The organism is Leisingera sp. NJS204, from assembly GCF_004123675.1.
In the GTDB taxonomy this organism is placed as follows: Bacteria; Pseudomonadota; Alphaproteobacteria; order Rhodobacterales; family Rhodobacteraceae; genus Leisingera.
Genome location: NZ_CP035417.1, coordinates 3,989,878 through 4,103,481 on the forward strand (window position 1 = coordinate 3,989,878; position 113,604 = coordinate 4,103,481).

106 protein-coding genes, 1 tRNA gene and 1 pseudogene (2 of these 108 cut by a window edge) are annotated in these 113,604 nt (G+C 59.9%); 46 read left to right on the forward strand and 62 right to left on the reverse strand.

Translation table 11 applies throughout. The annotated features are described in order from the left end of the window. Nucleotides 1-200, reverse strand: the 5' portion of a protein-coding gene (locus tag ETW24_RS19410; protein WP_129372563.1) for a hypothetical protein. The gene continues 121 nt to the left of window position 1, outside the view; only the first 200 of its 321 coding nucleotides appear in the window; it begins with the start codon at nt 198-200; its stop codon lies beyond the left edge, outside the window. 2 nt (nt 201-202) lie between these two features. Next, the gene (locus ETW24_RS19415; RefSeq protein ID WP_129372564.1) at nt 203-1,072 is read right to left on the reverse strand and encodes an SDR family oxidoreductase; all 870 of its coding nucleotides are present in this window, start codon (nt 1,070-1,072) and stop codon (nt 203-205) included. A 74-nt stretch (nt 1,073-1,146) separates the two neighbouring features. Between ETW24_RS19415 and ETW24_RS19420 the strand changes: the two genes are divergently transcribed. Beyond that, nucleotides 1,147-1,782 (forward strand): class I SAM-dependent DNA methyltransferase, encoded by a 636-nt coding sequence (locus tag ETW24_RS19420; RefSeq protein ID WP_129372565.1) that lies wholly within the window; start codon nt 1,147-1,149, stop codon nt 1,780-1,782. Nucleotides 1,783-1,970: 188 nt separating this feature from the next. Here ETW24_RS19420 and ETW24_RS19425 read toward each other — a convergent pair whose 3' ends face one another. The 4 genes from ETW24_RS19425 to ETW24_RS19440 all read right to left on the reverse strand — a co-directional run bounded on the left by ETW24_RS19425 (nt 1,971) and on the right by ETW24_RS19440 (nt 6,528). Beyond that, nucleotides 1,971-2,756, reverse strand: coding sequence for a carnitinyl-CoA dehydratase (locus tag ETW24_RS19425; RefSeq protein WP_129372566.1), 786 nt, complete (start codon nt 2,754-2,756; stop codon nt 1,971-1,973). 49 nt (nt 2,757-2,805) lie between these two features. Further along, nucleotides 2,806-4,836, reverse strand: coding sequence for an acetate--CoA ligase family protein (locus ETW24_RS19430; RefSeq protein WP_129372567.1), 2,031 nt, complete (start codon nt 4,834-4,836; stop codon nt 2,806-2,808). Between the two features lie 225 nt (nt 4,837-5,061). Further along, nucleotides 5,062-5,361 (reverse strand): SelT/SelW/SelH family protein, encoded by a 300-nt coding sequence (locus tag ETW24_RS19435; protein WP_129372568.1) that lies wholly within the window; start codon nt 5,359-5,361, stop codon nt 5,062-5,064. A 3-nt stretch (nt 5,362-5,364) separates the two neighbouring features. Further along, nucleotides 5,365-6,528: an acyl-CoA dehydrogenase family protein gene (locus ETW24_RS19440; RefSeq protein WP_129372569.1), complete on the reverse strand. Its 1,164-nt coding sequence runs from the start codon at nt 6,526-6,528 to the stop codon at nt 5,365-5,367. 80 nt (nt 6,529-6,608) lie between these two features. Here ETW24_RS19440 and ETW24_RS19445 point away from each other — a divergent pair, with 80 nt between their 5' ends. Beyond that, complete coding sequence (locus tag ETW24_RS19445; protein WP_129372570.1) at nt 6,609-7,550, forward strand: GlxA family transcriptional regulator; 942 nt, start codon at nt 6,609-6,611, stop codon at nt 7,548-7,550. Here ETW24_RS19445 and ETW24_RS19450 read toward each other — a convergent pair. Together ETW24_RS19450 and ETW24_RS19455 are read right to left on the reverse strand one after the other, a co-directional pair. Beyond that, nucleotides 7,547-8,737: a hypothetical protein gene (locus ETW24_RS19450; RefSeq protein WP_205877304.1), complete on the reverse strand. Its 1,191-nt coding sequence runs from the start codon at nt 8,735-8,737 to the stop codon at nt 7,547-7,549. The two genes, ETW24_RS19445 and ETW24_RS19450, sit on opposite strands and share 4 nt — an antisense overlap. Nucleotides 8,738-8,819: 82 nt before the next feature. Continuing rightward, nucleotides 8,820-9,242, reverse strand: a complete 423-nt coding sequence (locus tag ETW24_RS19455; RefSeq protein WP_129372571.1) for a VOC family protein — start codon at nt 9,240-9,242, stop codon at nt 8,820-8,822. 141 nt (nt 9,243-9,383) lie between these two features. Here ETW24_RS19455 and ade point away from each other — a divergent pair, with 141 nt between their 5' ends. The 8 genes from ade to msrA (ETW24_RS19495) all read left to right on the forward strand — a co-directional run bounded on the left by ade (nt 9,384) and on the right by msrA (ETW24_RS19495) (nt 16,587). Then, complete coding sequence (gene ade / locus ETW24_RS19460) at nt 9,384-11,186, forward strand: adenine deaminase (RefSeq protein ID WP_129372572.1); 1,803 nt, start codon at nt 9,384-9,386, stop codon at nt 11,184-11,186. Continuing rightward, nucleotides 11,183-12,649 carry an AMP nucleosidase gene (locus ETW24_RS19465; RefSeq protein WP_129372573.1) on the forward strand — a complete coding sequence of 489 codons (1,467 nt, stop codon included), beginning with the start codon at nt 11,183-11,185 and terminating at the stop codon, nt 12,647-12,649. The genes ade and ETW24_RS19465 overlap by 4 nt, the downstream gene beginning before the upstream one ends. Nucleotides 12,650-12,788: 139 nt before the next feature. Beyond that, nucleotides 12,789-13,076, forward strand: a complete 288-nt coding sequence (locus ETW24_RS19470) for an HU family DNA-binding protein (protein ID WP_027256921.1) — start codon at nt 12,789-12,791, stop codon at nt 13,074-13,076. 168 nt (nt 13,077-13,244) lie between these two features. After that, nucleotides 13,245-13,868, forward strand: coding sequence for a LysE family translocator (locus tag ETW24_RS19475; RefSeq protein WP_129372574.1), 624 nt, complete (start codon nt 13,245-13,247; stop codon nt 13,866-13,868). Between the two features lie 71 nt (nt 13,869-13,939). Beyond that, the gene (locus ETW24_RS19480) at nt 13,940-14,845 is read left to right on the forward strand and encodes a DMT family transporter (RefSeq protein ID WP_129372575.1); all 906 of its coding nucleotides are present in this window, start codon (nt 13,940-13,942) and stop codon (nt 14,843-14,845) included. A 110-nt stretch (nt 14,846-14,955) separates the two neighbouring features. After that, the gene (locus ETW24_RS19485; protein WP_129372576.1) at nt 14,956-15,519 is read left to right on the forward strand and encodes a DUF4202 domain-containing protein; all 564 of its coding nucleotides are present in this window, start codon (nt 14,956-14,958) and stop codon (nt 15,517-15,519) included. Nucleotides 15,520-15,625: 106 nt separating this feature from the next. Beyond that, nucleotides 15,626-16,075, forward strand: coding sequence for a peptide-methionine (R)-S-oxide reductase MsrB (gene msrB, locus ETW24_RS19490; RefSeq protein WP_129372577.1), 450 nt, complete (start codon nt 15,626-15,628; stop codon nt 16,073-16,075). After that, nucleotides 16,072-16,587 (forward strand): peptide-methionine (S)-S-oxide reductase MsrA, encoded by a 516-nt coding sequence (gene msrA, locus ETW24_RS19495; protein ID WP_129372578.1) that lies wholly within the window; start codon nt 16,072-16,074, stop codon nt 16,585-16,587. Before msrB ends, msrA (ETW24_RS19495) begins: the two co-directional genes overlap by 4 nt. A 150-nt stretch (nt 16,588-16,737) precedes the next feature. Here the strand turns inward: msrA (ETW24_RS19495) and ETW24_RS19500 are convergent, their stop codons facing one another. The 7 genes from ETW24_RS19500 to ETW24_RS19530 form a co-directional block, all read right to left on the reverse strand. After that, nucleotides 16,738-18,744 (reverse strand): hydantoinase/oxoprolinase N-terminal domain-containing protein, encoded by a 2,007-nt coding sequence (locus ETW24_RS19500; protein ID WP_129372579.1) that lies wholly within the window; start codon nt 18,742-18,744, stop codon nt 16,738-16,740. A gap of 72 nt (nt 18,745-18,816) precedes the next feature. Then, nucleotides 18,817-19,854, reverse strand: a complete 1,038-nt coding sequence (queG, locus tag ETW24_RS19505) for a tRNA epoxyqueuosine(34) reductase QueG (protein WP_129372580.1) — start codon at nt 19,852-19,854, stop codon at nt 18,817-18,819. Between the two features lie 78 nt (nt 19,855-19,932). Continuing rightward, nucleotides 19,933-20,598, reverse strand: a complete 666-nt coding sequence (gene fzlA / locus ETW24_RS19510; RefSeq protein ID WP_129372581.1) for an FtsZ-binding protein FzlA — start codon at nt 20,596-20,598, stop codon at nt 19,933-19,935. 66 nt (nt 20,599-20,664) lie between these two features. Continuing rightward, nucleotides 20,665-21,402, reverse strand: coding sequence for a monofunctional biosynthetic peptidoglycan transglycosylase (mtgA, locus tag ETW24_RS19515; protein WP_129372582.1), 738 nt, complete (start codon nt 21,400-21,402; stop codon nt 20,665-20,667). A gap of 99 nt (nt 21,403-21,501) precedes the next feature. Beyond that, nucleotides 21,502-26,034, reverse strand: a complete 4,533-nt coding sequence (gltB, locus tag ETW24_RS19520; protein WP_129372583.1) for a glutamate synthase large subunit — start codon at nt 26,032-26,034, stop codon at nt 21,502-21,504. Further along, nucleotides 26,031-26,465 carry a GFA family protein gene (locus ETW24_RS19525; protein ID WP_164982779.1) on the reverse strand — a complete coding sequence of 145 codons (435 nt, stop codon included), beginning with the start codon at nt 26,463-26,465 and terminating at the stop codon, nt 26,031-26,033. Before ETW24_RS19525 ends, gltB begins: the two co-directional genes overlap by 4 nt. Before the next feature lie 96 nt (nt 26,466-26,561). Next, nucleotides 26,562-28,001 carry an NAD(P)-dependent oxidoreductase gene (locus ETW24_RS19530; protein WP_129372585.1) on the reverse strand — a complete coding sequence of 480 codons (1,440 nt, stop codon included), beginning with the start codon at nt 27,999-28,001 and terminating at the stop codon, nt 26,562-26,564. A gap of 241 nt (nt 28,002-28,242) precedes the next feature. Here ETW24_RS19530 and ETW24_RS19535 point away from each other — a divergent pair, with 241 nt between their 5' ends. Next, nucleotides 28,243-29,049, forward strand: coding sequence for an undecaprenyl-diphosphate phosphatase (locus ETW24_RS19535; protein WP_129372586.1), 807 nt, complete (start codon nt 28,243-28,245; stop codon nt 29,047-29,049). A gap of 60 nt (nt 29,050-29,109) precedes the next feature. Here the strand turns inward: ETW24_RS19535 and ETW24_RS19540 are convergent, their stop codons facing one another. Beyond that, a complete protein-coding gene (locus ETW24_RS19540; RefSeq protein ID WP_164982780.1) occupies nt 29,110-30,099 on the reverse strand; it encodes a complex I NDUFA9 subunit family protein in 990 nt (329 codons plus the stop codon). Between the two features lie 282 nt (nt 30,100-30,381). Between ETW24_RS19540 and ETW24_RS19545 the strand changes: the two genes are divergently transcribed. The 10 genes and pseudogenes from ETW24_RS19545 (at nt 30,382) to ETW24_RS19590 (ending at nt 36,969) form a co-directional block, all read left to right on the forward strand. Further along, entirely contained in the window at nt 30,382-30,738 is a 357-nt protein-coding gene (locus tag ETW24_RS19545; RefSeq protein WP_129372588.1) for a globin domain-containing protein, read from the forward strand. A 98-nt stretch (nt 30,739-30,836) separates the two neighbouring features. After that, nucleotides 30,837-30,923 (forward strand) — tRNA-Leu (locus ETW24_RS19550). A gap of 497 nt (nt 30,924-31,420) precedes the next feature. Beyond that, nucleotides 31,421-31,651, forward strand: a pseudogene (locus tag ETW24_RS24955) (DDE-type integrase/transposase/recombinase); the annotation flags it as partial. Between the two features lie 489 nt (nt 31,652-32,140). Next, complete coding sequence (locus tag ETW24_RS19560; RefSeq protein WP_129372590.1) at nt 32,141-32,755, forward strand: ribonuclease D; 615 nt, start codon at nt 32,141-32,143, stop codon at nt 32,753-32,755. Continuing rightward, nucleotides 32,752-33,720 (forward strand): KpsF/GutQ family sugar-phosphate isomerase, encoded by a 969-nt coding sequence (locus ETW24_RS19565; protein ID WP_129372591.1) that lies wholly within the window; start codon nt 32,752-32,754, stop codon nt 33,718-33,720. The genes ETW24_RS19560 and ETW24_RS19565 overlap by 4 nt, the downstream gene beginning before the upstream one ends. A 23-nt stretch (nt 33,721-33,743) precedes the next feature. Then, a complete protein-coding gene (gene lptC, locus ETW24_RS19570; protein WP_129372592.1) occupies nt 33,744-34,343 on the forward strand; it encodes an LPS export ABC transporter periplasmic protein LptC in 600 nt (199 codons plus the stop codon). A gap of 3 nt (nt 34,344-34,346) precedes the next feature. Next, nucleotides 34,347-34,859, forward strand: a complete 513-nt coding sequence (lptA, locus tag ETW24_RS19575) for a lipopolysaccharide transport periplasmic protein LptA (RefSeq protein ID WP_129372593.1) — start codon at nt 34,347-34,349, stop codon at nt 34,857-34,859. Next, a complete protein-coding gene (gene lptB, locus ETW24_RS19580; protein WP_129372594.1) occupies nt 34,859-35,617 on the forward strand; it encodes an LPS export ABC transporter ATP-binding protein in 759 nt (252 codons plus the stop codon). The genes lptA and lptB overlap by 1 nt, the downstream gene beginning before the upstream one ends. 270 nt (nt 35,618-35,887) lie before the next feature. Continuing rightward, nucleotides 35,888-36,448, forward strand: a complete 561-nt coding sequence (gene hpf / locus ETW24_RS19585; RefSeq protein WP_129372595.1) for a ribosome hibernation-promoting factor, HPF/YfiA family — start codon at nt 35,888-35,890, stop codon at nt 36,446-36,448. Between the two features lie 56 nt (nt 36,449-36,504). Continuing rightward, nucleotides 36,505-36,969 (forward strand): PTS sugar transporter subunit IIA, encoded by a 465-nt coding sequence (locus ETW24_RS19590; RefSeq protein ID WP_129372596.1) that lies wholly within the window; start codon nt 36,505-36,507, stop codon nt 36,967-36,969. Nucleotides 36,970-37,199: 230 nt separating this feature from the next. Here ETW24_RS19590 and ETW24_RS19595 read toward each other — a convergent pair whose 3' ends face one another. From ETW24_RS19595 to cysQ, 8 genes are all read right to left on the reverse strand, one after another. Further along, a complete protein-coding gene (locus tag ETW24_RS19595) occupies nt 37,200-38,636 on the reverse strand; it encodes a sulfotransferase family 2 domain-containing protein (RefSeq protein WP_129372597.1) in 1,437 nt (478 codons plus the stop codon). Between the two features lie 6 nt (nt 38,637-38,642). Further along, a complete protein-coding gene (locus ETW24_RS19600; RefSeq protein ID WP_129372598.1) occupies nt 38,643-40,343 on the reverse strand; it encodes a DUF5927 domain-containing protein in 1,701 nt (566 codons plus the stop codon). Next, the gene (locus tag ETW24_RS19605; protein ID WP_129372989.1) at nt 40,340-41,326 is read right to left on the reverse strand and encodes a glycosyltransferase family 2 protein; all 987 of its coding nucleotides are present in this window, start codon (nt 41,324-41,326) and stop codon (nt 40,340-40,342) included. Before ETW24_RS19605 ends, ETW24_RS19600 begins: the two co-directional genes overlap by 4 nt. Before the next feature lie 193 nt (nt 41,327-41,519). Continuing rightward, on the reverse strand, nt 41,520-42,560 hold the full coding sequence (locus tag ETW24_RS19610) for a glycosyltransferase family 2 protein (RefSeq protein WP_129372599.1): 1,041 nt from the start codon (nt 42,558-42,560) through the stop codon (nt 41,520-41,522). A gap of 7 nt (nt 42,561-42,567) precedes the next feature. Then, entirely contained in the window at nt 42,568-43,551 is a 984-nt protein-coding gene (gene galE / locus ETW24_RS19615; protein WP_129372600.1) for a UDP-glucose 4-epimerase GalE, read from the reverse strand. Between the two features lie 45 nt (nt 43,552-43,596). After that, nucleotides 43,597-44,490 (reverse strand): UTP--glucose-1-phosphate uridylyltransferase GalU, encoded by an 894-nt coding sequence (gene galU / locus ETW24_RS19620; protein ID WP_024092080.1) that lies wholly within the window; start codon nt 44,488-44,490, stop codon nt 43,597-43,599. Between the two features lie 177 nt (nt 44,491-44,667). Beyond that, entirely contained in the window at nt 44,668-45,468 is an 801-nt protein-coding gene (locus tag ETW24_RS19625) for a 3-deoxy-manno-octulosonate cytidylyltransferase (RefSeq protein ID WP_129372601.1), read from the reverse strand. Then, entirely contained in the window at nt 45,468-46,265 is a 798-nt protein-coding gene (gene cysQ, locus ETW24_RS19630) for a 3'(2'),5'-bisphosphate nucleotidase CysQ (protein ID WP_129372602.1), read from the reverse strand. The genes ETW24_RS19625 and cysQ overlap by 1 nt, the downstream gene beginning before the upstream one ends. Nucleotides 46,266-46,377: 112 nt before the next feature. On the opposite strand from cysQ, the gene ETW24_RS19635 reads away from it, so the two are divergent. Further along, entirely contained in the window at nt 46,378-47,199 is an 822-nt protein-coding gene (locus ETW24_RS19635; protein ID WP_129372603.1) for an ABC transporter permease, read from the forward strand. 75 nt (nt 47,200-47,274) lie between these two features. Here the strand turns inward: ETW24_RS19635 and ETW24_RS19640 are convergent, their stop codons facing one another. Next, nucleotides 47,275-47,877, reverse strand: coding sequence for an alpha-ketoglutarate-dependent dioxygenase AlkB family protein (locus ETW24_RS19640; protein WP_129372604.1), 603 nt, complete (start codon nt 47,875-47,877; stop codon nt 47,275-47,277). A 214-nt stretch (nt 47,878-48,091) separates the two neighbouring features. On the opposite strand from ETW24_RS19640, the gene dnaK reads away from it, so the two are divergent. The 3 genes from dnaK to radC all read left to right on the forward strand — a co-directional run bounded on the left by dnaK (nt 48,092) and on the right by radC (nt 52,280). Then, nucleotides 48,092-50,014, forward strand: a complete 1,923-nt coding sequence (gene dnaK, locus ETW24_RS19645; RefSeq protein WP_129372605.1) for a molecular chaperone DnaK — start codon at nt 48,092-48,094, stop codon at nt 50,012-50,014. Nucleotides 50,015-50,092: 78 nt separating this feature from the next. Then, complete coding sequence (dnaJ, locus tag ETW24_RS19650) at nt 50,093-51,253, forward strand: molecular chaperone DnaJ (RefSeq protein WP_027257040.1); 1,161 nt, start codon at nt 50,093-50,095, stop codon at nt 51,251-51,253. Nucleotides 51,254-51,515: 262 nt separating this feature from the next. Continuing rightward, nucleotides 51,516-52,280, forward strand: coding sequence for a RadC family protein (radC, locus tag ETW24_RS19655; protein WP_129372606.1), 765 nt, complete (start codon nt 51,516-51,518; stop codon nt 52,278-52,280). Between the two features lie 101 nt (nt 52,281-52,381). Here radC and ETW24_RS19660 read toward each other — a convergent pair whose 3' ends face one another. The 3 genes from ETW24_RS19660 to secA all read right to left on the reverse strand — a co-directional run bounded on the left by ETW24_RS19660 (nt 52,382) and on the right by secA (nt 57,875). Then, nucleotides 52,382-53,935 (reverse strand): phosphate ABC transporter substrate-binding/OmpA family protein, encoded by a 1,554-nt coding sequence (locus ETW24_RS19660; protein ID WP_129372607.1) that lies wholly within the window; start codon nt 53,933-53,935, stop codon nt 52,382-52,384. Nucleotides 53,936-53,959: 24 nt separating this feature from the next. Beyond that, nucleotides 53,960-54,862, reverse strand: a complete 903-nt coding sequence (locus ETW24_RS19665) for a hypothetical protein (protein WP_129372608.1) — start codon at nt 54,860-54,862, stop codon at nt 53,960-53,962. 310 nt (nt 54,863-55,172) lie between these two features. After that, complete coding sequence (gene secA / locus ETW24_RS19670) at nt 55,173-57,875, reverse strand: preprotein translocase subunit SecA (RefSeq protein WP_129372609.1); 2,703 nt, start codon at nt 57,873-57,875, stop codon at nt 55,173-55,175. A gap of 177 nt (nt 57,876-58,052) precedes the next feature. Between secA and ETW24_RS19675 the strand changes: the two genes are divergently transcribed. From ETW24_RS19675 to mutT, 3 genes are read left to right on the forward strand one after another with little or no spacing between them, the layout of a single operon-like run. Then, nucleotides 58,053-58,904, forward strand: a complete 852-nt coding sequence (locus ETW24_RS19675; protein WP_129372610.1) for a peptidylprolyl isomerase — start codon at nt 58,053-58,055, stop codon at nt 58,902-58,904. A 2-nt stretch (nt 58,905-58,906) separates the two neighbouring features. After that, on the forward strand, nt 58,907-60,133 hold the full coding sequence (gene argJ / locus ETW24_RS19680) for a bifunctional glutamate N-acetyltransferase/amino-acid acetyltransferase ArgJ (protein WP_129372611.1): 1,227 nt from the start codon (nt 58,907-58,909) through the stop codon (nt 60,131-60,133). After that, nucleotides 60,130-60,528, forward strand: a complete 399-nt coding sequence (gene mutT / locus ETW24_RS19685; protein ID WP_129372612.1) for an 8-oxo-dGTP diphosphatase MutT — start codon at nt 60,130-60,132, stop codon at nt 60,526-60,528. The genes argJ and mutT overlap by 4 nt, the downstream gene beginning before the upstream one ends. Nucleotides 60,529-61,168: 640 nt before the next feature. Here mutT and infB read toward each other — a convergent pair. From infB to ETW24_RS19715, 6 genes are all read right to left on the reverse strand, one after another. Next, on the reverse strand, nt 61,169-63,661 hold the full coding sequence (gene infB / locus ETW24_RS19690) for a translation initiation factor IF-2 (protein WP_129372613.1): 2,493 nt from the start codon (nt 63,659-63,661) through the stop codon (nt 61,169-61,171). Nucleotides 63,662-63,669: 8 nt separating this feature from the next. Further along, on the reverse strand, nt 63,670-64,290 hold the full coding sequence (locus ETW24_RS19695) for an RNA-binding protein (RefSeq protein WP_129372614.1): 621 nt from the start codon (nt 64,288-64,290) through the stop codon (nt 63,670-63,672). Nucleotides 64,291-64,316: 26 nt separating this feature from the next. Further along, nucleotides 64,317-65,933 carry a transcription termination factor NusA gene (gene nusA, locus ETW24_RS19700; RefSeq protein ID WP_129372615.1) on the reverse strand — a complete coding sequence of 539 codons (1,617 nt, stop codon included), beginning with the start codon at nt 65,931-65,933 and terminating at the stop codon, nt 64,317-64,319. Next, nucleotides 65,933-66,523 (reverse strand): ribosome maturation factor RimP, encoded by a 591-nt coding sequence (gene rimP / locus ETW24_RS19705; protein WP_129372616.1) that lies wholly within the window; start codon nt 66,521-66,523, stop codon nt 65,933-65,935. Before rimP ends, nusA begins: the two co-directional genes overlap by 1 nt. Nucleotides 66,524-66,713: 190 nt before the next feature. Next, on the reverse strand, nt 66,714-67,463 hold the full coding sequence (locus ETW24_RS19710; RefSeq protein WP_129372617.1) for an anti-sigma factor family protein: 750 nt from the start codon (nt 67,461-67,463) through the stop codon (nt 66,714-66,716). Beyond that, nucleotides 67,460-67,897, reverse strand: coding sequence for an RNA polymerase sigma factor (locus tag ETW24_RS19715; protein ID WP_237454587.1), 438 nt, complete (start codon nt 67,895-67,897; stop codon nt 67,460-67,462). Before ETW24_RS19715 ends, ETW24_RS19710 begins: the two co-directional genes overlap by 4 nt. Before the next feature lie 170 nt (nt 67,898-68,067). Between ETW24_RS19715 and ETW24_RS19720 the strand changes: the two genes are divergently transcribed. After that, nucleotides 68,068-69,006 carry a c-type cytochrome gene (locus ETW24_RS19720; RefSeq protein WP_129372619.1) on the forward strand — a complete coding sequence of 313 codons (939 nt, stop codon included), beginning with the start codon at nt 68,068-68,070 and terminating at the stop codon, nt 69,004-69,006. Nucleotides 69,007-69,030: 24 nt separating this feature from the next. On the opposite strand, the gene ETW24_RS19725 is transcribed toward ETW24_RS19720, so the two are convergent. Together ETW24_RS19725 and pip are read right to left on the reverse strand one after the other, a co-directional pair. Continuing rightward, nucleotides 69,031-69,876, reverse strand: coding sequence for an ABC transporter substrate-binding protein (locus ETW24_RS19725; protein ID WP_129372620.1), 846 nt, complete (start codon nt 69,874-69,876; stop codon nt 69,031-69,033). Further along, nucleotides 69,873-70,853: a prolyl aminopeptidase gene (pip, locus tag ETW24_RS19730; protein ID WP_129372621.1), complete on the reverse strand. Its 981-nt coding sequence runs from the start codon at nt 70,851-70,853 to the stop codon at nt 69,873-69,875. Before pip ends, ETW24_RS19725 begins: the two co-directional genes overlap by 4 nt. 50 nt (nt 70,854-70,903) lie before the next feature. On the opposite strand from pip, the gene ubiG reads away from it, so the two are divergent. Next, entirely contained in the window at nt 70,904-71,650 is a 747-nt protein-coding gene (gene ubiG, locus ETW24_RS19735; RefSeq protein WP_129372622.1) for a bifunctional 2-polyprenyl-6-hydroxyphenol methylase/3-demethylubiquinol 3-O-methyltransferase UbiG, read from the forward strand. A 303-nt stretch (nt 71,651-71,953) separates the two neighbouring features. Here the strand turns inward: ubiG and ETW24_RS19740 are convergent, their stop codons facing one another. The 4 genes from ETW24_RS19740 to ETW24_RS19755 form a co-directional block, all read right to left on the reverse strand. Then, on the reverse strand, nt 71,954-72,394 hold the full coding sequence (locus ETW24_RS19740; RefSeq protein ID WP_129372623.1) for a MarR family winged helix-turn-helix transcriptional regulator: 441 nt from the start codon (nt 72,392-72,394) through the stop codon (nt 71,954-71,956). Continuing rightward, nucleotides 72,394-73,224: a carbon-nitrogen hydrolase family protein gene (locus ETW24_RS19745; RefSeq protein WP_129372624.1), complete on the reverse strand. Its 831-nt coding sequence runs from the start codon at nt 73,222-73,224 to the stop codon at nt 72,394-72,396. The genes ETW24_RS19740 and ETW24_RS19745 overlap by 1 nt, the downstream gene beginning before the upstream one ends. Nucleotides 73,225-73,239: 15 nt before the next feature. Beyond that, nucleotides 73,240-73,497 (reverse strand): glutaredoxin 3, encoded by a 258-nt coding sequence (gene grxC / locus ETW24_RS19750; protein WP_129372625.1) that lies wholly within the window; start codon nt 73,495-73,497, stop codon nt 73,240-73,242. Between the two features lie 82 nt (nt 73,498-73,579). After that, complete coding sequence (locus ETW24_RS19755) at nt 73,580-74,308, reverse strand: ComF family protein (protein WP_129372626.1); 729 nt, start codon at nt 74,306-74,308, stop codon at nt 73,580-73,582. 13 nt (nt 74,309-74,321) lie between these two features. Between ETW24_RS19755 and ETW24_RS19760 the strand changes: the two genes are divergently transcribed. The 3 genes from ETW24_RS19760 (at nt 74,322) to ETW24_RS19770 (ending at nt 79,391) form a co-directional block, all read left to right on the forward strand. Then, the gene (locus ETW24_RS19760) at nt 74,322-75,143 is read left to right on the forward strand and encodes a methyltransferase domain-containing protein (RefSeq protein ID WP_129372627.1); all 822 of its coding nucleotides are present in this window, start codon (nt 74,322-74,324) and stop codon (nt 75,141-75,143) included. A 105-nt stretch (nt 75,144-75,248) separates the two neighbouring features. Then, nucleotides 75,249-76,310 (forward strand): ferrochelatase, encoded by a 1,062-nt coding sequence (gene hemH, locus ETW24_RS19765; RefSeq protein WP_129372628.1) that lies wholly within the window; start codon nt 75,249-75,251, stop codon nt 76,308-76,310. Between the two features lie 72 nt (nt 76,311-76,382). Beyond that, nucleotides 76,383-79,391, forward strand: a complete 3,009-nt coding sequence (locus tag ETW24_RS19770; protein ID WP_129372629.1) for an aminotransferase class III-fold pyridoxal phosphate-dependent enzyme — start codon at nt 76,383-76,385, stop codon at nt 79,389-79,391. Between the two features lie 80 nt (nt 79,392-79,471). Here the strand turns inward: ETW24_RS19770 and ETW24_RS19775 are convergent, their stop codons facing one another. After that, nucleotides 79,472-79,654, reverse strand: a complete 183-nt coding sequence (locus ETW24_RS19775) for a hypothetical protein (RefSeq protein ID WP_024092111.1) — start codon at nt 79,652-79,654, stop codon at nt 79,472-79,474. A gap of 138 nt (nt 79,655-79,792) precedes the next feature. Continuing rightward, entirely contained in the window at nt 79,793-80,410 is a 618-nt protein-coding gene (locus tag ETW24_RS19780) for a L,D-transpeptidase (protein ID WP_129372630.1), read from the reverse strand. Between the two features lie 170 nt (nt 80,411-80,580). On the opposite strand from ETW24_RS19780, the gene ETW24_RS19785 reads away from it, so the two are divergent. Further along, nucleotides 80,581-81,063, forward strand: a complete 483-nt coding sequence (locus ETW24_RS19785; protein ID WP_129372631.1) for a CAP domain-containing protein — start codon at nt 80,581-80,583, stop codon at nt 81,061-81,063. Between the two features lie 64 nt (nt 81,064-81,127). On the opposite strand, the gene ETW24_RS19790 is transcribed toward ETW24_RS19785, so the two are convergent. The 8 genes from ETW24_RS19790 to hslO all read right to left on the reverse strand — a co-directional run bounded on the left by ETW24_RS19790 (nt 81,128) and on the right by hslO (nt 90,471). Continuing rightward, entirely contained in the window at nt 81,128-81,655 is a 528-nt protein-coding gene (locus tag ETW24_RS19790) for a L,D-transpeptidase family protein (RefSeq protein WP_129372632.1), read from the reverse strand. A 67-nt stretch (nt 81,656-81,722) separates the two neighbouring features. Then, entirely contained in the window at nt 81,723-82,532 is an 810-nt protein-coding gene (locus tag ETW24_RS19795; protein ID WP_129372633.1) for an ion transporter, read from the reverse strand. Between the two features lies 1 nt (nt 82,533). Then, the gene (locus ETW24_RS19800) at nt 82,534-83,781 is read right to left on the reverse strand and encodes a class I SAM-dependent RNA methyltransferase (RefSeq protein ID WP_129372634.1); all 1,248 of its coding nucleotides are present in this window, start codon (nt 83,779-83,781) and stop codon (nt 82,534-82,536) included. Nucleotides 83,782-83,835: 54 nt separating this feature from the next. Continuing rightward, on the reverse strand, nt 83,836-85,680 hold the full coding sequence (locus ETW24_RS19805; protein WP_129372635.1) for an ABC transporter ATP-binding protein: 1,845 nt from the start codon (nt 85,678-85,680) through the stop codon (nt 83,836-83,838). Further along, on the reverse strand, nt 85,677-87,515 hold the full coding sequence (locus ETW24_RS19810) for an ABC transporter ATP-binding protein (RefSeq protein WP_129372636.1): 1,839 nt from the start codon (nt 87,513-87,515) through the stop codon (nt 85,677-85,679). Before ETW24_RS19810 ends, ETW24_RS19805 begins: the two co-directional genes overlap by 4 nt. Nucleotides 87,516-87,732: 217 nt before the next feature. Further along, nucleotides 87,733-88,884: a CCA tRNA nucleotidyltransferase gene (locus tag ETW24_RS19815; protein WP_129372637.1), complete on the reverse strand. Its 1,152-nt coding sequence runs from the start codon at nt 88,882-88,884 to the stop codon at nt 87,733-87,735. Further along, nucleotides 88,884-89,492 (reverse strand): CoA pyrophosphatase, encoded by a 609-nt coding sequence (locus ETW24_RS19820; RefSeq protein ID WP_254695656.1) that lies wholly within the window; start codon nt 89,490-89,492, stop codon nt 88,884-88,886. Before ETW24_RS19820 ends, ETW24_RS19815 begins: the two co-directional genes overlap by 1 nt. After that, entirely contained in the window at nt 89,485-90,471 is a 987-nt protein-coding gene (hslO, locus tag ETW24_RS19825; RefSeq protein ID WP_129372639.1) for an Hsp33 family molecular chaperone HslO, read from the reverse strand. The genes ETW24_RS19820 and hslO overlap by 8 nt, the downstream gene beginning before the upstream one ends. Before the next feature lie 77 nt (nt 90,472-90,548). Here hslO and ETW24_RS19830 point away from each other — a divergent pair, with 77 nt between their 5' ends. Continuing rightward, nucleotides 90,549-90,992: an NUDIX hydrolase gene (locus tag ETW24_RS19830; protein ID WP_129372640.1), complete on the forward strand. Its 444-nt coding sequence runs from the start codon at nt 90,549-90,551 to the stop codon at nt 90,990-90,992. Between the two features lie 78 nt (nt 90,993-91,070). On the opposite strand, the gene ETW24_RS19835 is transcribed toward ETW24_RS19830, so the two are convergent. Continuing rightward, a complete protein-coding gene (locus ETW24_RS19835; RefSeq protein ID WP_129372990.1) occupies nt 91,071-92,324 on the reverse strand; it encodes a PP2C family protein-serine/threonine phosphatase in 1,254 nt (417 codons plus the stop codon). Between the two features lie 187 nt (nt 92,325-92,511). Here ETW24_RS19835 and ETW24_RS19840 point away from each other — a divergent pair, with 187 nt between their 5' ends. Beyond that, nucleotides 92,512-92,835, forward strand: a complete 324-nt coding sequence (locus ETW24_RS19840; protein WP_129372641.1) for an Hpt domain-containing protein — start codon at nt 92,512-92,514, stop codon at nt 92,833-92,835. A 14-nt stretch (nt 92,836-92,849) separates the two neighbouring features. Here ETW24_RS19840 and ilvA read toward each other — a convergent pair whose 3' ends face one another. Then, nucleotides 92,850-94,076: a threonine ammonia-lyase IlvA gene (gene ilvA, locus ETW24_RS19845; RefSeq protein WP_129372642.1), complete on the reverse strand. Its 1,227-nt coding sequence runs from the start codon at nt 94,074-94,076 to the stop codon at nt 92,850-92,852. A 72-nt stretch (nt 94,077-94,148) separates the two neighbouring features. Continuing rightward, nucleotides 94,149-94,922 carry a hypothetical protein gene (locus ETW24_RS19850; RefSeq protein WP_129372643.1) on the reverse strand — a complete coding sequence of 258 codons (774 nt, stop codon included), beginning with the start codon at nt 94,920-94,922 and terminating at the stop codon, nt 94,149-94,151. A 137-nt stretch (nt 94,923-95,059) separates the two neighbouring features. Between ETW24_RS19850 and ETW24_RS19855 the strand changes: the two genes are divergently transcribed. The 3 genes from ETW24_RS19855 (at nt 95,060) to ETW24_RS19865 (ending at nt 97,111) form a co-directional block, all read left to right on the forward strand. Beyond that, nucleotides 95,060-96,286, forward strand: a complete 1,227-nt coding sequence (locus tag ETW24_RS19855) for an argininosuccinate synthase (protein WP_129372644.1) — start codon at nt 95,060-95,062, stop codon at nt 96,284-96,286. Continuing rightward, nucleotides 96,283-96,747, forward strand: a complete 465-nt coding sequence (locus tag ETW24_RS19860) for a DUF1810 domain-containing protein (RefSeq protein ID WP_129372645.1) — start codon at nt 96,283-96,285, stop codon at nt 96,745-96,747. The genes ETW24_RS19855 and ETW24_RS19860 overlap by 4 nt, the downstream gene beginning before the upstream one ends. Before the next feature lie 79 nt (nt 96,748-96,826). Then, complete coding sequence (locus ETW24_RS19865) at nt 96,827-97,111, forward strand: SCP2 sterol-binding domain-containing protein (protein WP_129372646.1); 285 nt, start codon at nt 96,827-96,829, stop codon at nt 97,109-97,111. A 73-nt stretch (nt 97,112-97,184) separates the two neighbouring features. Here ETW24_RS19865 and ETW24_RS19870 read toward each other — a convergent pair whose 3' ends face one another. Both ETW24_RS19870 and ETW24_RS19875 read right to left on the reverse strand, forming a co-directional pair. After that, nucleotides 97,185-97,898 (reverse strand): HAD family hydrolase, encoded by a 714-nt coding sequence (locus ETW24_RS19870; protein WP_129372991.1) that lies wholly within the window; start codon nt 97,896-97,898, stop codon nt 97,185-97,187. Then, a complete protein-coding gene (locus ETW24_RS19875) occupies nt 97,898-98,806 on the reverse strand; it encodes an aminotransferase class IV (RefSeq protein ID WP_129372647.1) in 909 nt (302 codons plus the stop codon). The genes ETW24_RS19870 and ETW24_RS19875 overlap by 1 nt, the downstream gene beginning before the upstream one ends. 149 nt (nt 98,807-98,955) lie before the next feature. Between ETW24_RS19875 and msrA (ETW24_RS19880) the strand changes: the two genes are divergently transcribed. After that, nucleotides 98,956-99,621: a peptide-methionine (S)-S-oxide reductase MsrA gene (gene msrA, locus ETW24_RS19880; RefSeq protein ID WP_129372648.1), complete on the forward strand. Its 666-nt coding sequence runs from the start codon at nt 98,956-98,958 to the stop codon at nt 99,619-99,621. Between the two features lie 79 nt (nt 99,622-99,700). Here the strand turns inward: msrA (ETW24_RS19880) and ETW24_RS19885 are convergent, their stop codons facing one another. Together ETW24_RS19885 and ETW24_RS19890 are read right to left on the reverse strand one after the other, a co-directional pair. Further along, entirely contained in the window at nt 99,701-100,573 is an 873-nt protein-coding gene (locus ETW24_RS19885; protein ID WP_129372649.1) for a ribokinase, read from the reverse strand. 5 nt (nt 100,574-100,578) lie between these two features. Next, nucleotides 100,579-102,834, reverse strand: a complete 2,256-nt coding sequence (locus tag ETW24_RS19890) for an NADP-dependent malic enzyme (RefSeq protein ID WP_129372650.1) — start codon at nt 102,832-102,834, stop codon at nt 100,579-100,581. Between the two features lie 300 nt (nt 102,835-103,134). On the opposite strand from ETW24_RS19890, the gene ETW24_RS19895 reads away from it, so the two are divergent. Together ETW24_RS19895 and mutS are read left to right on the forward strand one after the other, a co-directional pair. Next, nucleotides 103,135-103,968, forward strand: a complete 834-nt coding sequence (locus ETW24_RS19895) for a flagellin N-terminal helical domain-containing protein (protein ID WP_129372651.1) — start codon at nt 103,135-103,137, stop codon at nt 103,966-103,968. A gap of 101 nt (nt 103,969-104,069) precedes the next feature. Further along, on the forward strand, nt 104,070-106,700 hold the full coding sequence (gene mutS, locus ETW24_RS19900) for a DNA mismatch repair protein MutS (RefSeq protein WP_129372652.1): 2,631 nt from the start codon (nt 104,070-104,072) through the stop codon (nt 106,698-106,700). Nucleotides 106,701-106,789: 89 nt separating this feature from the next. On the opposite strand, the gene ETW24_RS19905 is transcribed toward mutS, so the two are convergent. Beyond that, nucleotides 106,790-107,353 carry a nucleotide exchange factor GrpE gene (locus ETW24_RS19905; protein ID WP_027256989.1) on the reverse strand — a complete coding sequence of 188 codons (564 nt, stop codon included), beginning with the start codon at nt 107,351-107,353 and terminating at the stop codon, nt 106,790-106,792. Between the two features lie 9 nt (nt 107,354-107,362). Further along, nucleotides 107,363-108,427, reverse strand: coding sequence for a heat-inducible transcriptional repressor HrcA (gene hrcA, locus ETW24_RS19910; protein WP_129372653.1), 1,065 nt, complete (start codon nt 108,425-108,427; stop codon nt 107,363-107,365). A 143-nt stretch (nt 108,428-108,570) separates the two neighbouring features. On the opposite strand from hrcA, the gene rph reads away from it, so the two are divergent. From rph to ETW24_RS19930, 4 genes are read left to right on the forward strand one after another with little or no spacing between them, the layout of a single operon-like run. Further along, a complete protein-coding gene (gene rph, locus ETW24_RS19915) occupies nt 108,571-109,284 on the forward strand; it encodes a ribonuclease PH (RefSeq protein WP_129372654.1) in 714 nt (237 codons plus the stop codon). Continuing rightward, nucleotides 109,281-109,895 (forward strand): RdgB/HAM1 family non-canonical purine NTP pyrophosphatase, encoded by a 615-nt coding sequence (rdgB, locus tag ETW24_RS19920; RefSeq protein WP_129372655.1) that lies wholly within the window; start codon nt 109,281-109,283, stop codon nt 109,893-109,895. Before rph ends, rdgB begins: the two co-directional genes overlap by 4 nt. Then, complete coding sequence (gene hemW / locus ETW24_RS19925) at nt 109,888-111,042, forward strand: radical SAM family heme chaperone HemW (protein ID WP_129372656.1); 1,155 nt, start codon at nt 109,888-109,890, stop codon at nt 111,040-111,042. The genes rdgB and hemW overlap by 8 nt, the downstream gene beginning before the upstream one ends. Before the next feature lie 4 nt (nt 111,043-111,046). After that, nucleotides 111,047-111,400, forward strand: a complete 354-nt coding sequence (locus tag ETW24_RS19930) for a YbaN family protein (RefSeq protein WP_129372657.1) — start codon at nt 111,047-111,049, stop codon at nt 111,398-111,400. On the opposite strand, the gene ETW24_RS19935 is transcribed toward ETW24_RS19930, so the two are convergent. The 3 genes in view from ETW24_RS19935 to rsmG are tightly spaced (at most 26 nt apart) and all read right to left on the reverse strand, a layout consistent with a single transcriptional unit that may run on beyond the window. Then, nucleotides 111,390-112,283 (reverse strand): ParB/RepB/Spo0J family partition protein, encoded by an 894-nt coding sequence (locus ETW24_RS19935; protein WP_129372658.1) that lies wholly within the window; start codon nt 112,281-112,283, stop codon nt 111,390-111,392. The two genes, ETW24_RS19930 and ETW24_RS19935, sit on opposite strands and share 11 nt — an antisense overlap. A gap of 26 nt (nt 112,284-112,309) precedes the next feature. Further along, nucleotides 112,310-113,119 carry a ParA family protein gene (locus tag ETW24_RS19940; protein WP_129372659.1) on the reverse strand — a complete coding sequence of 270 codons (810 nt, stop codon included), beginning with the start codon at nt 113,117-113,119 and terminating at the stop codon, nt 112,310-112,312. Then, on the reverse strand, nt 113,112-113,604 hold the 3' portion of the coding sequence (gene rsmG, locus ETW24_RS19945; protein ID WP_129372660.1) for a 16S rRNA (guanine(527)-N(7))-methyltransferase RsmG. Its footprint extends 125 nt past the window's final position; 493 of the gene's 618 nt are visible here — the last part of the coding sequence; its start codon lies beyond the right edge, outside the window; it ends in the stop codon at nt 113,112-113,114. Before rsmG ends, ETW24_RS19940 begins: the two co-directional genes overlap by 8 nt.

Here is a 113,604-nt window from a genome sequence, read left to right on the forward strand (position 1 = left end):
AGGTTCATCACGGCGAAATTCATCAGCATCGCCCGCTTGGCGAAAACTGCGAAACCAAACACAACATCTATCTTTCGTGCAAAGGATTGCTGTTCCCACAGCTGATCCATCACACCCGGAAACTGCTGGTTGATCCGTGCATAAAGCCGGCCCAGTGTCCTGAAGTTAAACAGCACAAAGATCAGATGCAGAATGCCCAATCCTAAACCCCCGGCGGCTCCGCAGGCGGCACAAAGCTCTCCATGTCCTCGGCCTCCAGCACTGCCCGCAGCCCCTCGCGATAGGTAGGATAAAGCAGCTTCACACCCAGCTCTTCCTTGATGCGGAGGTTGCGGACGCGCTTGTTCTCTCCATAGAAACTGCGCGCCATAGGGGTCATGCCAGCCTCGTCAAAGGGCACTTCGGCGGGCACCGGCAGGCCCAGCAGTTCTGCTGCATGGCCCAGCACATCCTGCGGCGGCGCCGGATCATCGTCGCAGACGTTGAAAATGGCACCGGGGCGGGGCTGCGCAATGGAGGCCGCCAGCACCTGGGCAATGTCCTCCACATGAATGCGGGAAAACACCTGACCCGGCTTGATGATCCGCCGCGCCTTGCCCGCCATCAGCTTTGCAAAGGGGCCGCGGCCGGGACCGTAGATGCCCGCTAGCCGGAAGATGTGCAGCGGCAGACCGGGGATGGCCTGCCATTGCGCCTCGGCCCGGGCGCGCCAATCGCCGCGCTCGCTGGAGGGCGTCACCGGCGTGTTCTCATCCACCCAGGCGCCGTCGTGATGGCCATAAACTGCCGTAGTCGACAGATACCCCACCCATTCCAGATCGGGGGCAGCAGTGATTTGACCAGCCATCGCGGCCAGCACCGGGTCACCCGCCATGTTCGGCCCTATCGAGCTCAGAACATGGGTGACCCCGTCCAGCGGCACGTCCTGCCCGGGCCAGGTGATCATCTCCACGCCTTCGGCCTCCACAGCCTCGCGCGAAGTGCCGATAACCCGCCATCCCTGCGCCAGCAGGCGCGGCGCAAGCGCCCGGGCGGTATAGCCAAATCCAAGACAAAGCAGCGTTTTCCTCATGCTTCCTAGATGCGTTGGCCGCGCCTGCTGCGCAAGGGTTGATTCGAATCCCGATCAGCCTTTTCATGGCGCGCATGGACAAACAGAAACCGGGACTTTCAAACGCCTACGCCCTGCAGACACCTGCCGATTCCAAGCGGCTTTACAGGGACTGGGCCAGCACATACGACCAGGATTTCGCCGCCGGGCAGGGCTACCTCCTGCCCGGATTGACTGCCAAGGTTTTTGCCGCCGCCGGGGGAGCCGGCCCGGTGCTGGACGTCGGTGCCGGAACCGGTCTGTGCGGCCAAGCGTTGCGGGCGATTGGAATAGAACCAATCGACGCCACCGATATAAGCGCCGCGATGCTGGCCGAAGCCTTGCGCAAGGATGCCTACCGTGACGTGATCGAAGCCGATCTGCTGGAAGGCATCCCGGTGCCGCGCGGGTCCTACCGAGGTGTGGTCTCCTCCGGCACCTTCACCCATGGGCACCTCGGCCCGGAAGTCCTGCCCGCCCTGTTGCGGGTGGCCGCACCCGATGCCTGGTTTGCTCTGTCGGTGAATGCCAAGTTCTACGGTAAGGCGGGGTTTTCCGAAGCCTTCGGCCGGCTGCTGCGCGGGCAATGGATCAAAAATCTTACACTGCCTGAACTGCCCATCTACGGACCTGGCGCGACGGGGGCGCACAAGGACGACACCGCCCTGATCGCGCGATTTCAAAAAGTATAGCGCCCCTTTGCCACTTAGCTGTTGGACAGGCGGGGATCCAAACGCCGCGCAAAGCGCGGCGCCGGACCCAACTGCCCAGGGACATCTTCAGAGGTTCCTGAAACAAGGGGAGCTCCCGCGTCTTAGGACGGCATCTGCGATGCCACCCGCGCCTTTGGGCCCGGCGCCGCACCTGGCGGCGCGCCGCGTCAGCGCCCCTTCCAGACCGGATCGCGCTTTTCGGCAAAGGCGCGGGCGCCTTCCAGGTTGTCCTCGGAACCATAGAGAACATCCACCGACTGCAGCTGCCGCTGCGTGATCCGGTTCATCGCGTCCTGGAATTTGGAATCTTCAGCGTCGCGCACGATCTCCTTGATTGCCGCATAGACCAGCGGCGGGCCGGAGGCGAGCAGCCGCGCCAGCTCCCAGGCCCGGTCCATCAGCTGGTCCGCCGCCACGATCTCGTTCACCAGGCCCCAGCGGTTGGCCTCTTCTGCGTCAAACCAGCGCCCGGTCAGCAACAGCTCCATAGCGATGTGATAAGGGATGCGCTTGGGCAGCTTCACGCTGGCGGCATCGGCCACAGTGCCGGAGCGGATCTCCGGCAACGCAAAGGTGGCATGATCGGCAGCGATGATCACATCCGCTGACAGCGCCAGCTCCAGCCCGCCGCCACAGGCGATGCCATTCACGGCGGCAATCACCGGTTTGTTCATGTCGCGCAGCTCCTGCAGGCCACCAAAGCCGCCGACGCCATAATCGCCATCCACTGCATCGCCGTCAGCCGCGGCTTTCAGGTCCCAGCCTGGGCAGAAGAACTTTTCTCCACCGCCGGTCAGGATCGCCACCCGCAGCTCTGGATCATCGCGGAAGCCGCGGAATACCTCCCCCATCACCCGGCTGGTCTGCAGGTCAATGGCATTGGCCTTGGGCCGGTCCAGCGTCACTTCCAGTATGGCGCCGTCGCGGCGGGTTTTCACAGGGCTGTCGGTCATATCAATTCCTCCTGGCACGGTAGTACCGCTTATGTTTCAGGCCGAAGCCTCAGTATTTCCGCCGCATCAGCGCATCTGCTGCAACGGCGTCAGCTGGCGTGCAGAGAAGCGGGTTGATCTCGATCTCTTCCAATCCCAGCGCGTTTTCCATCACATAGGCCTCGACTGCGCGGATGGCGCGCAGGATCGCCCCCCTGTCTGCTGCCGGGGCACCCCGGTAGCCGTCCAGCAGTTTGGCGATGCGCAGAGCCTGGAGCGCGGCTTCTATGTCCGCATCCGAAGCAGGCAGCAGGAAAGAAGCGCTGTCCGCCATCAGCTCAGTCAAAGTCCCGCCCGCTGCCAGTGTCATGACAAAGCCGTGTGCCGGGTCCTTCACCACTCCGATCAGCAGCTCCGCTACAGCACCGGTGACCATCTCCTCCACCAGGAAACGCTCTGCAGGCATGTTGAAAGCGGCGTCGCTCACCTCCTGTCCCGAATTCAGGTTCAGCACTACCGCGCCAGCTTCCGTCTTGTGGGCCACGCCTTCGCCCTTCAGCACCACCGGGAAACCGACATCCACTGCCACCGCGCGGGCGTTGGTGGCCGAAGCCGCCCGTTTGGAGCGTGGAGTGCGCAGCCCATAGCTGGCAAGCTGCCACTTGGCCTCGGCCTCGGGCACCAGATCAGGCTCCACAACCGGGGTCGGCAGCAACAGCGGCACAGACGCTTCCGGAAGCGGCAGGCTGGCTGCTTCGCAGGCAGCAATCGCTTCGCTGAGACCGCAGAAGGGCACCACGCCCGCATCCATCAGCCGGGCCGCCACATCCTCTGGCAGCAGTTCCGGCAGAGTGGCAACAAGGCCGACATTGGCCCCGGTCCGCTCGTGCGCACCGATGGCGGCCTGTATCGCGCATTCCCAATCCGAGGCATCGCAGCGGTCATTGCGCGGGAAGTCGACGATCAGCATAGTCATCGCCAGCTGCGGATCCATCATTGCCGAGAATGCCTGTGTCATCGCCTCGGCATCCCGCCAGATATAAGTGTGGTAGTCGAGCGGGTTTGCCAGCGCGACCATCGGTCCCAGCGCCTCCCGCAATTCTTCCCTTTGGCGATCATTCAGGGGCGGGAACACGACATTGCGCGCATGGCAGGTGTCCGCGGCCAGGCTTGCCTCCCCTCCGGAGCAGCTGATCGTTGCAATGCGGTTCGAAGGCAGCCGCCCCGTCACATGCAGCAATTTCAGTGTCTCCAGGAAGGAGGGCAAGTCATTGAGACGCGGAATGCCAAGACGTGAGAGCAAAGCCCCCGCACCCGCGTCACCGCCCGCAAGCGAGGCAGTATGAGAAACAGTCGCGGCCTGGGCCTCGGCGGATCTGCCGACCTTAAGGGCAACGATCGGCTTTCCCAATTCGCGTGCTCTGGCCGCCAATGCCTCAAACGCACGCAAATCGCCAAAACCTTCGATATGCAGGCCAAGTGCTGTGACACGGTCGTCTTCCAGCAGTGCTTCGCCGATGGCAGCGATGCCCGACTGTGCCTGGTTGCCGGCCGTCACCACATAGGCCACCGGCAGGCCGCGTTTCTGCATGGTCAGGTTGATGGCGATGTTGGAGCTTTGAGTGACCAGCGCCACGCCCCGTTCTGCCCGTGCCCCGCCATGCTGGTCCGGCCACAAGAGCGCACCGTCCAGATAATTGATGAAACCATAGCAGTTGGGGCCAAGGAAAGGCATATCTCCAGCCGCTTCCAGTAACTGCGCCTGCAAGTCTGCCCCTTCGGCGTCCTCAGCGGCGGCTTCCAAGAAGCCGGATGCAAAACAGACCGCACCGCCCGCGCCGCGCGCCGACAGTGCCCGCACCACTTCGATGGTGGCAAAGCGGTTGACCCCGATGAACACCGCATCCGGCGCCTCCGGCAGACTGTCCGCATCCTTGAAGGCAGGCAGGCCCGCGACCTCGTCTGCCTTGGGGTGGACGGGCCAGATGGTGCCCTCAAACCCCATCTTCTGGCATTGCTCAATCACCAAGCGGCACCATGCGCCGCCGCCGATCACAGCAATGGTCTTGGGACGAAAGAGGCGGGATAGGTCGCGTGTCATTTTCTAGCGGTTCCGCTGGTAGAGAGTTCGGGAGCCTCCGGCGGGGATATTTTCCGCATGAGGAAGTAAGTTTTCGTTAACCAGAATCACACCCAATAACTGTGCGGTACAGGCGGGGACGCCAATGGCCGTGCAAGGGGAAGAGAGCCTCTCTCTTTACCGGGGCGGCTCTTGCGGGCCGCCCTTTTCCTCTTGCCCCCAATATCCCCGCCGGAGGCATCCGGCTTACCCGTCCGCGCTTCGGTCGAGATGGCCCAGATCCCTGCCGGGGTCAATCCGGTCGCGCACGCGGGTCTTCAGCTCTTTCACATCAGGAAAGCCGCCGTCACGTTTGCGCTCCCAGATCAGCTCCTTATCAACATGGATCTCAAAGATCCCGCCCGAATCTCCGGGAACCAGTGTCACACCGCCCAAGGCGCCTTGGAAGGTCTGCAGCAGCTCCTGCGCCATCCAGCCTGCCCGCAGCAGCCAGTTGCAGCCGGTACAGTAGGTAATGGTCAAAACAGGTTTCCCGGACCGGGTCATGGATCAGCCTCCGACAGCGCGCAGCATCTCGCGGCTGATGATGTGCCGTTGGATTTCACTGGTGCCTTCCCAGATACGTTCGACCCGCGCATCGCGCCAGATGCGTTCCAGCGGCAGCTCATCCATCAGCCCCATGCCGCCGTGGATCTGGATCGCTTCATCCGCGACCATGGCCAGCATCTCGGTCGCTTTCAGCTTGGCCATCGACATGTCGCTCTCGGTGACGGTGCCCTGATCGAATTTCCAACCCGCTTCCCAGGTCAAGAGGTTCGCCGCTTTCATCTCCAGCGCCATATCCGCCAGTTTGAAGGAAATACCCTGGAACTTACCGATCTGCTGGCCGAACTGCTTGCGCTCCGCCGCGTATTCGACCGAATGCTGCAACGCGCGCTCAGCCCGGCCCAGACAAGTGGCAGCCACCTGCAGGCGGGTTGCGCCCAGCCAGGTGTTTGCAACCTCGAACCCTTTGTCGACCTCCCCCAGAATGGCCGAGGACGGCAGGCGGCAGTCATCGAATTCCAGAACCGCGTTGGTGTAGCCGCGGTGGCTGACGTTGCCGTAACCATCCCGCACTTCAAATCCCGGCGTGCCCTTGTCAACAAAGAAGGCGGTGATCTTCTTCTTCGGCCCGCGCGGGGTGTCCTCAACCCCGGTTGCCATGAAGCAGATGGCAAAATCGGCGATATCCGCGTGGCTGATGAAGTGCTTGGTTCCGTTCAGGATCCAGTCATCACCGTCTTTGCGCGCGGTCGCCTTCATGCCGCGCAGGTCGGAGCCCGCGTCCGGCTCGGTCATTGCCAGGCAATCCCATTTCTCACCTTTCATGCAGGGGAACAGGTACTTCTCTTTCTGCTCCTCGGTGCCCGCCAGCAGGATGTTCGAAGGGCGCGCGACGCCGGTCCAGTGCAGCGCATAGTTGGCGCGGCCCAGTTCCTTTTCATACATCAGCCACGACAGCGTATCGAGGCCGGCGCCACCTGCTTCCTCAGGCATGTTGGCGGCATAAAGCCCCGCTTCCATCGCCTTTTTCTGCACATCACGAATCACATCCATGTCCAGGTGACCGGTGCGCTCGATCTCCGCCTCATGCGGATAGAGCTCCTTTTCCACAAAGGCGCGGGTGGTCTCAACGATCATGGACTGTTCTTCGGTCATCCCGAACTGCATGGCGGTCTTCCTTCGGCAAATCTGTTGCACATCAGATTACGCCGCTTGCGGGCACTTATCATGCAGGATTAGAGATAATCATGCAAAATTGGACAAAAGATGCCGCTGCAGCGCAGCAATTGGATGTGCTGCTGTTTGATGCTTTCTCGGCTCATTGCCTGGCCAACACGGTGGAGCCCTTGCGGGCGGCCAATACGTTCGCCGGGCGGCAGGTCTATGCCTGGCGGTTCCTGACGCTGGACGGCGGGCCGGCTGTGTCGTCCTCAGGCATGGAGGTGCGGGCGCATGGAAAACTGGGCGACTGCACCGGCGATGTGCTGATTGCGATGCCGTCCTACGATTTCCTGCGTCATGCCACCGTGGCCACCGCGCGGGCGCTGAAGTCCGCAGCCCGCCGCTACACGGTGCTGGCGGGATTTGACACCGGCGCCTGGCTGCTGGCACAGGCCGGACTCCTGTACGGCAAGCGCGCCACCATTCATTGGGAAGAGTTGAACCGCTTTACCGAGGCTTTTCCCGAAGTACAGACGGAACGTGCCCGCCAGGTCCGGGATGGCGACCGCGTCACCTGCACCGGTGCGCTGGCAGCCTTTGACACCATGATGGAGCTGATCGGAGACCAGCACGGCGCCGCGTTGCGGCTGGAGGTAGCGGCGCTGTTCATGGCGCCCGAAGCAACCGAAACCCAGGACCCGATCCTGGTGCGCGGTAAATCGGTTGCCCGTGCGGTGGCGGTGATGCAGGCCAATCTGGAAACGCCCCTGCCGATCGCTGCCGTGGCGCGCAAAGCGGGCCGCAGCCAGAAGGATCTGGAGGCGCGGATGAAAGCGGAACTTGGAGCCACTCCGCAAGCGGTTTACCGGCGGCTGCGGCTGATTCAGGCCAGAAAGCTTGTGTTAGAGACTGTTTTGAGTGTCTCGGAGATTGCCCTGCGCTGTGGCTACGACGACCCGAGTGCGCTAACCCGGGCTTTCAAGGCGGAGTTTGGAAATACCCCGCGCAGCTTGCGCAGCAGCGGCTAGGCTTGCTTGGCTGCCATCCACTGGTTCAGCCGCCAAAGCCCCCAGGCCAGCGGGATCGCCGCCAGGCCGCCGATCACATAGGCCAGCGGCTCATCCGCGAAGGACTCGAACATCTGCGTATAGGCATGGATCGCGGCAAAGGTCAGCGCCGCGTTGAACAGCCCGCGCTGGTGCCGCTGCGCCGCCCAGAAAATCACCGCCGCCAGCACTGCTGCCCAGAGCACCGAATAGACGTTTTCGGAGATGAACAGCGCGCTGTCGCGGAAGGCATCGCGGGCAGCGGAAAAGGATTCCCAATCCTCGTAGCCGTCGCTGTAACGGCCCGGCCCCCAGACGGTTTCGCCCACCACGTCCCCCCACAGCGACCCGACCAGGGCGCAGAGGTTTGCAACCACAAACCCCAGGATCGCCAGGATGCGCAGGTGCCGGGCGTCACGCTCTGCCAGCCGGGAGGCACCCCAGACACAGAGCACGATCAGAAGTACCATCTGCAGGATCGTCAGTGTCGATTCCGGCGAATAGAACACATAAGCCGCGTGGAAATAACTGGTGCCGGTATCCAGCATCTGGGCAAAGGGCGCAATCGCCAGCGCGGTGACAAAGCGCACGTCCACCTGCCAGCCAGCCAGGGCCAGCGCCGCCGTGTAGTAAAGCAGCGCCAGGTTCCGCAGCGGTGAGCCGATGCCGTATTGCTGCAGCAGCAGCTCGATCCCGGCCAAATGCATCGCCAGCCCCATCAGCAGGACCGCCCCCAGCACAAACCCCGTGGACCAGGCCCCGTGCCGCCAGCGCCAGACACAAATCGCTGCCACCAGCGCTCCGGCAGGCAGCATCACCCAGCCGGCGATATCCTGGTATTTGTCCACCAGCTCAATCCCGGCGCCCCCCATCAGCATGCCTGCCCCGATCAAGGTGGCGGAATTGCCGAACATCCGCAGCATTTCGCGGCCGCGCGCCAACACCGCCAGCCCGCCGCCCAGCATCAGTATACCGGTCACTGCCACCGCCAGCGGATCGGCCAGCCAGAAGATGAAACCGGCGGTGGCCGCAATGATCCCGAAACACAGGATCGCATTCACCGCCAGTGACACCATCACTTCGCGTGAACGCGCCTCGATGGTGCGGGCCTGAATCGCAGTCAGCACTCCCTCCTCGACCAGCGCGGTTGTGTCGGTAATGGCGTGCATCAGCGGTCCCTCATGGCATCCAAAAGATACCGCCAGCATGGACCGGCGTTCTTTCTGTGGAAAGGGGAGGAATTCCCGCCGCTTACCCTTTCGTCCGGCTTGGAACCCAGGCGTAGCCGTTTTCACACAGGAGATAGGCCTCCCTCAGGCCATGCGGCTTGTCCGCGGGCGCCTGCAGAATGGTGAATCCCGCCGCCTCTGCCCGGTCGACGGCCTCATCCGGATCGGTATCATACAGGCGGATCTCAATCCCGGCCCCGCGCGGCGGGTTTTCCGGCAGCAGCCCCAGCAGCGGGTTTTCTGCATAGGTGCGATCACTGTGCAGCTGAAAGACCTGACCGCCATAGGTGACGATAGCAAAATCCTTGCTTACCTGATGGCCCCTCATATGAAAAACAGTCTCTAAAAAGGTTATTTCTGCCGGAACATCCCGCACCAGCAGATTGATCCCGATCCCGCGCAGGGAGCGGCCGAAACTATCCGCATCTATTGTTTCATAATCCATGAGCCCAGCTTTCCCCGCAAACCGCCCTGCGGCAACGCCAAATGCGTCAGCCCTCGGCGCCTTTCCACCGCCCGTATGAAGCTTTGATGGCAAAGCCAGCAATCCGCTTGCCTTCCCGCGCGCAATCGGAACAATTGGAATATGTCAGAAAACATTTTTCCTAGCTGGCCCGACTCCGCCCCTCAATTGATCGACGTCGCAGCCGGCCGCGCGCCGGCGGATACAGTGATCCGGCAGGGTATCTGGGTCAATGTCCACACCCGCGAGCAGCTGCCCGGCCATGATATTGCGATCAAGGCCGGCCGCATTGCTTATGTCGGACCGGATGCCTCTTATTGCACCGGGCCTGAGACGCAGATCATAGAGGCGCATGGCCGCTACATGATCCCGGGCCTCTGCGACGCCCATATGCATATTGAATCCGGCATGCTGACCCCGGCGGAATTCGCCCGCGCGGTGATCCCGCATGGCACCACCTCGATGTTCACAGACCCGCATGAGATTGCCAATGTTCTGGGTCTGGACGGGGTGCGCTATATGCATGACGAGGCGCTGATGCAGCCCGTCAGCATATTCACCCAGATGCCGAGCTGCGCGCCGTCGGCGCCCGGGCTGGAGACCACAGGCTATGAAATCTCTGCCGAGGACGTGGCAGAGGCAATGAACTGGCCTGGCATCATCGGCCTGGGGGAGATGATGAATTTCCCCGGCGTTGCCAATGCCGACCCCAAGATGCTGGCTGAAATCGCCGCCACCCAGCGCGCGGGCAAGACCGTGGGCGGCCATTATGCCTCTCCCGATCTTGGCCCTGACTTCGCAGCCTATGTGGCAGGCGGTCCGGCGGATGACCACGAGGGCACCTGCGAGGCCGACGCCATTGCACGGGTCCGCCAGGGGATGCGGTCGATGATGCGGCTGGGCTCGGCCTGGTACGACGTCGAAAGCCAGATCACTGCGGTGACGGAAAAAGGGCTGGACCCGCGCAATTTCATCCTTTGCACCGACGACTGCCATTCCGGCACGCTGGTCAATGACGGACATATGAACCGGGTTGTGCGCCACGCGATTGCCTGCGGCTGCGATCCGGTGGTTGCCCTGCAGATGGCCACCATCAACACCGCCACCCATTTCGGGCTGGAACGCGAGATCGGCTCGATCACCCCTGGCCGCCGGGCTGACGTGATCCTGACCTCCGACTTGCGTGAATTGCCTATCGAACTGGTTGTCGCACGCGGGCAGATCGTCGCGGAATCAGGCACTATCAAGGTCGAATGCCCGCACTACACCTGGCCCGCCAGCGCCCGCGGCACAGTGCATCTGGGTCACGAACTGACGGCGAAAGACTTTGAGCTTACCGCGCCCGAGGGCGCCAATGCGGTCACCGCCAATGTGATCGGTGTTGTGGAAAACCAGGCCCCGACCAAGGCGCTGCAGGCAGAACTGCCGGTTGTGGACGGACTGGTCGAGGGCGCGGGCGATGTCTGCCAGATCGCCCTGGTCGAACGCCACCGCGCCACAGGCGGCGTCACCAACGCCTTTGTCTCCGGCTTCGGCTACACCGGCAAAATGGCGATGGCCTCAACCGTGGCGCATGACAGCCACCACATGATCGTGGTCGGCACCGACCGCAATGAGATGGCGCTGGCAGCCAACCGCCTGTCCCAAGTGGGCGGCGGCATCACCCTTTACAAGAACGGCAAGGAACTGGCCCTGGTTGAACTGCCGATTGCCGGCCTGATGTCCGACAGCCCCGCAACCGAGGTGGCTGCCAAGGCGCAAGTCATGATGGAAGCGATGGAAGCCTGCGGCTGCAGCCTGAACAACGCCTATATGCAGCACTCGTTGCTGGCGCTGGTGGTGATCCCTGAGCTGAGAATTTCCGACCTTGGCCTGGTCGACGTGCGCACTTTTCAGAAAATTCCGGTAATCGAGCCTGCTCAATGATAACAACAAAACACCCCGGCCACCCGCCAACAGAAACTTTCAACGACGCAACCGAAGCGGTTGACCGGCTTGAGTTGCTTTACCGGCAGGCCACCGGCTTCATCTGCGAGGAATTCAGCCGTGCAATGGCTGACGGGGCGCCGGACAACCAGCGCATCCGCGCCTTTTACCCGGAAATCCGGTTCTCCACCACGAGTTTTGCCCAGGTAGACAGCCGCCTCAGCTTTGGCCACGTTTCTGCCCCCGGCACCTATGCTACCACGGTGACGCGGCCGGACCTGTTCCGCAATTACCTGATCCAGCAGATTACCCTGCTCATTCGCAACCACGGTCAGCCAGTGACCATCGATGTCTCTGACACTCCGATCCCGGTGCATTTTGCAGTCGCCTCACGCCCCGATTTGACGGTGCCGCAGGACGGTGCAGCCGGGTTCACCCTGCGCGACGTATTTGACGTGCCGGATCTGTCGACCACCAATGACGATATCGTCAACGGCACCTATCAGCCGCCTAATGGCACCGGACCGCTGGCGCTGTTCACCGCACAGCGCATCGACTACTCGCTGGCCCGGCTCAGCCATTACACTGCCACCAGCGCCGAGCATTTCCAGAACCACGTGCTGTTCACCAATTACCAATTCTATGTCGCCGAATTTGAAGCCTACGCCCGCTCCCAGCTGGCGGATCCGGACTCCGGATATACCAGCTTTGTCAGCACCGGCGACCACGAGATCACCGATCCCTCAGCTGTGATACCGGCGATAGGCAAGCTGCCGCAGATGCCCACCTATCACCTGAAGCGCGCAGACGGAGGCGGCATCACCTTGGTCAACATCGGTGTCGGCCCGTCCAATGCCAAAACCGCCACCGATCATATCGCGGTGCTGCGCCCGCATGCCTGGCTGATGGTCGGCCATTGCGCAGGCCTGCGGAACACTCAGGCAATGGGAGACTTTGTACTGGCGCATGGATACTTGCGCGAAGACCACGTGCTGGATGATGATCTGCCGGTTTGGACACCGATCCCGGCGCTGGCGGAAATCCAGGTCGCACTCGAAGAGGCCGTGGCCGAGATCACTGAATACGAGGGTTTTGACCTCAAACGGATCATGCGCACCGGCACCGTCGCCACTATCGACAACCGCAACTGGGAATTGCGCGACCAGTCCGGTCCGGTGCAGCGGCTGTCACAATCCCGCGCCGTCGCGCTGGACATGGAAAGCGCCACCATCGCCGCCAATGGCTACCGCTTCCGGGTGCCTTATGGCACGCTTCTGTGCGTCTCCGACAAACCGCTGCATGGGGAGCTGAAGCTGCCGGGCATGGCCTCGGACTTTTACCGGACACAGGTTGCACGGCATCTGCAAATCGGCATAAGAGCAATGGAGCGGCTGCGCGGAATGCCTCTGGAGCGGCTGCACAGCCGGAAGTTGCGCTCGTTCGATGAAACGGCCTTCCTCTAAGGTTGAATTTTGCAGTTTTCCTAGAAAAAGTACCTATTTTCACCTGCTCGGTGCGCACAAGAAGTTGTGTTATCATACAACATAACGATAATATCCGGCGATGAGGCCCTAGAGTTCGGGCAGTTTAAGGAGACGAAGAATGTCCAAACCGATGACCAAAACCCAGCTTGTTGCCGCTCTGGCCGACGAAATGGGCAGCGACAAAAAAGTCGCAGGTTCCGCTCTGGAAGCGGTCTGCTCGCTGATCACCCGCGAAGTGTCGGGCGGCGGTGCCGTGACCCTGCCGGGCGTCGGCAAGATCTATTGCCGCGAGCGCCCCGAGCGCGAAGTGCGCAACCCGGCCACCGGCGAGAAGTTCACAAAAGAAGCCGACAAGGTTGTGAAAATGACCATCGCAAAGGCGTTGAAAGACAGCGTGAACGGCTGATACCGGCGACAAACCGGACGGTTTCAGGGCTGCCCGCACGGGCGGCCCTTTTCTTTTGCCCGGATGTTGTCCGGCTGCGGAAAAGCTTCGCCCCCGGCCGCAGCGATGTTGCTTGCCTATAGCCCCCGTCAAGCGCACCCTGCTGTCACGCCGAGGGAGGACTGCTGCATGACTGACGTGAATCTTATCCTGATCCTTGGGGCCGCGCTCTTGGCCGGTGCCAGCCCCGGCCCCGCGACGCTGACCATCGCCGGCACCGCCATGCAGCGCGGCCGCACCGCCGGGCTGGCCGTTGCCGCCGGCGTCAGCAGCGGTTCGCTGATCTGGTCCGTTTCCGCAGCTTTTGGCCTCGGCGCAGTGATGCTGGCCAATGCCTGGATTTTTGAGGGCGTTCGCTATTTCGGTGCAGGCTACCTGATGTATCTCGCGCTGCGCTCGGCCCGTTCCGCGCTGCGCCCCGGAAACCCGGAACTCAAGGTTTCTGCAGCGGGGTCCTTGCGTGCAGCTTATGCAAAGGGGCTGGCCCTGCATCTGACCAATCCCAAGGCGGTGCTGTTCTTTGGGTCGCTTTACGCCATCGGCATCCCGCCCGGCACCGAGCCATCAGCGCTGCTGACGGTGATCGCCGCCATCGCCGTGCAAAGTACGCTGATCTTCCACGGCTACGCCATTCTGTTCTCCAGCACCACTGCCAGCCGGGTCTACATCCGCCTGCGCCGCGGGTTTGAGGCCCTTTTTGCCGCCGCCTTTGGCGCCGCCAGCTGGCAGATCCTAATGGCCAAGCTCAGCTGATCCCGGTTCAGCCCAGCTTGATCTCCACTATCAATTGCCCGAAGGTCCGCTCCGGGAGAAAGGTACTCACAATGGATGCGCGCGCTATAGCCATGGGGCTGGCCTTTGCCTTGATGTGGTCCTCTGCTTTCACCTCCGCCCGGATCATCGTCCAAGACGCCTCGCCGCTGTTTTCCCTTGCGGTGCGGTTCCTGATCTCCGGCCTGATCGGTGTCGCCATCGCCCGCGCCATGGGCCAGACATGGCGGCTGACGCCGGGCCAGTGGCGCGCCACGGTGATCTTCGGCATCTGCCAGAATGCGCTGTACCTCGGCTTGAATTTCGTCGCCATGCAATGGATCGAGGCCTCGCTGGCCGCGATCATCGCCTCCACCATGCCCTTGCTGGTCGCGCTGGCGGGCTGGGCGCTGTTCGGCGAACGGCTGCGCCCCCTGGGCTATGCCGGACTGGCGGCAGGCGTCCTCGGCGTGGCATTGATCATGGGCACGCGGCTTGGCGCTGGCGTCGACCTGTTCGGAGTGTTCCTGTGCGTGATCGGCGTGCTGGCGCTGACCACTGCAACGCTGGCATTGCGCGGCGCCACCTCAGGCGGCAATTTCATGATGGTGGTGGGGCTGCAGATGCTGATCGGCTCTGCCATCCTGTTTATAGCAGCTCCGCTGACCGAGGAAATCTTCGTCCGCCCCACCCTGCGGCTGGCGCTGGCCTTTACCTATACCACGGTGGTGCCGGGGCTGATGGCCACCCTCATCTGGGTTATGCTGCTGAACCGCATCGGCGCAGTGCGGGCTGCCACCTTCCACTTCCTCAACCCGGTGTTCGGCGTGGCCGTCGCCGGCGTGCTGCTGGGTGAAAAACTGGGGCCGCTCGATGTGCTGGGGGTGGCCATTGTCACCGGCGGAATTCTCGCCGTCCAGCTTGCCCGCAAGCCTGCGCAGCCGCCAGCGGCGCTCTCCCGCACGGCAAAACCGGGCTGATGCCCGTTCCCGCCCGTTGGGTCCGGCACGCTTGACGGCGTGCGGACCGTTGCAACCTTGCGCGCTTCCGCTTTATTCTGATCCTCAAAGACCCAACAGGAGGACGCGGCATGAGCGCGCAATTGACCCAGGTGCTTGCCGCCATCGACGCCGCCAACGCCCAAGACCCCAACCATGAGGACGGCCAGCCTGCCGCACTGCTTTATGGCCAGCGTATGAGCGAACAGCAGATGCGCCTGTTCCCCGATGCCTCTGAGGCGCTGCAAATCGCCGCCCGCGGCCAGCATGTGGAACGCTGGAAGCTGCAGCGCAGCAGCTACCCTGAAGGCCGCGCCGGCTATCTCGCCTGGCGCAAAGCCGAAGCCGAACACCACGCCCAGGTGGTCTCTGCCCTGATGCAGGAGGCAGGCTATGGCGCAGACGATGCAAACACCGCCGCAAGGATGCTGCGCAAGGAGGGCATCAAGCGCGACGATCAGGTGCAGGCTCTGGAAGACATCATCTGTTTTGTCTTCCTGAAGTGGTACTTTACCCCCTTTGCCGCGAAACATCCGGCGGACAAGGTCCAGCGCATCGTCGAAAAAACCGCCCGCAAGATGTCGCCTGAGGCCCGCGCCCGGGTGTTGACAGAGTTCGACCTGCCCGAAGATCTGGCCGGCGCCTTCACAGCCTGACCAAACCCGCCCCCGCACACGGCTTTGCGAGCCGCCTGTAACAGGGCATTGCATTTGCGCCCTCACACCCCATGTTTTGCGACAAGTAAACAGGCGGGAGGACACCATGACCAAATACACCAAAAATCCGGACGCCATTGCCGCCCTCTCCGAGGAAGAGTTCTATGTAACCCAGAACGCGGGTACAGAACGCCCCGGCACTGGCAAGCTGTTGAGCAACAAGGAGCCTGGCATCTACGTCGACATTGTCTCGGGCGAGCCGCTGTTTGCCTCCTCGGACAAATACGAGAGCGGCTGCGGCTGGCCCAGCTTCACCAAACCCATTGAAACCGCACATGTGCAGGAACTGGAAGACCGCACCCTCGGCATGATCCGCACCGAGGTTCGCTCCACCTATGGCGACAGCCACCTTGGCCATGTCTTCCCTGACGGTCCAATGGACCGGGGCGGTCTGCGCTATTGCATCAACTCCGCCTCCCTGCGCTTTGTCCATCTGGACGATATGGAAGCCGAGGGCTATGGCGCCTACATCAACCAAGTGGAGGTCGTGAATTGAGCACCACCGAACGCGCCGTCCTGGCAGGCGGCTGTTTCTGGGGCATGCAGGAACTGATCCGCAAACGCCCCGGCGTCATCAGCACCCGCGTCGGCTATACCGGCGGCGATGTGCCCAATGCCACGTACAGGAACCACGGCACCCATGCCGAAGGGATCGAGATCATCTTTGATCCCGCAGTCACCTCCTACCGCGAGCAGCTGGAGTTCTTCTTCCAGATCCACGACCCGACCACGCTGAACCGCCAGGGCAACGACCTCGGCGCCAGCTACCGCTCGGCGATCTACTACGTCGACGAGACGCAAAAGGCCGTGGCCGAGGACACCATCGCCGACGTCAACGCCTCCGGCCTCTGGCCCGGCAACGTGGTGACAGAACTCAAACCTGTGGGTAACTTCTGGGAAGCCGAGCCAGAGCACCAGGACTACCTGCAGCGGCTGCCAACCGGCTACACCTGCCATTTCGCGCGGCCCGACTGGGTACTGCCGAAACGAAATGCAGCCGCAGAATAGGCTCTAACAACTTACTTTTAGCCCCGCCGCACCCCGGCGGGGCTTTTCAATGCCGAATCTGCGGCTCGCACCCTTGCTTCCTCTTGCCGAAAATATCCCCGCCGGAGGCAGCGGGTTTTCCCTGAAAACCCGGTTCAAAACCCCAGGCGCCTAGGCGTGCGCCACCCGCGGCCGCCCGCTGGCTTCCACCGTCAGCGTACCCTCAACAAAGACCTCCCGCGATTCCACCTGTGCCGTGCGGATATCCCGCTCCACATGCACGTGAATATCCTCGGCACCGGCCTCTTCCGCCTCGCCGCGGGCCTCTTGCGCCAGGGCCGCCTCCAGCGCCTCCAGCGCTTCTCCGGACTGTGTATAATCCACCGGCCCGCTCTCCAGGTGAACCCGGTACTTGCCCTCAGCGGGCGAGGTCACGGTGCCGCTGCGCCGCATGGTGACGCGGCCCACAACCGCACCGATGGCATTCGCCACACCTGCATGTTCCGGCAGGATCATATTGCAATGCAGCCGCTCCGCCACCGCCGGGTAATAGCTCGGGGCAGAGGCGCCAAGCCCGACAACATCCACATTCAGCACAGCATCCAGCGCCAGCAGGCCACGGTGCCGGGCCAGCCCCTTTTGCAGCAGCACATGCCGGGCCAGCTCTTTCTCCGGCAGGCCAAAGCTCTCTGCTTCTTCGGCAAAAGCAGACTCTAACAAGGTCAAAGCGGTTTGCTCGGTCAGCTGAGCGATGATCATCTGCGCCAACGCCCCGGCATCCTGTGCCGCCATATCACCGCTGCCAACCCGGCGGCGGGCAAACAGCGTCAGCGCTTTCTCCGCTGCCTCGCGGTCCCAGGCGTCCACCCGGCCTAGAACGTGGCTCGCATCCGAGGGAGACACGCCAGAGACCTGCACCAGCCCGCGGTCCACCAACCGGTTCAAGGAGCCGTGCTCCATCCGGGTACGCAGGATCTGGCCCAGAGGATGCACCTGCATCCCGATGCGTCCAAGCAGCCCGGCCTCGCGCTCGCTCAGACCCGCAACCGGCACCCCCGGCACCGCCCGCACAAACCGGCCGTCATACTCACCCACGGTGGAATTGCGCAGCTGCTCATCCAGCGCAGCGTGAACAACCTCAGGCGCATCCGTGGCAATCAACGACACCGGCACCACCCGGCGCGGCCCCAATGTCAGCCCGCCCGCCAGGCCGCTGGTGTTCAAATGCACCTGGCTGTCGCCGCCCAGGCCGGTGGTGCGCATCGCCACCGCCTCGACCATGGTGCGGAATTCGCCAACCCGGGCCCCCGCCGGATCAATCGCCGGCTTGCCATCCTTGATCAGCGCCACATCCGTTGTGGTGCCGCCAATGTCGCTCACCAGCGCATGATCCGCCCCGGTCATCCAGCGCGCGCCGACTATTGAGGCCGCCGGGCCGGACAGGATGGTCTCAATTGGCCGCTCCCGCGCCTGCCCGCCGCTCATCAGCGCGCCGTCGCCGCGCACGACCATCATCGGCGCCTTGATACCCAGATCGCGCAACGTGTCCTGCGCCCGCCCGATCAACCGGTCGATCATCCCGATAAGCCGCGCGTTCAGCACCGCGGTCACCGCCCGCTTAGGCCCGTTCAACTTGGCCGACAACTGGTGCGAACAGGTGGCAGGCGCCCCGGTCATCTCGTGAATGATCCGCGCCGCCTCAATCTCATGCGCCGGATTGCGGGTGGCAAAAACCCCGGCAACCGCAAAGCCGGTCACCCCCTGACCCTCGGTGCGCAGGAACATCTCCAATGCCTCCACGTCCAAGGGCGCCGCCTCGCTGCCCGCATGGGTATGCCCGCCGGCAAGCACAAGCGCCGGATCGCCTTTCAAGGCATCCTTCAATCCGTGCCGGTCCAGATCGCTCTCGGCAAAACCAATATAGATCAGCGCCACACGGCCGCCCTGGCCCTCGACCAGCGCATTGGTGGCCAAGGTCGTGGACAGAGCCGCCAGCGACACCTCCTCCGGCTGAACCCCCGACTGGTCCAGCACCGCCCGGATCGCACCGCCAACGCCAATCGCCAGATCCTGCCGCGTAGTCAGCGACTTGGCCGAGGCAATGATTTCCTTCTCGTCGCGGATCAGCACCGCATCGGTATAGGTTCCGCCCGTATCCACACCCAAGAGCAGCGTCATGCCCGGTCCTCTCCGCTTCTGTTCGCCGGACAGGGTCTAACGCCTATTTGCGCCGCGTCCATCCTGTTTGCGTCACGAAAGCTGCTGAACTGCCCATCGCGCCGCGTCCGCAACTGCCGGATCAGGGTCCTCCGTCAGCCTGCGTGCCACGTCCCGAAGGTCCGGCTGGCAGGAATTGCCGATGGCATAGAGCACATTGCGCACAAACCGGTCCCGCCCAATCCGCTTTATCGGAGAGCCGGAAAACAATGCCCGGAATGCCGCGTCGTCCAGAACCGCCAGTTCCGCCAGTTTTGGCGCCTTCAGATCATCGCGCGCAGCATAGCGCATATCACTCGCCGCCACCGCAAACTTGTTCCAGGGGCAGGCCGCCAGACAGTCATCGCAGCCGTATATCCGGTTGCCCAGTTTCCCGCGCAGCTCTTCATCCACCGGCCCCTTGTGCTCAATGGTGAGGTAGGAAATGCAACGCCGCGCATCAACCTGATAGGGCGCCGGAAAAGCATCAGTCGGGCAGCTGTCCAAACAGGCCCGGCAGGACCCGCAGCGATCCCGCTCAGCGTGATCGGCAGGCAGCTCAATTGTGGTGAAAACAGAGCCTAAAAAGGCCCAATTTCCCCAATCGCGGCTCACCAGATTGCTGTGCTTTCCCTGCCAGCCCAATCCAGCCGCCATCCCCAGCGCTTTCTCTGGCACTGGCGCGGTATCAACAAAGACCTTGACCTCACAGTCCTCACCCGCCTCGGCAATCAGCCAGCGCGCCAGCCGTTTCAGCCGTTTCTTGACCAGGTCGTGATAATCCTTGTTGCGGGCATAGACTGAGACTGCTCCGCGGTCCGCCTGGCCAACCACTGCCATCGGGTCCTCGTCCGGCGTATAGCTCTCCGCCAGCATGATCACCGACCGCGCATCCGGCCACAGCAGCGCCGGGTCGCCCCGCCAATGGGTGCGCTCCGCCATCCAGCCCATCTGCCCGTGATACCCGGCGTCCAGAAACGCCTGCAGGCGCCCGGGCACCTGCGGCACGTCCCACGGACGGCAGATCCGGCAGGAGACAAATCCCTCGGCCAATGCCTGCGCCACCAGCCGTTCTTTCAGCGCTGCACTCATCTTCTTTCTGGTCCCAAATACCCCGGGGTGAATTGGGCCAAAGGCCCAAGAGGGGCAGCGCCCCTTGCCCCGTTGATATCAGAAATCCAGATCAGTGTAATGCGGCGGCGGCCGGAACCCCGGCACCTGATCCGCCAGGATCGACCGGAAAGCAGGCCGTGACTTGATCTTGGCGTACCAGTCCTTGACCACCGCCGAGCGGTTCCAGTCCACGTCCGAGATATAATCCAGCGACGACAGATGCGCAGCCGCGGCAAAATCCGCCAGCGTCATCATATCGCCCGCCAGCCAGCGCCGGTGGTCCAGCAGCCAGGCCATGTAATCCAGATGGTATTTAATCGCCTTGGCGCCGGCTTTCACATTGCGGCTGTCGGGATAGCCCTCACCGGTGATTTTCTTGTTCACCCGCTCATACAGCAGCTTCGACGTCACCTCGCTGTGGAACTTGTCATCGAACCAGCTGACCAGCCGGCGCATCTCATAGCGGCCTTCGGCATCGCGGGGCATCAAGCATGGCTCAGGTCGGGTTTCTTCCAGATACTCGCAGATCGCCGCGCTTTCGGCCATCATCTTGCCATCCAGGCGGATCACCGGAATCTTTGCCGCCGGGTTCCGGCGCAGGAAATCAGCATCCTGCTCCCAATAGCGCTCCTCGACCAATTCCACCTCAATTTTCTTTTCCGCCAGTGACAACCGCACCTTGCGGCAAAACGGGGACAGGGGAACATGATAAAGGCGCGCCATGGCTACAGAGGGTCTCCAAAAAACTTACAGCGGATGGCCCAGCAATGCCCCGCCAGCAGGAAAGATTCAATCCTCGAAACAGGCCGCCCGCCCGTCTGCGCGAATGGTGGCCGCCCCATCAGCGATCTGTGCGGCGCGGCGCTGCAGAAAACCGCTGGGCCGGCGGGCAGAGCGGTCCTTGGGATTGGGCAGCACAGCGGCAATCAGCGCTGCCTGACGCGCACTCAGCTGATCCGGGCCAACACCGAAATATTTGCGCGCCGCAGCTTCGGCGCCAAACACCCCCTCGTCCATTTCCGAGACGTTCAGGTAAACCTCAAGAATCCGCCGCTTGCTCCAGACAATCTCCACCGCCGGAGTCAGCAGCGTCTCCAGCACCTTGCGCGGCCAGCTGCGGCCCTGCCACAGGAACACGTTTTTGACCACCTGCTGCGAAATGGTAGAACCGCCGCGGGCACCGCCTGCCTCAATCGCCGCCTGGATGGCGCGGGCATCGAACCCCCAGTGACGGCAGAACTGCGCATCCTCGGCCGCCACCACCGAGCGCGCCAGAACCGGAGCGATCTCTTCCAGCGGCACCCAAATCCGGTCCACCTCACCCAGGCGGCGCTGTTCTGCCCAGATGGTGTGGGTGATCGGCGGGTTCACCACCGAAAACAACAGGATGAGGAAGACGAAACCCGCCGCCGCAGCCAGCGCCGCCCGCAACAGCCAGCGCCGCAGCCAGCGAAAGGGCTGGACCTTCAGCTTTACCGCCTTCTTACTGCTCTTGGCTTTCTTCTTTTTCGCAACTGCCTTTGCCATGCCCCTCTATAGGCCAGCATGCCCCCGGTGACCAACCGCCAAAAAGAAAACCCCGCAAGCATTTGCCTGCGGGGTCTGATTACCAGCCTCTAACTTGGCTTATTCCGCCGGAACGGCCGCCTGTTCCTGCATCACCGGATGAGCCAGCTTGCCAAGCATCTCTTTCGGGCAGACCTGCAGGAAATTGGCCTTTTCGATGTCCCAGTGCTGCAGGATCTCTGCAGCCTTGCGGCTGCCGGTTTCCTCCAGATGGCGGGCGATCAGGGTCTTCAGCTCTCCCTCCCAATGCGCCACGGTGACCGGGCAGGTGACAAGCGATTCCATGTTCATCATGGTTTCTGCCTTGCGGTCGGGATCATAAAGATAGGCCATGCCGCCGGTCATGCCCGCACCAAAGTTGGCGCCTATACTGCCAAGAATCACCGCGACACCGCCGGTCATGTATTCACAGCCGCAGGCACCGCAGCCCTCGATCACCACCGAGGCACCCGAGTTGCGCACCCCGAACCGCTCGCCTGCGCGGCCGGCGGCAAACAGATAGCCGTCGGTGGCGCCGTACAGAACGGTATTGCCGATGATGGTGTTTTCAGACGCATTCAGCGGGCTGACCTGCGGCGGGCGTACCACGATGGTGCCGCCCGACAGGCCCTTGCCGACATAATCGTTGGCATCGCCTGACACTTCCAGCTTCAGTCCCGGTGCAGCAAAGGCACCCAGCGACTGCCCGGCCGAACCTTGCAGCTTCACCGTCAGATGATCCGGCTGGAAGGAGTTCCGCATGCCGAAGTTACGCACGATATGGCTGGAAGTGCGGGTGCCCACGGTACGGTGGGTGTTCTGCACCGCATAAGACAGCTGCATCTTCTCGCCGTCCTGCAGGAAGCGGGCGGCGTCGCGCACAATCTCCGCATCCAGCGTGTCCGGCACCGCATTGCGCTCCTTGTCGCGGTTGTAAACGATGTTGGCCGAGCCATCGACGGTGATCAACAACGGGTTCAGGTCCAGATCGTCCAGATGGGCGGAACCGCGCGACACCTGCGCCAGCAGATCCGCCCGTCCGATCACCTCATCCAGGCTGCGCGCACCGATAGAGGCAAGAATTTCCCGCACTTCCTGCGCATAGAAGGTGATCAGGTTCACCACCTTGTCGGCATTGCCAGTGAACTTACCGCGCAGCGCTTCGTCTTGGGTGCAGACCCCCACAGGGCAGGTGTTGGACTGGCACTGGCGTACCATAATGCAGCCCATCGCGATCAGCGCGGCGGTGCCGATGCCGTATTCCTCGGCCCCCAGCATCGCCGCCATCACAATGTCCCGGCCGGTACGCAACCCGCCGTCGGTGCGCAGCGTAACCCGCTCGCGCAGGTTGTTCATCGCCAGCACCTGGTGCGCCTCGGTCAGGCCCATCTCCCACGGCAGACCCGCATATTTGATCGAGGTCGCAGGCGACGCCCCGGTGCCGCCGTTATGGCCCGAAATCAGGATCACATCCGCCTTTGCCTTGGCCACGCCGGCAGCAATTGTGCCAACGCCGGAGGATGCCACCAGCTTTACCGTCACCTTGCAGCGCGGGTTGATCTGCTTCAGGTCGTAGATCAGCTGCGCCAGGTCCTCGATCGAGTAGATATCGTGGTGCGGCGGCGGCGAGATCAGGGTCACACCCTTGGTCGAGTGGCGCAGGCGGGCGATCAGGTCGGTGACCTTCATCCCCGGCAGCTGGCCGCCCTCGCCGGGCTTGGCACCCTGGGCCACCTTGATTTCCAGCTCTTCGCACTGGTTCAGATATTCTGCTGTGACGCCAAAACGGCCCGATGCCACCTGCTTGATCTTGGCAGACGGGTTGTCGCCGTTCGGCTCCGGCACGAAATGCGCCGGATCTTCGCCGCCCTCGCCCGAATCCGACTTGGCGCCAATCCGGTTCATCGCCACGTTCAGCGTCTTATGCGCTTCGGGCGACAGCGCCCCCAGCGACATGCCAGGTGTCACAAACCGCTTGCGGATCGAGGTGATCGATTCCACCTCCTCAATCGGCACCGGCTTGCCCAGCGGCTTCACCTGCAGCAGGTCGCGCAGGTGGATCGGCGGGTTTGACTGCATCTTCGCCGAATACTGTTTCCACAGCTCGAATGAGGCTCTGTTGCAGGCCATTTGCATCATATGCATCGAGGTCGCTTCCCAGGCGTGGGTCTCGCCCGACTTACGCGCCTTGTAGAAACCACCAATCGGCAGCACGCCTTCGGCTGAGGTCCAGGCCTTGGCGTGGATCTCCTCCGCCTTGGTCTGAATGCCGGTCACACCGATGCCGGAAATGCGCGAGGTCATGCCCGGGAAATACTCGGCGCACATGGCGCGCGACAGGCCCACGGCTTCAAAATTCAGACCGCCGCGGTAAGATGACACCACCGAAATCCCCATCTTGGCCATGATCTTCAACAGACCCTGGTCAATGGCTTCACGGTACCGCGCAACGTTTTCGGTCAGCGAGCCGTCCAGCAGCCCGCGGTCAATCCGGTCAGCCAGCGAATCCTCGGCCAGATAGGCGTTCACCACGGTTGCACCGCAGCCGATCAGTACCGCAAAATAATGCGGGTCGATGCACTCCGCAGACCGCACGTTCAGCGAACAGAAGGTGCGCAGCCCCTTGCGCGTCAGGTGCGAATGCACGGCAGAGGTTGCCAGAATCATCGGCATCGCCACCTTGCCCGCGCCTGAAAACTGGTCGGTCAGCACGATATGCCCCGCGCCCGAGCGCACCGCCTCCTCAGCCTCGGCCCGAATCCGCTCCAATGCCGCGCTCAGCGACCCGCGGCCCGGCGCAAAGGAACAGTCAATCTCTGCCAGCGGCGCGTTCAGCTGATCCACCAGCTTGTCCCACTGGGCATTGCCGACAAAGGGGCTCTCCAGCACGATGATCTCGGTCTGGCTGCTGTCTTCGTCCAGCACGTTCTTTAGGTTGCCGAACCGCGTCTTCAGCGACATCACCCGGAATTCCCGCAAACTGTCGATCGGCGGGTTGGTCACCTGGCTGAAGTTCTGGCGGAAGAAATGGCTCAGCGGGCGGTACATTTTCGACAGCACCGCAGACGGCGTGTCATCGCCCATCGAAGCCAGCGATTCCTTGCCGTCCTCGGCCATCGGCGCCAGGATCTGCTCCAGCTCCTCGATGGTATAGCCGGCCGCAACCTGACGGCGGCGCAGCTCTTCGCCGGTGAACAGCGGCTGCTCGGTGGCGCTGGCCAGGGTGGTATCCAGATCGTTGATCCGCTTGACCCAATCGCCGAACGGCAGCGCTCGGGACAGTTTGTCCTTGATCTGCTGGTCGTTGAACAGCTTGCCTTTCTGCATGTCGACAGCCAGCATCTGGCCCGGGCCCAGTGCGCCCTTTTCGACCACATTTGCCTCGTCAATCGGCACCATGCCCGCTTCGGAACCGGCAATCACCAGCCCGTCGCCGGTCACCACATAACGCATCGGGCGCAGACCGTTCCGGTCCAGGCCGGCACAGACCCAGCGGCCATCGGTCATCGCCAGCGCCGCGGGGCCGTCCCAGGGCTCCATCACCGAGTTGCAGTAGGAATACATGTCGCGCCAGGCCTGCGGCAGCTCAACCGCCTGCTTGGACCAGCTTTCCGGCACCAGCATGGTTTTTGCCATCGGCGCCGAACGGCCCGCACGCACCAGCACCTCGAACACACCATCCAAAGCCGCCGAGTCCGACGCGCCGCCCGGCACGATCGGCTTGATGTCTTCGGCATGATCGCCAAAGGTCGCCGACGCCATACGGATTTCATGGCTCTTCATCCAGTTCAGGTTGCCCTTCAGCGTGTTGATTTCGCCGTTATGGGCCAGCATCCGGAACGGCTGCGCCAGCCACCACTGCGGGAAGGTGTTGGTGGAATACCGCTGGTGGTAGATCGCAAAGGCGCTCTCGAACCGCGTATCCATCAGGTCAGGGTAGAACACTGCCACCTGCTCAGCCAGCATCATGCCCTTGTAGATGATCGACCTGCAGGACAGCGAGGCAATATACAGACCCGAAATCGCCGCGGCATTGGCCGCCTTCTCGACCCGGCGGCGGATCACATACAGCTCGCGCTCAAAGGTTTCCTCGTCCACGCCCTTGGCGTTGGAGATCAGAATCTGCTCGATCTCGGGGCGGGTCGCGTTGGCCTTTTCACCCAGGCAGGTCACGTCCACAGGCACATGACGCCAGCCGTAGATGGAATAGCCCATGCGCAGCACTTCGGTTTCCATGATGGTCCGGCAGCGTTCCTGGGCGCCGAAATCGGTGCGCGGCAGGAACACCTGACCGACCGCCATCAGCTCATCCTGGCGCGGTTCGTGGCCGGTGCGGCGGATCTGGTCGTAAAAGAACGGAACCGGGATCTGCACATGGATGCCCGCACCATCGCCTGTCTTGCCATCGGCATCCACTGCGCCGCGGTGCCAGATCGCCTTCAGCGCATCGATGCCGGCCTCAACCACCCTGCGGCTTTTCTTGCCGTCAACAGAGACCACCAGTCCCACACCGCAAGAGGAATGCTCTTCTTCTTCGGCATACAAGCCGTTCTCAGCCATCCACTTGCGCTTGGTTTCTTCGGCGCGCACCCAATCGGCATCAAATTTGGTCATTGGCTGTTTCCTTCTACGGAGGGGGCAAACATGTCGATCACGTCAGGGCCGGTCAGCTTCCGGCTGCTGCTGTCGAATACGTAACCCGCTGGCTTCTTGTCGATGTAAAGTTCCAGGCGCAATTCATTGCCGCCTGCGTTTTCAAACAGGCCAGCCGACATCTGCGTCTGGCCCTTATGTTCTCCTGCGGTCATCCGGTACCACAGCGCCGATCCGCATTTTCCGCAGAACGCCCGCTCAGCCCAGCCCGAAGACTCATAGGTCTGCACCGGACCCAGCGCGGCGTAACCGCTGGCCGCCTGAAAGCTCAGGAACGGGCCGCTGGCCCAGCGCTGGCACATTTCGCAGTGGCAGGCGGAAATGGAGGCGCGCGCGGGCGTGGCGGTGACAGTCACCGCGCCGCACATGCATTGTCCCTGCAATTCGCTCATGTCCATCTTCCTTCTGCTGGCTGGGTCAGCAATGCTGACCTTGCTGCTGTTCGCTCGCTGTTCCGCCGGTGCACAGACGGTGCACAGGGTGCCGGATTACTCCGCCGCCACTGCGGCCTTGCTGTTAAAGTTCTCCAGGATCGCTTCCGCGCAATCGCGGCCGTCCTTGATTGCCCAGACCACCAGCGACGCGCCACGAACGATGTCACCCACTGCATAGACGCCGCCCAGCTCGGTAGCGCCGGTCCTGAACGCCGCCTTGACGGTGCCCCAGCGGGTCACCGGCAACTCCGGCTGGTTCCACAGGGTGGGCAGCTCTTCCGGCTCAAAGCCCAAAGCCTTAATCACCAGATCGGCCTCCTCCACGTAGTCCGCGCCCTCAATCACCTCCGGCGCCTGACGGCCCGAGGCATCCGGCTGGCCCAGGCGCATCTTCTGAACCATCACGCCGGCGACTTTGCCGCCCTCGTCGGTGAAACCCTTGGGCGCAGACAGCCATTCAAACACCACGCCTTCTTCCTCGGCGTTCTGGGTCTCACGCTGCGAGCCCGGCATATTGGCACGGTCACGGCGGTAGAGGCATTTGACCGAGGTCGCGCCCTGGCGGATCGACGTGCGCACGCAGTCCATTGCGGTATCGCCGCCGCCAATTACCACAACTTTCTTGCCTTCGGCATTCAGGTCGCCGTTGTCGAATTCCGCAACTTCGTCGCCAAAGCTCTTCTTGTTCGACGCGCACAGGAAGTCGATTGCCTTGACGATGCCTTCGGAGCCGCTGCCCGGCATCGCCAGATCACGCGATTTATAAACACCGGTGGCGATGATCACTGCATCATGCTTGTTGCGGATCTCTTCAAACGAGATGTCTTCACCCACGTTGCAGTTCAGCACGTAAGTCACGCCGCCGTCCGCCAGCAGCTTGTTGCGGCGTTCCACCACGTCCTTTTCCAGCTTGAAGCTGGGGATGCCATACATCAGCAGCCCGCCGGCGCGGTCATAGCGGTCATAAACGGTAACCTGCACGCCGGCCTTGCGCAGCATGTCCGCCGCTGCCAAACCGCCGGGACCGGCGCCGATGATGCCGACGCTCTCGCTGCGCTCTGCCAGCGGTGCTGCGGGCTTGACCCAGCCGTTTTCCCAGGCGGTGTCGGTGATGTATTTTTCCACCGAGCCGATGGTCACGGTGCCATGGCCCGACTGCTCAATCACACAGTTGCCTTCGCACAGACGGTCCTGCGGACAGATGCGGCCGCAGATTTCCGGGAAGGTGTTGGTGGCCTGCGAAGTCTCGTAGGCTTCCTCCAAACGGCCGGTTGCGGTCAGGTGCAGCCAGTCGGGGATGTTGTTGTGCAACGGGCAGTGGCTTTGGCAATAGGGCACACCGCACTGGCTGCAGCGGCTGGCCTGTTCCTCGGCCTTGGCAGCAGCGTACTCTGCGTAAATCTCATTGAAGTCTTCCTTGCGCACACTCGCGTCACGCTTTTGAGGCATGTCGCGTTCGATCTGCACGAATTTCAGCATCGGTTGCTTGGCCACGGGCTGGACTCCATCGTTTGTCTGGCTGCGCTGGCACCTCTTCGGGTGCGGATACGCTTTATGTCAATATTGCTGACCTATTTAGACAGCTCTTGAATTCTGATACCGTGTTTTACGGAAATGTACAGGATTATTAAGTCCGAACCGGACCTGAATATCCGCTTTCCAATCCAGAGCCGGGATTTATACAGAGTCGCGACAGTTTACGGCCCATCGGCGGCCAGTGAAGGATGATTTCAGCATGCCGCTTTTTCAGCTGATCCTGATTGCGTTGATCCAAGGCATCACCGAATTCCTGCCAGTTTCCTCCTCCGGCCACCTGATTCTACTTCCCGGATTGACCGGGCTGGAGGATCAAGGCCAGGTGATCGACGTCGCTGTGCATATAGGCACCCTGGCGGCAGTGATGATCTACTTTTGGAGCGACGTGCGTGAGGGGCTTGCCGGCCTGCCTCGTGCCCTGACCGGCCGTACGGATACGCCGGGATCCAAACTCGCTTTGGGGCTGATCATCGCAACTATTCCCACCGTCCTGTTCGGTGCTGTGCTGCATTTCACCGGCCTCAGCGATGCGCTGCGATCAATGACGGTAATCGGCTGGACCATGCTGGGCTTCGGGTTGGTGCTGTACTGGGCCGACCAGAAAGGCGCCGAAGTGAAACAGACTGGCGACTGGGGCGTCCGCGATGCGCTGATCATGGGGCTGTGGCAGATGCTGGCGCTGATCCCAGGCACGTCACGTTCGGGCATCACGATCACTGGTGCGCGGCAGCTGGGCTATACCCGCGAGGACGGTGCCCGCATTGCCATGCTGATGTCGATTCCGACCATCATCGCCTCAGGTGTGCTGCTGGGAACCGAGGTGGCGCTGGAGGCCAACACCGCACTGATACGCGACGCGGGCATTGCCGCCGTGCTGGCGATGGCGGCAGCGCTGGCGGCGCTCAACCTGATGATGCGGCTGCTGCGCTCGGTCAGCTTTACGCCTTATGTGATCTACCGGGTGATTCTGGGTGTTGTCCTGCTGGCCATCGCCTACGGCAGCTGAACCTGAGATCAAAAGCGCGGGGAGACGCCCGCGCTTATTAATCCTTAGACGGTAAGAGTATCAGGCGCCGTTGCGCAGATTCCGGGCTGAGTTCGTCATCTCATCATACTGGCCGGAGGGGCGGAATTTCCACAGGTAATCCGGCAACACCGAACCCACAGTCACCGGGCTGACACCCAAATCACCGAAACCCTTGGCGCCCTCGGACACCACATTGTCCGCCTTCAAGCTGCGCAGCTGGTCGCGTGTCAGCACTTTGTTCTCAATCATCTGAAAACTGGCTGCCTGCAGCATGTCGAACCCGAAGGCCACCAGCCAAGCGGCAGGGCGCGGCAGCGACAGGATCAGGCGGCGCCGGTGGATCACCTCAAGCATCTGCACCATAAGCGCCCGGAAGCTTTTCACCTCGGGGCCGCCAAGTTCATAAATGCCGCCTTCGGCCTCGCCCAGCGCCCCCATGACGGCGGCCTTGGCCACGTCATCGACGAACACTGGCTGGAAATTGGTATTGCCCGCCGCGATCGGAAGCATCGGCGACAGCCGGGTCATGCCGGCAAAACGGTTAAAGAAGCCGTCCTCGGTCCCGAAGATGACCGACGGGCGCAAAATCACCGCGCCGGGAAAGCTCTGCAGCACCGCGGCTTCTCCAGCGGTTTTGGTTTTGGCATATTCGCTGGGACCGTCCGCATCGGCGCCAATTGCCGAGATATGCACCAGGCTGGCTACCCCCTGTTGCGACGCGATGCGCGCAATACGGCCTGCGCCTTCCGCATGGATGGCGCCAAACGAGTTTTTACCGAGTTCGTTCAAGACACCTACGCAGTTTACAACTGCATCTGCGCCCTGCATCACCGCAGCAACAGACATATCATCGCGAATATTGCAGAACACCGGTTCAACCTGGCCCGGAACGCCGTAAGGCTTCACATGCATGGCTTCGTTGGGACGGCGCACGGCCACCCGCACCCGCCAGCCTTCCTTGGCCATGCGCCGTGCAATGTAGCGGCCCACGAAACCGGATCCGCCATAGATCGTGACCAGTTTGGACATCATTTGGCTCCTGAACTTAGCTGCCCCTAAGCTCTAGCGCCGCAAGGGGCGCCAAACAAGGCGCAAAACCAGGGCTTCGGCTGCAATGGCGACAGAAACTGCAAGAGCCGTTAACAGCTTGCTGTGAATTGGGCGGTTTGGTTAACCCTGTTTTCAACCCTCCAACGCTAGAGTGGGGTGATGCAGCGGTAACATCTGTATCTGCACGTTTTCAGGAGGTCAGTCCCGGCGGTTAGTGAGCAGGACAAAAAGCTGATCCGGCAAAGCTTTGAAAGCGAGCGGATGAACATCGAAGCCTGTGTGGCGGCATTCTACGGAAATTTCTTTGCTGTCTGCCCCGATATCCGGAGCCTGTTTCCTGACGATTTGACCCAGCAAGAGGGAAAGCTGCTGGCCTCGCTGACCCATATCGCCGAAGCGCTGGATGACACCGGCCGGTTGGATTCGATCTTGCAACAGCAAGGTGAAAAGCATCGCAAACTTGACGTGTCAGATGCCCATTTCCATGGCTTCATAAGCAGTTTCACCAGTGCCCTTGCCGACACGCTGGGTCCGGACTGGAATAGCGAAACACAGCAGGCCTGGGCAAGATTACTGACTCACGTGGCTTTTAAGATGGACTTTCTCACTCGGCGATAGGGCGGCCTGGATCGGCATTCCATCTTAGGTTGGATCTTCGGCCGTTTTCCGTTTGACGCCCCCAGCGAACCACCTTATATGCCGGTCTCACGACACCTGCCCAGGTGGCGGAATTGGTAGACGCGCTAGCTTCAGGTGCTAGTGTTCGTAAGGACGTGGAGGTTCGAGTCCTCTCCTGGGCACCATTCCCCAAAATCATAAACATCTAAAACTCTCGGAATTTTACGATATCAGGCCGCCGCACCAACCGCCGGGCTTGATAATTGTTTTCCGAGCAACACTATCGGACACAATTTTTACAAGCAGTTTCGGACATCAAATTTCAGAAAACAACAGGTTCGGCACAAATTCATTTGACGACGAAAGCACGACAGATGATGCCCGTAAGGTCTATGTCATCTCAGCAATGAGGGTGAACACTATTGCAATGCAGGAGCTTTAGGACGCACCAGGCAGCAACAGCGCCACCGCCAGCAATACCACATTGGGAACAGGCTCAAATCTCGATGGTGATTTGGGTGGCCTATTTGACAGCTGAACCAATGGGGCAAACCCAGATATCGCCGCTCTGCCTATCGCTTTCGCAATCTGCGACAAGGGCGGCGGCGACACTCTGGACGTCAGCAACATTACCACCGGTCGCGACATCGGCATGCGGAACAACAAACTGTCCGATGCCGGCGGAGGCCTTTACCCGGCCGCGGCAATGGGATGGCACAGCCGCAAATTACTGATCTGGCGGTTATCCGGCACGATGAACGCCGGGTTCTGCATCGAGGCCTTGAAGGAAGCACTGGCCCGGCGCTGCCCGCCCGGGATATTCAACTCTGATCAGGGTTACTGGTTCCCCAACTCAGATTTCACCAGCGTGCTGCGGGCCGCTAAGGTGAAGATCCAGGTGGATGGGCGCGGCCTAGGATACGCCGCCTCAGAACCTGAATGCTGCCGCCTGACGTGAAACTAATGTTTTAGCTTTGCCAGGCGGAAATCTGGCCCAAAAACAAGAGCTACCACTGATAATGTCATTGTAACCAAAGGCGGCAAGGATACCGCTAAAGGCGCCGACGGTAACAGGGAGCGAATTGATCTTTTCCGGCCCCTTCGTTGAGTTCGATCTGTAAAGCCCGTGTGGCGGCAACCCGAACCGGCGACGCCGTGGTCATCCAGACCGGTGGCGGAAATTCCATTCTGCCAATCGATGTGCAGTACAGCGACCTGCACAATGGAAGCTTCCTTTTCTGACCCTCGCGCGCCATCTGCGGCGGCTGGCTGCCTTGTCTCGGCATTTGCGGTCCAGTCAGCCTCCGCTCCCGAATGACAGCGACCGTTGAGTTTGCACGGCAAACCACCTATTTCCCCAGTACGGCACCCTTCGGGGCGATTTGAACACAGGGGAACACCAGTGGCCAACCACCTTTACAAGAACGACCTGCCCGACGGGCTGGATCTCGGTTCCGTCGTCGCAATTGACTGCGAGACAATGGGGTTGAACCCGCATCGTGACCGGCTTTGCGTGATTCAGATGTCCGGCGGCGACGGCAATGCCCATATCGTGCAGGTCGAAAAGGGCCAGACCGAAGCGCCCAACCTGTGCCGGATGCTGGAAGATGCAAATGTGCTGAAACTGTTCCACTTCGGCCGCTTCGATATTGCCGCCATGCACCACGCATTCGGCGCTCTCGCGGCCCCTGTCTATTGCACCAAGATCGCCAGCCGACTGGTCCGCACATACACTGACCGGCACGGGTTGAAGAACCTGACCCAGGAACTCTTGGCCATCGACATATCAAAACAGCAGCAGATGAGCGACTGGGGCGCAGAGGAACTGACCGAAGCACAGCTTGAGTATGCCGCCTCCGACGTGCTCCACCTGCACAAGCTGCGCAAGGCGCTGGACAAGCGCCTGGCCCGCGAGGGCCGCACCGGAATGGCGCAGGCCTGCTTTGACTTCCTCCCCATGCGTGCCAAGCTGGATCTGGCCGGCTGGCCCGAAATCGACATCTTTGCGCACTCATGACTGATACAGAAAAACTCCTCGTCACCGCACGGCAGGTGATCACCGATGAAGCCAGGGCGCTGGACACCCTCGCCGAAAGCCTGGACGAACGCTTTGCCGAAGCGGTGCAGCTGATCCTGCAGGCCAAGGGCCGCATCATCATCAGCGGCATCGGTAAATCCGGCCATATCGGCCACAAGATCGCCGCCACCCTGGCCTCGACCGGCACGCCGGCCTATTTCGTGCACCCCGCCGAGGCCAGCCATGGTGATCTGGGAATGCTCTCTGAAGGCGATGTGGTGCTGGCGATCTCCAACTCAGGCGAGGCGCCGGAGCTGGCCAATCTGCTGGTTTTCACCCGCCGTTTCGGCATCCCCCTCATTGGGCTGTCGAGCAAGATGGACAGCGCCCTGATGAAGCAAGCGGATGTGCACCTGCAAATCCCCTCGCTGGGCGAGGCCTGCGGATTTGGCATGGTGCCTTCAATTTCCACCACGCTGACACTGGCAATGGGCGATGCGCTGGCGATAGCACTGATGAAATACCGGGATTTCCGCCCGGAGAACTTCCGCGACTTCCACCCTGGCGGCAAACTGGGGGCGCAGCTCAGCAAGGTGCGCGACCTGATGCACGCTGGCGATGCCCTGCCGCTTGTCACTGAGAACACGCCGATGTCAGATGCGCTGATCGAAATCAGCCAGAAGGGATTTGGAGTGGCAGGTGTGGTTGCCGCAGACGGATCCTTGACCGGCATCATAACAGACGGCGATTTGCGCCGCCACATGGACGGCCTGCTGGACAAATCTTCCGCCGAAGTCATGACCGCAAGCCCCGCCTCAATCGCCCCCGGCGCAATGGCCCACGAGGCTGTCGCCGTGATGAACCAGCGCAAAATCACTTGCCTGTTCGTGGTTGATCCGGACAACGGCGGCAAGGCCGAGGGCTTGTTGCACATCCACGATTGCCTGCGCGCAGGCCTGGGCTGACGCAAGCCCGGAGGAGAAAAAGCATGGACAGCTACTCCAGAGCCGTTGCCTATCTTAAGGTACTGCTGCCGCTGGCCGCATTGGTTCTGATGTCCACAATGTTCCTGATCTCCCGCGGGGTGAACACCGACGCGGTGATCCCCTTTGCTCAAAAGGAAATCGAAGACCGGATGAAAGGCCAGCAAGTCACTGCTCCTTTCTTCTCCGGCACCACCGCACAGGGCGATGAAATTATGGTCACTGCTGCGCTCGCCCGCCCCGGCGGTGACGGCACACCCGCAGTTGCCAGCGATCTTTCCGCTGAATTCGATCTGGCTGAGGGCGGCAGGATCACGCTTAAATCGGAAAGCGGTGCGATCCACCCTGGCCGGGACATGGCGCGCTTTTCCGGTAAGGTGATTATCACCTCCGCAGACGGGCTGATTGTCGAGACCGAAGAACTGAACACAGCGCTTAGCGGGCTTGAAGCCGACAGCCCTGGCGCAGTCCGTGCGACTGGCCCGATCGGCGAGCTGACCGCCGGTAATATGCGGATCGGAGTGAAAACCGAGGGCGGACCGGTCCATATGCTGTTCAAAAACGGGGTGAAGCTGCTATATGAACCCCAGAAACCGGAAAGATAACCTGTGTCCTATTTGCGCGCATTGATTTTTTGCCTGCCGCTCGCGGTATTTCCCAGCCTAGTGGCGGCGCAGACGGCCTCCGTTGCCTTTGGCGCGGTCAAGTCCGACCCCAGCCAACCGGTTGAAGTCACCGCCGACAACCTTGCGGTCAACCAGGCAAACGGCTCGGCAGAGTTTACCGGCAATGTGCTCATTATTCAGGGCATCATGCGGCTGTCTGCAGACAAGGTTCTGGTGATCTACAAAACCGCAGACGAAACAGACGCCCAAGCGGGCATTGAACGGCTGGAAGCCACCGGCAATGTGGTACTGGTCAGCGGTCCGGACGCCGCCGAGGCACAGCGCGCCGAATACACCATTGACCAAGGCACTATCGTGATGACCGGCAATGTGCTCCTGAACCAGAAAAGCGGTACCCTGGCTTCCAACCGGCTTGAGGTGAACCTGACTTCCGGCACTGCCAAAATGGCCGGCCGGGTAAAGACTATCCTGAACCCGAATGGCGGCAGCAACTGATGGCGAAACCTGGTCTGACCGTCACCGAAGGCTCTTCCGGGCTGCGTATTGAAAAACTGCGCAAATCCTACCGCAAACGGGTAGTGATCCGCGACGTGTCAATGTCGCTGAACCGCGGCGAGGTGGTGGCCCTGCTGGGTCCCAACGGGTCTGGCAAAACCACCAGTTTCTACGCCATTGCAGGTCTGGTTTTCCCCGAAGCGGGCACCGTCAGCATCGACGGCCAGAACGTGACCGGCCTGCCGATGTACCGGCGCGCTCGCCTTGGCATCGGCTATCTGCCACAGGAAATGTCGATCTTCCGCGGCCTGTCGGTGGAGGACAACATCTCTGCCGTTCTGGATATCTCTCAAAAACACGAACACAAACGCCGCGAGCGGCTGGAAGAACTGCTGTCGGATTTCTCGATCGAACACCTGCGCCGCGCACCCGCGTTGGCGCTGTCAGGCGGTGAACGGCGCCGGGTTGAGATTGCCCGCTGCCTTGCCGCAGATCCGAAATACCTGCTGCTTGACGAACCCTTTGCCGGCGTTGACCCGATCTCGGTCGGCGATATCCGCCACCTGGTTTCCGACCTCAAGAAACGCGGTATCGGCGTGCTGATCACCGACCACAACGTGCGCGAGACCCTGGAGATCGTGGACCGGGCCTATATCCTGCATGACGGCCAGGTGCTGATGTCCGGCAGCCCCGAAGAAGTGGTTGAAAACGAAAACGTCCGCCGGGTTTACCTCGGCGACAACTTCCGCATTTCCTGACTTCCGCAGTCAAAGCCGGACAACCGAAAATATGCCTGAAACCCGTGTTTCTTTTTCCGGGTTATCCATTGACTCTCCCGCTGTCTTGCCGTCGAATTGACCCATGGCATACGCGCAGACCGATGCAATCCGCTTAGCAGCCTTGGCGACAAGGCCCGGACGGATGCAACCGGATGCCTGGCCTGCCCCCCGGTTCCGGACCTGACGTGACAGCGCCAAGGATTGCCTTGGCGGCGGGTTTGGGCCGCAATAATTCGTAAAGGAGATCACATGCGTTACAAAATAAGCGGTAAACAGATCGACATCGGCGAAGCTCTGCAAACCCATGTGCAGAACGAGCTGGGTTCGGCCGTTCAGAAATATGCAGAACGGCCAACCGACGCGACAGTGGTCTTTTCCCGTTCGGCGCATGAATATGTGTGTGAAGCCACCGTCCATCTGTCGACCGGGCTGAGCGCTCAGGCCAAGGCGCACGAAACCGAAATCTACGCCGCATTCGACTCTTGCTGCGAAAAAATGGAAAAACAGCTGCGCCGTTACAAGCGCCGCCTGAAAGACCACCACAAGGATCGCAGCGAACCGGTTGAACATTTGGGCGCCAATTCGTATATCCTCGCCTCTGAGGAAGCGGAAACAACCGAACCGGACTCGCTGCAGCCGATCATCGTCGCCGAAATGGAGACTCGCATACCGTCCCTGTCTGTCGGGGAAGCGGTAATGCAGATGGAAATTGCAGGCGCACCGGTTCTGGTCTTCCGCAAAGAAGGCAAAGACGGGTTGAATGTGGTCTACCGCCGCGAAGACGGCAACATCGGCTGGATCGATCCGTAATCACATCTAAGGCATCGGCGCCCCTCCACAACGGGGCGCCGGAACGGAGCAGACATATGCAGATTTCCAGCATCCTCAAGCCAGAGGCCGTCCGGGTGATCGGTGCGGCCTCAAGCAAGAAGCGCTTGTTCCAGGAAATTGCAGACATTGCTCAATTTGCATACGGGCTGGACGCCCAGGCGACGGTCGAGGCTTTGCTGGACCGCGAAAGCCTAGGCCCTACCGGGGTTGGCCATGGCGTCGCCCTGCCGCATGCCAGGCTGGACACGGTCAGCGAAGTCCGCGGCATCTTCCTGATCCTGGAGAAGCCGTTGGACTTCGGAGCGGTGGACCGCCAGCCAGTGGATATTGCCTTTGCCCTGTTTGCTCCGGAAGATGCCGGCGTCGAGCATTTGAAAGCACTGGCGCTGGTGTCACGCACCCTGCGCGAACAAAGCTTCTGCACAAAACTGCGCGCCAACCACGACCCGGCAACGCTTTATACCATCCTGACAGAAGATCAGTCCGTCCAAGCGGCCTGATCTCCGGGCTGCGTCTGCCCGTATCTGAATTTCCCGGTTTTTCTGCGCACTTGCTTGCGGCCAGGAATTGCTATTGCGCCGCTTCTTTCCCGCAAGCTCTCTCGTCCGTCATCAGCCGCCATCCGGCGGAGCTTTTTCAGTCCGGCAAGGCCCAAGACCGCCCCGGAGGTTTACCTCAGCTAAATCTGCGGCGGACACGGTAACATCGCGCCTGCATTCATGCTGCCGGATCAGCCTGCACGCCAGGGACCAAAGCCAAACGCCAGATAGTCGCGCTGGTAAACGGAGGCGATCAGCGCCTCCAGATCCGCGTCGTAAATATCATCCAATGCAAAGGGCACCTGCGGCGCAGCGGCCGGCACCGGTCCCGGCTCCATCCGACCCTGCCTGCGAGCCAGTGCAGGCAGATCCTCACTCATCTCCGTCTCGCGGATCAGAAGGTCCGGCGGCCCGAGTTCAGCAAACCCGGCCAGCACCTGGCTTTGGCTGACCCATTCCGCGTCCGCCCGGATCGACGTCTGCCCGGACAGATTGGCCCGGACAAAATTCAGAAAACCGGCGAAAGCGTCCCGGTGCTGCGCTCGGGTATACCCGTCGTCCGGCCCTTCCTCCGGCAAAACCAGCCCGAACTGCCGCCGCAACGTATTGCGGATGGCCCGGAAGCTGCCCTCGCCGGCATTCAGGATCCGGTGGCAGAACACCGCATGGGCCCGCGCCGCAGGGTGGCGCAGCACGGTAAAGCTGCGGAACCCCTTATTGCCGCGTTTCCACTGGCGCAGCTGTTTCTGGTTCATGCCCTGGATCAACCCGTCTGGCGCCACCTGATCCAGCCCGGCCATCCATTGCACGACTTCGCGCTCCGGTCCGCCCTTGAGCGGCAAATATAACAGCGGCGTCACCACCCCCGCCACATACCCAGGCACCGCCGGGCCGCGGCGCGGCTCGAAATTCGGGGTGCGGGTCAAGTTGAAGCGGTCCATGCCCGACAGTGCCTCTTGCATTACGTCAGGGTTTGCCACCTTAGCCAGAACCGGCGCCGGGTTCTGCCGCTTGAGGCTCTCATCCAGCGCCTCAAGCCGCTGGGACACTCCCAGCCAGCGTGCCAGCCCGTTCATCACCTCAACGCTTTGCAGATCCTCATAGGCCACATAGAACGCCGTCTGACCCAGCGACTGCAGCCGGTTCAGCAGCGTGACCTGGAAATCTTGCAACGCTTCTACATGGGCGGAAAATTCCGCTGCATCAAACCGCGCTTTGGCGTCCTTGCGGCGCTTTACATCGGTCAGCTTCCACTGCCCGGTTGCCTTGGCAATCTTCCAGGACACATAACTGTCCAGCGGGTTGCGGGTCAGGATGATCTTGGCACAGCGCGGATCCTCCAGCATCAGGTCCAGCACCCGCGGATCATGGTCATGGAAATAGCGGCAACCGCCCAGCGCGCTTGGGTCAGCCTTGATCTGCTGGATCAGCCGGGCTGGATCCGCCTCCCGCATAGCCTGAGTCACCCCCAGAATATCGCTCTTGTTCGGATAGCCGATGAAATGCGGATTGAAGGCTTCGCCGTGGCAGGCAAGCCCGTCAAAAGCATTCAGATTGGTCTCCAGAAAATTGGAGCCCGTCCGCATTTCAGCAAAGACAACAAAATAGTCGAAGGAGGAATCAGACATCAGAATTTATCGTACCAGATAGGGTTTGCGTTGCGGCTTGGAGAGGCTGACAGGGCTTTGCTCAACCGGGAAATCCCCCATCAAGTAGGGGTGCATGCCCTGGTTTTTCAGGTTCTGCAAAAACTGTCCAAAGCCCTCAAGGTCCGTCATCTTGGGAGCCTCGCTCAGATGACGCGCCGCAAGAGGACCGATTTCGTCAATGATCGTCTGCAATGGTTCCATTGGCGCCTCTACGAACTCCGCCATGCTCCAGATCCGGACCCGTGCCTTGGTCCATTGCGAGCGCAGGATCTGCAATTGCTCAGCCTCGGTCTGCTGCAGCTTTGCCGCTTCCTGCCGGAGTTCTGTGAAGTTGCGGTTGGATTTGAACAGCGGCACTGCCCAGGCACCGCTGATGACAGAAATTTGCACATTTGCATCCCGTGCCAGCAGCCAGTTCACTGCCTGGTTGTCCCCTGGCCCGAACTGAAAGCACTGCCGTTCGCCGCGGGTGTTCCAAATCAGGCTGGTGAGAAAGCTCTCTGGATTGTAGTCACGGACCCTGGCATGGCCGTTGAGGCACCCATTGACCAATCTCTGCCCTTCGGAAAACGCCGCCCCATCCGGTGCAAATATATGCCCATGAACACGCGCCCCGGTGGTTCGAGCCAGCCAGGTTTCAAAATCGTCGAACAGTTCGGTAAAGCCCTGAAACACTGAATAGGGGCTGGAAGTGATGCCATTCTCCGAGCCTTGGCCGGGAAACCGGCTTTGCATGTATAAACCGGGTCTGCCGCGGGTGCGCCGCTCTACCGCCTTGGCAAAAATCCGGTCGATTTTACCCGGGTTCGGCTCGGTCCGCTTCATCGCGCCGGCAGGGTCGGTCAGGAACGCCTGATACAGACGTTCTGCATGTGGCCAGATCTTGCGGGCAACAAAGCAGTCTGACCGGCGCAGAAGCTGCAAATGATCGTCGTAGAAGATATGCGGCTTACCCTGGAAATCGAATTTCGACAGCGTCAGCGAGCGGCTTTCGATATTGCTGGAATACTGCCGCACCAAAGTCTGGAAATAGCTCTCATCCGGAATCCAGACCTTGCGGAAATAGGCATCATAAACCGGACGTTCAGGATCCTCCAGGATCGCCGACAGTGTCTGCCGGGTCAGGCACCACCACTGGCTCCCCATATGCGGCACCAGCCCGGGGGGAATCCGGCGCCTGATGCGCAACTTGCGCTGCAAATCCACGTAGCGGTCGAACAGATAGCGGTGTTTCTTCCAGGAAAACGGGAACCGCAGGGTGAACCGCTCGTGGCTGAGCCCGCCGACAATCCACGGCACATCCGCAGTGGTGGCGCTTTCGATGAAATCGGTGCGCGGGCGGGCAGCCAGGTAATCGATCAGCTCCTGCACAGGTCGGAGCGGCAGGCACGACCCGGAGGCCAGATAGACATGGCGCACTAACGGAAACTCCGCCAGCATCACCTCGGACGCCGATTGCGACGCCGCAACAATTCCCCAAGTGCCCCATTCGCACCGGTGGCGCGCGGAAAACCGAACCAGCGGATCATCCGCCAGCACATCTTTGAAACGGGTGAACGCCTGATGCCCGACGTTGCGGTCCACATGCAGCACCACCGGGCAACCGCTGGCGGTCCAGTGCCGCACCACCTGCGCAGCCCGATCCAGTGCGGTATGCACAAGCATGACGACCCCAACCGCGCTCATGCCCAGTTTCCTTTGGACATCATTCCCAAAATCTCAAGCTGGCGCCAGTTGATGTACTTCTCGCTCCATTTGCACCACAGCTCCGGCTGCTCCACCAGTTTGCCTGCATAGGCCTTATACTCGGTGGAGCCGGCATAATGCTGCCCGCGGACGAGCTCCTCCTGCGCCTTTACGGTAAAGATATCGAGGAATTTGGTATGCAGCAGCGCGCCGCTGGCCTTTTCACCGCCATCAGCCTCATAGACCTGGTTCAATCCCCGCGGCAGCAGCGCGTGGGTAGAGCTGGCATAGGCATAGCGGCGGTGCCATTTGACGAGAGGTATCTTGTTCAGCGCCGGCGCCCGTTGGGGCTGGTCTGCAAAAAACACCCGCGACCGCGGCCCGCCCTGAATCCACAAATTGCCGTATTCCGGGTTGCGTCTGATTGTATAGTTGCCGCTGTCAAACCAATGGGCAATCTCCAAAGGATTCTGCCCCGGCTGATACGGCACCTCGCTAATCCTGCCCTTGGGATAGACATCAATCAGCATAGCCGAAAAACTGCGGATCGCGGAATTGTCCAACCAGTCAGTCAAAGCGCGGATCGGACGGGTGTCGCAAAACGGGTAGATAAAAAACTCATCCGGATCGACCACCAGAACCCAATGCCCGTGCGCATATTTGCGTTTCAGGCCGTTCATCCAATCGATGCCGAAACCTGAACGCTTGTAGCTCGCCGTGGTGTGCCACAGCGAAACATCGTCCATACCGCGCAGATAGTCGGCACTGCCGTCGGTGGAACCATTGTCGACAAACAGGAAATGGTTGATCCCCATGCCGCGGTAATACTGCAAGAAATAGGGCAGCCGGATCTGCTCGTTGCGCATGGTGCAGACCAGCAGGATATCCCCCGGCCGGATAGCTTTGGTATTGTCCTGCACAGCGGTCAGCTCACTGGATTTGCGCACCGCACGGACCAGACGCCGCTTGCGCCGCAACCGCATCCGGTAAGAATCCCAAAGCCCCACGTTCACTCCAAACCAATATCCAGGGAGCGCGCTCACCCGTTCAGGCCTAACAGGACCTGCCTCAAGTTTCCGCGCAATATGTCACGGGAGTATTGTATTAACAACGAATTTAGAAACAGTTACGCATCCGCACGGCCTGGCTGCAACAGTTCAGTGGCCGTTCGGTAATTCACCAGTTGATCGGTGTCATCAACCCAAGCGCCGCCAGTTGTTCCGGATCTTGGTACCGAACCGATCCAGAATACCACAAATCCGGAGTTCCCGAGATCCCATCATAGTAGCCGTCAAACTGCAGCGGAGTGTGAAAGTGCTGCTGCCGCTGCTTTTCTGTTGCTGACTTGGAAACAATCTCGGGCAGGAACTTGGTATGCAGCAGTATCCCTGAGGGCTCCGTTCCTCCTGGCCCGTTATAGAGCGCGTTCATTTGCGGCGGCAGCAGCGAATGGGTTGAGTTCATATAGGCATAGCGGCGGTTCCAGCGGATCAGCGGCAGCTTGTTCAGCGTCGGGGACCGTTCCGGCTGCTCTTGGAAAAACACTCTCTCGCGGGCGCCGCCCTGTACCCAGAGGTTGCCCATCGGCTGCTGCCGAACGGCCCGGTACGGCCCCGCATCAAACCATTGCAGAATTTCACACGGATCCTGTTCCGGTGCATAGCTTTGCCCGCCCAGCGGTCCCTTGGGGTAGAGATCAAGCATCAGTGCGCCAAAGCCCTGACGCCCTTGCTGTTCCAGGTTTTGCGTCAGGTCGTCCAGCCCGTGTTCTTCCATACCGGAATAGACCAACAGCTCATCCGCATCGACTGTCAGGCACCAGCGGCCATGGCCGTAGCGGATCAGCAGCCAGCCCAGCCAGTCCAGGCCAAAGCGCGCTTCCCGGTAGCTGGCAGCAGTCTGCCACACAGAGACATCCGGCTGATCTGCCAGCAGTTCGGCGCTGCCGTCATCGCTGCCATTGTCGACAACCAGGAAATGCGCGGCACCCAGCCGCCGGTAAGATTCCAGGAAAAAAGGCAGACGGCTGATCTCGTTACGTAAAACGATAAAGACCAGAACCCCGTTTGCGGGGATCTGGTCTGTACGGTCAGCCATTTTGCGCATCTGGCGCCGGGCACGCAATGCCCGCCACAGCATCCGCCGCCGTTTCCACCGCATCCTGTAGGCCCCAGCAAGGCCCAGGGGCGGCATGTCAGCAGCAGCGGAGCGCATCATGTTATACTTAGGCCTCGTAATAACCTGTCTTATGCCACTCCCAGGCATCGGCGATCATCATCTCCAGGGTTGAGCGGCGCGGCTCCCAACCCAGATCGGTGACCGCCCGGGTCGAGCCCGACACCAGCTTGGTGCAGTCTCCCGCCCGGCGCTCACCCGTGTTGCACGGCACCTTTTGACCGGTCACCGCCTCGGCCTTGTCCATCACTTCGCGCACAGAAAAGCCAGAACCGGTGCCAAGGTTGAACACCTGGCTTCCCTTGCCTTCTTCCAGCCACTTCAGCCCCAGCACATGCGCATCCACCAGATCGCAGACATGCACATAATCGCGGATGCAGGTGCCGTCCGGGGTATCGTAATCGGTGCCGAAAATGGTCAGCGCATCGCGCTTGCCTGCAACAGCATCCAGCACCAGCGGCACCAGATGGGTTTCGGGACGGTGGAACTCGCCCACTTCAGCCTCTGGATCAGCACCCGCCACGTTAAAATAGCGGAAAATCACCGAACGCAACCCGTTCGAAGCTCCAAAATCTTTGAGGATATCCTCCACCGCACGCTTGGAGGCGCCATAGGCATTCAGTGGCAGCTGCGGCGTGTTCTCGTCCAGCACCACATTGTCATGCTCGCCATAGGTCGCACAGGTCGAGGAGAACACGAAGTCCAGACAGCCCGCAGCCACTGCGGCCTCAATCAGGTTCAGCGACCCGCCGGTGTTGTTCGCCCAGTAGCGGCCCGGCTCGCTCATCGCTTCGCCAACCTGGCTGAGCGCCGCAAAATGCATCACAGCAGCAGGTCGGTACTTGGCAAAGACCTCATCCAGCCGCGCCCGGTCATTCAAGTCGCCCTGCTCAAACGGGCCGAACTTCACCGCGTTCTGCCAGCCGGTCACCAGGTTGTCATAGGTTACCGGGGTGTAACCCGCCGCTTTCAGCGCCTTGCAAGCATGCGAACCAATATAGCCGGCACCGCCGGTCACCAGGATATGTGTCACTGTCTCTGCCCCATGCAGGGCCGCCCCGGGAGGCGGCCAGAGTCGTTATTGCGCGGCTTTGCCAACCTGCGCGATTTCGGAAATGTAGTTCATCAGATCATCCCGCAACTCTTCACGCGCCAGCGCAAAGGCCACTGTGGCCTGCAAAAAGCCTGCCTTGGAACCGCAATCAAACCGCTGGCCGCGGAACCGGTAGCCGTAAACCGGCACGTCCTGCGCTATGTCCTCGGCAATAGCATCGGTCAGCTGGATCTCGCCGCCCGCACCCGACTTCATCTTGTTGAGGTTTTTCAATACAGAAGGCGACAGGATATAGCGGCCGATCACAGCCAGGTTCGAAGGCGCCTCGCCTGCACTTGGCTTTTCTACCATCCCATTGGCCGCAACCACCTGGCCCATGTCGTCCTTCACGTCAAGCACACCGTAAGAGGACGTCTTTTCAGGCGGAACCTCCATCGCAGCCACCATATTGCCGCCGGTTTCCTCGTAAGCTTCGACCATCTGCTGCAAGCAGGGTTTTTCCGCCGCGATCACATCATCCGGCAGGATCACCGCAAAGGGTTCATTGGCGATCAGCCGGCGGGCGCACCAGACCGCATGGCCCAGGCCCAGCGCCTTGTGCTGGCGGATATAGGCGATGGCACCGGATTCCATATTGGTGCCTTGCAGCAAATCCAGCAGATCCTGTTTGCCCTTTTTACGCAGTTCCTGCTCCAGAACCGGTGAATGGTCAAAATAATCTTCCAGTGCACCTTTGCCGCGCGACGTGACAAAGATGAACTCCTTGATCCCGGCCGCGCGCGCCTCGTCAATGGCGTATTGCACCAGTGGCCGGTCGACCAGTGTCATGATTTCTTTCGGAACGGATTTGGTTGCGGGAAGGAAACGTGTTCCCATACCTGCAACGGGAAAAATTGCCTTAGTTACCTTCTTACGCATGGCGCTCTCTCAATACTAAAATTCCAGGCCGGATACCGCCCTCCCCGCAAGTGAGGAGAGATAAAGCTCCGCTAGACCTGGCTGTCCCCAACAATTCGCGATGCGGCTGCCAGCGGCCCCGGGCTGCATCCCATCAGTGTGCTTCTGCCTGTGTCAGTACCTTTCACCATTCTTCGCCTACTCGTGACCCATCTTCTTCATCATCGCCTCCAGCCGCGGCACATCTTCCGGGTTATTCAGCTCCCAAAACTCGCGCCCTCGGGCTTCGACTTCGACACACAGAACTTTGCGGCCGTTCTCCAGGAAGCGCAGCTGTTCCAGCCCTTCCAGTTTCTCCAGCGGCCCCGCCGTCCAGCCAGAATACGCCGCCAAGGCGTCCGGGCGGTAGGCATAGACGCCGACATGGTGAAAGACCGGCGTATTTTCGCCATCACCAAAGGTCTGCGCGCAGTACGGAACCACTTCTTTAGTGAAATAGAGCGCACTGCGGTCTTCGGCAAATACTGCGGTGGTGCCGCCAACCCGGCCGGCCTTGCGATCGGCCAGAAGACTGTTCAGCGTCTCGCCATTGCAGCGCAGCACCGGTGTAGCCAGCCCCATGCCGGGCGCTGCGCGCAGCCCCGCCACCAGATCTTCGACAAACCAGTGCGGCGTCAGCGGAGCGTCGCCCTGCAGGTTCACAACAATCTCATAACCGCTGCCCAGCGCTGCATGCGCCTCGGCGCAGCGTTCAGTGCCATTGCCGCAGGTCTCCGAAGTCATCACCACTTCGGCACCAAAGGCTTCGGCTGCCTGCCTGATGCGATCATCATCGGTCGCCACCACCACCCTGTCCACGCCTTGCACCGAACAGGCCGCCCGCCAGGAGCGTTCCACCAGCGTGCGGGCCTCACCGGTGGCACCGGTCAGCGGCACCAGCGGCTTGCCGGGGTAGCGGGTCGAGGCGTAGCGGGCGGGGATGACGATCAGGACAGACATCAGGCTTTCTTCAGCTCCACAGCCGGTGCATAGGCAATGAAGAACGGGTTCGCATAACCTTCCTTGCCGTAAACAAGCGGGGAGTGATCGTCAAAACGCACCACTTTGCCGCCGGCGCCGGCAAGCACCGCGTGACCGGCAGCTGTGTCCCATTCCATGGTGCGGCCCACACGCGGATACAGATCCGCCTCACCAGTGGCCACCAGGCAGAACTTCAGCGAAGAGCCGGCGCTTTTGCTATCCTTCACTTTGTACTTGCCGATGTAATCGTCGGTTGCCTGATCGCGGTGTGACTTCGACGCCACCACCATCAGCGCAGCATTATCACTGCCGGCGACCCGGATCGCTCGGGTTTCACCGATGGTGTGCGGATCAAACACACCGGTTTCCTCAACCGCGCTGCCATCCGCCAGGGTAAAGAACATCCGTTCTTTGGCCGGTGCATAGACCACGCCGCGGGTCGGCACGCCTTTTTCCACCAGCGCAATGTTCACAGTGAAATCACCGCGGCGGTGGATGAATTCCTTGGTGCCGTCCAGCGGGTCGACGATCAGAAAGGTATCGCCGCGCTCTTTGTGCGAGTCAGACTGTTCTTCGGTGACCAGCATCATATCCGGGAAGGCCGCCCGCAGCCCTGCCGAGATCAACGCATCCGCAGCTTCATCCGCAGCTGTTACCGGGCTTTCGTCGGATTTAACCTTCACGTTGAAATCGTCGGAATTGTAGATTTCCATGATCTTTGCGCCGGCCTCAATTGCCAGGCGGCGGATCACGGGCACCAGGTCTTCATACGTCACGCAGATCTCCCTAACATGGGTTTAATTGAAAATTTGCCTCTTGCCCCTTATGATGCGCAGATAGCGGAACGGCAAGCAGCCGCATCAAATTCGAGCAGAGAATACAGGCCTCATGTTTCAGCAGCGCACGCAGCAATCCTCGTTGTCCGGGCTCCTCACGCTTAGCGAGGTGGTATTCCATTCGGTCGTGCGCAGCGTCCGTTCCAAACACAATAATGCCTTTGCGGCACTTGCGCTGAACATCATGCAAGCCGTCCTCTTCGTCGGGGCGTTTTTTGCCATGTTCGCGCTGCTGGGCCTGCGCGGCTCAGCAATTCGCGGCGACTTTCTGCTTTATGTTATGTCCGGTGTGTTTCTGTTCATGGTTCACACCAAGACAGTCGGTGCCGTTGCCGGTGCTGAGGGGCCCAGCAGCCCGATGATGCAGCATGCGCCGATGAACACGATGGTGGCCATTCTATCTGCCGCAATCGGCGCGCTGTATATCCAAGTGCTGTCACTGTTCATCATCCTGTTTGTCTACCACGTCGCATTCACGCCCGTGCATATCGAAGAGCCAATACCCGCCTTTGGCATGATTTTGCTGGCCTGGACCACCGGCGCCGCCGTCGGGCTGGTGTTCCTGGTGCTGAAACCCTGGGCACCTGGGCTGGTGAGTATTCTGACGATGATCTACCAACGCGCTAATATGATCGCGTCGGGCAAGATGTTCCTAGCCAACACGCTGCCCAGTTTCATGCTTGCCATGTTCGACTGGAACCCCCTGTTTCACTGTATCGACCAGGCCCGCGGCTTTGTCTTTATCAACTACAACCCGCATTTCAGTTCCTGGCAGTATGCTGCTTGGGTAGCGCTGGTGCTGATCGTGATCGGCCTGATGGGCGAATTCTACACCCGGCGCCAGGTTTCCATCAGTTGGAGCGCACGGCGGTAACGGCAAAACCCGGACCAAGACTTTTCAAAAAGTCTTGGCAAAAGTTTTCCTTAAAACTTTTGCGCCCTGCCGGCGTCACGCAACCACTCTGAGCGTCAGATTGATCCGGCCGCCCTTGGGCAGCAGCCGCGAGGACTTGAACCGGATCCGGTCTACCCCGTGATATGTCAGCCGCGCATCACCGCCCATCACCACCGCATCGCCTGAGTTGAGCCAGACCGATTCCGTCTTGCCGCCACGGCTGAGGTTGCCAATCCGGAACAGCGCGTCATCGCCCAAGCTGATGGATACCACGGGGTAAGAGAAATCCGCCTCATCCTTGTCCTGATGCAGCCCCATCCGCGCACCCTCTCCATAGTAATTCAGCAAGCAGCATTCCGGTGCCCGCTCCTGCCCGGTCAATTGCCGCCAAATCTCCAATATTGCCTCCGGGATTTCAGGCCAATTCCGCCCTGAGGGGTGCTGCTCAGCATAGCGGTAGCCGGAGGCGTCAGAATACCAGCCGAATTGCCCCGCCGATGTCATCCGCACCGACATCTGCCCGCCCCCCGGCACCTTGGGTGAGAACAGCGGTGCCGCCTTCAGCACCGGCCGCAACGCGTCTATCAACGCTGCTTGCCTGGCCGGTTCAAGAAACCCCTTGTAGACATCAAGTCCGCGCACACGCAGCAAGGTCATTGCCGTTCATCCATCCTTAACCATGACCCTTGCAAAAAAGCGCATTGATTCACGCATCTCAGCGTGCCTGAGCGCTTGCAGGGGCGTTTTCTGCTCCCTATATACGCCGGGACGCGGCAAGGTGCAGACCAAACCGCAACTTCCATCGGGGCCAGGATGCCGCAACGGGTTCAGGCCTCGGGTAATCGCCTTGAGTAGTAAAAAGGGATCGCAAATGAGCAAAGTTATCGGCATTGACCTGGGTACCACCAACTCCTGCGTGGCCATCATGGATGGCTCCCAGCCCCGCGTGATTGAAAACGCCGAGGGCGCACGCACAACCCCGTCTATTGTTGCCTTCACCGACAACGAACGCCTGGTCGGCCAGCCGGCCAAACGCCAGGCCGTCACCAACCCCGACAACACCGTGTTTGGCGTTAAGCGCCTGATCGGCCGCCGGTTCGACGACGCCGCAGTCGCCAAAGACAAAAAGATGGTGCCGTTTTCCATCGTCAACGGCGGCAACGGCGACGCATGGGTCGAAGCCAAGGGTGAGAAATACTCCCCGTCGCAGATCTCTGCCTTTACCCTGGGTAAGATGAAAGAGACCGCGGAATCCTACTTGGGCGAGGAAGTCACCCAGGCAGTCATCACTGTCCCGGCCTATTTCAACGACGCACAGCGTCAGGCCACCAAAGACGCCGGTAAGATTGCTGGCCTCGAGGTGCTGCGCATCATCAACGAGCCGACCGCGGCTGCGCTGGCCTATGGCCTCGACAAGGAAGAAACCCAGACCATCGCGGTTTATGACCTCGGCGGCGGCACCTTCGACGTGACTATCCTGGAAATCGACGACGGCCTGTTCGAAGTGAAGTCGACCAACGGCGACACCTTCCTGGGCGGCGAAGACTTTGACATGCGTATCGTCAACTACCTGGCAGACCAGTTCAAAAAGGAAAACGGTGTCGATCTGTCCAAGGACAAAATGGCCCTTCAGCGCCTGAAAGAGGCCGCAGAGAAAGCCAAGATCGAACTCTCCTCCACCTCGCAGACCGAGATCAACCAGCCGTTCATCTCGATGGACCCGTCTTCGGGCCAGCCGCTGCACATGGTGATGAAACTGACCCGAGCCAAGCTGGAAAGCCTGGTCTCCGACCTGATCAAGCGTTCGATGGATCCCTGCAAGGCGGCCCTCAAGGACGCTGGCCTGTCCGCTTCCGACATTGACGAAGTGGTTCTGGTTGGCGGCATGACCCGCATGCCGCGCGTCATTGAAGAAGTCACCAAATTCTTCGGCAAAGAGCCGCACAAGGGTGTGAACCCGGATGAAGTGGTTGCCATGGGCGCCGCCATCCAGGCCGGCGTTCTTCAGGGCGACGTCAAGGACGTGGTACTGCTCGACGTGACCCCCCTGTCCCTGGGTATTGAAACCCTGGGCGGCGTCTTCACCCGTCTGATCGACCGTAACACCACCATCCCGACCAAGAAGTCCCAGGTGTTCTCGACCGCGGAAGACAACCAGAATGCCGTGACTATCCGCTGCTTCCAGGGTGAGCGTGAAATGGCCGCCGACAACAAGATGCTCGGCCAGTTCAACCTCGAGGAAATTCCGCCGGCGCCCCGCGGCCTGCCGCAGATCGAAGTGACCTTTGACATCGACGCCAACGGCATCGTGTCGGTTGGCGCCAAGGACAAGGCGACCGGCAAGGAACAGCAGATCACCATCCAGGCATCGGGCGGCCTCTCGGACGACGATATCGAAAAAATGGTTAAGGACGCCGAAGAGAACGCCGAAGCGGACAAGGAACGCCGCGAGCTGATCGAAGCCCGGAACCAGGCTGAAAGCCTGATTCACTCGACCGAAAAAGCCGTGGAAGAGCACACTGATAAGGTCGATCCGTCGACCGTCGAGGTGATCGAACTGGCCATCGCCGCGCTGAAGGATGATCTGGAGAACGAGAAATCGACTGCCGAGAAAATCAAAGCGGGCATTCAGAACGTCACCGAGTCCGCTATGAAGCTGGGTGAAGCGATCTACAAAGCACAGGCCGAAGCGGACAGCGAAGACGAGCCGGCCGCCGCGGATGAAACCGCAAGCCCTGCGGATGACGACATCGTTGACGCGGAATTCGAAGACCTGGACAACGACAAGCGCTAACGCCTGATACGCAGGCCATAGCGGGCCGGTCCGGACCCCGGACCGGCCCATTTTCGTTGAGGCAGATGGGGTTATCCGATGTCAAAACGCGACTATTACGACGTTCTGGGCGTGGCCAAGGGCGCCACCGCAGACGAAATCAAAAAGGGCTTTCGCAAGAAGGCCAAAGAACTGCACCCCGACCGGAATTCCGACAATCCGGACGCCGAATCGCAGTTCAAGGAAGCCAACGAGGCTTATGACGTCCTGAAGGACGCCGAAAAAAAGGCCGCCTATGACCGCTTTGGCCATGCTGCGTTTGAAAACGGCATGGGCGGCGGCCAGCGCGGCGGTCAGGGCCAGGGCTTTGGCGGCGGCGACTTCTCCTCCGCCTTTTCCGACGTCTTCGACGACCTGTTCGGCGATTTCATGGGCGGCCAGCGCGGTGGCGGCGGCGGACGGCAGCGGGCTTCCCGCGGTGCTGACCTGCGTTATAATCTGCGGGTCTCGCTGGAAGACGCTTTTGGCGGCTTGCACAAGACCATCAAGGTTCCGACCTCGGTCTCCTGTACCTCCTGCGAGGGAACAGGCGCCGAAGGCGGCGTGGAACCCACAACCTGCCCGACCTGTTCTGGCATGGGCAAGGTCCGCGCGCAGCAGGGCTTCTTCACCGTTGAACGCACCTGCCCGACCTGTTCGGGCCTGGGTCAGATCATCAAAAACCCGTGCAAATCCTGCCACGGCCACGGCCGGGTGGAAAAGGACCGCTCGCTGTCGGTGAACATCCCGGCGGGAGTTGAAACAGGCACCCGCATCCGCCTGGCAGGCGAAGGCGAAGCAGGCCTGCGCGGCGGCCCTCCCGGTGATCTCTACATCTTTGTCGAGGTTGCTCCGCACGCCCTGTTCGAGCGCGACGGCAACAACCTGTACTGCCGGGTGCCGGTCAGCATGGCCAAGGCAGCCCTTGGCGGTTCCATCGAGGTGCCGACCATCGACGGCGGCCGCGGCCGGGTCCAGATCCCCGAAGGCAGCCAGTCCGGCCGTCAGATGCGTCTGCGCAGCAAAGGTATGCCGGCCCTGCGCGGCGGTGCCACCGGCGACATGTTCATTGAACTGGCGGTGGAAACCCCGGTCAACCTCACTGCCCGCCAGAAAGAGCTTCTGCGCGAGTTCGAGGAAATGTCCGAGGACAACACCAACCCCGAGTCCCGCAGCTTCTTCTCTTCGGTGAAAAGCTTCTGGGACGGCATGAAGGGGTGAGGCCCGTCCTGGAAACGCTCCGGGGGAGCGTTTCAGGGCCGAACGGGCGGAGCCCCGGGCATTTACCTAAACCGGCTCAATCAAAAGCGCCCCCCACTCGGGGCGCTTTTCTTTTTGCCCCGTCCCTTCCTCTCTCACAGCCCATGCCGCACCGCGGCGGCGCATAGGGGGTGTACAGGGGGTGCACGCCTGTCATCCCCCGGCTGCCGCAACACGGCCCGCATTAACACTTCCTCAACCAAGATGGCACCACCATGGCGCCATGGCCAAGGATCCCGCATTCGAGGAAGTTTCGCTGCCGCTGTTTCCCGGCGGCGACGAAATCCCTGCGGCCCCCCTGCCCCAAGGCCGCCTGCCCTCCTACATCAAGGACCACCGCGCCCGCCTGCGCGAGCGTTTCCTGCAGGGCGGTGCCGCCGCAATGCCGGACTACGAACTTCTGGAACTGGTCCTGTTCCGCTCCATTCCGCGCCGCGACGTCAAGCCTCTGGCCCGGCTGCTTCTTGATAGTTTTGGAGATTTCAACCGGGTTGTAACGGCCTCTCCGGAACGGCTGGCCCAGATCAGGGGCATCGGCGATGCGGTGATCACCGACCTTAAGGTACTGGAGGCCGCAGCCCACCGCATGGCCCGCGCCCGCGTGATGCAGCGGCAGGTGATTTCCAGTTGGGACGCATTGCTGGACTACTGCCATACCACCATGGCGCACCGCGAAACTGAACAATTCCGTATCCTGTTCCTGGATCGCAAGAACGTGCTGATCGCCGACGAAGAACAGGCGCGAGGCACCGTCGACCATGTCCCGGTTTACCCCCGGGAAGTCGCCAAGCGGGCTCTTGAGATCAACGCTAGTGCTCTGATTTTAGTTCATAATCACCCGTCCGGCGACCCCACACCTTCGGACAGCGACCTCAGTATGACCAACCAGGTTCAGGCCGCGCTGACTGCCCTTGGCATCACCCTGCACGACCACCTGATCATCGGTAAATCCACCGAGTTAAGCTTTCGCGCCCGCGGGCTTCTCTAGCGCTGCCGCAGCGCGCGCCAGCGCGGTGCCCGGCCCAAGGATTTACAAGGCATCGCTGATGCCGTGTCAAATGCGCGGGAGCCCGCCCTCCGCCCCGGTACTCAGCGCACCCAAACCTCAACCCGGCGGTTGATCTGCCGCCCCCATTCGCTGTCGTCACAGGCCATCGGCAGGGCCTCGCCAAAGCCATGTGTGCTGATCTGCACCCGGGTTGCATCTGCCGTCTCTGCTGCTTTGATCACCGCATCCCGAACCGCGCCAGCCCGCTTCAGAGCAATCCGCCGATTGCCTTCAGATGGCCCGACCCCATCAGAAAACCCAGCAAAAACAATTTCTTTTCCGTCAAACTCTCCTGCCTCCAGCGCGCGGGCCAGCTGCTCGACGTTGCTGCGGGACTGCGCATCAGGGCGCGCTGATCCAGGTTCGAACCGGAACGAGATGGTCAACCGCCGCATCCCGCCCAGCAGGGTCACCAGCCGCTGAAGTTCCTCCAGTCCGGATTTTTCCTTTGAAGCCAGAATCGCATTTGCCAGGCGGCGGCCCTGGCGGCTGACCGGGATCCGTTCTGGCGCCTGATCGACAAATCCTGCCCGGCGAATGACTGCCTGCGCCGCAGGCCCCCGTACATAAGCCAGGAAATCCCGCGCAATCTTGGGCAGGCGGCGGGCCGGCAGGTAAAGGAACATGGGAACCGTCAGCGGATAGTCTTCAGTCTTTACTGCCCGGCGGCTGGCCTGCAGAGAGAACCCGCAAGGGCCGGTCAAAGTCAGCATCCGCGCCGCGCCTTTCTCGGCAAAGCTGGCGATGCCTATGGCAAAGGGATCGACGAGAACCCGGCGGGCAAGTGTGCTGCTGCGGTCATGGCGGCGGATTCGTGTTGTGAACCCAGCTCCAAAAGGCACCATCAGCCGATCCTCCACCGCCTGGGCGAGGCCGGAGCCGGAAACCGGCATATGCAGCGAAATCGGGGCATCAGGACCGCCAACCGTTTGCCAGTTAGTGATCTGACCGGAATATATTCCTGCCAGTTGAAGCAAGGAAATCTCGCGCACCGGGTTGCTGGGCGCCACAACCGGCACAAAGGCGTCCAACGCGAGAACACGGCTGCGGCCCGGGCCGGTCAGATCACCCAGTCCTGCGGCACGGGCGGCCTTTTGTTCAAGCGGCCGGATTTCCCGCAATGCCATCGCCACATCCGCCTCATCCGCGATAAGAGCCGCAAATCCTCCATCGGTATTACTGGCCAGGAAAGTGAAACGTGCGGCCGGCTTTTGCCCGCGCAGCAGGACATGACTGAAATTCCCGTCGGGCAATGCCTCCAAGTGAGTCTGATAGCCATTTCGCAGGGCGAAGCCTTCAATCAGCGCAGGCATCAGAACTTCTGACATGGCGGAAGAACCGGCCAAAGTGATTTCCGAAACAAATCCGGACAGACTGGGGCAGCCTGGCCCATCGCACGCAACGCCTGAACCATCGACGGTGAGTTCGCCGAACTGGGTCTGCACCCGATAAAACTCGCCGTCGAATCCCAGCAGCGTGCCAGTGATTTCAACTGCGCCATCCGGGGAAGACAGGGTGACGTCCTGAGCAGCAAGACCGCGCGCAAAGACTGCCAGAAAAAGTGCGGCGCAAATGGCCGCACGAAAGAAGGTCATATGGATACCTGAAGTTACCGCAAATCAGTTGGATGCGATTTTCAAGTCTTCTACCAGATTATTCAACACCAGAAAGCTGCCCATTGCATCGCAATCCGGCATTGCCATCACCAAATCCCGGCTGGTGAGCTGTCCACCGCGCAATTGCAGTGCCTGGGCGGAAACATCCCTGCCGCAATTGGCGGCCGTCACTTCGGCCTCAGCGGTCAGAGACACGGTACCGGACTCGCTTGTGTCACTTGGCAGGCTGTAAACATCGGCAATACGCGGTGCCAATTGGCTGTCATCGCCCAAGCGCACGACCTGCCCGGCCCCGGCCGCGCCGTGCCAGACATGGCCAGCGCTGCCATAGGCGGCGCCGAACTCGCGGGCATGGATTTCGAAACCGCTGTTACCTGTCCATTGAAGAACAATCCGCTCAACAGTTTCAACGCCGTCTACCTCTGCAACGGCGACAGCTCCGCTGCCACCTGAAGTCTCTGCGATGAAAACCGCTGTTCGGGTCAAAGCCGGCACCAGTGTGCTGAGCCGGCCTGAGTGGTCCAGCGCAGCCGTAAAGGTCATGCCGCTGTGATGCACAGTTAAGCGCTCGTTTGGCCTGCAGGATGCCTCAACAATGAGATTAACCATCGCCATCGGGGCAGCTTCAGCCTTGGCCGTCAACTGGCAGGACGCTCTGTAATCCGGTTCTGCTGGCTCGCTGCCCGCTTTCAACGCAATTGCAGCAGGCGGCGCCGATGTCAGGGTGATCTTTTCGATCTGCAGCTGAGCAGCTTCGGGTTCCGCTGGAATTTCAGGATCAGCCGCAGCAGTCCGGATAGCGGCGTTGACCACCAAGCCCGGGCCAGACGCCTGCATGTAAAATCCGATGCCCAAAGCACAAGCCAGCGTCATCGCGCTTGTCAGCATCACCTGTTTGCTTAGCATTAGATCCTCCAGAACCAGTTTGGTTAAGGAAGCATGTCTGCAAATGCCGGCCAGTTTGTGGCCGCTAGCAGGAGAGATTCCGGCAAATACGGCAATCACGCCATCTTTGTTGCCTGCCCGGAAACAAATCCGATTATACGCCCCGTGCCTTGGCAGCTCCAAAAGCCCTTGGCAGCCAAGTGCGCTGCGCACAGCGCGGCGCCACGCCCAACGGAAGCGGTCTTTGCCAAAAGACCAGCGACGGGCGGGAGATCACCCGCCCGTCGCCGGACGCAGGTTCAAAATGGAACCTACATGTCTTCTTCAGGTTTCAGGCCAGGCTGCCGTGGCAGTGCTTGAACTTCTTACCCGACCCGCAAGGGCATCTGTCATTGCGTGAGGGGTTGCCCCAGGTCGCCGGATCATCCTCCACGAAACCCGGTGCTGGGTCTTCTGCCGAAGCTTCGGCTGCGGTTGGCTGCGGGACTGCCATTTGCTGCATTGCGGCCTGGCGGGCAGCCATTTCCTTCAGCATCTGCTGCTGCTCCTCCTCAGTCATCGGACGCACGCGGCCAAGCTGCTGGGACACTTCTTCACGCAAGGAATCGAGCATGTTTTCGAACAGCTGAAAGCTTTCGTTCTTGTATTCATTGAGCGGATCACGCTGCGCATAGCCGCGGAAACCCACCACCGAGCGCAGATGCTCCAGTGTCAGCAGATGCTCACGCCAGTTCTTGTCTATGGTCTGCAGCAGAACCTGCTTTTCGATGTTACGCATGTTTTCCGGACCAAAGGCCGCGGCTTTTTCCGCCATCATCTTGTCAGAAGCCTGGACCAGACGTTCCCGGATCTGCTCGTCATCAACGCCTTCTTCGGCGGCCCATTCCGCCACCGGCGCGTCAATGCTCAGCATCTCGCGGACCTGCTCCTGCAGGCCTGCGGTGTCCCACTGATCGGCGTAGGTTTTGGGCGGCATGTGGGTGTCGAGCAGATCGTCGATCACCTCGTGACGCATATCATCGACAATCTCGGACAGATCCTCGGCGGCCATAATTTCGCGGCGTTGATTGAAGATCACTTTCCGCTGATCGTTCATAACATCGTCGAACTTCAGAACGTTTTTGCGCATATCGAAGTTGCGGCCTTCGACCTTGGCCTGCGCGCGTTCCAGCGATTTATTCACCCAGGGGTGAATGATCGCCTCGCCTTCCTTCATGCCCAGCGATGACAGCAGTTTGTCCAGCCGTTCCGAGCCGAAAATGCGCATCAGATCGTCTTCAAGGCTGAGGTAAAACCGGGTCCGGCCCGGATCGCCCTGACGGCCCGAACGGCCGCGCAGCTGGTTGTCGATGCGGCGGCTTTCGTGGCGCTCGGAAGCCATCACAAACAACCCGCCTGCGTCCAGCACCTTTTGCTTTTCCTCGGCGTGTTTGGCTTCTTCGGCCGCGCGCAGTTCTGCTGGATCAGCCTCGGGATTCTGCTCCAGCACTTCCAGCACTTTCATCTCGACGTTGCCGCCGAGCTGAATATCGGTGCCGCGGCCGGCCATGTTGGTGGCAATGGTCACCGCGCCATAGCGGCCGGCATCAGCAACGATCTGCGCTTCCTGCTCATGGTGGCGGGCGTTCAAAACGTTGTGCGGGATGCCGTCCTGCTGCAGCATCTGGCTCAGCAGTTCGGATTTCTCGATCGAGGTCGTGCCAAGCAGAACCGGCTGGCCCTTTGCATGCGCTACCTTGGCTTCCTTGATCATCGCCTCATATTTCTCACGGGCGGTGCGGTACACCTGATCGTCCTCATCCACCCGCGCAATCGGGCGGTTGGTCGGCACTTCAACCACACCCAGGCTGTAGATCTCGGCGAACTCATCAGCCTCGGTCATCGCAGTGCCGGTCATGCCCGAGAGCTTGTCATAAAGCCGGAAGTAATTTTGGAAGGTAACCGAGGCCAGTGTGGTATTCTCCGGCTCGATATTGACCTCTTCCTTGGCCTCGATGGCCTGGTGCAATCCTTCGGACAGGCGGCGGCCCGGCATCATACGGCCAGTGAACTCATCGATCAGAACAACTTCGCCATTGCGGACGATATAATCCTTGTCCCGCTGGAACAGCTTGTGCGCACGCAGGGCCTGGTTCACGTGGTGGACAACCGTGGTGCTTTCCGGATCGTAGAGCGAGGCATCCTCTTCCAGCAGCCCGTGCTCGCGCAGCGTCTGCTCCAGGTATTCATTGCCGTCCTCAGTAAAGGTCACACCACGGGTTTTCTCGTCGATCTCATAGTGTTCTTCCGACAATAGCGGGATCACTTTGTCGATAGTTGAATAGAGTTCGGACCTGTCTTCGGCCGGGCCGGAGATGATCAGCGGAGTACGGGCCTCGTCGATCAGGATCGAGTCGACCTCATCGACGATGGCAAAGTTGTGCTGCTTCTGAAACACCTGGTCCAGCGACGGTTTCATGTTGTCGCGCAGATAGTCGAAACCCAGTTCGTTGTTGGTGGTATAGGTGACGTCGCTGTCATAGGCGGCCATCTTCTCGGCGTCGGCTTGCCCCGACCAGATCACGCCGGTGGTCATGCCCAGCTGCGCAAACACCTTGCCCATCCATTCACTATCCCGCGTGGCCAGGTATTCGTTCACCGTTACCACATGCACGCCCTTGCCGGTCAGCGCATTCAGATAGGCCGGGAAGGTCGCCACCAGGGTCTTGCCCTCGCCGGTCTTCATCTCGGAAATGTTACCCTGATGCAGGAAAATACCGCCCATCAGCTGGGTATCAAAAGCCCGCAGACCCAGCGCACGTTTGGCCGCTTCACGCACGTTGGCAAAGGCTTCGGGCAGCAGCGCGTCCAGGCTTTCACCGCCCAATGCGCGCTTGCGCAGCTCCTCAGTCTTGTCCTTCAGCCCGTCATCGCTGAGCTTCGCGAACATATCCTCCAGCGCGTTGATCTGTGCAATCAGCGGCCGTGTCGCCTTGATCTTACGGTCATTCGGCGTGCCGAAAACCTTTTTGGCGAGTGTTCCGAAACCCAGCATGTTTTCTCCAGCGATCCTATGTCCGGCCTTTGCATCGGGCAGGCTTGCCCGCCGTGTCCGCAACCCATAAACAATGGTGGAAAGACGGTCCTGCCAATGGCCTCAAGGCGATGTAAGCGGCAGGGTATAGAGTGTCAACGGCAGGCCCCTATGCGGCCTAGGAATAGGAAGGTTTCAATGCGTAAAGGTCTCACTTTTCTGCGCGGCATGGCGGTGGCAGCCTGTACTGCGTTGCCGCTGGCCGCAGTTGCTGCGCCACATGCCAACACGGTTGTTGCCTCGGTCAATGGCGAAGATATCACCATCGGCCATATGGTCATGGCCCGCGAAAACCTGCCCGACCAGTACAAACAGCTGCCTGATGACGTGCTCTACAATGCCATCCTGGATCAGCTGGTTCAGCAAACCGCGCTGAAACAGCAGCTGCACGGCGAAGTGCCTCGTTACGTGCAATTGTCCGTTGAAAACGAAGAGCGCGCCATGCTGGCCGCCAACGTGATCGATATGATCATGGAAAAGGCCAGCAGCGAGGATGCGCTGCGTGCCGCCTATGACGGAAAATACTCTTCCGGTGACGGTGGAGACGAGTTTCATGCCGCCCATATCCTCGTCGAAAGTGAAGAAGACGCACAGGACGTCAAAAAGGAGCTGGACGCCGGCGCCGATTTCGCCACGCTTGCCAAGGAAAAATCCACCGGCCCCTCCGGTCCCAGCGGCGGCGATCTGGGCTGGTTCACCACAGGCCGAATGGTGCCGGAGTTCGAAGATGCCGTTCTGAAGCTTCATTCGGGCGAAATTTCAGGACCCGTGAAAACCCAGTTCGGCTGGCATGTGATTCTGCTGCGCGAGCGCCGCAAGACCGAAGCCCCCGAGTTTGAAGAAGTGCGGGCACAGCTGGCCGAGGAATTGCGCCAAAAGGCAGTGGAAGAGAGCGTGAATGAACTGACCGCGTCCGCCGAAATCGAACGGTCTGAGATTGAGGATCTGAATCCGGCAATTCTCAAAGACCTTAGCCTGGTTAGGAACTGATCATGGCCGCCCCCATGCCCGTCTCGCCGCTGGCACCTGCCAGCTTCCCCGATCTTCCGGTGATCAAGGGCGTGCGTTTTGCATCAGCCGCGGCCGGGGTCAAGTATCAGGGCCGGACCGATGTGATGCTGGCAGTGATGGACCCGGGCACTGCGGTTGCAGGGGTTTTCACCCGCTCCAAGACCCGTTCTGCCCCGGTTCTGGACTGCCAAGCCAAGCTGGGCGGCAATGCTGATGCCGGTGCGGCAATTCTGGTGAACTCCGGCAATTCCAATGCCTTCACCGGTCATTTCGGGCAAAGCTCGGTTGCGGAGATCACCACTGCAGTTGCACAGGCAACCGGCCTGCCTTCCAGGCGTGTTTTTACTGCCTCCACCGGTGTCATCGGCGAGCCGCTGCCGCATGACCGGATTGTCGCGAAGGTCAGCGAACTGAACGATGCCTTGGATGAAGGCACGCTGGAAGATGCCGCCCAGGCGATCATGACCACCGACACCTTTGCCAAAGGCGCCAGCGCCACGGTGGGGATCGGCGGCCAGACAGTCAAGATCGCCGGCATCGCCAAGGGTTCAGGCATGATTGCGCCGGATATGGCAACCATGCTGGTCTACATTTTCACCGATGCGAAGGTCGGGCAAGCCGACCTGCAGGAACAGCTCGCTGAGATCTGCAACCGGACTTTCAATTGCATCACCGTGGACAGCGACACCTCTACGTCCGACAGCCTGATGCTGTGCGCCACCGGCGCTTCGGGCATCGACGCGACTGGAAACGCGGAGTTTGCGGCAGGCCTGGAGCGGGTCATGCTAGACCTGTCACACCAGGTGGTGCGCGATGGCGAGGGCGCGACCAAATTTGTGGAAATCCAGGTGACCGGCGCAGCTTCGGATGCGGATGCAAAGGTGCATGGCCTAGCTATCGCCAACTCGCCGCTGGTGAAAACCGCGATTGCGGGCGAGGACCCGAACTGGGGCCGCGTGGTAATGGCGATCGGCAAATCCGGCGCGGCTGCCGACCGGGACCTGCTGTCAATCTCATTTGGCAATGTGCTGGTGGCCGAAAAAGGCTGGGTCGCACCAGACTACAAGGAAGATCTGGGCGCAGCAGAGATGAAAAAACAAGAGATCACCATCAAAGTAGGCTTGGGACTGGGTGCCGGCAAAGCAACGGTTTGGACCTGCGATCTGACCCATCAGTATATCTCGATCAACGCGGATTACCGGTCATGAAGGTGATCCTTGTTTCCGCTGTTGCGCTTATCGACGTGGACGGGCGCGTGCTGCTGGCGCAGCGCCCCGAAGGTAAATCCATGGCCGGCCTGTGGGAGTTTCCTGGCGGCAAGATCGAACCAGGCGAAACACCCGAGGCAGCATTGATCCGTGAGTTACAGGAGGAACTAGGCATTGACACCTGGGCGTCCTGCCTGGCACCGCTGACCTTCGCCAGCCACTCCTACGAGGATTTCCACCTGCTGATGCCGCTTTTTGCCTGCCGTAAGTGGGACGGCGTCCCGCAGGCCAATGAAGGCCAAACCCTGAAATGGGTGCGGCCGCAGGATTTGCGCGACTATCCGATGCCGCCAGCCGATATCCCGCTGATCCCGATTCTGCGCGACTGGCTGTAAAATACATGGAGCCGCAACACAGCGGTTTCATGTTTTCCCAAGGGTGAATTTTGCCGTTTTACCGGGGCTTTAGCTCCCCGGCCTGGCGCCCGTGAACCCTTTTTTAATCATTCTCCATAAGCATCAGGTACGAACAGTTTGACTACCCGAAGTTTCAATTGGGCAGGAGAAGACCATGCTAAGGACAATCGCGGTTGGCAGTTTTTCGCTGGTTCAGGGCATTTTTATAAGGACACTCCCTGACGGGAAAATCGCTGTGCGGGTTGGTAAAAGAACATATGAAGGCCGCCCGGTGCCGCCTGTTGCCTGAGCTATCACTCATAACGCATGTCAGGCAAAAAATGGGATTGCAGACAGTGCTGCCCCGTTTTTGGGCCCGCAAGGTCAAAGCAAATTGACAAAATTTTCTTTGCGGGCTGGCCCGTCTCATTTCCACTCTGTCGTTCCGCCAATTCGTCAACTGTCTTTGCACACTCTCCATATGCAGAATTAACCTGCGTGGACGGCGCATTCAGCTTCAACAACAGGGTAGCCTCCAATTGCGCTTCGGCCCCTGCGGCACATGACAATGGAACCGCCAAAAGAAACAGGCCCCGGCAATGGTGCCAGGGCCTGCTTTTCAATTTGGATTTAGCAACGATCAGTCAAGGGTCCGGGTGACTTCTTCGCGTTCGAAGATTTCAATCACGTCGTTCGGACGGACATCATCGTAGTTTTCAAACGCCATACCGCATTCCTGACCGGACTGAACTTCGGACACTTCGTCTTTGAAACGCTTCAGTGTCTTCAGCGTGCCTTCGTGGATTACCACGTTGTCGCGCAGCAGGCGGACACCTGCCGAACGGCGGGCAATGCCTTCGGTAACCAGACAGCCGGCAACCTTGCCAACACCGGTAACTTTGAAGACTTCCTTGATCTGCGCATAACCGATGAAGTTCTCGCGGATCTCGGCAGACAGCAGGCCCGAGGCCGCCGCTTTCACGTCATCCACCAAGTCGTAGATCACCGAGTAGTAGCGGATCTCGACGCTCTTCTGGTTGGCGGTGTTGCGGGCCGAAGCATTGGCACGGACGTTGAAGCCCATGATCGGCGCACCGGAGGCTTCGGCAAGGCCGACATCAGTTTCGGTGATCGCACCGACGCCCGAATGCAGCACGCGCACGCGCACCTCGTCGTTGCCGATCTTTTCCATCGCCTGAACGATGGCTTCGGCAGAGCCTTGCACGTCAGCTTTGACCAGAATCGGCAGCTCGGAGACATTTTCGTCGTCCTTGGCCTTCTGCATAAGCTGTTCCAGCGTGGTCGCAGCACCGGCAGCGGCGCGCTTATCCTTGGCGGCCTGCTCACGGTATTCAGCGATCTCGCGCGCCTGTGCTTCGGTGTCTGTCACGTTCAGCACGTCGCCTGCTTCCGGGGTGCCGTTGAGGCCAAGAACCTCGACAGGAACCGAAGGACCGGCTTCCTGGACGCGCTCGCCCTTGTCGTTGATCAACGCACGCACCTTGCCGTATTGCTCACCCACAACAAAGATGTCGCCCTGGCGCAGGGTCCCGGTCTGAACCAGAACGGTTGCCACAGGGCCGCGGCCCACATCCAGCTGTGCCTCGATCACGGCACCCTGGGCAGCGCGGTCGGGGTTGGCCTTCAGTTCCAGAATTTCCGATTGCAGTGCAATGGCTTCCAGCAGCTCGTCCAAGCCCTGGCCGGTTACCGCGGAAACTTCAACGTCCTGCACGTCGCCGGACATCGCTTCCACAACCACTTCGTGCTGCAGCAAGTCGGTGCGGACCTTTGTCGGGTCTGCCGCCGGTTTGTCGATCTTGTTGATCGCCACGATCATCGGAACCTGCGCCGCTTTGGCGTGGTTGATGGCTTCGATGGTCTGCGGCATCACCGCGTCATCCGCGGCAACCACCAGAACCACGATATCCGTCACCTGAGCACCGCGCGAGCGCATCGAGGTAAAGGCCGCATGGCCAGGCGTATCCAGGAAGCTCAGCACGGTGCCGCTTTCGGTTTTCACCTGATACGCGCCGATGTGCTGGGTGATGCCGCCGGCTTCGCCAGCCACAACACGTGCATCCCGGATCGCATCAAGCAGCGAAGTTTTGCCGTGGTCAACGTGGCCCATGATCGTGATGACCGGCGGACGCGGTTTCAGATCGTCGTCCTTGTCCTCAATCTCTTTGATCACGTCTTCGACGTCAGAGGCGGACACCCGGACCACTTTATGGCCGAATTCTTCGATGATCAGTTCCGCGGTATCGGCGTCGATGGTCTGGTTCTGCGTGACCATCATGCCCATGTTCATCAGCGATTTGACAACTTCGCCAACGCGCTCCGCCATCCGGTTGGCCAGTTCCGAAACCACAATCGCCTCTGGCAGCTGAACGTCGCGGATGACCTTTTCACGCTCGACCTGGCCGCCCATGGCTTTTTGCCGGGCACGCTCTTGCTTGCGCTTCATCGACGCCATCGACCGGTGGCGATTGCCGCCGCCGCCAGTGGCCTGCCCCAATGTCAGCTTACCCGAACGGCGGCCATCGTCCTGGCCCTTGCCCCGGTTCTGACGCTGTTCGCGTTCACGGTCTGCTTTACGCGGCGCGGCAGCAGGCGCGGGTTTGTTCGGCGCCGGGCGGGCCGTTCTGGGCGTATCCGCAGCAGGAGCAGGAGCAGCGGCTGCAGCAGCAGCGCGTTCTTTTGCCACTTCAGCTTCACGCTTCTTGCGCTCTTCTTCTTCTTGCTTGGCCTTGGCGCGTTCTTCGGCTTCCCGCTGCTCGCGCTCCTTGGCTTCCGCTTCGGCGCGGCGGCGGTTGCGCTCTTCTTCGCGCGCTTTTTCGTCCGCGGCCCGGGCGGCCGCTTCTTCGACCTCGCGCGCCTTGGCAGCCTGCAGCGCCTTCAGGCGGCGCTCCATCTCAGCGTCACTGATGCCGGCAGGCCGGCGCGATCCGGATGTGGAAGGCGCAGCGCCGCCGCCGCCCTTGGCCGCACCCGGCTTGGGAACCACAACGCGCTTGCGCTTGGTTTCCACTACGACATTCTTGGTCCGTCCATGGCTGAAACTCTGTTTCACGTTCCCCGGACGGGAACCCCCACGCAGACCCAGTGTCTTTTTGCCGTCACTATCGCTCATAAAGCTTCTTATCCTTCCGTGCGGCCGTCGCCGCCCACCATTTCGCGCAAACCTTGCAGTCGTTGCGCCTCATCTACAACACGTTTGCTGAGTCCGCCAGAGGCGAGGGCGGCATGTATTGCAGTTTGGCGCCCAAATGCCATTCCCAGCTCGTCCGCCGTGAGGCAGCCGATGAATTTGCCCTTGTAGGGGGTGCTCAGCTTCGACTTTCCGCGGCCAGACCCGTCGGACGCCTGGATCAGCACCCGGGCATCCTCTTTGTAAAGCCAGTCTTTCACCCGCTCAAAACCGGACACCGCATCACCCGATTTACGCGCCAGGCTGATCAGTTCAATAAGCCGGCGGACAACCTGCCGCTCAACTTCCTGAACCAATTCCTCCGGCACCTGGACCTGGGCCTTGAAGCCGCGGGCAAACAGCTTCTTCTTGACCGCGGTATCCAATGCGGCCCGGCTGGAGGCCACATAGACACCACGGCCGGGCAGCTTGCCCATCACATCAGGCACAACTTGCCCGTCAGGACCCATCACAAAACGGATGAGGCCCTGTTTGGGCTGGATCTCGCCGGTTGCGATGCATTTACGCTCGCTGTCGTCGGTCCGGTCTTTTGTGGCGCCGCCGCGTGTCATGCAGTTCTCCTCTGCAAAGCCTGAATTCAGGCTTCGCCTTCCTCTTCGCCAGTGTCTTCGTCTTCTGCCGCGTCTTCTTCCAGTTCAGCCGGATCAACCCAGCCCAGCATGATGCGGGCAGTCATCACCATGTCCTGCGCCTGTTCCAGCGTCATACCGAACGGTTCCAGAATACCATCGTCCTTGACCCGTTCGCCGCCATCGTTGGTCCAGCCGCCGGCCAGTTCCCAGTCCGCACAAGTGGCGAAATCTTCCAGCGACTTTACGTCGTCCTTGGCCAGTGCCTCTACCATCTGCGGGGTCAGGCCCTCGAACTGAATCAGGCTGTCTTCGGCGCCCAATTCGCGAGCCGCATCCAAGGCCGCCTTGGCCTTGGCCTCCAGGTAATCGCGGGCACGGGCCTGCAATTCCCCGGCGGTGCCTTCGTCAACACCGTCGATGACCAGCAGCTCGTCGAGTTCGACATAGGCGACTTCTTCGAGATTGGTAAAGCCTTCGGAAACCAGCAGCTGGGCAAAGAACTCGTCCAGATCCAGGGTTTCCATGAACAGTTTGGTGCGCGCCTCGAATTCCTTCTGGCGGCGAGCCGATTCTTCTTCCTCGGTCATGATATCGATGTCGAGGTTGGTCAGCTGCGATGCCAGGCGGACGTTCTGGCCGCGGCGGCCAATGGCCAGGCTCAGCTGCTCTTCAGGCACCACAACTTCGATTTTGCCGGCTTCTTCATCCAGCACAACCTTGGTTACTTCGGCAGGCTGAAGCGCGTTCACCAGGAAAGTCGGCTGGTCTTCGTTCCACGGGATGATGTCGATCTTTTCGCCCTGCAGCTCGTTCACCACAGCCTGCACGCGGGAGCCGCGCATACCAACACAGGCACCGACCGGGTCGATCGAGCCGTCATAGGAGATAACAGCAATCTTGGCGCGCGAACCGGGATCACGGGCAACGGCCTTGATATCAATGATGCCGTCATAGATTTCCGGCACTTCCATCTTGAACAGTTCGGCCATGAATTCCGGCGCGGTGCGCGACAGGAAAATCTGCGGGCCGCGCGGCTCGCGGCGCACGTCCTTGATGTAGCAGCGCACACGGTCGTTCGGGCGATAGCTTTCGCGGCCGATTTTTTCATTGCGGCGCAGGATGGCCTCGCCAGCGCCCACATCGACGATGACGTTGCCGTATTCCTCGCGCTTGACCAGACCATTGATGATGGTGCCGGCGCGGTCTTTGAATTCTTCGAACTGGCGGTCACGCTCTGCTTCGCGGACCTTCTGCAGAATCACCTGCTTGGCCGACTGGGCGGCGATCCGGCCCATTTCAACCGGCGGCACTTCCTCGACATAGGTCTGGCCTACTTCAGGATTCGCCATGTACTGGCGGGCCTGTTCGACGGTCAGCTCAGCCTGATAGTTTTCCAGCTCTTCATCCGCCACGACAGTGCGCACGCGGGTGAATTTCGCCCGGCCGGTCTTGCGGTCAATCGATACGCGAATGTCCATTTCGGCGCCGTAGCGGCTTTTGGCCGCACGGGCGAGGCTCTCTTCCATCGCCTCGATGACCAGACCGGGGTCGATCATCTTTTCGCGCGCCACGGCCTCGGCGGTTTGCAACAGCTCCAGCTGGTTTGCAGAGGTGATAGCCATTACTTGTTCTCCTCTTCGGACTCTTCGGTCTCGATTTCGTCGAATGCGTCTTCGTTGAGCGTGCCGGCCTCTTTGCGCTGGCGCAGCATTTCCTTGATCAGATCATCGGTCAGAACCAGCTTGGCGTCGCTCAGCCAGTCAAATTTCAAACCAATGGTCATGTTTTCGCCCTGATCTTCGATGTTGATCAGGACTTCGTCTTCCTCGGTGCCCGCCAGCTCGCCCTTAAAGCGGCGGCGGCCGCCGACCAGCTCGTCGGTTTCGAGCTTGGCCTCATAGCCCTCGAACATATCAAAATCTTTCAGCCGGGTCAGCGGCCGGTCGATGCCGGGGCTCGACACTTCCAGCGCATAGGCGTCAAGGATCGGATCCTCGACGTCCAGTGCCGCGCTGACCGCATTCGAGATCACGGCGCAATCATCCACCTCGATGCCGCCATCCGGCTTGTCAGCCATGATTTGCAATGTGGTCGCCTTACCAGACATCAGCCGGATCCGCACCAGCTCATAACCCAGATCCTCAATCACCGGGATGATGATCTCGGCCAGACGCCGGTCGATGGCAGCTTTGGCAATCAGGTCGTTGGTCATCAGACCTCCACTTGGGGCTTGCAGGCACTGGCCTGCGGGCACAAAAAAACGGGCGCGCGGCCCGTTGAAATTCCCGGTGGAGCCTTAAACCAGAGGTTCAACGCGCCGCTGTTGTCAAAGGCATATAGGACGGTTCTGGCGAAACTGCAAGAGGGTCGTGCAGCGCGCGGAGTTTCTGACCGCCGGACCGCTACCCCAGCTTGCCTTGAAGATCCGCAGCAACGCCATCCACAAAGCCCTGATCCTGACCGCCAATCACCAGATAACCGATGCCATCACTGACCCATGAGGCAGCGGCCATGCCAGCCAAAACCTCGCTTTGCATCGCCTTATCGGCCCCAGAGGACCGAATGATACAGAAGGCCACCGGCACGCCGTCCGGGCCAAGATAAGCCATTTGCAATAGAGGCTTGCCTTTGAAACCCAGCAACTGGGCGCGTTTGAATTCCAGCCCTTCGACAGTTTGAGCAGGAGACAAGTCCACGCCCTGGCCGCTGCTGAAACCGTCCAGCACTTCGGCTGTCACTTCGGTCGGCTGACTGCCGTTCGCGACAGTGTCGGTGATATAGAGCGACTGATAAGATGCCACGACCGCCTTCCATCCCGGCGCCGTTTGCGGCTGGGGTCCGGGCTGCAGCATGTAGGTGGAAAGAACACCAAGGCCAAAAGCCATCGCCATTCCGGCAATCAGCCGCAGCGGCGCACGGGCGGGGCGGGATGCGGGAATCAGCCCCTCCGGCATCTGCGGGGCGCCCAGCGCCGCGGCAGAAAAGACATCCCGCAATGCAGCCACCGGCATATCCAATGTCTGCAGACGCTGCGCCAAAGCCGCATCCGTGCTCAGCGCAAGCTCGACCCGGCTGCGCAGGGCGTTATCCGCCTCGCCATCCAGGTAGGATGTCAGCTCTTCATCGGTGAATGCCGCTTGCGCTTCATTCATGTTCCCGTCTCCGTTTCCGCCAACTCACCCGCAATCTTCTTGCGGGCGGCCGCCAGTCTGCTCATCACCGTGCCGATGGGGATATTCAGGATTTCCGCTGCCTCCTTGTAGGCAAAGCCTTCGACATAGACGAGCAGAACCGTGACCCTTTGGCTTTCAGGCAGCTCCCCTACCTTTGAAAACACCTGACGGGCAAAAATATTCGTTTCCGTGTTTACGCGCTGATCCGGAATCTCGGTTTCTTCCAGCGCCACCAACCCGCCGCCGGTGCGCACGGCCGTTGCCCGCAGCTCGTTCAGCCACAGCCGGTGCGCGATCCGGAACATCCAGCGGTCCAGATGCGTGCCAGGCTGATATCCTGCGTGTTTTTCCAACGCCCGCAGACAAGTCATTTGCGCCAGATCGTCCGCCCGGTCACGCCGCCCGGTCTGCATCAAGCAAAAGCGCCACAACCGGGGATAGAGGGGGCTTATCCCCTCCCGGACTTCTTCCTCAGCCGTCTTTTTGCCAAACCAGCGAATAATCCGCGCTCCTGCCGTGTTTTAATCTCAAGGCCGGTCAAGACGCCGTGCCGCAAGAACATTGATAATAGGAAGGACATAGGATGCTCAACTCACTGTTTCGTGGCGTTTCTGTTGCAGCGCTGGTTTTTGCGGGTCAAGCCGCGCTGTCGGCAGACTGGGTGCTGGACGGCGCAAGCTCCAAGCTCGCCTTTGGCTCAGTTAAAAAAGACACAGTGGGCGAGGTGCACAGCTTTGAAGAGCTGACCGGCAGCGTAAGCAATGACGGCACTGTCACTGTGGCAATTTCGCTGCCATCGGTGGAGACCTTTATTGATATCCGCAATGAACGGATGATTGAACATGTGTTCAATGGCGAGGCTCTGGCGACGCTGACGGCCAAGGTCGACATCGCCGCGCTGGAGGCGCTGCCAGCAGGCGGTACAATGGTTTCGGATGTGGAAGGCAAGCTGAGCCTGCTGGGGCGCGATATTCCTGTGGAAACGGAAATGTTTGTGGCCCGCCTGTCAGACCGGAAGGTCATGGTCACCACCAATGATCTGCTGTTTCTGGGTGTCGAGGACGCGGGTCTGACCAAAGGCGTTGATATCCTGCAAGAGCTTGCGAAACTCTCCGGCATTACCCGCACCGTCCCGGTTACCGCCCGGTTTGTGTTTGAAGCTGGAAGCGACACCGCCCAGGCGTCCCCTGCAGCACAGGAGACTGAGGTGGCGCTGTCAGGCGATCCGGCCAAAGGCAAGAAAGTATTCCGCAAGTGCCAGGCCTGCCACAGCTTTGAAGAAGGTAAAAACGGCACCGGCCCCAGCCTGCACGGTATCATCGATGCTGGCTCCGCCGCCGCCGATGGCTTTAAATACTCAGGCGCCTTTCAGGATGCCAACCTGACCTGGAGCGAGGCACAGCTAGCGGCCTTTCTTTCAGATCCCAAGAGTGTGGTGCCCGGCAACCGCATGGGATTCAAAGGTTTAAAGAAAGATGACGATATCCAGAACGTTATTGCCTACATCCGTCAGGAAAGCTGAAGCGTCAGAACCGGGGATGGCCGTTCAGGCCATCCACCAGCGCTCGGCAATGCGGCCATCGTCAAGCGGTGTGCGCTGACCTACTTTCCGCGGAATGCCGACATTGTGCCGGGCGGCCAAAGCCATATTGCTGGAAGATGGATGATACAGGAATTCCCCGCGCTTCAGCAGTCCGCGCGGTTCCGGCAATGCCGCGACATCAACGTACCCGTCCCGCAGCGCTTCGGCACGGACTGCGGCATCAGGAATCACAATAATCTCTACCGTTTCTACCCAGCCCGCGATGCCGGATTTGTAGTGTTTTGCAACTCGGGACGCGCGGAAATGGCGGCCTTCCCGGGCTCGTTCCACCTTGTAGCACCCCGTGCCAATCGCAGCGGACAGCGGTGCCGGCAGTTCACCAGCGGGTGCAATCATCAGATCGGCACCAGCCAAAAGGTAGGGCAAATGCGGATTGGACTGCGACAATTCCACCAGCAATTGCAGGTTGCCCAACGCAGTGACCGCGCGCACTTCAGCCCCGGTAATGCCTTGTGCCAAAAGCGACGCGGCTGCATCCTCTGCTGTGAGCAGTGAGCCGTCATGAAAATCCACGCCCGCACGCAAATCAAAGGTCCAGGTTTTGGCGTCCGGCGTCGAATGCCAGCCTGCAGCCAATTCTCCGCGCAGCAAACCATCAGGGGCAATTTCTGTCAGCGTGTCATAGACCGCGTAACGTGCGGCTTGTTCCAAAAGCCCGCCGTCGCGGGGAACCGCAAGACGCAGCGCGCCACCGGCCTTGGGCGATGCATTTACGGCCCCGCCAGCCGCCGCCAGCAGGGCTGCGGCAGCACCCGAGGTGAACAGCGCGCGGCGGTCAATGCGCGTCATGGCACAAGCTCTCCTGCAATCCGGTCCATCGCCCGAACCAGCTCAGCGCTGATTCCCGGCTCCGACAAAGCATGGCCGGCATTGCGCACCATCTTCAACTCCGCATTTGGCCACAGCTCATTCAGGCGCCAAGCCGAAGTCGGCGGGCAGATCATATCATAACGCCCCTGCACAATAACGCCGGGGATATGAGAGATCCGGTCCATATTGGCGAGGATCTGACCGTCGTAATCGAGGAAACCGCTATTGATGAAATAGTGATTCTCCAACCGGGCAAAGGCACGTGCATAATCGCCGGGGCTTTCGCCGCTCTGGCCGTTGGAATGCACCGACGCCAACGCGTTTTCCCAGGCTGACCAGGCCCGGCCATAACGCACTTCTTCATCCAGATCGCCGGAAAACAGCCGCTTGTGATAGGCGGCGATCATGTCGCTGCGCTCTGCATCGGGGATCAGCGAAACGAATTTGGCCCAGGTTTCGGGCCAGAACTTGCCGGCACCGCCGCCATAGAACCAATCCAGCTCAGCCTTGGTCATCAGGAACACGCCGCGCAGGATAATCTGCTGGACCCGGCCGGGGTGGGTCTGGGCGTAAATCAACGCCAGTGTCGCTCCCCAGCTGCCGCCGAACAGGATCCAGGACTCGATGCCCAGCTGGCGGCGGATCAGCTCCATATCGGCAACCAGATGCCAGGTGGTGTTGCTCTCGCATGACGCATAGGGGCGCGAGCGGCCGCAGCCGCGCTGATCGAACAGGATGATTCGATACACATGCGGATCGAAATACCGCCGCATCGCCGGGCTGCTGCCGCCGCCGGGGCCGCCATGGCACACAATCACGGGAATGCCATTGGGATTGCCGCTTTGTTCGGCATATATATTGTGGCCCTGGCCTGCGTCGATCATGCGCTGGTCAAAAGGCTCGACCGGCGGATAAAGATAATGCACAGCGCGCTTTTGGTCCGGGTATCTATCCATTACTGACCTTAGTGAAACGTCAGACTACAAAAGAGCACACGGAGACAGGAATGCAAGCGCCTCAATCCACGGTCGACCCTGCGGAAATTGCTAAATTCGAAGCGATGGCAGCGGAGTGGTGGGATCCGAACGGCAAGTTCAAGCCTTTACACATGCTGAACCCGTGCCGGCTGGACTATATTACCCGTCAGATCGCCGGGGAATTTGGCCGCGACCTGACGTCACAGTGCCCTTTCAAAGGGCTGCGGCTGCTGGATATCGGCTGCGGCGGCGGACTGCTGAGCGAGCCGATGGCGCGGTTGGGTGCAACAGTTGTGGGCGCCGATGCGGCAGAAGGCAACCTGCCGGTTGCCCGCATTCATGCCGAACAATCGGACCTGGAGATCGACTACCGCCACACCACCGCCGAGGCACTGGCTGCTGCCGGTGAACAATTCGACGTCGTGCTGAACATGGAAGTGGTCGAGCATGTGGCCGATCCGCTGAGCTACCTTACTGCTACCCGTACACTGCTGAAGCCCGGCGGTCTGGAAATATGCTCTACCATCAACCGCAACCCAAAGAGCTTTGCAATGGCGATTGTCGGAGCTGAAGTGATCATGCGCTGGCTGCCGCGCGGCACTCATGAGTGGTCCAAGTTCGTAACCCCGGATGAACTCTACGAACTGCTGCGCAATGCCGGTCTGAAGCCTGTTGACCGGAAAGGGTTCGTGTTCAACCCGTTCACCTGGAACTGGTCGATATCCGAACGGGATCTGTCGGTAAACTATGTGACCGCCAGCATAAAACCTGGCTAAGAGTGCCCTCGCCGGCCAGTTTTTTCTGCCGCCTATCCTAAAGGATAGGTCGTAATCCTTTTGCACTCTTTGGCCGCCGCGTCCCGCTTGCTATCTTTAACAAGCGGGGTTGGAGTATTTTTTTCAAGCCGCGATTGGGCGCAAGCTAAGAACCAAGTATCTGCTTGCCATTGTGACTGGGGGGTCTGCCCAATGGTTAAACGATCGCCGTTCACGGCATGATGGGGACTGATGGGGAAGAGGGGCGCCTGCTTGCAGGCGTCCCTTTGTAACCCGAGCAGGTGACTGTTTGGGTCCAGCCCCTCAGCCGCTCTCTTCCAGTTTGCCACGCAGTTCGCGCAGAATGGGCAAGGTCGCCCGGACCCGATCGCTGCCCAATTCCCCCACAACTTCTGAAATCACCGGAATGATCCCGGCCAATGCCGCATCCCGGGCCTGTTTGCCGGCTGGGCTGATCGCCACCATCTTGCGCCGCGCATCGTCCCAATCCGGGCGGACATGGATGTATCCGGCAACTTCCAGCTTGCCCAGCGTGTTGGTCATAGCGCCGCGGGTTACGTGAAACGCCTTGGCCAGCTGCGCGGGCGAGCGTTCCAGTCCAGCCCGGGCCAGGTGGTTCAGCACCGAGAAATGCGACAGCTCCATCCCTTTGGGCAGCACTTTGCTGAGACGTGACCGGGCCAGCTGGTCAGCCATCAGAATCTCGCTGAACAGCGATACCGCCAGGGAATGTGTCTCATCCATCAGGGTCCGTCAAACTCCCGGTCGTGGGTCAGGGAAGGCACGCGTTTGCGCGCTTCTGCCACTGATTCGAGGTCGAGATCAACGTAAGTCACGCCCGGTTCCTGACCGGCATCGGCCAGCACCTCGCCCCAGGGGGATACGGCCAGAGAATGGCCAAAGGTTTTGCGGCTGGGCCCGCGGGAGGCCGGGTGTTTGCCAGTCTGCGCAGGCGCCAGCACAAAGCAGCCGGTTTCAATTGCACGGGCGCGCAGCAGCGAATGCCAATGTGCGGCGCCGGTGACATAAGAAAACGCCGCCGGCGCAGTGATGATCTGCGCCCCGCCTTTGGCCAGCGCCCGGTGCAAATGCGGAAAGCGCACGTCATAACAGATGGTCATGCCGATACTGGCAAATGGCGTCTCTGCCACAACCGCCTGGGTGCCCGGGCGGTAGCCATCGGACTCGCGGTAGGTTTCCTCGGGTGTGACCTCGACATCGAACATGTGGATCTTGTCGTAGCGCGCCTTGATTTCACCCTGCGGGCTGATCAGGAACTGCCGGTTGGCAAAGCGCCCGTCATTGTCGTGGGTCTTGATGCCCAGCGACCCCAGCAGCAGCCAGATGCCATGTTTTGCCGCCTCGTCACGCAGGGCGGCCAGCGTCGGGTCATCCTCTTCGTGACACAGGACACCGGTCTGATGGGTCCGGCTGCCGGAGAGGCAATTGGTAACTTCGGGCGTCAGCACAAAGCCCGCCCCGCCGCGCACAGCCTCTGCCATCATCGCCTTCACGGTCTCCAGGTTTTCAGCCGGGATGTCGGTGGATGTCATCTGAAGCAGAGCTGTGCGCATTTTATCTCTCCGGGTTCAGGCTGCCAGCAGCGGGTCCAGTTTGCCCGCCTGTTCCAGCGCAAAAAGATCGTCACAGCCGCCGACATGGGTTTCGCCGATAAAGATCTGCGGTACCGTGCGGCCGCCATTGGCGCGCTGGATCATCTCTGCCTTGCGGTCCGGCTGCGCCAGCACGTTGATTTCCGAAAAGGTAACACCCTTCTGATTCAGCAGACGCTTGGCGGCGTGGCAATATCCGCACAGAGGCGAGGTGTAGATTTCAACGGTTTTCATTCAGGACCCCATAGTCTGGTTTCGAAGGTTGTGGAGGAATTGGGGATTCAATGCAACAATTGCCAGAGGCCGGCGGGCAGCCTCACGCTTGCGTGACCCGGGCCAGCACCGCCACCCGTACCTCCGCCGCACCGGCCTGCAGGCAGGCATCAGTGCAAGCGCTGAGAGTGGCGCCGGAGGTCATCACGTCATCCACGATCAGAACCGTGCGCCCTTTGATCCGCCCCTCCCGGCCCGGGTGGGGTGCAATTGCTGCACCCAAATGCTGAAAACGCTGGTCGCGTGTCTTGCCTTCCAGTGCAGGGGTCCGCCGGAACCTGCGCAGCAGATCCGGGCAATGCTCCAGGCCAATCCGGGCCGCCACTGCTTCAGCAAGCAAAGCGGATTGATTATACTTTCGCTTCAGCAGCCGGGTCCAATGCAGCGGCACCGGGCATATCAGGGGATTCTCCGCCAGCATCGGCTGCACGGCCCGCTCCAGCCATCCAGCGGCCATATGTGCAATTTCCGTCCGGTCCCCGTGCTTCAAAGCCAGAACCAGCTTGCGGCCCCGCCCCTCATAGAGCAGCGCAGATCGCCCTTGGCTCCAAGGCCGCGGATGGCGCAGGCAGCTGTCGCATTCCAGCCGAAAGCCGTCCGCCTCCCCCGGCAGCGGAGCGCCGCAGCCCTCGCAGACCGTGCCGCTGATGAAATGCATATCGGCCCAGCAAGAACCGCACAGGCCAAAGTCGCTGCCAACCAGACCCCCGCAGCCCATGCATTGCGGCGGATAGATCAGCGAAACAGCAGTTTGAATCCTGGTCAGCAGCATCTAAATAGCCCTCATGACACAAGCACCAGCACAGCTATTCGACCGCCGCACCCTGGCAGCCCGCCGCGCACGCCGGCGCGCGGATGCGTTGTTCCTGCACCAAATGGCGCGGGATGAGGCCGAGGATCGCCTGAGCCTGGTTAACAGAACCTTTACCGCGCCCGCTATTGTCTGCCCTTTCCCGGAAGTCTGGGAGGGGTTTCTGCCGGGTGCAGCTGTGTTGCCGGATGACGATGTCCTGGCTCTGGAACAAGGCGCGCATGATGTGGTGATCCATGCCATGTGCCTGCATTGGGCCAACGATCCGGTTGGCCAGCTGATCCAATGCCGACGTGCCCTGAAGGAAGACGGGCTGCTGCTGGTCATCCTGCTGGGCGGCCAAACCCTGCACGAACTGCGCGCCGCCATAGCAGAAGCCGAAACCGTTGTGATGGGCGGACTGTCCCCCCGCGTTGCCCCGATGGGAGAGATCCGGGATCTGGGCGGTTTGCTGCAGCGGGCCGGTTTTGCCCTGCCGGTAGCGGACCTGGTACCGCTGACTGCCGAATACCGTGATCTGACCCACCTGATCCACGATCTGCGCGGCATGGGAGAGACCAACGCCCTCGCCCAGCGCCTGAAGCACCCGGCTCCGCGAACCCTGTTCCAGCTGGCAGATCACATCTACCGCGAGCATTTCGCAACTGCTGATGGCCGGCTGCCAGCGACATTTGAGCTGGTCTGCCTTACCGGCTGGTCGCCGTCGGACAGCCAGCAGAAACCCTTGCGCCCCGGCTCTGCCCGGATGCGCCTGGCCGATGCGTTGAAAGTGCCGGAATCCAAGCTCAAGCCCTGATAAATTTCCGTTATGGCTGGGCCAAAACGATCCAATTGGCCTTCTGCGCGCAAAGACAGTAACTTCCCGCCAACAACTGAATTCCAAGCCCCACAGGACCTGCCCATGCTGGACGCCGCCCGGACCGTCAAATGCCCTGCCCACGCCCCTGCCGATCACCCAAAGATCCCGGCAGAGAAAGTCGGCATCCTGCTGGCCAACCTCGGCACGCCGGATGATTATTCGTACTGGCCGATGCGCCGCTACTTGAATGAATTCCTGTCTGACAAGCGGGTGATCGACTATCCATCGTGGAAGTGGCAGCCGCTCTTGCAGTTGATCATCCTGACCAAACGTCCGTTCTCTTCGGGCACCGCTTACAAATCGATCTGGAACCACGACAAGGGTGAAAGCCCTTTGATGACCATAACCAAAGACCAGACAACCAAGATAGCGGCGGCGATGAAGGCACGCTATGGCGATCAGGTGATGGTCGATTTCTGCATGCGCTATGGCAATCCCTCGACCAAATCCAAGGTGCGGGAAATGGTTGCGGCCGGCTGCCGGAAAATCCTGTTTGTGCCGCTGTATCCGCAATACGCCGGCGCTACCTCCGGCACTGCCAACGACCAGTTCTTCCGCGCCCTGATGGATGAGCCCTGGCAGCCCGCCGCCCGCACGATCGAACCCTATTTTGACCAGCCCGCCTATATCGACGCTTTGGCGCGATCGGTGGAAGAGGCCTATGCCAAGGCAGCAAAGCGCCCGGATATTCTGGTGGTGTCCTACCACGGGATGCCGAAACGCTACTTAATGCAGGGCGATCCCTATCACTGCCAGTGCCAGAAAACGACGCGGCTGCTGAAGGAGCGGCTGGGCTGGGACGACACCCGGATCACAACCACTTTCCAATCTGTGTTTGGACCCGAGGAATGGCTGAAACCTTACACGGTGGATCACGTCGCAACGCTTGCCAAGGAAGGCAAAAAGAACATCGCGGTGATCGCGCCGGCCTTCTCGGCCGACTGCATCGAGACGCTGGAAGAGATCAACGAAGAGATCCGCGAGAGTTTTGAGCACGCGGGCGGCGAGGACTTCCTTTATATCCCTTGCCTCAACGATGATGACGATCACGTTGCGGCACTGGCCGGTGTGATTGAGCAGAATCTGCAAGGCTGGCTGGACTAAAGCGCTCTCCCGGTTCAAATAGGATCCAAAATTGGATCGCCGGGCAGACCGGCAGACCGGGGAGAGTTTTGGATGACGCTTGCGCATTGGGCAGCAGCCCTGAAACAGCATTGGGGCATCCAGGCGGATTTGAGCCGCCTGGATGGAGAATATGACCTGAACTTTCTGGCCAAAGGTGCCGAGAACCAGGGCTATATCCTCAAGGCGATGCGCCCCGGCTGCGAAACCTGGCTGGTCGACATGCAGGTAAAGGCGTTTGAGCATATCGCCGCGCGCCAGCCGGATCTGCCCTGCCCGCGGGTGATCGCCGCTGCGGATGGCCGATCGCTGCTGACACTCCCGGATGAAAAAGGGCAAAACCGGCTGGTCTGGCTGCTGAACCAGCTACCCGGGCGGTGCTATGCCAAGACAGAACCCAAAAGCGATGCGCTGATCCATGAGATTGGTCAGGTTATCGGCGGCTCGGCCAAGGCGCTGGCCGATTTCCGGCACGATGGGCTGGAGCGTGATTTCAAATGGGACCTGATGCGCGCGGGCTGGATCAAGGATCAGCTGTTCTGCATCACCGCTCCGGCACGCCGTGCAATCATTGAAGGGATTTCCGCGGATTTCGCAAAGTTAGAGCCTGTTTTAGCGAAGCTTCCCAAGCAGGCCGTCCACAATGACGCCAATGACTACAACATCATGGTGGCGGGAGAACTGGGTGAAACCCGCAGGGTGTCAGGCCTCATCGACCTGGGCGACATGTGCGCCGCACCGCGGATCTGCGACCTGGCAATTGCTGCGGCCTATATCGTGCTGGACCACCCGGCGCCGGAGGCAGCAATCGCAGCACTGGTTGCGGGGTATAACGAGGCTTATCCTTTGACGCCTGCCGAGGTAGACATGGTCTGGCCGCTGCTGCGCGCGCGGCTGGCGGTGAGTGTTGTCAATTCCACCATGATGGCAGCGGACAATCCGGATGATCCCTATGTGACCATCTCGCAAGCTCCGGCCTGGCGATTCCTGGAGGGAAACACACTGCAGGGCGGGTTGCTGACTGCCCGGCTGCGCGCGGCGTGCGGCCTGCCGGTCGTTGATGGTGCAGACCGTGTGATGGCCTGGCTGGAGCAGGAACACGGCAAATTCGCCCCGCTGATGGGCCAGGACCTGGCAGATGCACCGATGGGATCGCTGTCGGTGGAACACTCCACCTGGCCGCAAAACCCATTCCACATGCCGCTGGAAGAAGCGGCCAGAGTCGGCGAGGAGTTCGAGGACCAGGGCCGCATCTGGCTTGGCTATTATCATGAGCCGCGGCTGATCTATACAGAGCCCGCTTTCCGCAAAGGCCCTTGGAAAGCCAGCGGCCGCCGCACTGTGCATTTGGCGGTGGATGCCTTTGCCGGCGCTGGCACGCCGGTGTTTGCGCCCATGCGTGGTGAAGTCTTTGCGGCAAAGTACCGGGACGGGCATCTGGACTACGGCGGGGTGATCATCCTGCGCCATGAAACGCCTATGGGCGATCCGTTCTTTACCCTCTACGGTCATTTGGACCCGGAATTCCTGAGCCGCCTGAAACCGGGTGATATGGTGGAAAAGGGCGAGGAATTCTGCCGCCTGGGTGACCCTGGCCAGAACGGCGGCTGGGCACCGCATGTGCATTTCCAGCTGGCCCTGACCACCGAAGGAATCGAGGCCGGCTGGCCCGGCGCAGGCGACCCGGATGAGATGTACCTGTGGCGCGCAATCTGCCCCAACCCTGCGGCCCTGCTCAACCTGCCGGATGAAAAAGTCCGCTATCACCCAACCGACAAAGGCGAGGTTCTGGCCCGACGCCGCACCCATTTCGGCGGCAACCTCAGCCTCACCTACAATGACCCGGTGATGCTGGTGCGCGGCTGGAAGCACCACTTGTTTGACGAATGGGGGCGGCCCTATCTGGACGCTTACAACAACGTGCCGCATGTGGGCCACGCCCATCCGCGCATCCAGGCGGTGGCAGCGGATCAGCTGAAGCGGATGAATTCGAACACCCGCTATCTGCATCCGGCACAAACCGCCTTTGCAGACAAGGTGCTGTCCAAGCTGCCAGATCCTTTTGAGGTCTGTTTTTTCGTAAACTCGGGCACCGAAGCCAATGAGCTGGCCCTGCGCCTGGCCCGCGCCCACACCGGGGCAAAGGGCATGGTGACGCCCGATCACGGCTATCACGGCAACACAACAGGCGCGATCGACATCTCCGCTTACAAGTTCAACAAGCCCGGCGGTGCTGGCCAGGCGGACTGGGTGGAGTTGGTGGAAGTTGCAGACGACTACCGCGGTTCATTCCGCCGCGATGATCCAAAGCGCGCGCAAAAGTTCGCGGACCTGGTCGATCCGGCAATCAGGAACCTGCAAGGCAAGGGCCACGGCATCGCCGGCTTCATCGCTGAAACCTTTCCCTCTGTTGGCGGTCAGATTATCCCGCCGCAGGGATATCTGCCTGCAGTTTACGAAAAGATCCGTGCGGCAGGAGGTGTCTGCATCGCCGACGAAGTGCAAACCGGCCTGGGCCGCCTTGGCGAATACTACTTCGGCTTCGAACACCAGGGCGCAGTTCCCGACATCGTGGTGATGGGCAAACCTATCGGCAACGGCCACCCGCTGGGCGTGCTTGTCACGACCAAGGCGATTGCAAAAAGCTTTGACAACGGGATCGAGTTTTTCTCGACCTTCGGCGGGTCTACCCTGTCTTGCCGGACCGGCAAGGAGGTGCTGGATATCGTTGACGATGAAGGCCTGCAGGACAACGCCCGGGTGATAGGCGCCCGGCTGATCGAAGGGCTGCAGGGATTGGAGCAGAAATACGCCTGCGTTGGCGATGTGCGTGGAATGGGGCTGTTCCTGGGATTGGAACTGATCACCCCGGATGGCTCGGAAGCCACCGGAATTTGCTCCTACGTCAAAAACAGGATGCGCGATTACCGGATCCTGATCGGCAGCGAAGGTCCCAAGGACAACATTCTGAAGATCCGACCGCCGCTGACCATAGGTGCAGAAGACGCAGACATGATCATCTATGTCTTGGATAGTATCCTGCGCGAAGTGGAGGCGGCCTGACAGCCCCTCCTGACCCGCAGATCAGGCAACAAAAAAGGCGGTGGAAACCCACCGCCTTTTCTGTAACCGTGTACCGAAAATTAGTTCGATGCAACAGCTGCGCCGACCAGAACCAGCAGCAGCAGCGGCAGCAGAATGCCGCTGGAAGAACCCTGAGCTTCTTCCACGATGACCGGCGGTTCTACAACCGGCTCGGACAGGTTGCCAGCAGTGGCAGTCGAAGCAGCAGCAGTCAGCGCAGCAGCGATAACGAGTTTTTTCATGTTAACCTCCAGAATTCGCACGGATCATACAACTGAACCACGCACCCAAGACTTATCTCGTATTTTTTTCTAACCAGCAAAACCGCGGGATTGCAATTGCTTGTTATAGTTAACAGCTTAGCGCCCCGCCACGTGTCGTCAAATAAGCAACACCTGGGTGCCGACTTTGGTCAAGCTGAACAAATCGGCGATATGTTCATTGTAAAGCCCGATGCAGCCATTCGATGATTTGCGGCCGATTTTCCGCGTATCGTGGGTTCCATGGATGCGGTAATACTTCCAGCTAAGATACAGCGCGTGGGTGCCAAGCGGGTTATCCGGCCCCGGCGGAATGAACGCAGGCCATTCCGGGTTGCGCTTGCGCATATTCGGGGTTGGAGCCCAGCCTGGGCCGTCAACTTTGCGAACAATCTTTGTCCGGCCGCGGCGGGTCAGATCGTCGGACAGCGGCACTGAAGACGGGAACAGTTTGTAAACGCTTTCATCCTGGGACCAATAATGCAGAGCCCGGCTGTCGATATCGACCAGAATCGCCCCGTTCCGCAGGGTATCAAAGTATGGTCTCCAGGATTTGGCCCGGAATGCGGAGATGTTGCGCTGGACAGCCGGTTCCGGTTCTGGCGGCGGGCGCAACGGATCAAAGGCCTGCTGCGCCTCGTCGCCGGTCTCTTGCGCAAAGGATGGCGAGGAGATCAAAGCAGCGCTGCCGGCAAGAAAATGCCGCCTGCTGAAGGTATCAAAGGGGTTTTGGGGCATCACTCTTTCCAACTTGCGCAATCAGGATCAATGGCTGCGCCATTTTATGACCGGAAAGCCGCAGTCGCAAATCAATCCGACCGGCAGGTCTGCATATTTCTGCCGGTCCATTTGCACCTCTGCAACAGGAAGGATAAGTGCATCAGCAACCGACGGAGCGAGAGAGCAATATGAAACGTGTTTTTCTGCTGATAGCTGCTGCCTTTGTAACTTTGGCGGCAGCATGCACGCCCGCAACAGAATCCGGCAGCACCTACCGTATTAGAAATGCAGACAAAGTGCAGATCCGGATGCTTGATTCAGTCAATGCGCTGCGTCAGGCGGCTGGTGCACAAACCGTACAGCTGAATGCCGAGCTGACTGCGGCCGCAGCGACCCATTCCCGGGACATGTCAGTGCAAAACCGGCCCTGGCATTTCGGATCCGACGGCTCCTCGCCGCTGGACCGGGTGTCGCGTGCAGGTTACACCGGCTCGCTTTTGGGGGAGAACATCTCTGAAACCTACGAGAATGAGCAGCAAACCCTGTCTGCGTGGCTGGAACGCCCAGCCACACGCGCAGTGATTCTCGACCCAAAAGCCACGAATATGGGGTTCTCCTGGTTCCAGGAGCCGAACGGCAAAATCTGGTGGACGATGGTTATGGGCAGCTGAGCCGCAACGCTGTGCTTATGCACGGCGCCTGCGAAACTGCAGACGCGGCGGCCCTGGCAGATGTTCAGGGCCGCAAAGCGATGGCCGTGCCGTCCTGAACCATGGCATAGATTTCTTCGATTTCTTCATTTGACACCGCGATACAACCGGCGGTCCAGTCGTCAACCCGGGCTGCGCGTTTGCGCTCCTTGCCGTTGTTCGGCTCTCCGTGGATAAAAATCTCACCGCCCGGGCGCTTGCCTTGAGCATGCGCATTTGCCCGGTCCTGCCCGTTTGGATAAGAGATCCCAACCGACAGATGATAGCGGCTGTTGGGATTGCGCCGGTCAATCACATACGTGCCCTCAGGTGTCTTTCCGTCACCCTCAAACGCCTTGTGCCCCAATGGTGCGAACCCCAGGTCGACCTCATACTCGCGCAGGATATCTTCGTTGTGCATCAGGTAAAGCTTGCGCGCACCCTTGTTGATCACGATCGATGTCACTTGCGGTCCGTCATATGAGTGAAACCGGCTCACTGCGCTGCCGGAGGTGCTGCAACCAGCCAGCGCAAGGCTCGCGGCCGCACCGAAACCAAATGCCCGTCTGTCCATTCTCAATGCCTGTATTTCTTTTTTTGCCTCTATTCAGCCTTTACCGCGAATTGCCTGTTAAGGAAATTCACAATTTCCTGTCCGGGTCCGATTGGCTGCTTAGCCTCTGTTCAATCGCCTCCAGCCGGCTCAGCACTTCGTCCCTATAGGCATCGGTGCGTTCCACCTCTTCTTCGCCATGGGCATCCTGCATGGAGTTCACGATCAGACCGACCAGAAGGTTCACCACGGCAAAGGTCGTCACCATGATGAACGGTACAAAGAACGCCCAGGCGTGCGGATGCACTTCCATCACCGGCCGCACGATCCCCATCGACCAGCTTTCCAGCGTCATGATCTGGAACAGCGAATAGGCGCTGCGGCCCAGATCGCCGAACCATTCCGGGAAGTCCTGGCCGAACAGCTTGGTCGCGATCACGGACCCGATGTAGAAGATAATCGCCATCAGCAGGAAAACCGAGCCCATCCCCGGCAGCGCGGTGATGAACCCCTCGACCACCCGGCGCAGACGCGGTGCAACTGAAATGACCCGCAGCACCCGCAGGATACGCAGCGCCCGCAGCACTGACAGCCCTTGTGTCCCCGGCGCCAGTGCAATGCCGACGATCACGAAATCGAACACATTCCAGCCGCTCAGGAAAAACCGCAACCTGCGCACAAAGAGTTTGGCCAGTATCTCCACCACAAAAATGGACAAGCAAATGTTGTCGATCAGGTGAATCAGACTGCCAATTTTGGCCATGACAGATGGGGCAGTCTCCAACCCCAGAGTGACTGCATTGACCATGATGACAGCGGTAATAAACCGGCCGAACCGGTCACTGTCCAGAATGGCTGCCAGGCGGCGGGTCGGGGTGGACGCTTGGGTATCAGTCATCTCAGTCTTTCATAGTAAATCGCGCAACCAGCTCGGTATGGGCGGACCAGCGGAACTGATCAACAACCTGCACCCAGTCAAGGCTGTAACCCGCCGTAACCAGAACCTTGGCATCGCGGGCAAAGCTCACCGGATTGCAGGAGACATAGGCAATCACAGGTGTTCGGGCTTTGGCCAGCTGGGCAGTCTGTGCCTCAGCGCCTGCGCGCGGCGGATCAATCACAGCAGCTTCAAAAGAAGCACCAAACGGGTTCAAATCCTCGGGCAGCAACGGATTGCGGAACAGGTCGCGGACCTCGGTGGTGACTTTCTTCAGCCCTGCCGCCCGGCGCCAGCCTGCATCCAACGCTTTCAGCATTGAATGTTCGCCCTCCACCGCATGTACTTCGGCCGTCTGCGCCAAAGGCAGGGTGAATGTGCCGCAGCCTGCAAACAAATCGACGATCCGCTTGGCTCCGCCTGTTATTTCCTGAACCGCCGCCAGCAACGCCGCCTCACCATCCCGGGTGGCTTGCAGGAAAGCCCCCGGCGGCGGGCAAACGCGCGCCGCGCCAAAGGGTTGCACCGGCGGCTGTTCCATCGCAACCGGTTCATCGTCCCAGGTCAACCGGGCAATCCGGTTCTGGTCTGCCAGCTGCGCCAGTTTGATCCGCAATGGCCCGTCCAGCGGTTTGCCGTTCCTGACCAGTATGTCCAATCCAGCGTCTGAGGTGGTAACCGTCACCGCCAACGGTGTCTTCCGGCTTGCCCCGGCCATCGCCAGCGCCTCTGCAACGGGAATGGCAGCCTTTAAGGCAGGTTCCACCAGCTGGCAGTCGGGAATTTCAGTGATCACATCCGACGCCTGACCATGAAACCCGGCCATCGCACCCTTTTTGGTACGCCGTACTGCCAGCGTCGCACGGCGGCGGGCGCCGGGCGGCGAAGTGTGGATCGGGCGAAACTCAGTCTCCAGCCCTTGTGCCGTCAACGCGGTGCGCACGACGTCTGTTTTCCACTCAGCCACAAATCCGTCACTGGCGTGCTGCAGCTGGCAACCGCCGCAGGATTTGTAGTGGCGGCAGATTGGCTGCACCCGGTGCTCGGACGGGGTCTCGATCCGGATACTGGTCAGGCGGCTGTTCTCTGCGAAACCTGAAACGGTTTCTCCCGGCAGTGTGCGCGGGGCAAACAAAGGTCCATCGGCCACGCCATCGCCTTGATGGCCTAGCCGGCTGATCGTTGCTGTAGTTCTGGCTGCGTCAGTCATGGCCGCTCATTACAGCGGCAAGCCGGTCAGCAAAAGCAAAATGCGCCGGATTTTTTATTCAGCCGCCGCCTTGTTCTCATCCGTGCAGATAAATCCACCGGACTGGCGCGCCCAGAAAGCAGCATAGAGCCCCGCCTTGGCCAGAAGCTCTTCATGGCTGCCGCTTTCAGCGATCTGTCCTTTCTCCATCACAATAATCCGGTCCATCTCGCTAAGCGTCGACAGCCGGTGCGCGATCGCCAATACCGTCTTGCCCTCCATTACCCGGTGCAAGGCGGCCTGAATGGCGGCCTCAACCTCGGAATCCAGCGCCGAGGTTGCCTCGTCCAAAACCAAAATGGGCGCGTCCTTCAGGATAGCCCGGGCCAGAGCAATCCGCTGCCGCTGCCCGCCCGAAAGCTTCACGCCGCGCTCACCCAGAAAAGCGTCATAGCCTTTGTTGCCCTGCCCGTCTTCCAGCTCGGTGATGAATTCATGCGCCTCAGCTTTCTCTGCAGCGGCGATCAATTCTTCCTCCGGCGCATCCGGCCGCCCATACAAGATATTGTCCCTGGCTGAGCGGTTGAACATAGCGGTTTCCTGGGTGACCATACCGATCTGGCTGCGCAGCGAATTCTGGGTGACACCGGAAATGTCCTGTCCGTCAATCAGAATGCGCCCGTTTTCTCCATCATAGAGCCGAAGAAGAAGTGAAACGAGCGTCGACTTCCCTGCCCCGGAAGCACCGACAATACCCAGCTTCTCACCTGGGGTGATGGTCAGGCTGATGCCCTGCACCCCGCCCACGTCGCGGCCATAGGCGAATTCCACCTGATCAAATTCGATGCCGCCTTTGCTGACAACCAGAGGCTTGGCATCGGATGTATCCTCAACTCTTTCGCGGGCCGAGAGGGTCTTCATTCCGTTTTCGATCTCACCAATGTTGGAATAGATCGCCATCAGCGTGAAGCTGACCCAGCCTGTCATCTGCGCAATCCGGATCGAGACTGCACCAGCGGCCACGATATCGCCTTCGGTTGCGCTGCCTGCCTGCCATAGAAACAGCGTCGCGCCAATCAGCAGCACTGGCAGGATACCCGCCAGGCACATCAAACAGAACCGGAAGCTGGCCGAGAGATAACCGAATTGCAGCGACTTTTCACGGTAGCTGACCATAGCATCCTGGGCAGTCCGCTCTTCGTGATCAGCATGCGCGAACAGCTTAACCGTCTTGATGTTGGTAATGGAATCCACAACCTGCCCGGTCACCATCGCCCGCGCCCCTGCCCGCGTGCCAGAGCGCTTGCGGATACGCGGCAGGAACCAATGGATCAGCCCGAAGTAGCCAATCAGCCAGACCAGAAACACACCGGTAACGCGCCAATCAATAGAGCCTAACAAGGCCAATGACCCGGCGAGAGACGCCAATGCAAACGCAACAACACTGATCATCTCGGTGGTGACCGAGGTGACAGCCGTCGCCGTTTGCATCTGCTTCTGAGCAATCCGCCCGGCAAAATCATCGTCGAAGAACCGCACCGGCTGGCCCAGCGTCCAGCGATTCAGCCGCGACAGCACCAGCGGGTTCACGTTAGGCTGGACAATTATTGCATTTGAGGCTGCAGACAATCCGAACAACACCGGTCGCACAAACAGGAAAAATCCCAATGCCAGCGCGATCACCGCCGCATTGCCCGCCGAGAAGAACTGCTCAGGCCCGCTGGTTATTGCGGTGTCGATCACAATTCCCAGGATATAGGCCGTGCCCGCCTCCATCGCGCCGGCCAGCGCCGAGAATGCCGCCGCCAGCAGCAGCATTGGCCAGGCCCCGGTCAAGCACCAGTGCAGAAAAGCCCCCAGCCGCTGCGGCGGCGGGCCATCGGCCGGGCGAAAGGCGTCGATCAGATTGCCAATTTTCATTCTGCTGCCTCGATGTTCAAGAAGCCTCCGGACTGGCGCGCCCAGAGCTGTGCATAAAGCCCCTGTGCCTGCAAAAGCATCTCATGCGAACCTTCTTCAACAATACGGCCCTGATCCATCACAAGGATACGGTCCATCTGCGCGATGGTGGACAGCCTATGTGCGATGGCGATCACCGTCTTGCCTTGCATCATGCCGTAAAGCGTTTCCTGAATCGCCGCCTCGACTTCGGAATCCAGCGCCGAGGTGGCCTCGTCCAGGATCAGGATCGGCGCGTCCTTCAGGATCACCCGGGCCAGTGTCACGCGCTGGCGCTGGCCGCCCGACAATTTCACCCCGCGCTCACCCACATGGGCGTTATACCCCTTGCGGCCCTGGGGGTCTTCCAAATCCAGGATGAACTCATGCGCCTGCGCCTGTTTGGCGGCAGCAATCATCTGCTCTTCGGTAGCGTCCGGACGGCCATACAGCAGATTGTCCCGCACCGAACGGTGCATCAGCGCGCTGTCCTGCTGCACCATACCGATGCGGCTGCGCAACGAGGCCTGCGTCACCGCGCGGATGTCCTGACCGTCGATCAGGATCTGGCCGCTTTCGGCATCATAAAACCGCAAAAGAAGCTTAACCAGTGTCGACTTGCCGGCACCAGAGCGACCAATCAGGCCGATCTTCTCGCCCGGCTGGATTGTCAGGCTGATCTTGTCGAGCCCGCCGGCCTCACGCCCGTAATGGTGCGAGAGGCTTCGCAGTTCGATCTCACCCTTGGTCAGCAGCAACGGATCCGCATTGGCCGCATCCACCAGATCGATGGGGTGGGCTATGGTCTCCATCCCTTCAGCCACAACACCCAGCTGACGGAAGAACGAGGTCAATGCCCACATGATCCAGCCGGTCATCGCGTTGAGCCGCAGGGTCAGCGCCGTGGCCGCCGCCACAAGGCCCACCGAGGCAGTCCCCTGCGACCACAGCATAATCGCCCAACCGACCACGCCAACAATCAGAAGCCCGTTCAGCGTGACCAGTGCCGCATCCATAACGGTGAAGATACGCATCTCTGCCTGGAAGGTTTTGCGGGTGTTCTCGATCGCATCACGGGCATATCTCAGCTCGTTGTCGTGATGCGCGAACATCTTGACCGAGTGAATGTTGGAGTAACTGTCAACGACCCGCCCCGTCACGGTAGAGCGCGCATCAGATGACGCCTGGCTGGCCGGGCCGACCCGCTTGACCGTCCACATCACCAACAGAGCGTAAAGCGCAAACCAGATCCCCAGCGGCAGCATCAGCCGCACGTCTGCCACCCAAAGCAGCACCGCAGCGCCTGCCAGATAGGCCAGCGAAAAGGTGATTGCGTCAAAGACTTGAAATACCACCTCCCCCGCGGCCGGCGGGGTTTGCATGATACGGTTGGCAATCCGGCCTGCAAAGTCGTTCTCGAACCAGCCCACCGATTGGCGCAGCACATGTTTATGCGCCCGCCAGCGGATCAGCGTGCCAAAGTTCGGCAGGATCGCATTGTTCAGCAGCACCACATCCAATAGCTGGATCAATGGCCGCAGCAACAGGATGAACAATGCAACCAGGATCAGCTCGGTTCCATGCGCCTCCCAAACCTGCTCGGGCCTGCCGGACATCAGGTCGACAATTCTGCCCATGTAGTAGATCAGCCCGACCTCGATCGCGGCAACAATGACCGACATCAGCGCGGTCAGGATAAAGACTGTTTTGAACGGCGTTGAGTAGTCACGAAGGAACGGCCACAACCGCGTTGGCGGCGTGTTGGTCTCAGGGTGGGCGCAATAAGGGTCAATGAGGTTTTCAAAGAAGCGAAACATGCGGGTGCTCCAGGTGTTCGAGCATTGATTTGGAATACAGATGAGGACAGCGGGCCGCCCATGGCTCCCATGTCAAACGGGGCTAGGTCTCAGGCGTTAAGGAAACCAGATCCCAGAATACATCAGCATTCATCCGTCATGTGGTGGCTGCCCTATGCGTACGCAAGATATATTTTCTTGTCACCCCCAAAGGTTCTGACGCTGCTGACACCCTATGTCAGTGGAAGGAGTCCAGCAGCTGCTCCCGGCTGAGCAAGAAGCCCGAAGCAATCCAGTCCGCCTCCAGCTTCCGCAGCTGCGCTCCCAGTTCCGGGCCTTTGCAGTCCGGCAGCAGATCCCGGGCTTTCACCGGAAAAACAGCCTTTGCACCCTGCGCGATTTTGCTCTCCAAATCGGGTGAAACCGGTTGTTCCAGCAATGCAGACCGCAACAGCAGCGCATCCAGCGCCTGTTCCGCACCCAATCGGTAGCCCAACTCCCCTGCCCCGGCAGTGCCGGCCGCAGCTTCGCGGATCGCCTGCAGATGAGATGTCTGCGCCTTGCTGAGCCGCAAGGCCTCCTGAAGGCCCTCCCCCCCGAGCGCGGCAAGCCGCCGGATGCAGGATGCAGCTCGCCCGGCCTCAAGGTGAATCAGCGGCGCCAGGGCGCGGTCATCGGCGCCAGGCAAAATCTGTGCCAGAACACCAGCCTGCCGCATAGCCGCGGCCGAGGGCGCAGGATCAGGTGCCGCCAGCAGTTTCAGCATCTCAGCCCCGACACGTTCCTTGGACAGCGTGGCCAGACCCTCCAGACTGGCTGCAATCGCTGCCAGCGCATCCGGGTCAAAGCCCAGCGCGTGATCGCCGTACCAAGCGTGAAAGCGAAAATAGCGCAAGGACCGCAAGTAGTCTTCGCGTATGCGGTTCTCTGCTGTGCCGATGAACCGGATACGGCGTTTCTGCAAATCTGCCATGCCGTCCAAAGGGTCGACAATCTCGCCATCGGGTCGCGCATAAATCGCGTTCATAGTGAAATCGCGGCGGCGGGCATCCTCAGTGATATCTGTTGAAAATGCGACAATTGCCCGGCGGCCATCAGTCGCAACATCCCTGCGGAATGTAGTTATTTCATGCGGGATGCCGTTCTTGATCAGCGTCACTGTACCATGATCAATACCGGTGGGAACCACCTTGATCCCGGCTCGGCCCGCCAGCGCCATCACCTGGTCCGGAAGTGCATCGGTGGCGATGTCCATGTCGGAGACCGCCTCCCCCAGCAGCGCGTTTCGAACGCAGCCGCCGACAAACAATACCTGCGCTCCATCTGCATTGACCGCCTTGCAAACAGCCTGCGTCGCAGGATCCTTCAACCAGGATTGGTCAATCCGCATTACATCTCCATCCGTGCCGCAAAACCGCGCAGCATCCGCGCTGTGGCGCCCCATATGTAATAGGAGCCGTATGGAACGGTATAGTAGCGGCGGCGGGTGCCGCGCCAGCGGCGGGATTCAATGATGTAGTTTTTTGGGTCCAGCACATGGGTCAGCGGGACGGAAAAAACCTCGGCCACCTCCCCCGCTTCCGGACGCACGGTGAATTCCTCCTGGATCAGTGCCACAGCTGGCGTCACCGAAAATCCGGTCACCGTCTCATGCTCCGGCAGGCAGCCAGCAATCTGCGGCAACTCCTGCGGCAGGCCGATTTCCTCCCAGGCTTCGCGCAATGCCGCGGCGCAGGCGTCCGTGTCGCCGGCATCCACTTTGCCGCCGGGAAAAGCGATCTGGCCCGGATGATGCTTCAGCGCCGAAGAACGTTTGGTCAAAATAAGCCGCGGCGTATTTCCGGCGACGGAAATGGGCACCAGCACCCCGGCCGGCCGCAGCTTGCGCCCTTCTGGCAGCACGGTACCGGGGTTGAGATCAAAGTCGGAAGAGCCGCCGCCCTGGTGTTTCAGCGCGGCGGAAATTCTGTTGGCGAGGTTCTGCGCGGCCTCACTCACCGTACGGGTTTTCCGCTTCAAACCCCACGCTTGCCGGGTCCAAATCGTAATGCGCGCTGCAGAACTGGCAATCCGCGGTGACCCGGCCATCTTCGTTTGTCATGGTGCCAATGTCCTTGGCCGAATAGATCGACAGGCTTTGGCGTACCCGCTCTTCGGAGCAGGTGCAGCCGAAACGGACGGCCTGAACATCAAAGACCCGCGGTTGTTCCTCGTGAAACAATCGGATCAACAGATCAGCCGGGGACACTGACGGTCCGATCAGCTCCAGTGCCTCCACGGTATCCAACAGCAATGTGGCCCGATTCCAGTTTTCTTCCTGATCACCGGACACCAGATCGCTGGCCTGCAGAACTTCACCCGATCCTTCGCTTTGCGCAGCAAAGGGCGACGCTTTGGGCATGCTCTGCAGCATGATGCCGCCCGCGCGCCAATGCTCGTCAACTCCAGGCTCGGATGATTTTCCAAAGCTCATCTTGAACATGGTCGGCAGCTGTTCGGATTGCGCGAAATAGGCCTCGGCACAAGCGCGCAGCGACCCGCCGGACAATGGGGTGATGCCCTGGTACGGCTTGGTGCCATGGCCTTGGTCGATCATGATAGCAAAGTACCCTTCTCCGACCTGATCAAAAGGATTGCTATCGGTAATCCGGTCGCGGTCGAAGCTTGCGTAGGCACGGATCCGGCCGATTTCGCCTTCTTTTTGCGGGGCGTAATAGTCGGTCGCGATCATCCTCACTGCGCCCTTGGACTGCACCTGCAACGACAGCTTCCAGCGTAGGGAAATCGTCTGCCCGATCAGTGCCGTCAACAGCGCCATCTCAGCGACCAGCGCCTCAACCACCGGCGGGTAATCATGCTGTTTCAGGATGCCATCCAGCACGCCGTCCAGCCGCGCAACGCGGCCGCGCATGTCCGATGCATCAAGCTGGAAGGGCAGGACGGTGTCGTCCCACGCGATTTTCGAACCAAGTGTCATGGGGTTTCCTTACGCGCCGGGGATTGGCATACCGGGGCTATATAGGAGAATTGATACTGGAGTGAAGGGGCCGGCCCGTGATCAGGCGATTTGGTAAGACACCGGAAAACGGCCAGCGTTACAAGATGCGTCCGGGCGCCTATGCTCTGCTGCCGCGGGGCGGCAAGCTGCTGATTACCTGCCAGTATGCGCCTCATCCGGACCTGCAGCTGCCAGGAGGCGGTATCGATCCAGGCGAGTCACCCATTCCCGCACTGCACAGAGAGGTTTATGAGGAAACCGGCTGGAAGATTGCCGCGCCGCACAAGATGGGTGTGTTCCGGCGCTTTGCCTATATGCCGGAGTATGATCTTTGGGCCGAAAAAATTTGCCATATTTACATTGCCCGCCCGTTGCGCCGGATCGGCCCGCCTGCAGAAGAAGGGCATGAAGCGCTGTGGGTCACCCCGCAGGAAGCCGCCCTCCGGCTTGGCAATGCCGGCGACCGGCATTTTGCAGCCCAACTGGCAGCCCGGTTGTAAGGGTTTGAGACGCCAACCACCGAAAAGACAACATCCCAGCCGAAGCCAGGACAACATCAGACAACCAACCTGACTGGTTTACGGACCCTGGTACTCAAACAATGTGGCCGAGACGTCATCCTCAAGCCCGTGTTCCTTGCTCATAACTTGCGTCAAATGCCAGTAAAGATCATCCAGAAATTCCTTACTGCTTTGCTCTGACCCGCATTTTCCAACCAGCTCCAGCAGACCCTCCGGCTCCAGCATGGACCCATCTTCCAGCCGCGCCTCTGTAAAGCCGTCAGAGAACAGCAGCAGGCGGTCGCCACGTTCCATGACAAATTCTTCCTGGCTGTAGCCGATATCGGGAACCAGTCCCACCGGCACACCACCCTTACCGATGAACTCCAGTTCACCGTTCTTGCGCAGCAACAGCGGATGCGGGTGGCCTGCTTGCACCATCTTAACAACACCGCTGCGCAAATCGGCGATGCAATAAGCCATGGTGAAGTACTCTTCGATCCCGGTATCAGCGATCAGCCGTGCATTCAGCAGGCTGGCGACTTCCTCCGGCTGGCGCAGAGCGTAAAACCGGTTGAAGCGTTTTTCCATCCCGACATTCTGATCGAAGTAGTTCGAGGACAGATAGCCGCCGAGACGCGCTGTCATCATCGCCGACGTGATGCCGTGACCGGACACGTCGATGGAGTAAAAGCCGATTCGGTTCACGCCAGGAGAGAACATTCCCACCAGATCGCCGCCAATATGGCCGCAGGGCTTCAGCAGCAGACTGACGGTGGAGGATCCGAAATCCTTGGACAGTTCCGGCACCAGTGATTCCTGAATCTTGCGGGCTTGGATCAGGTCCTTGTCGATCGCATCATAAACCCGCTGCAACTCCCCCAGAGTTTCGGACACGATACGGTTCTTCTCGGACAGTTCCCGCTGCATTCTCAGGATCCGCTCACCCGCAGAAATCCGCGCCCGCAGTTCATCCGAGCTGACCGGCTTGGTCAGGAAATCGTCGGCGCCTGCATCAAGCCCTTCTGCAACCTCGTTCTTTTCGCTCTTTGAGGTCAGCAGGATGAAATAAGCATACTCCTCGCTGGAGCGGGTACGGAACGCGCGGCAAAACTCCAGCCCGTTCATGCCCGGCATCATCCAGTCGCTGAGGATCAAGTCAGGAGTTTCTGTCTGGCAAATTTCCATCGCGGCCTCGCCGCTCTCAGCCTCGACGACCTCAAACCCCCATTTCTTGAGAGAAGCAACTAGAATGCGTCTTTGCAGGCGGCTGTCATCAACGACCAGCACACGGCGTATTGATCCGGCCACTGTGTGGTCCTCGTTGTCCATCGAACTTTCTGGCAGCACCGAAGGCACCTCACAAATGGCAAAATCAGACGATCTTGTGATACTATCGGTCCAGAAATTTAACAGGCGGTGAAACCTAAAATTTGAGCTTCCCTCTTTATTTCACTATATTTTTACTGCAATCAACTTAAGAAATTGCGCATGGCGACTGATCTTAGGGACATATGACATGATTGACTGGCCGCGAGTGACCGAGCTGCGCGAAGAAGTTGGCGCCGAGGATTTCGAGGAAGTTGTTGAAATTTTTCTCGAAGAGGTCGAGGAAGTTATCGGCAGGCTGCAAGGCGGTGATTGCAGTCAGCTGGAGCAGGACCTGCATTTCCTGAAAGGCAGCGCGCTGAACCTCGGGTTTGATGAATTTTCGGGTCTGTGTATGGACGGCGAGCGAAAGTCGGCACAAGGTGGCGCACAAGATGTCGATGTCGCTGCCATCATCGCCAATTTCCAAGCGTCCAGATCTGCTTTCCTGACCGGGATGTCCGAAAAATTCTGACCAGGCTTCAGATGTCAGATCACAAACTGCACCAAAGTCTCGTCCTGGGTGATGTCCGTAAAGGTCATCCCGGCCGCATCAAGCCGTGCAAACAGTTGCTCGAAATTCTCCGGCCGCTTGGTTTCGATCCCGATCAGCACCGAACCGAAATTGCGGGCGGACTTCTTCATGTATTCAAAGCGGGCGATGTCGTCCTCCGGGCCTAAGATGCCAAGAAACTCCTTCAGCGCTCCAGGCCGCTGCGGCAGGCGCAAGATGAAGTACTTCTTCACTCCGGAATAGCGCTGCGCCCGTTCCTTGACCTCTGGCAGACGTTCAAAATCAAAGTTGCCGCCGGATGTGACGCAAACCACCGTCTTGCAGCGGATCCAGGAGCGCACATCCTGCAGCGCCTCGACCGACAGCGCGCCGGCCGGCTCCAGCACGATGCCTTCCACGTTCAGCATCTCGATAATGGTGGCGCAGATCCGGTCCTCGGAGATGGCCAGGACATCCGGCAGCGGCACGTCCTTTAGAATATCAAAGGGCAGCGCGCCGATCCGCCCCACCGCAGCGCCATCGACAAAAGTGTCGACATGATCCAATGCAACCGGCTTGCCTGCGGCAAGCGCTGCCCGCAAACAAGCACCGCCTTCAGGTTCAACAAACAGGCTATGCACCCCGTCACCAAACCAAGAGGAAACACCGGCCGACATGCCGCCACCGCCAACCGGCAGCAGCACGTGATCCGGTGTTTTACCCAGCTGCGCTTCAATCTCCACGGCGATGGAGGCCTGGCCTTCTATCACATCGGCATCATCAAAGGGCGACAGGAAATGCCCGCCCTCCTTGGCACACCACTCCTGCGCAGCAGCCAGGCAAATGTCGAAATAGTCGCCAACCAGATGGATTTCGATATTGTCGCCGCCGAACATCCGGGTCTTCTGGATTTTCTGCTGCGGCGTTGTGACCGGCATGAAGATTACGCCGCGCTTGCCTAGATGACGGCACATGAAAGCAACGCCCTGAGCATGGTTGCCGGCCGAGGCACAAACATACAGCTCCTGATCCGGCTGCTTGCGCATCGCGTTCAGCGCCCCGCGGATCTTGTAGGAGCGGACCGGGCTCAGATCCTCGCGCTTGAGATAGATATCCGCGCCGAAACGCTCCGACAGATGCACATTGCGCTGCAACGGAGTTGCGGGAAACACATCGCGCATCGCCTGTTCAGCGGCGCAGGCCTGGGACTTGAAATCGTTCATGGAACATTCAGTGGCGCATGCCCGCCCCCAAGACAAGGGGCAGGTGCAAAGCATACATAAGAATACCGGAAGTTAGATCGGGCGGCCTTCGACATAGTGTCCATAGAAAGTAGTAAGAACGCTGGCACTCACCAAAGACATGGCCAGCATGGCAAACGCAGAAAAGACGAAACCAAGAGGGGCAAAAACTGCAAAAGACAAGCCGGAAACAAACTGCATCAAAAGCTGCAGCACGCCCAACAGAACAAGCACGAGAAAGACCGTGCCAGAGGCACCGGAAGTCGCTTGCCATGACTCGCGCAGCAAAAGCGGTCGACCAATGGCTACTGCCGGTAATACAGGAAGCATACGATACATCGCGATCAAAACAAAAACAGAGTACCCAGCAATCACTAGAAGCATAGGAACCAATGCTCCCGATCCCATCGCCGCGATAAGTCCATTCACAAGGAGCATCAACGGGATAAAAAGCACAAACACAAGAAATCCTATGAGCAGCATGTGCCCAAAATAGGATAATATCCGATCTCCCTTGAAAGCAGGAAGCCAGCTTGTTGGATACTCTTCCAACAGAATGAGTCGGTGCCATGCTACAAAGACCCAAAACTGAACCGCTATAAATATCAGTGTGGCGGTGACAAATGACAGGCCGAGCTTGCCGGATTGCAATGCATCTGACAAAGCTTGCTCATCCCAAAACATTGCGATCGGCTGCCCGCCTGCACTGAGTACAACAAAAATAAGAGCAATTCCGATCAAGACGGGCACAAGGGCAATTCTGACCGCCCATTCGAAGTTCCTAAGAACCATGCTCACCGAGTGAGTGAAAATCGACCAGCCTTTCATGCGGGCATTCTCCAATAGATTGTTCTGCTTCTCCGCGCACGTTATGCGTGCCTGGCAGATTAGAAAACCCCGGTTAACCTTGCCCTTCCGGGCAAAACCCGCTACGCCGCAGGCGTTCTGACCTGAGAGGGAATTCCATGTCCGCGCCTAAGAAAGTTGTGCTCGCCTATTCCGGCGGCCTCGACACCTCGATAATCCTGAAATGGCTGCAGACCGAATACGGCTGCGAAGTTGTCACCTTCACCGCCGATCTCGGCCAGGGTGAGGAACTGGAGCCGGCCCGCAAAAAGGCAGAAATGCTGGGCATCAAGCCGGAAAACATCTTCATCGAAGATGTGCGTGAGGAATTTGTCCGCGACTTCGTCTTCCCGATGTTCCGCGCCAACGCAGTTTACGAGGGGCTCTATTTGCTGGGCACCTCGATTGCCCGCCCGCTGATCTCCAAACGTCTTGTGGAAATCGCCGAATCCACCGGCGCCGACGCGGTTGCACACGGCGCCACTGGCAAGGGCAACGATCAGGTCCGCTTTGAGCTGGCAGCCTACGCATTGAACCCGGACATCAAGGTGATCGCACCCTGGCGTGAGTGGGATCTGACCTCGCGTACCCGTCTGCTGGAATTTGCCGAAGCAAACCAGATTCCGGTGGCCAAGGACAAACGCGGCGAAGCCCCCTTCTCGGTTGACGCAAACCTGCTGCACACCTCCTCCGAAGGCAAAGTTCTGGAAGACCCGGCAGTAATGGCGCCTGACTATGTCTACCAGCGCACCGTTCACCCCGAGGACGCGCCGAATGAACCTGAGTTCATCGAGGTCGGTTTTGAAAAGGGCGATGCCGTCAGCATTAATGGTGAGACGCTGAGCCCGGCAGACCTGTTGACCAAACTGAACGAATTGGGCGGCAAGCATGGCTGCGGCCGTCTCGATCTGGTCGAAGGCCGTTTTGTCGGTATGAAATCCCGCGGCATTTATGAAACCCCTGGCGGCACCCTGCTGCTGGAAGCCCACCGCGGCATTGAATCGATCACCATGGACCGCGGCGCAATGCATCTCAAAGATGAGCTGATGCCGAAATACGCAGAGCTGATCTACAATGGCTTCTGGTATTCGCCCGAGCGCGAAATGCTGCAGGCTGCTATCGACAAGAGCCAGGAACATGTCACCGGAACCGTGCGCCTGAAGCTTTACAAAGGCTCCGCAGTCTGCGTGGGCCGCTGGTCGGATCACTCGCTCTACTCCGAAGCGCATGTGACTTTTGAGGAAGACGCCGGCGCCTATGACCAGACGGATGCTGCAGGTTTCATTCAGCTGAATGCCCTGCGCCTCAAGCTGCTGGCCGCACGCGAGCGCCGGATCAAAAAGTGAGTGACTACGGCGGCATAGACGGCGATTTCGAGGACGATTTCGCGGAAGAACTGGAAATGTTCGTCGAAGCTCAGGACACCGTTTGGGCGGCTGTCCTGGCTGAACTCTCTGCAGGAAAAAAGACGAGCCACTGGATGTGGTTCGTCTTTCCCCAATTGGCCGAACTAGGCCAATCCCACATGGCGCAGCTTTACGGGATCGAGGACCAGGCCGAGGCTATCGCCTATCTGAACCACGAAAAACTGCGCAGCCGCCTGGTGGACACCAGCCGACTGGTGCTGCAGCATCAGGGTACCGATCCCGCGCAGATCCTCGGCAGTACCGACGCTAAGAAACTACGCTCTTCAATGACGTTGTTTGCAGCTGTCCCCGGTGCGCCGGCGGAATTCCGGCAGGTGCTTGATACCTTCTATGGCGGTCAGCCCTGTCCGCTTACCAAGGCAGCCCTTGCCGAAACGTAACCCGGCGCCCTCCCCCTTGGTCACTATTGCCCGGCTACCCTTGCGTGCCTAACCCTCACCGCAAGCAAGGGAGGAACATATGTCACTTCAGGACATCGCCGAGGACATCCGCACAGGTCTGGCTGGAAAGAGCTTTGACGGCACGCTGAAATTCGACTGCGGGAACGATGGCGTTATCGTGCTCGCCAATGGCGCTGCCTGCACCGAAGACTGTGACACCGACTGCACGCTGCAGCTTTCCAGAGAGAACCTGAAAAAGCTGCTCACCGGCAAGCTCAACCCGATGACGGCCGTAATGATGGGCAAAATCAAGATCTCCGGCGACATGGGTGTTGCCATGAAACTGGGCAAACTGATCGGCTGAGCCTCTTCTTCTGGCTGAAAACATCCTGGGGGTGAGCGCCGCAGACGCGAGGGGGCAACGCCCCCTTCTCCCCTCAGATTTTCGCTGCCTTCATTTGCTCATATATAGGCAGCGCCGCCTGCAGCACGGGCTGCAGCTCCTCCGGCACCTCCGGCAGCGGGCCTTCCGGGCCAGCAAAGCCGGTTGAATTCCAGACCGCACCGTACCAATGCGCCGCCCACACGCCGTCGTCCTTATGCCCGCCCCTTGGCCAGGTCAGCATCTTCGGGGAAAACGGCATGCCAATCGTCTCGCACAATTGTTCCAGTTTGCCTGCCGGATCATTCCGAATGTCATGACTGTCAACAACAACCGGTGCCTGTCCCCAGCTGCGCACCAGTTCGAGCAGCTCCGCCTGCTGGCGGAATCCAATGTCTTCCAAGGTGGGATTTTCCCGCTTCACGGCATATGAGGCGATCACACGGGCAGGATGACGGATCAAAAAGACATTTGCGACCTCTTGCATCCACTGCCGCGGAACGCCGGGGATCATGTGCTGCGTCATATGTTTTTGATAGTAGTGCGGCTTGGCGCCTGGAACCTGCCCCAGCAGCGCTTCTGCCACGGCATCCGGTTCCTGCGGCTGGCTGTCCAGAATTTCTGCCCGCATCGGGTGGCTCAGGCCGGTCATCGCCAGATAGGCGGCGTAAAACGGCTCATCCTCCACTGCGCAATCACCTCGGTTGCCAAAGGCGTACATCAGCGCCGTCGACAGGTTCCGCGGCCCGGACCACATGGCAATCCGCATCATGCGCACTCCTTTTCGATGAGATCCTTATAGAGGGCACGAAGATTTTCGGTCACGGGTCCCATCTGGCCGCTGCCGATCTGCCGCCCGTCGATGCTGCCCACCGGTGTCTGCGCCCCGAAAGTGCCAGTCAGAAAGGCTTCGTCGGCACCGTATGCATCCACCAGAGAATAGTTCCGCTCGTGAACCGGAATATCGTTGGCGCGGCACAAGTCGATCACTTTCTGCCGGGTAATGCCATTCATGCAATAATCTCCGGTCGAAGTCCAAACCTCCCCCTTGCGCACGATAAAGAAGTTGCAAGCATTTGTGGTGTTCACAAAGCCATTCACGTCCAGCATCAGCGCCTCATCTGCGTCGGCCTTCTCGGCAGCGATACAGGCGATGATACAATTCAGCTTGGAGTGGGAATTCAGTTTGGGGTCCTGCGTCATCGGCAACCCGCGGATATGCGGCACTGTGGCCAGTTTTATCGGACGCGGCAAATTGGGGCGGGAATGCTCCATGATAATGGTAATCGTCGGACCTTGCTGCGACAGCGAAGGGTGCTGGAAAGGGCGTGTTTTTACCCCGCGTGTGATCATCAACCGGGCATGGGCATCAGTGGTCATTCCATTGGTTTTCTGTGTCTCTAACACAGCGTTTTTCACGCCATCCCGGTCCAACCCAATGTCCAAATCAATCGCCTTGGCAGCCTCAAACAGCCGGTCCAGATGTTCGTCAAAGAAGGCCCAGGTTCCATTGTACAGCCGCAGCCCTTCCCACACGCCGTCGCCCAGCATGAAACCGCTGTCATAAACACTCACCTTGGCCTCAGCCTTGGGAACAGTTTTGCCGTTCAGATAGATCAGGATTTCTTCGTTGCGCTGATCTTCTTCAGCCTGGTGAGTGCTCATCTTTTCAGTCATGGGATCCTCCTTTGCCGGCACGTTAGTAATTTTGGATCCAATTTCCAAGCAGTAACTTGCTGTCACCTGTCCGTGAAATCCGTCGCTGCCGGGTTGAGGGACTGCGCATCAGCCGGCAGGGTAGCAACAAAGCTAACTGGAGGCCCAAGATGCGTTTTCTGGAAAAACTGAGACCTTTGACTTTGATGGGGCTAATTGCGATCGGCACGTTAGCTCATGCCAATCCGGTGCAGGCGCAAGCAACTGAAGATCTGACCGTGGCAGGGGGATGCTTCTGGTGTGTGGAAAGCGATTTTGAAAGCGTGCCCGGGGTGATCGAGGCCGTGTCGGGCTATACCGGCGGCAAGACCAAAAGCCCGACTTACAAAGACGTCAGCCGCGGCGGCAGCGGCCATTACGAAGCGGTAAGAATTACTTTTGATCCGGCAAAAGTCTCGCGCGGGCACTTGCTGGAATTGTTTATCCGCTCGGTTGATCCAACAGACGCAGGCGGCCAGTTCTGCGACCGCGGAGAGAGCTACCGCACGGCGGTATTTGTCTCTAACAAAGTGGAAAAGGCCCTGGCCAGGCGGGTTATATCCGAAGCTCAGGATGCCTTGGGAATAACAATCGTGACGCCTGTCCTTTCAGCAAAGACCTTCTATGAAGCCGAAGACTATCATCAGGACTACTACAAGGGGGACAACTTGGTGTTCACCCGCTTTGGCCCCAAACGGCAAGCAGAGGCCTATAAGCGATACCGTCAGGCCTGCGGGCGCGATGAGCGGGTGGCGCAGCTGTGGGGCGATGCCGCGCCTTTTGCAAACGGGCATTGAAACGGGGCGCTGCCCCCTTGGCCTGACGGCCAATTCCCCCGGAGTATTTATGAACCAGAAAGAAGCAGGCTGCCGCAGACTAAAAACAGGCCGCCTGCACTTCTTTCAACTCAGGAATCACATCTGCCGTGCCATGCCGCGTGACCATCAGTGCCGCAGCCTGTGCGGCCTGCGACATTGCCTCTGACAACGGCAAACCCTGATCCAGACCTGAGAGGACATATCCGGTGAAAGTGTCCCCTGCCCCCGTGGTATCCACAGGCGTTACCGGAAGAGCGGGAACATCCAGAATCGCACCGGTTTCGCCGTTGATATGCCGGGCTCCTTTAGCACCAAGAGTGATAATCACGTCTTTGATGCCAAGCTCATCCGGCAACTTGCCAGAGGCCTCTTTCAGCTGTCCGGCTTCCACCTCGTTCAGGATCAAGAAGTCGAGAAACGGAAGAACCGCTTGAACGGCGTCCGCGTCAAAAGGGGCGGCGGCGTAGCAGACCCGCATCCCGTGATCCCGGCCCGCACGGGCAGCTTCGGCCTGCATATTGGTTTCATTCTGCATCACCAGAATGTCGCCTGCATTTGCCCGCGAAAGCGCTTGTTCCAATTGGTCTTGGGTCAGCGCACGGTTGGCGCCTGGAAACAGGATAATCTGGTTTTCCCCCTCCGGCTCCACCGCAATGATGGCGTGGCCGGTTGGGATGTCCACCTGGGCAATATTGCGAATTCCGGCGCCATAACCCTTCAACCGCTCAATTGCCCAAGCCCCGTCAGGTCCAACAGCGCCAATGTGGTTAACCTCGCTGCCAGCGCGGACGACGGCAACGGACATGTTAGCGCCTTTCCCGCCTAAAAAGCGGTCAAGGCGCCTAGCGGCAAGGGTTTCCCCCGCCGCCGGCAGATGCGGCAAGGCATAGACCATGTCCGCATTGATTGATCCCAGGTTCCAGATCGCCATTCAGATCACCCGATGTTGCAGGCTGCCAGTACCGCCATGTTCAGAATGTCATTGGTGGTGGAGGTGGTCGAGCAGATCTGGATCGGCTTGTCGATGCCAGAGAGGATCGGGCCGATCACCGTGGCGCCGCCCATCTCCTGCATCAGCTTGACCGAAATCGAGGCTGAGTGGCGGGCCGGCACGATCAGGATGTTGGCCGGGCCGGTCAGACGCTGGAACGGGTAGTACCGCTGCGCCCGCTCGTTCAGTGCCACATCAACGGTCATCTCGCCTTCGTATTCGAAATCAACACCGCGTTTGTCCAATACAGCGGGTGCGACATGCATCTTTTCCGCACGTTCTGACACTGGGTAACCGAAAGTGGAGAAGCTGACAAAGGCCACCCGCGGTTCAAGTCCCATATGGCGGGCAACACCCACGGCACGTTCAGCGATGTTTGCCAGGTGGTTCTCATCCGGCCATTCATGCACCAGCGTGTCTCCGATCAGCACGATCCGGCCTTTGTGCAACAGTGCGGTCACACCAGCGGCTCCATGATCAGCATCGGCATCAAACACGTGGTTGATCCGCTCAAGCACATGGGCCGACTTACGGGTTGCGCCGGTGACCAGACCGTCACCATGCCCATGCGCCAGCATCAGGCTGGCAAACACGTGCCGGTCACGTCCCACCAGCCGGTGAATATCCTTGTGATCAAAACCTTTACGCTGCAAACGGCTGTACAAAAAGTCCTTGTACAAATCGAAATTCGGCGTGTTGGCAGCGTTGACAATTTCCAGCTCGCGCACGGCATCGCCAAGGCCGGCTTTTTCCAGTTTGGTGCGCACATCCTCCTGCCGGCCCACAACCAGCGATTTGCCAAAGCCCGAACGCTGGTACATCACCGCAGCGCGCAGCGCACGCGGGTCATCTCCTTCGGCAAAGATCATCCGGGATTGGGCGGACCGGGCACGGGCATTCAATCCGCGCAGGATAGAGGCGGTCGGGTCCATGCGGGATTTCAATCCCACCTCATAGGCGTCCATGTCCACGATCGGACGGCGGGCGGCACCGGTGTCCATGCCAGCCCTGGCCACCGCCAGCGGGATCCGATGGATAAGCCGGGGATCAAAGGGCGTCGGAATGATATAGTCGCGGCCAAATGACAGCGACTTGCCATAGGCCAGCGCCACTTCATCCGGTACATCCTCACGCGCGAGTGCTGCAAGCGCGTGGGCACAGGCGATCTTCATCTCGTCGTTGATGGCGCGGGCGTGGATATCCAGCGCGCCGCGGAACAGGTAGGGGAAGCCCAGCACGTTGTTGACCTGGTTCGGGTAATCGGACCGGCCGGTGGCGACGATGGCATCGACGCGCACCTCATGCGCCTCTTCCGGAGTGATTTCCGGATCCGGGTTGGCCATCGCAAAAATCACCGGATTGTCGGCCATCGCGGCGACCATTTCCTGGGTTACCGCGCCCTTGACCGACACGCCCAGGAAAACGTCGGCACCGCGCATGGCTTCTTCGAGCGTGCGCAGATCCGTGCTGATCGCATGGGCAGATTTCCACTGGTTCATGCCCTCGGTACGGCCCTGATAGATCACGCCTTTGGTGTCGCAGACGATGCAGTTCTCGTGCCGCGCGCCCATGGCTTTCAGCAGCTCGATACAGGCAATGCCGGCTGCCCCTGCGCCATTCAGGACGATCTTCACATCCTCAATCTTCTTGCCCGACAGATGCAACGCGTTGATCAGGCCGGCCGCGCAGATCACCGCAGTGCCGTGCTGATCGTCGTGGAACACGGGAATGTCCATCTCTTCCTTGAGCTTCTGCTCAATGATGAAACACTCCGGCGCCTTGATGTCTTCCAGGTTGATGCCGCCAAAGGTCGGCCCCATCAGCTTAACCGCTTCGATGAACTTGTCCGGATCCTCGGTGTCCAGTTCGATGTCGATCGAGTTCACGTCAGCGAAGCGTTTGAACAGGACAGATTTGCCCTCCATCACCGGCTTAGAGCCCAAAGCCCCCAGATTGCCCAGACCCAGCACCGCCGTGCCGTTGGAAATCACCGCAACCAAGTTGCCCTTGTTGGTGTAATCATAAGCAGTTTCAGGGTTTTCCGCGATTGCCTCGCAAGGCACCGCAACACCTGGAGAGTACGCCAAAGACAAATCCCGCTGCGTTGTCATCGGGACAGTGGCATTGATCTCCCATTTGCCTGGAGACGGCTCCAGGTGAAACGCTAGGGCTTCTTCGTCGGTGATCTTTGTCTTGGGCATTTTTTCTCGTGTCCTCTCCTCGTCGCGGTCCGTCTTAGCCCAGCCAACCGCGCCCCTCAATCCGGGCTTTCAAGAATCTGTATAGCCAGAATTGAGATAAATGCGACTAAAGGACGATGCATAGCGCCAAGTTTTCACCTTAAAGTAGACGCCCGGCTGCTGTAATTTATTAATAGGTATTAACACGCATCTGTAAGCCAGGTGGCGCTGCGCGCTCGAACTTATGAGCCTGAGAAGCACGTGTCAGAATGACATTTGTCCGCCCGTAACACGGGCCTAGGATCAAAGGAATAATGAGGAATGATAAGTTTCCAAAACAATTCCGGCGCGATGGTTGCCTTGCAGACATTGGGTGGCGTCAATAGCCAGCTCGACACCGTGCAAGACAGCATATCCACCGGCAAAGAAGTCAACACGGCACAGAATAACGCCGCCCTTTGGGCTATTTCCGAGCTGATGGATTCTGATATTTCGGGATTGCGTTCTGTCTCAGACACGTTGTCGCTGGGTGAAGCCACCGTGGCAGTTGCTTCCGCCGGAGCGGAACAGATCACTGACACTTTAACAGAAATGCGGTCACTGGCTGTTATGGCGGCAAGCGGGATGGGGGATTTCAGCAAATTCGAAGCGGCCCTGTCGCAAAAGACCGAGCAGATCAATTCGATCATCTCATCATCCAGTTTCAATGGTGTGAACCTGCTGAAAACCGATGTGGACGGCAATGGCGGCACAGCGCTGACTGTCCCCTCTGCACTATCCGCAACCGGAGGCGTGACCACGATCAGCGTAAATGGCGCCGACTTCGAAGGCAGCCCGCAGTTTGACATTGGCAACCGGACTGCCATCACCGACAGCGCCAGCGCGCTGACCGCCCTAGGAGAAATCGAAGGGTTCCTGGCTTACGCAATCGACAGTTCCGCTGCTCTTGGCGCTAGCGCCGGCGGCATTGCCGAACAGAACCAGTTTGTCGGCAAGCTGTCGGATTCGATCACCCAAGGGGTCAGCTCGATGATCGACACCAGCATGGAGGAAGCGGCGACAAAACTTCTGGCGCTTCAAGCGCAGCAACAGCTGAGCACTCTGTCGCTCTCCATCGTTAACACGATGCCCGACACGCTGCGCAACCTTTACTGACAGCAGACTGCCGCCGGAGTTCCTGGCGGCAGTCACATCCGGGTTTTCCTCGGACCGCCCCCAATGTACACGTTTTACAACGACGACCCGGGGGAATTTTCATGACCGTTACGCCCATGATGGCGCAGTATCTCGAGATCAAAGCAGCGCATGCGGATGCGTTGCTTTTTTACCGGATGGGCGACTTTTACGAGATGTTCTTTGAGGACGCAGTCAACGCCGCTGAAGCCCTGGACATTGCGCTGACCAAACGCGGCAAGCACAATGGCGAGGACATTCCGATGTGCGGCGTGCCCGTCCATGCCGCCGAAGGCTATCTGCTGACGCTGATCCGCAAGGGCTTTCGCGTTGCCGTGGGCGAACAGCTGGAAAGCCCGGCCGAGGCTAAAAAGCGCGGTTCCAAATCGGTGGTGAAGCGGGATGTGGTGCGGCTTGTGACACCGGGCACTCTCACCGAAGAATCTCTGCTAGAAGCGCGCCGCCACAATTTTCTGGTTTCTTACTCTGAACTGCGGGATGAGGCGGCGCTGGCTTGGGCGGACATCTCCACCGGAGCGTTCCACGTGATGCCGGTCGCGCGGGTCCGCTTGTCACCCGAGCTCGCCCGTCTGGCGCCATCAGAGCTGATCGTTGCTGATGGTCCGGCCTATGACGCTGCCCTCCCTCTGGCTGAAGAATACAAGATCCCGCTCACTCCGCTGGGCAAGGCGAGCTTTGACAGCACCGCGGCAGACAAGCGCATCTGCTCTCTGTTCAACGTCAGCGCATTGGATGGATTCGGTACTTTCACCCGGGCTGAGGTCTCAGCCATGGGCGCGCTGATCGATTATTTGGAGATCACCCAAAAAGGCAAACTGCCGCTGCTGCAGCCGCCGCAGCAGGAAGCGCAGGATCGGGTGGTCCAGATCGACGCCGCCACCCGTTGCAACTTGGAGTTGACCCGTTCGCTGTCCGGCGGCCGCGCCGGCTCGCTGCTGGCAGTTGTTGACCGCACTGTCACACCCGGCGGCGCCCGCTTGCTGGAACAACGGCTGTCCAGCCCCTCCCGTAATCTCGATGTGATCCACCAGCGCCTTGCTGCATTGGACTTCACTGTTGACCAAGCACAGACCGCCGAAGACCTGCGCGCGGCTTTGCGCAAAACACCGGACCTGGATCGGGCGCTCTCCCGTCTGGCGCTCGAGCGCGGCGGCCCGCGTGATCTGGCTGCCATCCGCAACGGGCTGTCGCAGGCCGAAGCAATTGCCGGATTCTGCGCCGGGCTGGAACTGCCTGCGCTGATGGCCGGGGCCATGTCGGATCTGCAAGGGTTCGACGATTTGCTGTCTCTCCTCGATGCGGCCCTGGTTGCCGAACCGCCGCTTATGGCACGGGACGGCGGTTACATCGCAACCGGTTACGATCCGGAACTGGACGAAGCCCGCATTCTGCGCGACGAAGGCCGCTCGGTGATTGCTTCGATGCAGCAGCAATACGCCCAGCACACCGGCGTCACCTCACTGAAGATCAAGCATAACAACGTGCTGGGCTATTTCATCGAAACCACCGCCACCCACGCGGATAAGATGATGTCGCCACCTCTCAATGAGACCTACATTCACCGCCAGACAACAGCAAATCAGGTCCGTTTCACCACGGTGGAGCTAAGCGAGATCGAAACCCGTATCCTGAATGCCGGAAACCTGGCGCTGGAGATTGAAAAAAGGCTCTATGCGGGGCTTTCCGGGGCAATCCTAGAATCCGCCGCCCGTCTTAACACCGCAGCCCGCGGGCTGGCCGAGCTGGATCTTCTGGCCGGGTTGGCCGATCTGGCACGCGGCGAAAACTGGACCCGTCCGAAGGTTGATGGAAGTCGTGCGTTCCACGTGGAGGGCGGTCGCCACCCTGTGGTGGAACAAGCGCTGCGCCAGCAGGGCGGCGAAACTTTTGTGGCCAATGACTGCGATCTGTCAGCCCAGGAAGGTGCCGCGGTTTGGCTGCTTACCGGTCCGAACATGGCCGGCAAGTCGACCTTCCTGCGCCAGAACGCTCTGATAGCTTTGCTTGCCCAAATGGGCAGTTACGTTCCCGCGGAAAGTGCCCATATCGGCGTCGTTAGCCAGCTTTTCAGCCGGGTCGGTGCTTCGGACGACCTCGCGCGCGGCCGCTCCACCTTCATGGTGGAAATGGTGGAAACTGCAGCCATTCTAAATCAGGCCGACGACCGTGCCCTGGTGATCCTGGATGAGATCGGCCGTGGCACTGCCACCTATGATGGGCTCTCCATCGCCTGGGCCACGCTGGAACACCTGCATGAGGTTAACCGCTCGCGCGCGCTTTTTGCGACCCATTACCACGAGCTGACCCAGCTTGCCGCCAAATTGGAAGGCGTCGACAACGCCACAGTAGCGGTCAAGGAATGGGAAGGCGAAGTGATCTTCCTGCATGAAGTGCACAAAGGCGCCGCTGACCGGTCCTATGGTGTCCAGGTTGCGCAGCTGGCCGGCCTCCCGGCATCAGTAGTTGCGCGTGCGCGGGATGTACTCGGCATGCTGGAGCAAAGCAGCCGCGAAGGCGGAACGAAGGTCCAAATCGACGACCTCCCCCTCTTCGCAGCAGCCCCGCCACCGCAACCCACGGCGCCGGCAGGGCCCTCTCCGGCCGAAGAAATCCTCGCCGGTATACAGCCGGACGACCTCTCCCCGCGAGAAGCACTGGAAATGATTTACAAACTAAAAGAAGCTGCAATCTAAAAAGGAAAGGCGGACCCAAACGGACCCGCCTTTTCATCTTTCCGAAAATACTCTCGCCGAAGGCACAGGCCCGTCAGGGTCTGTTCACATCAGCCGGCCGGCGTGGACGACACACCAACCTGCGCGGCCCGCAGCAGGCGGTCGTGCAGCATAAAGCCTTCGGCGGACACCTGGATGATGTCACCTGCCTTGGTGCCCGGCACCGGCGCTTCGAACATCGCCTCATGCACCTGCGGATCAAACTTGTCACCAACTTCTGGCGACACAACCCGGATGCCGTGCTTTTCAAACACACCCAGCAGCGAGCGCATGGTCAGTTCCACACCTTCGATCAGCGCCGCCGCAACTTCGCGCTGCTCATCGGTCGCCGCTTCGATCGCGCGCTTCATGTTGTCGTAAACCGGCAGCATGTCACGGGCCAGTTTCGAGCCACCGTAATTCTCCGCTTCCCGGCGTGCCTTGTCACCGCGTTTGCGGGCGTTTTCGGCATCCGCCAGCGCCCGCATGAACCGGTCCTTCAGCTCATCCCGTTCCGCCCGGAGTGCATCGATTTCCAACGAGGCATCATCAAATTCCTCGGTCTGCCCCGCCAGCTCTTCTGCCTCGGCGGCAGCGATATCATCCAGAAAGTCTTCGTCCTTGAGCTCTGCCATGTTTCACCTCTAACTCCGGTCCGACAACAGTTTGCCGACCAGTTGTGCCGTATAGTCTACAATCGGCACAATCCGTCCGTAATTCAGGCGCGTCGGGCCAATCACCCCCACCGCACCGATGATCTTTCGATCCGCGTTCATATAGGGAGACACCACCAAAGAGGAACCCGAAAGTGAGAAAAGTTTGTTCTCCGAACCGATAAAAATGCGCACGCCATCGCCGTCTTCGGTCAGTTCCAGAAATTCGGCGATATCACGCTTGCGCTCTAAATCGTCAAACAAGGTCCGTATCCGCTCCAGCTCCTCCGCCGCACCGGTTTCGGCCAAAAGATTCGCCCGTCCGCGTACAATCAGCCGGGCCTGATCACTGTCGTCATCCTCCCAGACGGCCAACCCGCTTTCGATCATCGCATGTGCCAGACTATCGATTTCCTGCCGCCGTGCCGAGATCTCTTTTTGGATCTCCCGCTGCACCTCGCTCAGCGTGCGCCCTTCAATCAGGGCATTAAGGAAATTCGCAGCCTCCCGCATCGAACTGGGCGTCTGTCCCGGCGGCGGCTTAAACAGGCGGTTTTCTACATGGCCATCTGAGAACACCAGCACCACCAGCGCCCGGTCGTGCGCCAATGAGACAAATTCAATATGCCGGATCTCCGCCTCATGTTTGGGCGTCAGCACCAACGAAGCACCTTGCGTCACACCGGACAGCGCCGCGCCGACCCGGTCCAGCATGCCCCCCACATCGCCGGCATTTTTGCCCAGCGTCGCGTCAATTTTCTGGCGGTCGTTTGCGTTCAGGTCGCCAACCTCCAGCAACCCATCGACAAACATCCGCAAGCCCATCTGGGTGGGCACCCTGCCAGCGCTAATATGCGGGCTATCCAGAAGGCCAAGGAATTCCAGATCCTGCATTACGTTGCGAACCGTGGCTGCGCTTACCTTTTCGCTCAGTGAACGTGTCAGCGTACGGCTGCCAACCGGATCGCCGCTCTCCAAATAGCTTTCAACCACCGTCCGGAAGACTTCCCGCGAACGGTCATTCAGATCTTGCAGAATATTGTTCGCGTCGCTCATCGATGTTCCAGCGTTTCTTGCGGATTCAACATAAGAACCCAAAGCTAGGTTGTCATTAAAGAGCAGCATGGGAAAAGGTCAATCGGGCTTGCATAGCTTGGCGTCCGGGGGATATCCCCAAGCCAGCAAATAAAGGATGTGCCATGCGACCCTCAGGACGAGAACTGAATGAAATGCGCGCCGTGTCGATTGAGACCGGCTTCACCAAACACGCTGAGGGCTCCTGCCTGATTAAGATTGGCGATACCCACGTCCTGTGTACCGCCACCATCGAAGACCGGGTGCCGCCCTTTATCAAGGGAACCGGCCTTGGCTGGGTCACTGCTGAATACGGTATGCTTCCACGCGCCACCAATACCCGTATGCGCCGCGAGGCTTCATCGGGCAAGCAAGGCGGCCGCACGGTTGAAATTCAGCGTCTGATCGGCCGCGCATTGCGGGCCGGCGTCGACCGTGTGGCTTTGGGCGAGCGTCAGATCACCGTCGACTGTGACGTTCTGCAGGCCGATGGCGGCACCCGTTGCGCCTCGATCACCGGCGGCTGGGTCGCCCTGCGCCTGGCGGTTAACAAGCTGATGAAAGCCGGCGACGTCCACATCGACCCGCTGATGGATCCTGTTTCTGCTGTGTCCTGCGGTATCTATGCCGGCCAGCCGGTGCTGGATCTCGACTACCCGGAGGATTCCGAGGCCGGCGTCGACGGCAACTTCATCATGACCGGCTCCGGCAAGCTGATCGAAGTGCAGATGTCCGCCGAAGGCTCCCTGTTCTCCCGCGATCAGATGAACCAGCTGATGGATCTGGCCGCCAAAGGCACCACAGAGCTGGCAGAGATGCAAAAGGCCGCCTGCACATGATCCGCAAACTGGAAGGCGGCAAGCTGCTTGTCGCCACCCACAACAAGGGCAAGCTGAACGAGATCACCGAGATACTCGCCCCGTTTGGCGTCAGCGTTGCCGGCGCCGGCGAAATGAACCTGCCGGAGCCGGAGGAAACCGAAGACACCTTTGTCGGCAATGCCCGCATCAAGGCCCATGCAGCGGCCAAGGCAACCGGCCTGCCGGCCTTGTCCGATGATTCCGGGATCACTATCGACGCTCTGAACGGTGCCCCGGGGGTCTACACCGCCGATTGGGCAGGAACCCCTAATGGCCGTGACTTCCAAATGGCGATGACCCGCGCCAATGACGAGCTGAACGCGGCCGGCCCCGAGGCCCCCCGCACCGCCCAGTTCCGCTGTACCCTGGTCATTGCCTGGCCAGACGGCCACGACGAGGTGTTCGAAGGCGTGATGCCCGGCCAGCTGATTTGGCCGATCCGCGGCGAGCATGGCTTTGGATACGATCCGATGTTCCAGCCGGAGGGTTATAGCATCACTTGCGCCGAAATGGACCCAACGGAAAAGAACAAGATCAGCCATCGCGGCAAAGCAGTTGCCCAGTTCATCCGGGGCTGTTTCGGTGGATGACTGGCGCAATGGGGGTTTCGGCCTCTACGTGCATTGGCCCTTTTGCCAAGCCAAATGCCCCTATTGCGACTTCAACAGTCATGTCTCCGCAAATATTGACCAAAAACTATGGGTTAGAGCCTATCTAAGCGAACTCGACAGACTCTCGGAACAGCTCTCAGGCCGTGTCCTTAACTCAATATTTTTCGGCGGCGGCACCCCCTCTCTGATGCAGCCGGAAACTGTCGCCGCTGTTATCGATCGGGCACGTGAAATTTGGCCCTTTGCCAATGACATAGAGATCTCTCTTGAAGCAAATCCCGGCTCGGTCGAGGCAGGTCGCTTTGCCGGCTACCGCGACGCCGGAGTCAACAGGATCTCCATGGGTATTCAGGCCCTGAATGACGAGGACTTGCGTCGGCTGGGACGTATTCACAGTGTCTCCGAAGCCAAATCAGCCTTTGATATCGCCCGCAAATGCTTTGACCGGGTCAGCTTTGATTTGATTTATGCCCGTCAGGGACAGACACTGAAAACCTGGGAAGCGGAACTTCGCGAAGCACTTTCCATGGCTATTGACCACCTGTCGCTTTACCAGCTGACAATTGAGGACGGCACCGCTTTTGGTGATCGCTACGCCCGGGGTAAACTGCGCGGTCTGCCAGCCGACGACACCGCCGCGGATATGTATCAGGCCACTCAGGACATCTGCGCGTCTTTTGGCATGGCCGGCTATGAAACCTCCAACCACGCCAAGCCGGGTTCGGAATCCCGTCATAATCTGATCTATTGGCGATATGGCGACTACGCCGGGATCGGCCCCGGCGCTCATGGCCGTTTGAGTATTGATGGAACCCGGTACGCCACGGAAACCCATCTGGCTCCAGGTGCCTGGCTGGAAGCCGTCAGCAAGGGAAACGGGGAATCCCTGCGCGAATCTCTTTCGCAGGAAGATGCTGTGGCTGAATACATGATGATGGGGATGCGCCTATCCGAAGGTCTGGATTTAGCGCGGTACACTCAACTATCAGGCGTTAATCTCCCCGAGAGTCGACTTGAGGATCTTGTACAGATGGGCATGGTCACTATCTCAGAGAAGAAGCTCCGCGCGACTGATCAAGGACGCGCGTTATTGAATGCAGTGCTCCGCGAACTGTTGATGGATTGAATCAATGCGTTTTATCTATGCCGGCCTAGGGCTGTTCTGTGTCGGCTTGGCAGTCGTAGGTATTGTTCTGCCTTTGCTTCCAACCGTGCCTTTCCTTCTCCTTGCCGCGTTCTTCTTCGCCAACTCATCTGAACGTCTGCACAGTTGGATCGTTGATCACAACATTTTTGGTCCCATGATCCTGGATTGGCGCGACCACGGCGCCATCCGGCCAGGCGCAAAAAAGGCGGCAACCGTTTCGATTGCCGCCGTCTTCGGACTATCTCTGCTGCTTGGTGCCCCTGGCTACATAATAGGGATCCAGGCGGTTGTTCTATCTTCTGTTCTTTTCTTCATCTGGACCCGGCCTAGCGGCTGAGCAGGTTACACAGCTCATCCAGTTGATCCAGGTTTTCGTAGCTGATCGTTACGGCGCCGGCCTCACCACCAGGCTTGTGATCGATAACAACTTTCATTTTCAGAACTGCCGACAGATCTCCTTCAAGAGCACGGGTATCCGCATCTTTTTCCTGCGGCTTTCTCGGTTTCTTTTCGGCAGATGTCTGAACTCCGGCGGCATCTTTCTTAACCAATGCTTCGGTCGCGCGGACAGACAGCCCCCCCTTGACGATCTTCACGGCAAGATCTGAAGCATTATCCGAAGTGATCAGTGCCCGGGCATGGCCAGCCGACAGCTTGCGCTCCTGCACCAGAATTTGAACATCATCCGGCAGGTGCAACAAGCGCACTAGATTAGCAATATGGCTCCGGCTTTTGCCAAGTGCTTCGGCCATGCGTTCTTGCGTATGGCCGAACTTTTCCATCAGTTGCTTGTAGCTCTGAGCCTCTTCCAGCGCATTAAGATCCGAGCGCTGGATGTTCTCGATGATGGCCACTTCCATCATCTCAAGATCCGAGTAGTCCCGGATCAGTACTGGAACTTCATGCAACTGCGCGGCCTGTGACGCGCGCCAGCGGCGTTCACCAGCCACAATCTCGAATTTTCCGCCAGGCCGCGGCCGCACGATCAGCGGCTGCAGAACACCCTTTTCCTTAATTGAGGCTGTCAGATCATCCAAGTCTTCTTGCAAGAACTGCCGCCGCGGCTGATTCGGGTTGGCAATGACATTTTCGATCGGCACCAGAATCTCTGCATTCCGTGGTGCCTCTGCCTGCGTACTCACCGGTGCAGGGTTCACATCTGCCATCAACGCTGACAATCCCCGGCCCAGTCCGCGTGGTTTTGTTTTTTTGTCTGCCATGATTGCCTCCGGTAGGTATTCTGCATTTACGCCGCTATCTTGTGATGTTTTGTGAGGATTTCCTCTGCCAACGCCCGGTATGCCTGTGCGCCAAGAGAGTTTGTGTCATAGTTTAGAACCGGTTGCGCATAAGAAGGTGCTTCGCTCACCCGGACATTGCGGGGGATCTTTGTTTGAAACACCAAATCACCCAGATTATCCCGGGCGTCCTGTTCCACCTGCTGCGACAGGTTGTTGCGACGATCGAACATTGTCAGGACAATTCCTTCGATTCGAAGGTTTGGATTCGCTGACTGCCGAACTTCTCTAATTGTCAGCATGAGCTGGGTCACCCCTTCCAAGGCAAAAAACTCACTTTGCAACGGAACCAGAACCGAATGTGCTGCAACCATTGCATTGACTGTCAAGAGATTCAGCGAGGGCGGACAATCAATCAGAACATAGTCCCAATCATATTCGTCCATCGCGGTTTGGCGTAGAGCATCATGCAGAAGGAAACTGCGTTTTTCATTGGTAAACAGTTCGATATCCGCAGAGCTGAGATCAACAGTCGCTGGGATGATGCACAGATCCTCAATCTCGGTTGTTTGAATGACCTCACCCAGAGATGAGTCTTCAACCAAAAGATCATATGTTGTCAGATCCCGATCCGACGGTTCAATCCCAAGGCCAGTTGAGGCATTCCCTTGCGGATCAAGGTCGACGACCAACACACGAAGCCCGGTTTCCACCAAAGCAGCCGCCAGATTTATGGCTGTTGTTGTCTTCCCAACCCCGCCTTTCTGATTTGCGACCGCGATAATACGAGGCCCCTCAGGGCGGGAATAATCAGACACGTGCCACTTCCCTTATTTTCAGGATTACTGCTTCTTGTTCTGTCAGGCTTTTAACCTGTTCCGCCACGAACTGCCATTGCTGCCTGGCGTTATTCACTTCTTTTTTCCAGCTCTCGCCCTTGGGGAACAACGCCATCCCTTCGGATCCGAGATGGCGCTCCGAAAATTCAAGCAATGTGGACAAATCCGCCAAGGCACGCGCAGACAGGATATCCGCTCTTTGAGGTTCAACCTGTTCAATTCTTTCGGTCAAAACAGTCGTCTTGACACCACATTCTCGCGCGGCTGTTCTAAGGAACGCAGATTTCCTCTGATCACTTTCGATCAATGTTACCTTCATGTCCGGTGCTTCATCTGCAGCCAAAATCGCAACAATCAGTCCTGGGAAACCGCCACCGCTACCTATATCGACCCAATGTCCAACAGGATCTGTACAGCGAAAAACTTGAATGGAATCGGCGATATGGCGCATCCAAAGATGTTCC

Bases quoted from the DNA above. Each gene is read 5' to 3' on its own strand.
- ETW24_RS19525 (WP_164982779.1), bottom strand. From the start codon at position 26,465: ATGAGCGAATTGCAGGGACAATGCATGTGCGGCGCGGTGACTGTCACC.
- queG (WP_129372580.1), bottom strand. From the start codon at position 19,854: ATGAGTGCAGCGCTGAAAGAACGGCTGGTGGCGCAGGCATTGGCCGAG.
- ETW24_RS19740 (WP_129372623.1), bottom strand. From the start codon at position 72,394: ATGGATGAGACACATTCCCTGGCGGTATCGCTGTTCAGCGAGATTCTG.
- ETW24_RS19445 (WP_129372570.1), top strand. From the start codon at position 6,609: ATGCAAAATTGGACAAAAGATGCCGCTGCAGCGCAGCAATTGGATGTG.
- ETW24_RS19635 (WP_129372603.1), top strand. From the start codon at position 46,378: ATGTTTCAGCAGCGCACGCAGCAATCCTCGTTGTCCGGGCTCCTCACG.
- fzlA (WP_129372581.1), bottom strand. From the start codon at position 20,598: ATGGCGCGCCTTTATCATGTTCCCCTGTCCCCGTTTTGCCGCAAGGTG.
- ETW24_RS19815 (WP_129372637.1), bottom strand. From the start codon at position 88,884: ATGCGGATTGACCAATCCTGGTTGAAGGATCCTGCGACGCAGGCTGTT.
- ETW24_RS19795 (WP_129372633.1), bottom strand. From the start codon at position 82,532: ATGACTGATACCCAAGCGTCCACCCCGACCCGCCGCCTGGCAGCCATT.
- ETW24_RS19905 (WP_027256989.1), bottom strand. From the start codon at position 107,353: ATGGCAGAGCTCAAGGACGAAGACTTTCTGGATGATATCGCTGCCGCC.
- ETW24_RS19600 (WP_129372598.1), bottom strand. From the start codon at position 40,343: ATGAGCGCGGTTGGGGTCGTCATGCTTGTGCATACCGCACTGGATCGG.
- ETW24_RS19790 (WP_129372632.1), bottom strand. From the start codon at position 81,655: ATGGACAGACGGGCATTTGGTTTCGGTGCGGCCGCGAGCCTTGCGCTG.
- hrcA (WP_129372653.1), bottom strand. From the start codon at position 108,427: ATGAGCGACGCGAACAATATTCTGCAAGATCTGAATGACCGTTCGCGG.
- dnaJ (WP_027257040.1), top strand. From the start codon at position 50,093: ATGTCAAAACGCGACTATTACGACGTTCTGGGCGTGGCCAAGGGCGCC.
- infB (WP_129372613.1), bottom strand. From the start codon at position 63,661: ATGAGCGATAGTGACGGCAAAAAGACACTGGGTCTGCGTGGGGGTTCC.
- ETW24_RS19800 (WP_129372634.1), bottom strand. From the start codon at position 83,781: ATGACTGACGCAGCCAGAACTACAGCAACGATCAGCCGGCTAGGCCAT.
- ETW24_RS19760 (WP_129372627.1), top strand. From the start codon at position 74,322: ATGACACAAGCACCAGCACAGCTATTCGACCGCCGCACCCTGGCAGCC.
- ETW24_RS19890 (WP_129372650.1), bottom strand. From the start codon at position 102,834: ATGCCCAAGACAAAGATCACCGACGAAGAAGCCCTAGCGTTTCACCTG.
- argJ (WP_129372611.1), top strand. From the start codon at position 58,907: ATGGCCGCCCCCATGCCCGTCTCGCCGCTGGCACCTGCCAGCTTCCCC.
- ETW24_RS19855 (WP_129372644.1), top strand. From the start codon at position 95,060: ATGTCCGCGCCTAAGAAAGTTGTGCTCGCCTATTCCGGCGGCCTCGAC.
- ETW24_RS19590 (WP_129372596.1), top strand. From the start codon at position 36,505: ATGCAGATTTCCAGCATCCTCAAGCCAGAGGCCGTCCGGGTGATCGGT.
- ETW24_RS19805 (WP_129372635.1), bottom strand. From the start codon at position 85,680: ATGAAAATTGGCAATCTGATCGACGCCTTTCGCCCGGCCGATGGCCCG.
- ETW24_RS19535 (WP_129372586.1), top strand. From the start codon at position 28,243: ATGCCGCTTTTTCAGCTGATCCTGATTGCGTTGATCCAAGGCATCACC.
- ETW24_RS19425 (WP_129372566.1), bottom strand. From the start codon at position 2,756: ATGACCGACAGCCCTGTGAAAACCCGCCGCGACGGCGCCATACTGGAA.
- lptC (WP_129372592.1), top strand. From the start codon at position 33,744: ATGGACAGCTACTCCAGAGCCGTTGCCTATCTTAAGGTACTGCTGCCG.
- hslO (WP_129372639.1), bottom strand. From the start codon at position 90,471: ATGACACTTGGTTCGAAAATCGCGTGGGACGACACCGTCCTGCCCTTC.
- ETW24_RS19545 (WP_129372588.1), top strand. From the start codon at position 30,382: ATGAACATCGAAGCCTGTGTGGCGGCATTCTACGGAAATTTCTTTGCT.
- ETW24_RS19605 (WP_129372989.1), bottom strand. From the start codon at position 41,326: ATGCGGTTGCGGCGCAAGCGGCGTCTGGTCCGTGCGGTGCGCAAATCC.
- ETW24_RS19440 (WP_129372569.1), bottom strand. From the start codon at position 6,528: ATGCAGTTCGGGATGACCGAAGAACAGTCCATGATCGTTGAGACCACC.
- ETW24_RS19640 (WP_129372604.1), bottom strand. From the start codon at position 47,877: ATGACCTTGCTGCGTGTGCGCGGACTTGATGTCTACAAGGGGTTTCTT.
- msrA (WP_129372648.1), top strand. From the start codon at position 98,956: ATGCGTTTTCTGGAAAAACTGAGACCTTTGACTTTGATGGGGCTAATT.
- ETW24_RS19455 (WP_129372571.1), bottom strand. From the start codon at position 9,242: ATGGATTATGAAACAATAGATGCGGATAGTTTCGGCCGCTCCCTGCGC.
- ETW24_RS19725 (WP_129372620.1), bottom strand. From the start codon at position 69,876: ATGACGCGCATTGACCGCCGCGCGCTGTTCACCTCGGGTGCTGCCGCA.
- ETW24_RS19710 (WP_129372617.1), bottom strand. From the start codon at position 67,463: ATGAATGAAGCGCAAGCGGCATTCACCGATGAAGAGCTGACATCCTAC.
- ETW24_RS19870 (WP_129372991.1), bottom strand. From the start codon at position 97,898: ATGCGGATTGCCATGTGGTCCGGGCCGCGGAACCTGTCGACGGCGCTG.
- ETW24_RS19895 (WP_129372651.1), top strand. From the start codon at position 103,135: ATGATAAGTTTCCAAAACAATTCCGGCGCGATGGTTGCCTTGCAGACA.
- ETW24_RS19420 (WP_129372565.1), top strand. From the start codon at position 1,147: ATGGACAAACAGAAACCGGGACTTTCAAACGCCTACGCCCTGCAGACA.
- ETW24_RS19865 (WP_129372646.1), top strand. From the start codon at position 96,827: ATGTCACTTCAGGACATCGCCGAGGACATCCGCACAGGTCTGGCTGGA.
- radC (WP_129372606.1), top strand. From the start codon at position 51,516: ATGGCCAAGGATCCCGCATTCGAGGAAGTTTCGCTGCCGCTGTTTCCC.
- ETW24_RS19665 (WP_129372608.1), bottom strand. From the start codon at position 54,862: ATGCTAAGCAAACAGGTGATGCTGACAAGCGCGATGACGCTGGCTTGT.
- ade (WP_129372572.1), top strand. From the start codon at position 9,384: ATGTCAGAAAACATTTTTCCTAGCTGGCCCGACTCCGCCCCTCAATTG.
- ETW24_RS19450 (WP_205877304.1), bottom strand. From the start codon at position 8,737: ATGCACGCCATTACCGACACAACCGCGCTGGTCGAGGAGGGAGTGCTG.
- ETW24_RS19775 (WP_024092111.1), bottom strand. From the start codon at position 79,654: ATGAAAAAACTCGTTATCGCTGCTGCGCTGACTGCTGCTGCTTCGACT.
- ETW24_RS19835 (WP_129372990.1), bottom strand. From the start codon at position 92,324: ATGGACAACGAGGACCACACAGTGGCCGGATCAATACGCCGTGTGCTG.
- rph (WP_129372654.1), top strand. From the start codon at position 108,571: ATGCGACCCTCAGGACGAGAACTGAATGAAATGCGCGCCGTGTCGATT.
- pip (WP_129372621.1), bottom strand. From the start codon at position 70,853: ATGGATAGATACCCGGACCAAAAGCGCGCTGTGCATTATCTTTATCCG.
- ETW24_RS19780 (WP_129372630.1), bottom strand. From the start codon at position 80,410: ATGCCCCAAAACCCCTTTGATACCTTCAGCAGGCGGCATTTTCTTGCC.
- ETW24_RS19810 (WP_129372636.1), bottom strand. From the start codon at position 87,515: ATGTTTCGCTTCTTTGAAAACCTCATTGACCCTTATTGCGCCCACCCT.
- dnaK (WP_129372605.1), top strand. From the start codon at position 48,092: ATGAGCAAAGTTATCGGCATTGACCTGGGTACCACCAACTCCTGCGTG.
- ETW24_RS19500 (WP_129372579.1), bottom strand. From the start codon at position 18,744: ATGACGCTGCTCTTGGGTGTGGATACGGGCGGAACCTATACCGATGCG.
- ETW24_RS19595 (WP_129372597.1), bottom strand. From the start codon at position 38,636: ATGTCTGATTCCTCCTTCGACTATTTTGTTGTCTTTGCTGAAATGCGG.
- ETW24_RS19745 (WP_129372624.1), bottom strand. From the start codon at position 73,224: ATGCGCACAGCTCTGCTTCAGATGACATCCACCGACATCCCGGCTGAA.
- gltB (WP_129372583.1), bottom strand. From the start codon at position 26,034: ATGACCAAATTTGATGCCGATTGGGTGCGCGCCGAAGAAACCAAGCGC.
- ETW24_RS19465 (WP_129372573.1), top strand. From the start codon at position 11,183: ATGATAACAACAAAACACCCCGGCCACCCGCCAACAGAAACTTTCAAC.
- ETW24_RS19720 (WP_129372619.1), top strand. From the start codon at position 68,068: ATGCTCAACTCACTGTTTCGTGGCGTTTCTGTTGCAGCGCTGGTTTTT.
- ETW24_RS19695 (WP_129372614.1), bottom strand. From the start codon at position 64,290: ATGACACGCGGCGGCGCCACAAAAGACCGGACCGACGACAGCGAGCGT.
- mutS (WP_129372652.1), top strand. From the start codon at position 104,070: ATGACCGTTACGCCCATGATGGCGCAGTATCTCGAGATCAAAGCAGCG.
- ETW24_RS19840 (WP_129372641.1), top strand. From the start codon at position 92,512: ATGATTGACTGGCCGCGAGTGACCGAGCTGCGCGAAGAAGTTGGCGCC.
- ETW24_RS19430 (WP_129372567.1), bottom strand. From the start codon at position 4,836: ATGACACGCGACCTATCCCGCCTCTTTCGTCCCAAGACCATTGCTGTG.
- mtgA (WP_129372582.1), bottom strand. From the start codon at position 21,402: ATGGCAAAGGCAGTTGCGAAAAAGAAGAAAGCCAAGAGCAGTAAGAAG.
- secA (WP_129372609.1), bottom strand. From the start codon at position 57,875: ATGCTGGGTTTCGGAACACTCGCCAAAAAGGTTTTCGGCACGCCGAAT.
- msrB (WP_129372577.1), top strand. From the start codon at position 15,626: ATGACCAAATACACCAAAAATCCGGACGCCATTGCCGCCCTCTCCGAG.
- ETW24_RS19485 (WP_129372576.1), top strand. From the start codon at position 14,956: ATGAGCGCGCAATTGACCCAGGTGCTTGCCGCCATCGACGCCGCCAAC.
- hpf (WP_129372595.1), top strand. From the start codon at position 35,888: ATGCGTTACAAAATAAGCGGTAAACAGATCGACATCGGCGAAGCTCTG.
- galU (WP_024092080.1), bottom strand. From the start codon at position 44,490: ATGCGTAAGAAGGTAACTAAGGCAATTTTTCCCGTTGCAGGTATGGGA.
- ETW24_RS19770 (WP_129372629.1), top strand. From the start codon at position 76,383: ATGACGCTTGCGCATTGGGCAGCAGCCCTGAAACAGCATTGGGGCATC.
- ETW24_RS19785 (WP_129372631.1), top strand. From the start codon at position 80,581: ATGAAACGTGTTTTTCTGCTGATAGCTGCTGCCTTTGTAACTTTGGCG.
- nusA (WP_129372615.1), bottom strand. From the start codon at position 65,933: ATGGCTATCACCTCTGCAAACCAGCTGGAGCTGTTGCAAACCGCCGAG.
- ETW24_RS19470 (WP_027256921.1), top strand. From the start codon at position 12,789: ATGTCCAAACCGATGACCAAAACCCAGCTTGTTGCCGCTCTGGCCGAC.
- rdgB (WP_129372655.1), top strand. From the start codon at position 109,281: ATGATCCGCAAACTGGAAGGCGGCAAGCTGCTTGTCGCCACCCACAAC.
- ETW24_RS19475 (WP_129372574.1), top strand. From the start codon at position 13,245: ATGACTGACGTGAATCTTATCCTGATCCTTGGGGCCGCGCTCTTGGCC.
- ETW24_RS19930 (WP_129372657.1), top strand. From the start codon at position 111,047: ATGCGTTTTATCTATGCCGGCCTAGGGCTGTTCTGTGTCGGCTTGGCA.
- ETW24_RS19875 (WP_129372647.1), bottom strand. From the start codon at position 98,806: ATGACTGAAAAGATGAGCACTCACCAGGCTGAAGAAGATCAGCGCAAC.
- ETW24_RS19625 (WP_129372601.1), bottom strand. From the start codon at position 45,468: ATGTCTGTCCTGATCGTCATCCCCGCCCGCTACGCCTCGACCCGCTAC.
- ilvA (WP_129372642.1), bottom strand. From the start codon at position 94,076: ATGAACGATTTCAAGTCCCAGGCCTGCGCCGCTGAACAGGCGATGCGC.
- ETW24_RS19715 (WP_237454587.1), bottom strand. From the start codon at position 67,897: ATGCAGACCGGGCGGCGTGACCGGGCGGACGATCTGGCGCAAATGACT.
- ETW24_RS19610 (WP_129372599.1), bottom strand. From the start codon at position 42,560: ATGATGCGCTCCGCTGCTGCTGACATGCCGCCCCTGGGCCTTGCTGGG.
- ETW24_RS19480 (WP_129372575.1), top strand. From the start codon at position 13,940: ATGGATGCGCGCGCTATAGCCATGGGGCTGGCCTTTGCCTTGATGTGG.
- ETW24_RS19755 (WP_129372626.1), bottom strand. From the start codon at position 74,308: ATGCTGCTGACCAGGATTCAAACTGCTGTTTCGCTGATCTATCCGCCG.
- ETW24_RS19415 (WP_129372564.1), bottom strand. From the start codon at position 1,072: ATGAGGAAAACGCTGCTTTGTCTTGGATTTGGCTATACCGCCCGGGCG.
- ETW24_RS19435 (WP_129372568.1), bottom strand. From the start codon at position 5,361: ATGACCCGGTCCGGGAAACCTGTTTTGACCATTACCTACTGTACCGGC.
- rimP (WP_129372616.1), bottom strand. From the start codon at position 66,523: ATGACCAACGACCTGATTGCCAAAGCTGCCATCGACCGGCGTCTGGCC.
- ETW24_RS19540 (WP_164982780.1), bottom strand. From the start codon at position 30,099: ATGTCCAAACTGGTCACGATCTATGGCGGATCCGGTTTCGTGGGCCGC.
- grxC (WP_129372625.1), bottom strand. From the start codon at position 73,497: ATGAAAACCGTTGAAATCTACACCTCGCCTCTGTGCGGATATTGCCAC.
- mutT (WP_129372612.1), top strand. From the start codon at position 60,130: ATGAAGGTGATCCTTGTTTCCGCTGTTGCGCTTATCGACGTGGACGGG.
- ETW24_RS19850 (WP_129372643.1), bottom strand. From the start codon at position 94,922: ATGAAAGGCTGGTCGATTTTCACTCACTCGGTGAGCATGGTTCTTAGG.
- hemH (WP_129372628.1), top strand. From the start codon at position 75,249: ATGCTGGACGCCGCCCGGACCGTCAAATGCCCTGCCCACGCCCCTGCC.
- ubiG (WP_129372622.1), top strand. From the start codon at position 70,904: ATGCAAGCGCCTCAATCCACGGTCGACCCTGCGGAAATTGCTAAATTC.
- ETW24_RS19565 (WP_129372591.1), top strand. From the start codon at position 32,752: ATGACTGATACAGAAAAACTCCTCGTCACCGCACGGCAGGTGATCACC.
- ETW24_RS19675 (WP_129372610.1), top strand. From the start codon at position 58,053: ATGCGTAAAGGTCTCACTTTTCTGCGCGGCATGGCGGTGGCAGCCTGT.
- ETW24_RS19885 (WP_129372649.1), bottom strand. From the start codon at position 100,573: ATGGCGATCTGGAACCTGGGATCAATCAATGCGGACATGGTCTATGCC.
- ETW24_RS19935 (WP_129372658.1), bottom strand. From the start codon at position 112,283: ATGGCAGACAAAAAAACAAAACCACGCGGACTGGGCCGGGGATTGTCA.
- lptB (WP_129372594.1), top strand. From the start codon at position 34,859: ATGGCGAAACCTGGTCTGACCGTCACCGAAGGCTCTTCCGGGCTGCGT.
- ETW24_RS19660 (WP_129372607.1), bottom strand. From the start codon at position 53,935: ATGACCTTCTTTCGTGCGGCCATTTGCGCCGCACTTTTTCTGGCAGTC.